Origin of the sequence: Endozoicomonas sp. 8E, from assembly GCF_032883915.1 — a bacterium.
In the GTDB taxonomy this organism is placed as follows: domain Bacteria; phylum Pseudomonadota; class Gammaproteobacteria; order Pseudomonadales; family Endozoicomonadaceae; genus Endozoicomonas_A.
In genome coordinates, this window is sequence record NZ_CP120717.1 from 4,890,586 (window position 1) to 5,005,928 (window position 115,343).

General features: G+C 48.1%; 77 protein-coding genes, 1 tRNA gene and 1 other RNA gene (2 of these 79 only partly in view). 38 read left to right on the top strand and 41 right to left on the bottom strand.

What is annotated here, in order from left to right:
* A protein-coding gene (gene yacG, locus P6910_RS16530) for a DNA gyrase inhibitor YacG (protein ID WP_317142373.1) crosses the window boundary here: on the top strand, positions 1 to 71 show its 3' end. Its footprint begins 127 nt before the window's first position; 71 of the gene's 198 nt are visible here — the last part of the coding sequence; its start codon lies off the left edge, out of view; the stop codon is at positions 69 to 71.
* Here yacG and P6910_RS16535 read toward each other — a convergent pair.
* The 24 genes from P6910_RS16535 to rsmI form a co-directional block, all read right to left on the bottom strand.
* Positions 60 to 1,280: a hypothetical protein gene (locus tag P6910_RS16535; protein WP_317142374.1), complete on the bottom strand. Its 1,221-nt coding sequence runs from the start codon at positions 1,278 to 1,280 to the stop codon at positions 60 to 62. The genes yacG and P6910_RS16535 overlap by 12 nt on opposite strands.
* A gap of 51 nt (positions 1,281 to 1,331) precedes the next feature.
* On the bottom strand, positions 1,332 to 2,312 hold the full coding sequence (locus P6910_RS16540) for a Nudix family hydrolase (protein WP_317142375.1): 981 nt from the start codon (positions 2,310 to 2,312) through the stop codon (positions 1,332 to 1,334).
* Between the two features lie 17 nt (positions 2,313 to 2,329).
* Positions 2,330 to 3,547, bottom strand: a complete 1,218-nt coding sequence (gene argJ / locus P6910_RS16545; protein WP_317142376.1) for a bifunctional glutamate N-acetyltransferase/amino-acid acetyltransferase ArgJ — start codon at positions 3,545 to 3,547, stop codon at positions 2,330 to 2,332.
* A 181-nt stretch (positions 3,548 to 3,728) separates the two neighbouring features.
* Positions 3,729 to 5,006, bottom strand: coding sequence for a 3-phosphoshikimate 1-carboxyvinyltransferase (gene aroA / locus P6910_RS16550; RefSeq protein ID WP_317142377.1), 1,278 nt, complete (start codon positions 5,004 to 5,006; stop codon positions 3,729 to 3,731).
* 136 nt (positions 5,007 to 5,142) lie between these two features.
* Complete coding sequence (gene secA / locus P6910_RS16555) at positions 5,143 to 7,872, bottom strand: preprotein translocase subunit SecA (protein WP_317142378.1); 2,730 nt, start codon at positions 7,870 to 7,872, stop codon at positions 5,143 to 5,145.
* 449 nt (positions 7,873 to 8,321) lie between these two features.
* On the bottom strand, positions 8,322 to 9,257 hold the full coding sequence (locus P6910_RS16560; RefSeq protein WP_317142379.1) for a M23 family metallopeptidase: 936 nt from the start codon (positions 9,255 to 9,257) through the stop codon (positions 8,322 to 8,324).
* 348 nt (positions 9,258 to 9,605) lie between these two features.
* Entirely contained in the window at positions 9,606 to 10,520 is a 915-nt protein-coding gene (gene lpxC, locus P6910_RS16565; RefSeq protein WP_317142380.1) for a UDP-3-O-acyl-N-acetylglucosamine deacetylase, read from the bottom strand.
* A 93-nt stretch (positions 10,521 to 10,613) separates the two neighbouring features.
* Positions 10,614 to 11,804, bottom strand: a complete 1,191-nt coding sequence (gene ftsZ / locus P6910_RS16570) for a cell division protein FtsZ (RefSeq protein WP_317142381.1) — start codon at positions 11,802 to 11,804, stop codon at positions 10,614 to 10,616.
* 178 nt (positions 11,805 to 11,982) lie between these two features.
* The gene (gene ftsA, locus P6910_RS16575; protein WP_410493939.1) at positions 11,983 to 13,221 is read right to left on the bottom strand and encodes a cell division protein FtsA; all 1,239 of its coding nucleotides are present in this window, start codon (positions 13,219 to 13,221) and stop codon (positions 11,983 to 11,985) included.
* 97 nt (positions 13,222 to 13,318) lie between these two features.
* Positions 13,319 to 14,092: a cell division protein FtsQ/DivIB gene (locus tag P6910_RS16580; RefSeq protein ID WP_317142383.1), complete on the bottom strand. Its 774-nt coding sequence runs from the start codon at positions 14,090 to 14,092 to the stop codon at positions 13,319 to 13,321.
* Positions 14,064 to 15,089: a D-alanine--D-alanine ligase gene (locus P6910_RS16585; protein WP_317142384.1), complete on the bottom strand. Its 1,026-nt coding sequence runs from the start codon at positions 15,087 to 15,089 to the stop codon at positions 14,064 to 14,066. Before P6910_RS16585 ends, P6910_RS16580 begins: the two co-directional genes overlap by 29 nt.
* Before the next feature lie 2 nt (positions 15,090 to 15,091).
* Positions 15,092 to 16,564, bottom strand: coding sequence for a UDP-N-acetylmuramate--L-alanine ligase (gene murC, locus P6910_RS16590; protein WP_317142385.1), 1,473 nt, complete (start codon positions 16,562 to 16,564; stop codon positions 15,092 to 15,094).
* Positions 16,554 to 17,642, bottom strand: coding sequence for an undecaprenyldiphospho-muramoylpentapeptide beta-N-acetylglucosaminyltransferase (murG, locus tag P6910_RS16595; RefSeq protein ID WP_317142386.1), 1,089 nt, complete (start codon positions 17,640 to 17,642; stop codon positions 16,554 to 16,556). The genes murC and murG overlap by 11 nt, the downstream gene beginning before the upstream one ends.
* Entirely contained in the window at positions 17,639 to 18,826 is a 1,188-nt protein-coding gene (ftsW, locus tag P6910_RS16600; protein ID WP_317142387.1) for a putative lipid II flippase FtsW, read from the bottom strand. Before ftsW ends, murG begins: the two co-directional genes overlap by 4 nt.
* Positions 18,823 to 20,178, bottom strand: coding sequence for a UDP-N-acetylmuramoyl-L-alanine--D-glutamate ligase (gene murD, locus P6910_RS16605; RefSeq protein WP_317142388.1), 1,356 nt, complete (start codon positions 20,176 to 20,178; stop codon positions 18,823 to 18,825). Before murD ends, ftsW begins: the two co-directional genes overlap by 4 nt.
* A gap of 25 nt (positions 20,179 to 20,203) precedes the next feature.
* Complete coding sequence (gene mraY / locus P6910_RS16610) at positions 20,204 to 21,286, bottom strand: phospho-N-acetylmuramoyl-pentapeptide-transferase (RefSeq protein ID WP_317142389.1); 1,083 nt, start codon at positions 21,284 to 21,286, stop codon at positions 20,204 to 20,206.
* Positions 21,286 to 22,743: a UDP-N-acetylmuramoyl-tripeptide--D-alanyl-D-alanine ligase gene (locus P6910_RS16615; RefSeq protein ID WP_317142390.1), complete on the bottom strand. Its 1,458-nt coding sequence runs from the start codon at positions 22,741 to 22,743 to the stop codon at positions 21,286 to 21,288. Before P6910_RS16615 ends, mraY begins: the two co-directional genes overlap by 1 nt.
* A complete protein-coding gene (locus P6910_RS16620) occupies positions 22,740 to 24,266 on the bottom strand; it encodes a UDP-N-acetylmuramoyl-L-alanyl-D-glutamate--2,6-diaminopimelate ligase (RefSeq protein WP_317142391.1) in 1,527 nt (508 codons plus the stop codon). Before P6910_RS16620 ends, P6910_RS16615 begins: the two co-directional genes overlap by 4 nt.
* On the bottom strand, positions 24,263 to 26,044 hold the full coding sequence (locus tag P6910_RS16625) for a peptidoglycan D,D-transpeptidase FtsI family protein (protein ID WP_317142392.1): 1,782 nt from the start codon (positions 26,042 to 26,044) through the stop codon (positions 24,263 to 24,265). Before P6910_RS16625 ends, P6910_RS16620 begins: the two co-directional genes overlap by 4 nt.
* Positions 26,041 to 26,337, bottom strand: a complete 297-nt coding sequence (gene ftsL, locus P6910_RS16630; protein ID WP_317142393.1) for a cell division protein FtsL — start codon at positions 26,335 to 26,337, stop codon at positions 26,041 to 26,043. The genes P6910_RS16625 and ftsL overlap by 4 nt, the downstream gene beginning before the upstream one ends.
* Positions 26,338 to 26,350: 13 nt before the next feature.
* Entirely contained in the window at positions 26,351 to 27,280 is a 930-nt protein-coding gene (gene rsmH, locus P6910_RS16635; RefSeq protein WP_317142394.1) for a 16S rRNA (cytosine(1402)-N(4))-methyltransferase RsmH, read from the bottom strand.
* A gap of 24 nt (positions 27,281 to 27,304) precedes the next feature.
* Positions 27,305 to 27,760: a division/cell wall cluster transcriptional repressor MraZ gene (mraZ, locus tag P6910_RS16640; RefSeq protein WP_317142395.1), complete on the bottom strand. Its 456-nt coding sequence runs from the start codon at positions 27,758 to 27,760 to the stop codon at positions 27,305 to 27,307.
* Between the two features lie 435 nt (positions 27,761 to 28,195).
* Positions 28,196 to 28,574, bottom strand: an RNA gene (gene rnpB, locus P6910_RS16645) — RNase P RNA component class A.
* Between the two features lie 79 nt (positions 28,575 to 28,653).
* Entirely contained in the window at positions 28,654 to 29,490 is an 837-nt protein-coding gene (gene rsmI, locus P6910_RS16650; protein ID WP_317142396.1) for a 16S rRNA (cytidine(1402)-2'-O)-methyltransferase, read from the bottom strand.
* A gap of 210 nt (positions 29,491 to 29,700) precedes the next feature.
* Between rsmI and P6910_RS16655 the strand changes: the two genes are divergently transcribed.
* The 5 genes from P6910_RS16655 to P6910_RS16675 all read left to right on the top strand — a co-directional run bounded on the left by P6910_RS16655 (position 29,701) and on the right by P6910_RS16675 (position 34,322).
* A complete protein-coding gene (locus tag P6910_RS16655; protein WP_317142397.1) occupies positions 29,701 to 31,575 on the top strand; it encodes a penicillin-binding protein activator in 1,875 nt (624 codons plus the stop codon).
* Positions 31,547 to 31,933, top strand: a complete 387-nt coding sequence (locus P6910_RS16660) for a YraN family protein (RefSeq protein WP_317142398.1) — start codon at positions 31,547 to 31,549, stop codon at positions 31,931 to 31,933. Before P6910_RS16655 ends, P6910_RS16660 begins: the two co-directional genes overlap by 29 nt.
* A gap of 411 nt (positions 31,934 to 32,344) precedes the next feature.
* Positions 32,345 to 32,929, top strand: a complete 585-nt coding sequence (locus P6910_RS16665) for a phosphoheptose isomerase (protein ID WP_317142399.1) — start codon at positions 32,345 to 32,347, stop codon at positions 32,927 to 32,929.
* 71 nt (positions 32,930 to 33,000) lie between these two features.
* Complete coding sequence (locus tag P6910_RS16670; RefSeq protein WP_317142400.1) at positions 33,001 to 33,573, top strand: BON domain-containing protein; 573 nt, start codon at positions 33,001 to 33,003, stop codon at positions 33,571 to 33,573.
* A gap of 143 nt (positions 33,574 to 33,716) precedes the next feature.
* The gene (locus P6910_RS16675; protein WP_317142401.1) at positions 33,717 to 34,322 is read left to right on the top strand and encodes a glutamine amidotransferase-related protein; all 606 of its coding nucleotides are present in this window, start codon (positions 33,717 to 33,719) and stop codon (positions 34,320 to 34,322) included.
* A 332-nt stretch (positions 34,323 to 34,654) separates the two neighbouring features.
* Here the strand turns inward: P6910_RS16675 and P6910_RS16680 are convergent, their stop codons facing one another.
* Entirely contained in the window at positions 34,655 to 35,257 is a 603-nt protein-coding gene (locus tag P6910_RS16680; protein WP_317142402.1) for an NAD(P)H-dependent oxidoreductase, read from the bottom strand.
* A 166-nt stretch (positions 35,258 to 35,423) separates the two neighbouring features.
* Complete coding sequence (locus P6910_RS16685; RefSeq protein ID WP_317142403.1) at positions 35,424 to 36,587, bottom strand: RNA-guided endonuclease TnpB family protein; 1,164 nt, start codon at positions 36,585 to 36,587, stop codon at positions 35,424 to 35,426.
* Positions 36,588 to 36,717: 130 nt separating this feature from the next.
* On the opposite strand from P6910_RS16685, the gene P6910_RS16690 reads away from it, so the two are divergent.
* The gene (locus P6910_RS16690) at positions 36,718 to 38,352 is read left to right on the top strand and encodes an IS1634 family transposase (protein ID WP_317142404.1); all 1,635 of its coding nucleotides are present in this window, start codon (positions 36,718 to 36,720) and stop codon (positions 38,350 to 38,352) included.
* Here the strand turns inward: P6910_RS16690 and P6910_RS26890 are convergent.
* The 8 genes from P6910_RS26890 to P6910_RS16725 all read right to left on the bottom strand — a co-directional run bounded on the left by P6910_RS26890 (position 38,309) and on the right by P6910_RS16725 (position 46,197).
* A complete protein-coding gene (locus P6910_RS26890; RefSeq protein WP_410493940.1) occupies positions 38,309 to 38,674 on the bottom strand; it encodes an IS607 family transposase in 366 nt (121 codons plus the stop codon). The two genes, P6910_RS16690 and P6910_RS26890, sit on opposite strands and share 44 nt — an antisense overlap.
* Before the next feature lie 26 nt (positions 38,675 to 38,700).
* Entirely contained in the window at positions 38,701 to 39,165 is a 465-nt protein-coding gene (locus P6910_RS16695) for a ClpXP protease specificity-enhancing factor (protein ID WP_317142405.1), read from the bottom strand.
* A 328-nt stretch (positions 39,166 to 39,493) separates the two neighbouring features.
* Positions 39,494 to 40,129 carry a glutathione S-transferase N-terminal domain-containing protein gene (locus tag P6910_RS16700; RefSeq protein ID WP_317142406.1) on the bottom strand — a complete coding sequence of 212 codons (636 nt, stop codon included), beginning with the start codon at positions 40,127 to 40,129 and terminating at the stop codon, positions 39,494 to 39,496.
* 287 nt (positions 40,130 to 40,416) lie between these two features.
* Entirely contained in the window at positions 40,417 to 41,235 is an 819-nt protein-coding gene (locus tag P6910_RS16705) for a MetQ/NlpA family ABC transporter substrate-binding protein (protein WP_317142407.1), read from the bottom strand.
* Positions 41,236 to 41,317: 82 nt separating this feature from the next.
* Positions 41,318 to 41,974: a methionine ABC transporter permease gene (locus P6910_RS16710; RefSeq protein ID WP_317142408.1), complete on the bottom strand. Its 657-nt coding sequence runs from the start codon at positions 41,972 to 41,974 to the stop codon at positions 41,318 to 41,320.
* Positions 41,964 to 42,995: a methionine ABC transporter ATP-binding protein gene (locus tag P6910_RS16715; RefSeq protein ID WP_317146566.1), complete on the bottom strand. Its 1,032-nt coding sequence runs from the start codon at positions 42,993 to 42,995 to the stop codon at positions 41,964 to 41,966. The genes P6910_RS16710 and P6910_RS16715 overlap by 11 nt, the downstream gene beginning before the upstream one ends.
* A gap of 374 nt (positions 42,996 to 43,369) precedes the next feature.
* Entirely contained in the window at positions 43,370 to 44,092 is a 723-nt protein-coding gene (locus P6910_RS16720; protein ID WP_317142409.1) for a sulfite exporter TauE/SafE family protein, read from the bottom strand.
* Positions 44,093 to 44,325: 233 nt separating this feature from the next.
* Positions 44,326 to 46,197, bottom strand: a complete 1,872-nt coding sequence (locus P6910_RS16725) for a hypothetical protein (RefSeq protein WP_317142410.1) — start codon at positions 46,195 to 46,197, stop codon at positions 44,326 to 44,328.
* Between the two features lie 180 nt (positions 46,198 to 46,377).
* On the opposite strand from P6910_RS16725, the gene P6910_RS16730 reads away from it, so the two are divergent.
* Complete coding sequence (locus P6910_RS16730) at positions 46,378 to 46,857, top strand: GNAT family N-acetyltransferase (RefSeq protein ID WP_317142411.1); 480 nt, start codon at positions 46,378 to 46,380, stop codon at positions 46,855 to 46,857.
* 29 nt (positions 46,858 to 46,886) lie between these two features.
* Positions 46,887 to 47,738 (top strand): S1 RNA-binding domain-containing protein, encoded by an 852-nt coding sequence (locus tag P6910_RS16735; protein WP_317142412.1) that lies wholly within the window; start codon positions 46,887 to 46,889, stop codon positions 47,736 to 47,738.
* On the opposite strand, the gene mmsB is transcribed toward P6910_RS16735, so the two are convergent.
* Positions 47,739 to 48,638 (bottom strand): 3-hydroxyisobutyrate dehydrogenase, encoded by a 900-nt coding sequence (gene mmsB / locus P6910_RS16740; RefSeq protein WP_317142413.1) that lies wholly within the window; start codon positions 48,636 to 48,638, stop codon positions 47,739 to 47,741. It lies immediately after the preceding gene.
* A gap of 425 nt (positions 48,639 to 49,063) precedes the next feature.
* Between mmsB and hpaR the strand changes: the two genes are divergently transcribed.
* The 9 genes from hpaR (at position 49,064) to P6910_RS16785 (ending at position 65,098) form a co-directional block, all read left to right on the top strand.
* Positions 49,064 to 49,486: a homoprotocatechuate degradation operon regulator HpaR gene (gene hpaR / locus P6910_RS16745; protein WP_317142414.1), complete on the top strand. Its 423-nt coding sequence runs from the start codon at positions 49,064 to 49,066 to the stop codon at positions 49,484 to 49,486.
* 228 nt (positions 49,487 to 49,714) lie between these two features.
* Complete coding sequence (locus tag P6910_RS16750; RefSeq protein WP_317142415.1) at positions 49,715 to 50,146, top strand: cupin domain-containing protein; 432 nt, start codon at positions 49,715 to 49,717, stop codon at positions 50,144 to 50,146.
* Positions 50,147 to 50,925: 779 nt separating this feature from the next.
* Positions 50,926 to 52,452: a Na+/H+ antiporter NhaC family protein gene (locus P6910_RS16755; RefSeq protein ID WP_317142416.1), complete on the top strand. Its 1,527-nt coding sequence runs from the start codon at positions 50,926 to 50,928 to the stop codon at positions 52,450 to 52,452.
* A gap of 797 nt (positions 52,453 to 53,249) precedes the next feature.
* Positions 53,250 to 54,224 carry a formimidoylglutamase gene (gene hutG, locus P6910_RS16760; protein WP_317142417.1) on the top strand — a complete coding sequence of 325 codons (975 nt, stop codon included), beginning with the start codon at positions 53,250 to 53,252 and terminating at the stop codon, positions 54,222 to 54,224.
* A gap of 105 nt (positions 54,225 to 54,329) precedes the next feature.
* Positions 54,330 to 55,436, top strand: coding sequence for an acyl-CoA desaturase (locus P6910_RS16765; RefSeq protein WP_317142418.1), 1,107 nt, complete (start codon positions 54,330 to 54,332; stop codon positions 55,434 to 55,436).
* 472 nt (positions 55,437 to 55,908) lie between these two features.
* Positions 55,909 to 61,107 carry a hypothetical protein gene (locus tag P6910_RS16770; protein WP_317142419.1) on the top strand — a complete coding sequence of 1,733 codons (5,199 nt, stop codon included), beginning with the start codon at positions 55,909 to 55,911 and terminating at the stop codon, positions 61,105 to 61,107.
* 81 nt (positions 61,108 to 61,188) lie between these two features.
* Positions 61,189 to 64,485 carry a PAS domain S-box protein gene (locus P6910_RS16775; RefSeq protein ID WP_317142420.1) on the top strand — a complete coding sequence of 1,099 codons (3,297 nt, stop codon included), beginning with the start codon at positions 61,189 to 61,191 and terminating at the stop codon, positions 64,483 to 64,485.
* Between the two features lie 71 nt (positions 64,486 to 64,556).
* Positions 64,557 to 64,895, top strand: a complete 339-nt coding sequence (locus tag P6910_RS16780; RefSeq protein ID WP_317142421.1) for a hypothetical protein — start codon at positions 64,557 to 64,559, stop codon at positions 64,893 to 64,895.
* A gap of 126 nt (positions 64,896 to 65,021) precedes the next feature.
* A tRNA-Pro gene (locus tag P6910_RS16785) sits at positions 65,022 to 65,098 on the top strand.
* Between the two features lie 13 nt (positions 65,099 to 65,111).
* On the opposite strand, the gene P6910_RS16790 is transcribed toward P6910_RS16785, so the two are convergent.
* The 3 genes from P6910_RS16790 to P6910_RS16800 form a co-directional block, all read right to left on the bottom strand.
* The gene (locus P6910_RS16790; RefSeq protein WP_317142422.1) at positions 65,112 to 65,669 is read right to left on the bottom strand and encodes a hypothetical protein; all 558 of its coding nucleotides are present in this window, start codon (positions 65,667 to 65,669) and stop codon (positions 65,112 to 65,114) included.
* 456 nt (positions 65,670 to 66,125) lie between these two features.
* A complete protein-coding gene (locus tag P6910_RS16795; protein ID WP_317142423.1) occupies positions 66,126 to 66,683 on the bottom strand; it encodes a hypothetical protein in 558 nt (185 codons plus the stop codon).
* Positions 66,684 to 66,809: 126 nt separating this feature from the next.
* On the bottom strand, positions 66,810 to 67,373 hold the full coding sequence (locus P6910_RS16800) for a hypothetical protein (RefSeq protein WP_317142424.1): 564 nt from the start codon (positions 67,371 to 67,373) through the stop codon (positions 66,810 to 66,812).
* Positions 67,374 to 68,030: 657 nt separating this feature from the next.
* Here P6910_RS16800 and P6910_RS16805 point away from each other — a divergent pair.
* The 5 genes from P6910_RS16805 to P6910_RS16825 all read left to right on the top strand — a co-directional run bounded on the left by P6910_RS16805 (position 68,031) and on the right by P6910_RS16825 (position 78,960).
* Positions 68,031 to 69,890: a hypothetical protein gene (locus P6910_RS16805; RefSeq protein ID WP_317142425.1), complete on the top strand. Its 1,860-nt coding sequence runs from the start codon at positions 68,031 to 68,033 to the stop codon at positions 69,888 to 69,890.
* Positions 69,891 to 70,189: 299 nt separating this feature from the next.
* On the top strand, positions 70,190 to 72,424 hold the full coding sequence (locus P6910_RS16810; RefSeq protein WP_317142426.1) for a hypothetical protein: 2,235 nt from the start codon (positions 70,190 to 70,192) through the stop codon (positions 72,422 to 72,424).
* A 54-nt stretch (positions 72,425 to 72,478) separates the two neighbouring features.
* On the top strand, positions 72,479 to 74,854 hold the full coding sequence (locus tag P6910_RS16815; RefSeq protein WP_317142427.1) for a hypothetical protein: 2,376 nt from the start codon (positions 72,479 to 72,481) through the stop codon (positions 74,852 to 74,854).
* A gap of 54 nt (positions 74,855 to 74,908) precedes the next feature.
* Complete coding sequence (locus P6910_RS16820) at positions 74,909 to 77,152, top strand: hypothetical protein (RefSeq protein WP_317142428.1); 2,244 nt, start codon at positions 74,909 to 74,911, stop codon at positions 77,150 to 77,152.
* Positions 77,153 to 77,685: 533 nt separating this feature from the next.
* On the top strand, positions 77,686 to 78,960 hold the full coding sequence (locus P6910_RS16825) for a hypothetical protein (protein ID WP_317142429.1): 1,275 nt from the start codon (positions 77,686 to 77,688) through the stop codon (positions 78,958 to 78,960).
* A gap of 291 nt (positions 78,961 to 79,251) precedes the next feature.
* On the opposite strand, the gene P6910_RS16830 is transcribed toward P6910_RS16825, so the two are convergent.
* On the bottom strand, positions 79,252 to 80,442 hold the full coding sequence (locus tag P6910_RS16830) for a Fic family protein (RefSeq protein WP_317142430.1): 1,191 nt from the start codon (positions 80,440 to 80,442) through the stop codon (positions 79,252 to 79,254).
* 337 nt (positions 80,443 to 80,779) lie between these two features.
* Positions 80,780 to 81,034 (bottom strand): IS66 family insertion sequence element accessory protein TnpA, encoded by a 255-nt coding sequence (gene tnpA, locus P6910_RS16835; RefSeq protein ID WP_317142431.1) that lies wholly within the window; start codon positions 81,032 to 81,034, stop codon positions 80,780 to 80,782.
* A gap of 493 nt (positions 81,035 to 81,527) precedes the next feature.
* Between tnpA and P6910_RS16840 the strand changes: the two genes are divergently transcribed.
* Entirely contained in the window at positions 81,528 to 82,391 is an 864-nt protein-coding gene (locus P6910_RS16840) for a hypothetical protein (RefSeq protein WP_317142432.1), read from the top strand.
* Positions 82,392 to 82,495: 104 nt separating this feature from the next.
* On the opposite strand, the gene P6910_RS16845 is transcribed toward P6910_RS16840, so the two are convergent.
* Positions 82,496 to 84,394, bottom strand: a complete 1,899-nt coding sequence (locus P6910_RS16845; protein WP_317142433.1) for an amidohydrolase — start codon at positions 84,392 to 84,394, stop codon at positions 82,496 to 82,498.
* A gap of 151 nt (positions 84,395 to 84,545) precedes the next feature.
* Here P6910_RS16845 and P6910_RS16850 point away from each other — a divergent pair, with 151 nt between their 5' ends.
* From P6910_RS16850 to P6910_RS16915, 14 genes are all read left to right on the top strand, one after another.
* On the top strand, positions 84,546 to 85,436 hold the full coding sequence (locus P6910_RS16850; RefSeq protein WP_317142434.1) for a LysR family transcriptional regulator: 891 nt from the start codon (positions 84,546 to 84,548) through the stop codon (positions 85,434 to 85,436).
* Positions 85,437 to 85,555: 119 nt separating this feature from the next.
* Positions 85,556 to 88,102: a hypothetical protein gene (locus P6910_RS16855; RefSeq protein WP_317142435.1), complete on the top strand. Its 2,547-nt coding sequence runs from the start codon at positions 85,556 to 85,558 to the stop codon at positions 88,100 to 88,102.
* A 15-nt stretch (positions 88,103 to 88,117) separates the two neighbouring features.
* The gene (locus P6910_RS16860; RefSeq protein WP_317142436.1) at positions 88,118 to 88,279 is read left to right on the top strand and encodes a hypothetical protein; all 162 of its coding nucleotides are present in this window, start codon (positions 88,118 to 88,120) and stop codon (positions 88,277 to 88,279) included.
* A 7-nt stretch (positions 88,280 to 88,286) separates the two neighbouring features.
* Entirely contained in the window at positions 88,287 to 90,914 is a 2,628-nt protein-coding gene (locus tag P6910_RS16865) for a PABP-interacting PAM2 motif-containing protein (RefSeq protein WP_317142437.1), read from the top strand.
* A gap of 191 nt (positions 90,915 to 91,105) precedes the next feature.
* Entirely contained in the window at positions 91,106 to 93,868 is a 2,763-nt protein-coding gene (locus tag P6910_RS16870; protein ID WP_317142438.1) for a PABP-interacting PAM2 motif-containing protein, read from the top strand.
* A 70-nt stretch (positions 93,869 to 93,938) separates the two neighbouring features.
* Positions 93,939 to 96,203, top strand: coding sequence for a hypothetical protein (locus P6910_RS16875; protein WP_317142439.1), 2,265 nt, complete (start codon positions 93,939 to 93,941; stop codon positions 96,201 to 96,203).
* Positions 96,204 to 96,273: 70 nt separating this feature from the next.
* Positions 96,274 to 98,727, top strand: a complete 2,454-nt coding sequence (locus tag P6910_RS16880) for a hypothetical protein (protein WP_317142440.1) — start codon at positions 96,274 to 96,276, stop codon at positions 98,725 to 98,727.
* A 70-nt stretch (positions 98,728 to 98,797) separates the two neighbouring features.
* Positions 98,798 to 101,062 (top strand): hypothetical protein, encoded by a 2,265-nt coding sequence (locus P6910_RS16885; protein WP_317142441.1) that lies wholly within the window; start codon positions 98,798 to 98,800, stop codon positions 101,060 to 101,062.
* 70 nt (positions 101,063 to 101,132) lie between these two features.
* Positions 101,133 to 103,406, top strand: coding sequence for a hypothetical protein (locus P6910_RS16890; RefSeq protein WP_317142442.1), 2,274 nt, complete (start codon positions 101,133 to 101,135; stop codon positions 103,404 to 103,406).
* A 310-nt stretch (positions 103,407 to 103,716) separates the two neighbouring features.
* On the top strand, positions 103,717 to 105,999 hold the full coding sequence (locus P6910_RS16895; RefSeq protein ID WP_317142443.1) for a hypothetical protein: 2,283 nt from the start codon (positions 103,717 to 103,719) through the stop codon (positions 105,997 to 105,999).
* Between the two features lie 69 nt (positions 106,000 to 106,068).
* Positions 106,069 to 108,456 (top strand): hypothetical protein, encoded by a 2,388-nt coding sequence (locus tag P6910_RS16900; protein WP_317142444.1) that lies wholly within the window; start codon positions 106,069 to 106,071, stop codon positions 108,454 to 108,456.
* Positions 108,457 to 108,526: 70 nt separating this feature from the next.
* The gene (locus tag P6910_RS16905; protein ID WP_317142445.1) at positions 108,527 to 110,992 is read left to right on the top strand and encodes a hypothetical protein; all 2,466 of its coding nucleotides are present in this window, start codon (positions 108,527 to 108,529) and stop codon (positions 110,990 to 110,992) included.
* 70 nt (positions 110,993 to 111,062) lie between these two features.
* A complete protein-coding gene (locus P6910_RS16910; RefSeq protein ID WP_317142446.1) occupies positions 111,063 to 113,627 on the top strand; it encodes a hypothetical protein in 2,565 nt (854 codons plus the stop codon).
* Positions 113,628 to 113,697: 70 nt separating this feature from the next.
* On the top strand, positions 113,698 to 115,343 hold the 5' portion of the coding sequence (locus P6910_RS16915) for a hypothetical protein (RefSeq protein ID WP_317142447.1). 820 nt of this gene lie beyond the right edge of the window; the window shows 1,646 of its 2,466 coding nt (coding positions 1-1,646); its start codon is at positions 113,698 to 113,700; its stop codon lies beyond the right edge, outside the window.

The following is a 115,343-nucleotide window of genomic DNA, read 5'->3' on the forward strand; positions in this document are numbered from 1 at the left end:
GTTCGATACCCGGAAACCCGGCTTTCGATGATCTGATGTCCAGCGACATTGATGACCATTTAAAGCACTGAAAAGCTCCCACCAGCTCCTGATTTCACAGGCCAGGGTCTCTGGTTCAACAGGGCTTTTGCCTGAGAACGTTTGAACTTGAGGACTTCATACATTGCCTCACGAAGCACTGGCTGATGCATATGTTCAGCCAGCTCGCTCAACTGCTGATCAGACAGCCTGGTAATTCTCTCCAAAGCTAACTTTATCGATCTTCCCACTTGCTCTGGCGGCATCTGCTCAACCATTGTCAATACTGTCTTCTTACCTCGATACTGAAACCTGTGTAATTTTGAAGGACGTAAAAGTTTCTGGCTAAATTCATCAATGGAACAGTTCCTGGGGAGGGAAAATCGATTATAAAAAGACATACCAAAATCAATACTGACTAACTTGCCAGTCAGTAGCTCGTCATCTTCGGCATGCTTGAAGAGGTAATTATCAAGTTTCAGATAGTCCTGATCGCCCAGAAGAAAACGCCTCATGACAAGATTGGTAACCGGATTATGATCATCAGTAAACTGACAAATAGAAGGGAATAATGTTTGTTGAAAGAACGTATTGCCTGGGTAGAAGCCTTTCAGGTCTTTAGATGCTACGCAGTGATCCTGATTTTTTTCATCCAGACTGTAGCGATGAATATACTCTTGCCCGTAACCCATCGCTTGCTTGTAGGCTTCGGCAGCAAGGCACTCCCTTTGGGCCAACACTTGTCGATCATTATAAAAATGGGCTTTGTAAGATTTTCCAGTGATCAGGTAGATCACTTTTTGCAGCAGCCGCTTAAACTTCTCAGCACCCGATTCATACCCGATTGTTTTGACATGCCAGAACTCTTCCTTTTTTCCAGCTTTAAGAGAATCTGACTCCCTCACGGCACCTCTCGAATCTGTTTTGATCCGCATCAACCGGTGATCAACAACTCCCCGGTGAACCTGTCCGGGAAGCTCCTCCCAATATTCACCGAAGGGCTTGTCATTGATGGATGGAAGAATATTTCTGCCAGCCTGCCCGGTCTCTTCGAAATAAGCAACTGCCCGATCCTGAATAGGACGCTGACCCAGCATTGAGGCCTTCTGATCCAGCCCTTCGGTAGCAGACAGATTTCCCAGTGAATCTATTGATCTACCCAGTGAGTCCTGGCCAGAAGTTGATGAGGATTGGAATCTTGAATCAGCGGGCAAAACTGATGTTGATTTGTTGCCACCAGGTCCGATACTAGGGTGAGACATTTGCTTCCCTGCAAGAAGTCTTTCATCTTAAATTAAGACTAGTACACGACCTCAATAAGTTTGCGACCAGAAAGCACCTATGGCAGCCAGTCCTTGGGCTCCCCGCTCTATCAACTGCTCCTGATCAGCAAGCTGCATCCCCCCCAACCAGAACACGGGCAATGGACAACGCTCTGTCAACTCTGCCGCTTTTTCCATTCCTAAGGTTTCACAGCCTGGATGCGTCTCTGTCGACATAACCGGAGAAAGTGTTACAAAATCGACACCCAATGATACCGCCCGGTCAATTTGTTCCTGATTATGACAGGAAGCTGCCAGCCACTGACCAGAACGACAAGCACTTCGCCACTCAACACCCTCCTGCTGAAGCTGTTTCGAGGTAAGATGGATACCGTCACACCAACCATTGGCCAGTAGTTCAGGCTCACCTTTAAGAAGCAAACTGGCTCCGGTTTCCCGACAAAGGTGATGCAGCTCTCTGGCTAAATGCTGATAGGTTGCTCTATCCAGCCATGGAGCCCGAAACTGTATCAGCTCTACTCCCTCCTCAATCTGATAACTCACTTTTTCCAGAAGTTCAGCAGCCACTTCAAACTTTCCGGTAATCATATAGCGATTTGGCAACAGAGCTGCCGAAACGATGGGAGTATTAGCCGGAGGAAAGTTCAGCCCGGGTAACTCTTTCAGATCGACCCATCGGATCTCCTGACCCTCATTACCACGCGGCTGGCCCCTGATATCGTTCGCCCACCAGGTATCGAGATAGACAGATCTGTCCGGGTAATCGTGCCGAATCGAAATCAACTTTCGAAACTGATCTGCCTCAACATTCAGTTCCTCCTTAAGTTCACGATTCAAGGCTGTCGTCACAAACTCTCCCTTTTCCACTTTCCCACCCGGAAACTCCCAGTAGCCACCCATGTGCTTATCATTCGGTCGCCGCGCTATAAGAATTCGTCCATCATCCCCGCGAATAACTGCCACCGCAACATGCACCACCTTCCTGGCACCCGCCTGATTTTCTGAAGACATCAGCTACTGCCCTGTTTTCAAGTTCGATACTCAGCATTGATTCGAACATACTCATGGGAAAGATCGGTAGTCCAGAGTGTTTCCGTGATATCACCTGCCCCCAGCTGAACACGGATCAGTATCTCTTCCTGATTCATTATACGCTCACCTTCCGCTTCGGTGTACGAGCGGGCAACACCCCCACCTTCCACAATGCAAACATCGTCTAGCCAGATTGAAACTTTATCAATCTTTAGCTCATCGATCTCAGCTCTTCCCACCGCAGCAAGAATCCTGCCCCAGTTCGGATCACAGGCAAATAAAGCAGTCTTGACGAGTGGAGAATGGGCAATGGTATAAGCAACTTCAAGGGCATCCACGACACTGCTCGCCTGTTCGACCTGAATGGTTACAAACTTGGTAGCACCTTCTCCATCTCTGACAATGGCCTGTGCGAGAGTCATAGCCACCTCTTCAACAGCCTCTTTCAGAGCGTGATACAAAGGCTCCTGAGACTGCATTATGGATTCATTCCCAGCCTTACCCGTGGCTACCAGCATGCAACAATCGTTGGTAGAGGTATCACCATCTACCGAAATCCTATTGAACGACAAATTAACAGCATCAGATAGAAGCTTTTGTAAAAGAGCCTCATCTACTGAGACATCTGTGGCCATAAAAGCCAGCATGGTAGCCATATTCGGCTTGATCATGCCCGAGCCTTTGCTGATTCCCGTCACCGTGTACTGTTTACCGTCAACTTCAAACTGTCGGCTGGCACCTTTAGGGCGGGTATCGGTCGTCAGGATACCTTCTCCTGCCCTGTGCCAGCCATCTTCACTCAAATCCGAGAAAGCAGTGGGCAGGCCAGAAACAATTTTGCCAACAGGGAGAGGCTCGCCAATCACACCGGTTGAAAAAGGCAGCACCTGATCTTCCTGCACCCTGGCATATTCAGCCAGTGCACGACAGACCTCAGTGGCATCGGCCATTCCCTGCTCACCGGTACCCGCATTAGCATTGCCAGTATTAATAACAAAATACTCAGGCAAACGGTTAACGCGATGCTTGGCCAGATGGACCGGAGCAGCACAAAAACGGTTCAGAGTGAAAACACCGGCAACAGAAGCACCCTGATCCCAGTTCATAATCACAAGATCCTTACGACCCTGCTTCCTGATACCAGCCTCTGCTGTCCCCAGACGAAAGCCTTTCACTGGATGCATGTCCGGCCAGCTTCCTGATCCTACTGCCATGGTTTCTCCATCTCCTCTTTTTTCATTCCAATTCACTGCCCAGACTATCTCTTCAACCCGGCAACACCCTCGGTGCTGAATAATCACGATAACTGACACAGAGAATCAGGCCAGAGAGCATTAATTCAACTGGCCCTATGCGAAATACTGTTATAGCTAACCATTCGCATTTTGTTATTAATTATCCAACGATTTTTTCAAATATCTCAAAATAGGTCGGGAAGGTTTTTGAGGTGCAACCAGGATCATTGATGGTAATTTCGCTGCCACCGAATGCCGCCAGGGAAAAGCACATGGCCATTCTGTGATCATCATAGGTATCTATGGCTGCAGAGTGAATCTGCTCAGGTGGATTAATCACAATATAATCTTCACCTTCTTCTACTTCAGCTCCCACTTTACGAAGCTCGGTTGCCATCGCTGAAAGCCGGTCAGTCTCTTTGACCCGCCAGTTGTAAATATTTCGAATAGCCGTCTGGCCCCTGGCAAACAGAGCAGTAGTAGCAATGGTCATGGCTGCATCAGGGATATGGTTCAGATCAATATCCACACCCTTAAGTTCACCTTTTTCTACCTCAATCCAGTTGTCACTCCAAGTGACTTTAGCGCCCATTTGCTCGAGTACTTCAGCAAACCGGGCATCGCCCTGCACACTGGCATTACCGGTTCCATGAACCTTCAGCTTACCTCCGATTGCCGCAGCTGCCAGGAAGTAAGAAGCCGAGGAAGCATCTCCTTCTACCATAATTTCACCCGGGGATTGGTAGGCCTGCCCCCCTTCTACGACAAAGTTCTGGTATTCATTATTCTGAACATTAACGCCAAAGCGCTCCATAACGGAGAGAGTGATATCGATATAGGGTTTGGAAACCAGTTCACCTTCAATCGTGATGACCGTTTTATCTGATGCTAATGGTGCTGCCATGAGCATTGCTGTCAGGAACTGACTGGAGATATCTCCCCTGATGCTGACTTCTCCTCCCTTCAGACCCGAGCCCAGGATTTTCAAAGGTGGAAAGTTTTTCTCACCCAGGTACTCGATGTTTGCACCGGCCTGCTCAAGACAGGAAGTCAGATCGCCGATAGGTCGCTCATACATTCGGGGTTCACCCGTCAGAGTGTATTGTCCTTCCCCCAGACACAAGGCTGCCGTCAATGGCCTCATGGCAGTGCCGGCATTTCCCAAAAACAGAGTCAGGCTTTCATCAGAACCGAGCGGGCCAGCCAGTCCGATGACTTTACAAACTGTATTATTATCTGACAGTTGATACTGAACACCCAGCGCTTTCAGAGCCTTCAGCATATAGCGAACGTCATCGCTATCCAGAAGATTGGTGATGGTCGTTGTACCTTCTGCCATTGCAGCAAGCAGTAAGATACGGTTGGACAGGCTTTTTGAGCCAGGAATAGAAACTTCCCCTTGCACGCGGGAGATGGGCTTTAAAACAAGTTGCTCCATTGGACTTCTTAACTGGCCGAATGATAGTGAACATTGATTATACCCCAATGCCTCAATAAATCAGCCGGTTTAAAACAGCCCATAAAAGAAAACAGGCCGCAAAGCGGCCTGTTTTCTTTAAAATAACGGGTCAATATCAGACAATTTTACCGTGACACTGTTTATACTTCTTGCCGGAGCCACAGGGACAGGGTTCATTTCGGCCGACTTTGCGACTTTCTCGAACGAAAGGTTCGGTTACACCTTCTGGCAGTTCACCTTCTTTTCCTGAATCATCTTCCATAACATGCGCCTGTTCATGCTGAAACTGCATACGACGAATCAGTTCCTGACGACGCTGCTCTTCCATTTCCTCGGTTTTGTCATCCTGCTGAACCTGAACATGAGAGAGGATACGAATGGTGTCCGTTTTGATATCTTCCAGCATGGCCTGGAACAACTCAAAGGCTTCACGTTTGTATTCCTGCTTGGGGTTCTTCTGGGCATAACCTCTTAAGTGGATGCCCTGACGCAGGTGATCCATGGTCGCAAGGTGTTCTTTCCACTTGTCATCCAGTACACGCAACAGGATATGCTTCTCGAAGTTCCTCAGGGACTCACCACCCGCCAGCTCTTCTTTCTGCTTGTAGCTGGAGATGACCTCAGCCAGAATCTTCTCTCTCAGACCTTCTTCTTCCAGCTTGTCATCTTCGTCCAGCCACTTCTGGATCGGCAAATGGATAGCCAGTTCAGCCCCAAGCTTCTGTTCAAGCCCTTTCACATCCCACTGCTCTTCAAGACTCTCGCGTGGGATGTGCTGGGAAATGACATCGTTGACCACTTCGGATCTCATGCTATCAATGCTGGATTGCACGTTTTCAGAATTCAGAAGCTCGTCGCGCTGTTTGTAGACCACCCTGCGCTGATCATTGGCGACGTCATCATATTCCAGCAGCTGCTTTCGAATATCGAAGTTACGACCCTCAACCTTGCGCTGGGCTTTTTCAATCGCATTGGTCACCATTCGGTGCTCGATAGCCTCACCTTTTTCCATACCCAGTGCTTTCATAAAGTTCTTCACCCGGTCAGAGGCAAAGATACGCATCAGGTTATCTTCCAGAGACAGGTAAAAACGTGAAGAACCCGGGTCCCCCTGACGACCGGATCGGCCACGCAGCTGGTTATCGATACGGCGGGATTCATGACGCTCAGTACCGATAATATGCAAACCACCGGCTTCCAGAACTGCTGTGTGGCGCTTCCGCCATTCAGACTTGATCTGGTCTTCCTGCTGCTGATCTGGATTTTTAACCGCGGAGAGCTCGGCTTCCCAGCTACCACCCAGGGTAATATCAGTACCACGACCCGCCATGTTGGTAGCAATGGTAATAGCACCGGGACGCCCCGCCTGGGCAATGATCTCAGCCTCTTTCTCGTGGAATTTGGCGTTAAGAACATTGTGAGGGATCTTGGCCTTATTCAAGGCATTGGACAAGAGTTCAGAAGCGTCAATAGATGCAGTACCCACCAGAACAGGACGCCCCTGCTGAACGGTTTCCTTGATATCAGCAATGATCGCTTCGTACTTTTCTTCGATGGTCAGATAAACCAGATCGTTACCATCTTTACGTACCATTGGTTTATGGGTCGGGACAACAATAACGTCCAGACCATAAATCTGACGAAGCTCGAAAGCTTCTGTATCCGCTGTACCGGTCATACCAGAAAGCTTTTCGTAGAGTCGGAAGTAGTTCTGGAACGTTGTCGAGGCCAGGGTCTGACTCTCAGCCTGAATATTCAGTCCTTCCTTAGCCTCCAGTGCCTGGTGCAGACCTTCAGAGAGACGACGGCCCGGCATGGTTCTTCCCGTGTGCTCATCAACCAGCAGCACTTCGCCATCGGCGACAATATACTCAACATTACGCATGAACAGGACATGCGCTTTCAATGCTGCATTCACATGATGAAGCATATTCAGGTTATGGGCAGAATAGAGACTCTCTCCTTCAGGCAGTAGTCCCAGCTTCTGCAATTGCTCTTCGATAAACAAATGGCCGATCTCGGTCAGCTCAACCTGACGGGTCTTTTCATCCAGCAGGTAATGACCGGTTGGCTCCTCACCTTCTTCAAGCTCTTCTTCCTGTTTTTTCAGCTGAGGAGCCAGTTTGTTCATCTGTTTGTAAAGTTCAGAGGAATCTTCCGCCGGACCGGAAATAATGAGTGGCGTTCGAGCTTCATCAATCAGGATGGAGTCCACTTCGTCGACAACAGCATAGTGCAATTCACGCTGAAACTTATCTTCCTTGCGAAACGCCATATTGTCACGAAGATAATCGAAGCCAAACTCATTGTTGGTCCCGTAGGTAATGTCAGCTTGATAAGCAGCCCTTTTCTCTTCAGGAGACTGCTGGGGAACGACTACTCCGACTGTCAGGCCAAGAAACTCATAAAGAGCACTCATCCACTGGGCGTCACGACGAGCAAGATAGTCATTGACGGTAACAACATGAACACCCTTACCTGTGATGGCATTCAGGTACACAGGCAGTGTCGCCATCAATGTCTTACCTTCACCGGTTCTCATCTCGGCGATGCGACCTTCGTGAAGAGTGATGCCACCGATCAGCTGAACATCAAAATGTCTCATGCCCATGCTGCGTTTACTACCCTCTCTGACGACAGCAAAGGCCTCGGGCAGCAAGGCATCAAGATTTTCGCCTTGCTGATAGCGATCCTTGAGGGACTGAGTCCGTCCCCTAAGCTCTTCATCATTGAGACCAGATAGTTGATCTTCCAGAGCATTGATCTGTTTGACCAGCTTGCCCATACGTTTCAGCTGGCGATCATTCCGGCTGCCGATAATTTTTTTGACTAACGAAGCTAACATAGATTGGTTACAGTCTCACTCTGATTCCGGGGCTGCCTCTCTCTTGCCGACAATCCCGGGTGGGCAGACAAGCTTAAGAACAGCCAAATATTCTATGACAATCACACAAAAGTCTCATCCATATTAGCTATAAATCTGGCTCTTAATGCTTTATAAGCCATAAACGTAAAGCTTAAGATGGTTTTTTATTGACTGACGTCAACGCCAGACGTTTCCAACAACCTGGATTAAAAGCAGAAAAACCCAAACCTTACAGACATTTATACTCATCAGTAAAGGATATAGGGACTGGAAAGAAGTCTTTCAAGGGAAGAGCGCTACTTTTTCGCTGACAACTCACAAGATATGCACTGAATAATCAGACAATGTGATTCATTGAATAAACAAGTCATGAAAAAGGATCGGAAATGCCAGCAATATGAGGAGCGCTTTATTCTTATCAGGAAAAGCTACTTGCTGGCCCGATAAATGTAGCGCTGAGGATCCACATGCTTACCATTGCGAATCACTTCAAAGTGAACATGCGGCCCTGTTGAACGACCTGAGCTTCCTACTTTAGCAATAACCTGACCACGAGTTACGATGTCGCCCACCTTGACTTTGTTGGAATGATTGTGGGCATATCGTGTCACATAGCCATTACCATGATTAACCTCAACCATGAGCCCATAGCCAGAGCGATCACCTGACCAGGTCACGACACCAGCAGCCACAGCAATAATGTCAGAACCATTGACAGCGGCCATATCAATACCTGAATGCCAGGATAACTTTCCGGTAAAAGGATCTGCTCTCTGACCAAAACGAGAAGAAAGCCAACCTTTCTTGACAGGAAGCCCTGCCACAAAGACATCATTGCTCATGGTCCTGTTAGAGACCAGGCTGGTCAGAATATCAAACTGCTGTTCTCTGCTATCTATCTGCTCAGAAAGTTGATCGATAGCATCAATAAGTGGGGGCTTTGAATAGATAGATTCATTGGAAGGCAGCGCTTCCGGGCCGCCAATAGCCGGCACTTCATCGAAGAAAAACTCGCCATCATCCAGTTTCGCGGCTATAGTAAGTCTCTCGCCAACAGCATCCAGTCGGGTAATTCGTCCCTGCAACTCTGCCAGACGAATGGTCAGGGCATCTATTTGACGCTCTGCAGCAAGACGAACACTTTCAACTTCTTTCCTCTGTCCGCTGAGTACTGACCGCCATTCTTGCAGACCTTCTTCAGTCAGGACAACGCCAGATTTCGAATTGAGGAAAAGATAGGCAATACCTCCACCCAGCATCATGCAGAGAGAAACCGTCGAAAAAACAGCCAGTGCCAGCCGCTTGCCTGTGACTCTGAACGATTGTGTTCGAGAGTGATCTTGCTTTACAACGATGACTTTCATTCTAGGAAGCCCTGTACTCCCAATGATTAAACCTTATTAACTCATTATTATGGAAATCACTGCTCATCACCCGGGCTTCAATGCAAAAGGCGACAGAGCGTCATATCCATAAGCTGTCTTGAGACAGGATAGCGCTATTCAGTCATGGAGAATTGACACAGCCATGTCAGTAATATTTGACCCTGGCAGAAAAGTCACTTTACTGTCGTTCTCCTACATTCTTGTTTTTTTCACTCTTGATGATTTTCAGATTCAGGTAAATCTTCAGAAACCAGGTGCCTCATTTAACCAGCATAGATCTCAAAAAAGGTCGCTTCTGCGACCTTTAATGAAAAGTGATCATATGAGTTAAGCAGTGACCGCAGCCGGCTTAAGGTAAGAAATCGGTGCCACTTCAGTATCCTCAAATGTCACCACTTCCCAAGCTTTTTCATTCTCCAGCAGAGAACGAACCAGCTTGTTATTCAATTCATGTCCGGACTTGTAGCCAACGAACTGGCCAACCAGACTATTACCTAATAAATACAGGTCACCGATGGCGTCCAGAATCTTGTGTTTAACCAGCTCATCATGGTAGCGCAAACCGTCTTCGTTCAGAATACGGTAGTCATCAACCACTACAACGTTGTCAACACTGCCACCCAAAGCGAGATTCTGTGAACGCAGATACTCAACGTCACGCATGAATCCGAAGGTACGGGCACGGCTGACTTCTTTTACGAAAGAAGTACTGGAAAAATCAATCTCAGAGGTCTGTGAACGACCTTTGAAAACAGGGTGATCAAAATAGATAGTGAAGCTGACTTTGAAGCCGTCATAAGGCTTGAAAGTAGCTGTTTTCTCGCCATCAGTGACGGTCACCTCTTTCTTGATACGGATAAATTTCTTAGCCGCCTCCTGCTCCTGAATACCAGCAGACTGGATCAGAAAAACAAAAGGTCCCGCACTACCGTCCATGATTGGAACCTCATGGGCGCTCACTTCGACATAGGCATTGTCGATACCCAGACCAGCCATTGCCGAAAGCAGATGTTCAACGGTATCTACCCGAACACCATCTTTCTGCAAAGAGGTACAAAGGGTAGTTTCTCCGACATTTTCTGCACGAGCAGCAATTTCCACCACAGGATCAAGATCCGTGCGACAGAAGATAATGCCGGTATCGACGGGAGCCGGCTTAAGAGTCAAATAGACTTTTTCACCGGAATGTAACCCCACTCCCGTAGCTCGAATAATATTTTTCAGGGTACGCTGTCTGATCATGATAACGCTATTCCGCGACCTCAAAGGCCCCTGTTATTTGAATGCAACGACTCATTGTAACAAAAGTTACACATGACACAACCGGTCATTCATTCAATCAGCCTGTCGACGCAAAAACGCCGGTACATCCAGGTAATCCACATTGTCAGTTGATGGTGCTTGCCTGCGGGGCTTTTCAGCTTCCTCCTCGGGCTGTTCAGCTGCTTTCTTGCGAACATGGGGAGGAATATCAAGCTCCTTAAGGTTCAGGGTTCCGTCTGGACGGGTCGCCTTTGGCTTGGAACCATCAACCACCTTTAAGGACTGTTCCTGCTTTTCATCACTGTCTCCCAGACCGGTGGCAACAACAGTCACTCTCAATTCATCCGTCATTTCCGGATCGATAACTGTACCTACTACAGTGGTGGCATTATCCGAAGCAAATTCACGAACAGTATCACCCACCTCATGGAATTCACCCACAGAAAGATCGAGACCTGCAGTAATGTTAACCAACACTCCGCGAGCCCCCTGTAGATTAACATCTTCCAGGAGAGGGCTACGGATAGCTCGCTCGGCCGCTTCAATCGCCCTGTTACTGCCCGTGGCTGAACCTGTACCCATCATAGCCATGCCCATTTCAGACATGACAGTACGAACGTCAGCAAAGTCAACATTAATCAGACCGTCGCGGGTAATCAATTCTGAAATACCCTGAACGGCGCCCAGCAGTACGTCATTTGCTGCACCAAAGGCGTTCAGCAAACTGACATCACGACCCAAAACAGGCAGAAGATTCTCATTAGGAATACAGACCAGAGAGTCTACACTCTCTTTCAACTGGTTCAGCCCCTCTTCAGCCACTGTCATTCTGCGGCGACCTTCAAAAGAAAATGGCTTAGTCACCACCGCCACGGTCAGAGCCCCCATTTCTCTGGCAATTTCAGCCACAACCGGAGCAGCGCCGGTACCTGTACCCCCTCCCATACCGGCAGTGATGAAAACCATATCAGAACCCGCCAACACTTCAGAAATACGGTCTCTGTCTTCCATCGCCGCATCACGACCGACCTCCGGATTTGCTCCAGCCCCGAGGCCACGAGTAATATTGGCTCCCAGTTGCAGATGGGTATGAGCCTGAAGATGCTGTTTTTTCAGAGCCTGGGCATCCGTATTGGCACAGATAAACTCAACACCTTCCAGCCGACTGTTCAACATGTGGCAGACTGCGTTACCGCCGCCGCCACCTACGCCTACCACCTTGATCACCGCTTCCTGCGGAACATTATCCACCAGTTCAAACATGGCTCTCTCCTTTCTGTCACCGTAAACAGGATATTTTCTGAATATTAATTGCCATTACACTCAAATCACTTTCCAGTAAGAACACCCTGCATGCAGTGTGCTCCCATTTCTTCGCCAATGGCAATCCAGCCATTGCCTTCTGCAGAATTACTTCTATTGATTGGTACTCACCTCTCAATCAGAATTGACCCTGAAACCATTTTTTAAGCCGATTGAACAGACTTTCTTCCTGTCTGCTGAAACTGGCAGTTTCCCTTCGCCCTTCCTGTTGAGCTTTCAAACCATAGTGAAGCAGGCCGACACCTGTTGCATAAATAGGATTACAAACGACATCTGTCAACCCCTGAATGGCCTGAGGCATGCCGAGTCTAACTGGCATGTGAAAAATTTCTTCTGCCAGATCTACGGCACCTTCCATTTTGGACGTACCACCTGTCAGCACAATACCGGCTGGAATGAGATCTTCGAAACCACTTCGTCTCAATTCCGCCTGAATCAGTGTAAACAGCTCATCGTATCTTGGCTCAACCACCTCAGCCAGCGACTGTCGAGACAGCTCTCTGGCGGCCCTGTCTCCAACACTCGGCACCTTGATCATATCTTCAGCACGAGCCAGCTGGGTAAGAGCGCAGGCATATTTAATCTTAAGTTCTTCAGCATGCTGAGTGGGTGTTCTCAGAGCCATGGCAATATCATTGGTGACCTGGTCACCCGCTATAGGAATAACTGCCGTATGTCGTATGGCCCCCTCAGTGAAGATAGCAATATCGGTAGTGCCACCGCCAATATCAACCATACACACACCGAGCTCTTTTTCATCTTCTGAAAGCACTGAATAGCTCGAAGCCAACTGCTCCAGAATAATGTCGTCTACTTCAAGACCACATCGTTTAATACAGTTCTCAATATTCTGCGCTGCATTGACAGCACAGGTTACCAGATGCACTTTCGCTTCCAGACGCACACCTGACATACCCAATGGTTCTTTCACGCCTTCCTGGGTATCAATCACATATTCCTGAGGCAAAATATGAAGAATTCGCTGATCTGCCGGGATGGCAACGGCCTGAGCGGCATCAATCACCCTGTCAATATCAGCACTGGTAACCTCCCTCTCCCTGATAGCAACGATTCCATGGGAGTTCAGGCTGCGTATATGATTACCTGCGATGCCGGCGTAAACGGAGTGAATCTGACAACCGGCCATCAACTCAGCCTCTTCCATCGCCCTTTTGATGGCATGGACCGTAGAGTCAATATTGACGACAACACCACGCTTCAGACCCCGTGAGGTATGTGAGCCGATCCCGATCACTTCCAACTGGCCATCCGCGGTTATCTCACCGACGATCGCTACAACTTTGGAAGTCCCAATGTCGAGTCCGACTATTAAATTTCCGTTATCTGCCGCTGTCATGGCATCTATCATCCCAAACCACTCTGACCGTAATAGTCAGTGCGCCGAACCCACTACTCCAGTGTTGCCACGAAAACGCATGACGACGTTTTTATGACTATTTCCAGGCCACCGAAGCCCCATTCAAATAGCGCAAGTCAACGCGCTTTACATCCTGCCAGCGATCATCAAGCCTTGCATGATACAGCCTGATAAAACGCTGCAATCTTTCCATTCTGCGATCACGCCCGAGATTGACATCAACGTGATCTACCTTCAGCCACCAGGAATCCGTCGTACTGAGCCTCAACTCTCTAACGGCAACCCCAAGGGGCCTGATCACCTGACTGAACGCCAGGTATTGCTGCATTACATCCTCAGAACGATCTTCCATCCCTGCCAGCTTTGGCAGCTTATTGAAGGCCTCCAGAGATCCCGGTCTGAAAACCTCTCCGTCTTCATCAATCAAACCGTCATCCTGCCAACGGGCAATCGGTTTTCGCTCTTCCAACCTGACGATCAGAGTATCTGGCCACTCACGTCGCAGACTGGCTTTCCTTACCCAGGGCATATCCAGAACCGCCCTTCTCATCTCTTCCAGGTCAAGGTAAAAAAACCGATTGACCAACCAGGGTGCCAGCTGTTTTTCAACATCACCAGGCTCCAGATAATTGAACGTAGAGCGCACTTCCACCCGTGCTATCGGCTGATTAACCCACATCATCAATACCGGCCAAATCCAGAGCAAAGCCACGGCCAGAGCAGAGATGACAGTCAACCCTAACCAGCGTCGCCAGGATATAGGCCGAGCCAGCTTTTTCTCTTTTCCCCGACTCGCCCCGCGACTGCGCCTGCCAGAGTCGTCAGGTGACTTCTGATTCAGTTTCAACAAGCTCTTTGCTTCCCTTTATTCCAGCCCCTTTCTGGCGAGCCGGTAACAGGGACGACTTCAGAATCTCCAGAACCAATGCTTCGAAACTCAAACCCACTGACTTTCCAGCCATAGGAACAAGACTCGTTTCAGTCATACCGGGTACAGTATTTGCCTCAAGTAGCCAAAAGCGTCCTCTTTCGTCCTGCATAAAGTCGACTCGACCCCAGCCAGAGCAGCCCAGTGTTTCGAAAGCGGTCAGTGCCAGAGCCTGAAGTTCTTGCTCCTTGCTTTCAGACAGACCACTGGGTAAGTGGTACTGAGTATTTCCTGAGACATATTTAGCGTCATAGTCATAAAAAGACTCTGCCGACTCGATTCGAATAGCAGGCAAGGGCTGACCGTTGAGAATCGCAATCGTATATTCAGGGCCATCAATGAACTGTTCCACCAGCACAGAACCACCGTATTTTGAAGCCTGCTCCCAGGCTGGCAGCAGACCCTGCTCCCGATCAACCCTGGTGATTCCTACGCTGGAGCCTTCCAGACTGGGCTTTACGAAAGCCGGTAATATCTCTGCACAGCAATCAAGGTTTTCAGCCTGCTCAATCAGCATAAAGTCCGGGGTGGGTAAACCAACCGCCTGCCAGAGCAGTTTGCTTCTGTATTTGTCCATGGCCAATGCTGAAGACATAATGTCACTGCCCGCATAAGGAATATCCATTTGATCAAGCAGTCCCTGCACCGTACCATCCTCCCCGCGGGGACCGTGCAATGCAATAAAAACGCGATCTGGCTTCTGCTCGACCAGCTGACTGACCAACCCCTCGATTGGATCAATAAGGCAACAATCTATGCCACTGGTTTTCAGGGCTTCAAAGATTCGTTTACCGGATGCAAGACTCACTTCCCGCTCAGCCGAACAACCACCCAGTAATACCGCTACTTTACCGAATACTCTTTTTAGCTCATCACTGTCTGCATCAATGGCAACTTGCCCCTGTTCCTGGCTATACATCTCTAAGCTACCCTTCCGTCCTGAATTATATCTTCAAGTTTTTCACCCAGCTCTGTCGTCAGCCTCACAGCCAAAGCACCGATGTCTCCGGCCCCCTGGGTCAAAACCAGGTCATTGTCTTCAACAACAGCTTGCAAAACAGTACTAACTTCATCAGGACTGGAAATAAAAACAGGCTCCAGCTGGCCTCTTTGACGAATACTTCGACAGAGGCTTCGTGTATCTGCACCCGGAATCGGTTCTTCTCCTGCCGGATAGACTTCCATCAAAAGCAAGACATCAACCTGGGACAGCACCTCAACGAAATCTTCGTAAAGATCTCTGGTTCTCGAATAGCGGTGTGGCTGATAAACCATAACCAGCCGCTTGTCTGGCCATCCAGCGCGGATAGCCTTGATCGTTGCCGCCACCTCAGTCGGGTGGTGCCCATAATCATCAACGAGCATCATCTGGGCTGAGTCAGTCTGAAAGTGCCCCTGCACCTGGAATCGTCTGCCAACCCCCTGGAACTGCCTGAGTCCTTCACAGATTACGTCATCAGGCATTCCTTCATCCGATGCAACTATGAAGGTGGCAAGCGCATTGAGAACATTGTGACGACCAGGAATATTCAGCTCAACTTTTACCTTTTTATTATCTTTAGATTTCCGCTCCAGCTCAAAAGAGGTTTTCATACCCTTTTGCTGAATATTAACAGCCCGGAAATCGGCCCCCTCACTCTCACCATAAGTAATAACTTGTCGTTTAATTAATGGTAACAGTTCTTTTACCACAGGGCAGTCTGTACAGACCACAGCCAAGCCATAAAATGGCAGGTTGTGAATAAAACTGACAAAGGTTTTCTTTAACTTGTCAAAGCTTCCTTCATAGGTAGCCATATGATCTGCATCAATGTTGGTGACAATAGAAACCATCGGCTGCAGATGCAGGAAAGATGCGTCTGACTCATCCGCTTCTGCCACGAGGTATCGACTGCCTCCAAGCTTGGCATTGGTACCGGCAGAATTCAGACGACCGCCAATCACAAAAGTAGGATCCAGACCACCATACCCTAACACCGAGGCCAACAGACTGGTCGTGGTTGTCTTGCCATGGGTACCTGCCACTGCGATACCATGACGGTAGCGCATCAGTTCGGCCAGCATCTCAGCTCTGGGAACTACTGGTACACGTTTCTCTCTTGCCGTAACCACTTCCGGATTTTCCAAAGCGACTGCTGTGGAAGTGACCACTACATCCGCCCCTTCAACATTGGCAGCTTCATGACCAATAAAGACTTTAATTCCCTGATCTTCCAAACGTTGGGTTACCGGTGAGCGTCGAATATCTGATCCCGAGATCTGATACCCCTGGTTCTTAAGCACTTCTGCGATACCGCACATGCCCGAACCACCTATGCCAACAAAATGAATATTTTTTATACGACGCATTTCAGGTATAGGAGCCACAGGAAAAATAGGCTTATTAGCGGACATGAGCCACCTCCAGACAATGATCAGCTACTTCCTCAGCCGCCATGGGCCTGGCGACATCGCCTGCAGCCCTGGCCATAGTCACCAGCTGTTCAGGATTGCCCACAAAATTCTCTAACATATTAATCAGACAGGTTTCGTTCAGTTCTTTCTGCTGCATCATCATGGCGGCCCCCTGATTAACCAGGTACTGACCATTGACGGTTTGATGATCATCAACAGCATGGGGATAAGGTACCAGCAGGGCCGCCCTTCGGGCCATCGCCAGCTCTGAGACGGTGAGGGCTCCAGAGCGACAAACCACCAGATCTGCCCACTCATAGGCACCGGCCATATCATCGATAAAGGGTTCTACGCGCCCCTCCACACCCAGAGCACGATATAACTCACGGGTAGCATCCAGATTATTCTTGCCAGTCTGATGCCAAACCTCGAAGCGACCTTTAAACCGGGTGAGTACTTTTGGAACCAGCTCGTTGATGGCTGCAGCGCCACTACTGCCACCAACTACCAACAGTCTTAAAGCCCTGCCATCCAGTTGAGAAGGTAAATCCGAATTAGCAATATCCGCTCTTACCGGATTACCGGTCAGAATAAATTTACCAGAGCCACTCTCTGGGCCAAAAGCACCGGGAAAAGCCATCAATACTTTACGGGCAATTCTTGACAAAACCTTGTTCGTGAAGCCTGCAATCGCATTCTGCTCGTGAACCACCAGAGGAATACCTGACAAACGCGCGGCCACCCCACCCGGCCCTGTGACAAAACCACCCATTCCCAGAACACAAACAGGCTTGCAGCTTCGAATCACTTTCAAGGCACGAAACAGTGAAACAGCGAGCTTCCAGGGTGCTTTCAGTAAAAAGCTGAAGCCTTTACCCCTCAGTCCGGTGACCGGGATATAGCTGATTTCAAATCCATGGCGCGGCACCAGTTCAGCTTCCATACTGTTAGCCGTACCCAACCAGTGAATAGCGTAGCCACGCTTCTCAAGTTCTCCGGCAGTGGCCAGCGCAGGGAAAATATGCCCGCCAGTACCACCTGCCATTATTAAAACGGTAGGTTTGTCAGAAGTACTCATGACAATCCCCTGCTTTTATCATCTGTTTTGACATTAAACAGCCGTCGTTCATAATCAATTCGCAGCAACAACCCAAAAGCCAGGCAGTTTATCAACAGGCTGCTGCCTCCATAACTGATCAGGGGCAACGCCAAACCTTTTGTGGGCAGCAACCCGGTATTTACAGCAATATTGATCAACGCCTGACTGCCATACAACAAGCCGATTCCATAGGCAACATAGCCATGAAACAGTAGTTTTTTTGCTTCTGCCCGGTAACCGATTTGCAGCGCTCGCCAGGAAATAAACAGAATCAGAGTCAGGACAGAGACCGCCCCAAGGACACCAAACTCTTCAGCCAGAACGGCAAAGACAAAATCTGTATGAGCTTCCGGCAAATAGAACAGCTTTTGCAGACTGTTACCCAATCCCTCGCCAAACCATTCACCTCGCCCAAAAGCAATCAGGGACTGAGTCAACTGATAGCCACTACCGAAGGCATTGGCCCAGGGGTCCATATAAGAAGTCAGACGTGCCATGCGATAAGGTTCAAAAACAATCAAGGCGGCAATAGACCCGACCAGCACCAGGAACAGAATAACGAACTGCCAGAGTCTGGCGCCTGCCAGAAAAATCATTCCCATGGAAGCGCCCATCAACACCACAAGCGCCCCAAGGTCTGGCTCCATCAGCAACAGTAAAGATGAGACAAAAAGAATAGTCATAGGCTTGAAAAAGCCGGTCCATCTGGTTCTGACTTCGTCCAACCGACGCACCAGGTAAGCCGCAAGATAAACGACAATCATCAATTTGGCCGCTTCTGATGCCTGCAGATTGAAAAAGCCCAGAGGAATCCAGCGAACACTGCCATTGACCTCCCGACCCACAACCAGCACAGCCAGCAGCATCCCCAGACCACCAAAAAGTGAAAGCCAGCTGTACTTCTCAATAGTTGTTACCGGAACCATCAAAATGACACCCATCAGCAACAGCCCGACGAAAACAAAAAAAGCCTGCTTGATGAGGATATAAAACGGATTGGAGTAAAGACTGCCCGCCACTTCCATGGAAGCGGAACTGACCATAATCAAACCAATCACAAGAAGTCCCAGCACAGCACCCAGCAGCGGCAGGTCAAGAACACTGCCGCGGCGACCTGTAAAAGGCGATCTTATTTCGCTGAGAAACTTCTGGTGTAGAGTCATGCAAGACGCTCCCTGACCAGAGTCATAAAGCTATCGCCACGCTGCTCGAAACTCTCGAACATATCAAAACTGGCACAAGCGGGTGCCAGCAGGACAGCATCACCGCTTTCACTGACCTCGCAGGCACGATCTACTGCAGCAGCCAGACTCTTAACATATTGAACCGGGATAACGCCATTGACGGCTTTACCAATATCAGGTGCGTCACGCCCTATCAGCACAAGCTCACGACCGAACTTTTGTAATGGCTGTTTCAGCTGATTAAAGTCCGCCCCCTTGCCGTCCCCACCGGCAATGAGAACAATTTTTCCGGTCAGAGTCGCACCCAGACCTTCGATAGCCGCAACCGATGCCCCAACATTGGTGGCTTTGGAATCATTAATCCAAACCACACCGTTTTTTTCAGCTACCCATTGGCATCGATGAGAAAGACCTGTGAAGCGGCACAGAGCCTTCAGCATGGGTGTCATCGGGATGCCCACTGATTCACCCAGGGCCAGAGCAGCCAGTGCATTCAATTGATTATGACGACCCGGCAACTTCATGGCCGCTGTATTGATGAGTCTTTTGACACCTTTACAAAGCCACGTACCCTCTTCATCTTCAATAAGACCATAGTCGTGTAAATCAGGCTTGCCAGAAGTAAACGCTGTTGCGGGAGTAGCCTCGGGAAGAAGAGGTACAGTCAGAGCATCCTGCTTGTTGTATACCGCATGTTTACAGCCACGGTATATACGCTGCTTTGCCTTATGGTAGTCCATCATGGTCTTATAACGATCCATATGATCAGGACTGATATTCAGTACCGTCGCGGCGGCTGCACGTAAAGAATGAGTGGTTTCCAGCTGGAAGCTGGACAATTCCAGGATATAGAGATCAACATTTTCTCTCTCAAGAAGTTCAAGTGCTGGAGTACCAATATTGCCACCCACAGCAACTCTCAAACCAGCCTCTTGAGCCATGTCTCCCAACAGAGTTGTCACAGTGCTCTTGCCGTTAGAGCCAGTTATGGCGACAACAGGTTTATCCACCTCGCGACAGAACAGCTCAATATCACCAACAGCTTCAGCACCCTTACTGACAGCCTCAGCAATCTCGGGAGTAGCCAGAGCAAGACCGGGACTGAGAATCAACTCATCAGCCCCATTCAGCCAGCCCGGGTTCAATCCACCCAGATGGACAGGAACATCCGGGAAAGTGGCCTTGAGCTCGTCAATGCCAGGAGGATTCTCCCGGGTATCCATCACTTTAAATGGGCGTTGTCTTTCAGCAAGATATCGCACACAGGACATTCCGGTCTTGCCGAGTCCTACAACTACTCTTGTACGATTTGAGCTTATCAGTGCTGACACGCGTATTTTTCCCGAGCAAAGTGTGTTAACGAATCTTCAGTGACGCAAGACCAACCAGGACCAGAATCAGGGTAATGATCCAGAAACGGACAATCACCCGGGGCTCAGGCCAACCCTTCAATTCAAAATGATGGTGCAGTGGCGCCATACGGAATATTCTGCGCCCGGTGAGCTTGAACGAAGCTACCTGGAGAATCACCGATACTGTCTCCATCACAAAAACTCCCCCCATAATGACCAGCACAATTTCCTGACGCACAATAACCGCCAGTACACCTAATGCCGCTCCGAGCGCCAAAGCACCTACATCCCCCATAAAGACCTGTGCGGGATAGGTATTAAACCAGAGAAATGCCAGACCCGCTCCACCGATAGCGGCGCAAAAAACCACCAACTCACCCGAGCCGGGCACAAAAGGAATGAACAGGTACTGGGCAAAATTCACATGACCGCTGGCATAAGCAAAAACAGCCAATGCAGAAGCCACCAGAACGGTAGGCATGATCGCCAGACCATCCAGACCATCTGTCAGATTCACAGCATTACTGCAACCGACAATGGTCAGGTAAGCCAGTACAATAAAAAAGGGCCCAAGATCAATGACGATATTTTTGAAGAAAGGCACAATCAGACTGGTCTCTACCGGTGAATTAGCCGTAGCGTAGAGAAAAACAGCTGCACCCAGCCCGGCTACCGACTGCCAGAAAAACTTCCAGCGAGCTGGCAGGCCCCTTGAATTTTTTTCCACCACCTTACGGTAGTCGTCCACCCAACCAACAATCCCGAATACCGCCGTCACCAGTAAAACTACCCAGATGTAGCGATTACTCAGGTTCGCCCAGAGCAGGGTACTGACTGCAATACAGACCAGAATCAATGCTCCACCCATAGTCGGGGTTCCAGCCTTGCTGAGGTGAGATTGTGGACCATCATCACGCACTGCCTGACCAATCTGGTGATAGCTCAGCCGACGAATCATATAGGGGCCGAGACAGAGCCCCATTCCCAATGCAGTAAGCACACCCAGAATGGCTCTGAGTGTGAGGTATTTAAAAACGGCAAAGCCGTGATAGTATTGCGTTAGAAATTCCGCAAGCCAGAGCAGCATTAGCAGCGCTCTCCCTTAAATTCTGATCCCACCAGGGATCTGACTACATCCAACATTTTCATTCCATTCGATCCCTTGACGAGAACCGTGATGGGACAATCCGCCTGTTGCTCTCTGAACGCCTGTATCCGACATCTTACCCAGTTCGAGAGAGCCTCTTTATCATTTAAATGTTTTGCTTTCATGCCTCGTTGACCATCGCCAGGTTCACGACTGAATGCATCAACAGAGGCAACGGTCGCCTCACCATAGGCAGCAAAACAATCAATATGCCGGGTAGCAGCATACTTACCTACATCAACATGCCGGGCTTCACTCACCTCACCAAGATCCAGCATATCCCCCAGTACCATGATGGTTTTACCCTCGCAGTCTGCCAACTGATCAATGGCAGCAAGAGTGGCAATGGGACTGGCGTTATAGCTTTCGTCGATGACCAGAAGACCCTTCGACAGGGGGTAACGGGTTCCTCTTTGTTGATAAGGCCGGGCATTTTCCAGTCCTCTGGCAATAATGTCCAGCCCGAGTCCGACGGCAGATGCCGCTGCGGCCACACAACAGGCATTCTGAACCTGATGTTTTCCCCAGAAAGACAAATTGACGGTCGACTGTTTTTCAACCCCTTCCTGAACAACATGCAACCTGAAGCTCATACCTTCAGTCGTTGAAGATACCTCAGAGGCAAACACATCGGCTTCCCGTTTATTCAGACTGAAGGACAACACTTTTCGATCAGGCTGTTTCAAAGCTCTCTCTTTCCAGAGTTGAAAGCTGGGGTCATCCAAGTTAAGTACTGCAGTACCGCTTTTTTTGAGACCGTCGAGAATAAAGCCCTTCTCATGAATAACGCCTTCAAGCGTTAACAAATCCTTAAGATGATTCTCTGAGGCATTGGTAATGATGGAAACATCCGGTTCAGTCAGGCGAGTAATATAATCAATCTCACCCGGAGAACTGGTTCCTAACTCAATCACTGCATAATCTTGATCTTCTTCCAGCCTGAACAGAGTCAGAGGCACACCATAAGCGTTATTCAGATTCCCCCGGGTGGCCAGAACCTTACCGGCCTGCTCAAAGACAGAGGCCAGCATCTCTTTGACAGATGTTTTGCCGCAGGTCCCGGTCACTGCCACCACAGGCTCATGGAAGCACTCACGGTTAAACTGCCCCAGTCGCCCAAGTGCTTTATCAGTGTCCTGAACCTGAATCTGGGGAATTCCGAGACCTTCAACGGGCATCTGAACCACAACCGCCGAAGCGCCTGCAGCCTCAGCCTGCCCCGCATAGGCATGACCATCAAACCGGGGCCCCTTGATGGCCACAAAAAGATTACCTTGCTCGAGGGTTCTGGTATCAATGCTTATACCGGTTATGGCGGCATCATGACCAGAATTGCCCGCCAGCAAAGTACCCCGGAGCACAGCGGCCAGTTCAGAAAGGGTAAACGGACGAATCATACTACCCTCTCAGTAATCGAACTCGATGATGACTGCCAGAGATTCAGGGCTTTTCTGGCTTCTTCAATGTCATCAAAATGATGCCTGACGCCCCTGGACTCCTGATAATCCTCATGCCCCTTGCCTGCGATAAGAACTATGTCCCCGACGGCGGCTTTACAGACAGCCTGCCGAATAGCATCTGCACGATTGATGACTGATGTCACTGGCCTACCTGCCAGGTCAACTCCTGCCAGCGTATCTCTGATTATTTCCTCAGGATCTTCACTTCTGGGATTATCACTGGTCACAACCACTTCATCTGCACCCTCCATAGCGGCACGGGCCATGAGAGGCCTCTTACCGCGGTCGCGATCACCACCGCAACCAAAAACACAGATTAATTTTGAAGCGCCATGCTCTCTCAATGCTTTGAGAACACTCACAAGGGCATCCGGAGTATGAGCATAGTCCACCACTACCAACGGTTTCTGATCACCGCCCAACCTTTGCATTCTTCCCGGTACAGTGGTCAGTTGCGGCACCTTTTCAAGCACTCGCTCCAGCGAATAGCCCTGACAACATACAGCCCCGATAACGGCCAAAAGATTTTCGAGGCTAAAACGACCCAGCTGAGACGTCCTCAACTGACCTTTACCCCAGGGCGTATCAAGGTCAGCCTGGACTCCACCGGCATTCAGGAGAATGTTTCGAGCCTTAATATCTGCCTCTTCAGAGGTCATAGAGAAAGTAAAAACTTCAGTATCACCGGAACAACTGGACAGCATCAGTTCGCTATAGTCATCATCCCGATTAATCACCGCTTTTTTGGTACGGCCGTTGGCAAAAAGCAGAGCCTTGGCTTTTGCATAAGCGTCCATCGTTTTGTGATAATCAAGATGATCACGACTGACATTTGTAAAAACGCCTACTTCAAACGCTAATTGATCTGCGCGCCCCTGATGAAGCCCATGAGAAGAAACCTCCATGGCCATGGAAGACACATCTCTGGCCACCAGCTCAGCTATAAAGCTCTGTGTCGATACAGGGTCTGAAGTGGTATTCAGACAGGGTTCCAGCTCAGTTGGAAGACCTTTACCCAGGGTTCCCATCAACGCACAAGGCTCACCCAGAAGAGAAAGTAGCTGTGCTGCATACCAACAGGTTGAGGTTTTGCCATTGGTTCCTGTCACCCCAATCAGTTTCAGCTTTGTCGACGGTTGTCGATAGAATCGATCGGCAAGAAAGCTAATGTGTGTTTTTAAGTTTTCGATAAAAATAACCGGTTTACCGGCCAGAAATTCAGTTTCAGAAGATGACTCCCCACTTGAATCAGCCAGCACTGCAGACGCGCCCGCCTCCAGAGCCGCACCAATAAACGCCCGGCCATCTGAACTCAGCCCCGGCACAGCCAGAAACAGCTCACCCCCGATCAGCCTGCGGCTGTCGAGGGCCAGTCCTGTGAGGGTCTTGTCTTCATCCAGTGGAGGTTGATTCAGCTCCGCCAGCACTTCATTTAAAGACGTCATTTGACACGAGGTCATGTTCCATCCTGCTTCAGTTTTATAACTCCAGTCTGCTTCAGACCGGGTCTTTCAGCTGTCAGTACCTTTTCTTCACTGGGTCTGACACCCAGCATCCGCAAAGCCTGACCATTGACCCTGGAAAACACCGGACCGGCTATGACGCCACCGTAGTAATCTTGACCAGCCGGGTCATCAATAATGACAACAGTGGCAATGCGAGGATTTTCCACCGGAGCCACACCGGCAAAGAGACCCACGTAACGATCTTCAAGGTAGCCACTGCCACCCACTTTTTTAACCGTTCCCGTTTTGCCACCCACATTGTAGGACTTGACGGCACCGCGCCAGCCAGTTCCTCCTTTACCCATCACTTTGCCAAGCATTTCCATGACATCATGAGCCACATCTTCATTCATAACCCGAACACCATCAGGTGCTACATCACGCCTGATCAGTGATGCTGGCCTCAGTAAACCACCAGACCCCAGTACAGAATAAGCTTGTGCGAGCTGTAATGGCGTGACTGTCAAGCCATAACCAAAGGACAGGGTAGCCACTTCAATGTCGCTCCAGCGATCCTTATAAGGGAGAAACCCAGCCCTCTCTCCGGGAAAGCCCGTTCCCGGGCTCTGCCCGATACCGACACGGCGCAGCAGATCTACAACCTTATCGACACCGATATCCAATGCCATCTTGGTGACACCAATATTGCTGGACTTCTTCAAAACAGTTTCGACATCAATGGTTCCAAACCCCCTGACATCCTTAACCGCATTTTGTCCAACACGCATATAGCCAACGCCAGTTTTAATCCGGGTATAGCGATCATACATGCCCGTCTCCATAGCTGCCGCCACAGTAAAAGGCTTGAGGGTAGAGCCTGGCTCCACCAGATCAGTCATCACCCGGTTTCTCATTCGGTAAGGCTGAAGCCCGGTACGATTATTCGGGTTGTAGGACGGCTGATTGACCATAGCCAGAATCTCTCCGGTCTGGACATCCATCATCACCAGCGAGCCCGCTGTGGCTTTGGCCTTTTCTACAGCACTTTTCAGCTCACGATAAGCCATATACTGGAGCCTGGAATCAATACTGAGCATCAATTCCTTACCGGGTTGGGCGCTTTTCACGAGTTCGGCCTCTCTGGCAAGACGACCCCGGCGATCTTTCAGCAGCCTGCGGGTTCCCTCGGAGCCGGTTAACCAATGATCATATCCCAGCTCCACCCCTTCCTGACCTTTGTCATCAATACCGGTAATACCCACCAGATGCGACGTCACTTCACCCATAGGGTAGTAACGTCGCTGTTCATCAAGAATGTGCACGCCCGGCACTTTCAGAGCTTCGACTTTCTCACTCTGCTCCGGTGTCATCTGACGTTTAAGATAGATAAATTCCTTTGCTGCGTTGCTTGTTACCTTTTTTGCCAGCCAGCTTTCATCAACCTTCAGGGCAAATGCCAGCTTCTGCCAGTGCTCTGGTGCCTTGATCAAGTCCTGGGGGTCAGCCCATACAGTCATCACAGGGGCACTTACCGCCAAAATCTTACCGTTTCGATCAAATATGACGCCCCGGTGAGCGGGTATGGACTCATGGCGAACAGATCGTTTATCACCTTCGCTCTGAAGAAAATGACGATTTAAAACCTGAAGATCTACGAGGCGGTAACCAATCACCAGGCCAGCCATTATAAACAACAGCTGCAGAAGCTTGACTCGCCAGCGATAAGGAATAGCCCTTTCCTCGCCAGCGTGTTCTTTTCTGCTGGCACTGGCCGCTCTTGCTGCAGTTTTCACGGCATCACCATTTTGATACTTCCAGCGTCAGGCACTTCCATGTTCAACTCATCCCTTGCAATTCTCTCCACTCGCCCCGGACTGGTCAGGGAGCTGTGCTCCAAAAGCAACTTCCCCCATTCAACCTGGGCCTTGTTTCTCTGCTCAAACGCCTGCTGGAGTTCATTATGAAGCAGCCTGTTTTCATGCTTGACGAAGCTCACAGCCACCCCTGACACCAGAACACCGGCCAGCAATATTGCGCTGACTAAATTAGATTTCCGAAACAACGCCTGCAACGGTTTTCTATCCATTTCTACAGCCTTGTCAGATCAGCTTCTCAGCAATTCGCATGACGGCACTCCTCGCTCTTGGATTAGCTTTAACCTCCTGCTCGCCGGGCTTGATCGCTTTACCGACGGGCCGCATTCGTTTATTAAGCTGATCTTCCGTTACCGGCATCCAGCGCGGCAGTTCATCGCCTTTGGCCTGTTTTCTGATAAACCTTTTGGCAATCCTGTCTTCCAGTGAGTGGAAACTGATAACCACCAGACGCCCACCTGGTTTGAGTTCTTCCAATGCCGCATTCAGACAATCCACCAGATCATCCAGTTCTCGATTGATATGGATGCGGATGGCCTGAAACGCACGGGTAGCTGGGTGCTTCTTCTCTCTGGAAGGGCTGGCAGAGGCAATAATTCCAGCCAGGCGTTTCGTGGTCGTGATAGGCTCTAACTCCCTTTCCCTGACGATGGCCCGGGCAATTCTGCGCGAAAAACGATCTTCGCCAAGTTCCCAGATTACCCTACTGATTTCCTGCTCTTGCGCACGATTAATCCAGTCAGCCGCACTTTCTCCCTGCGAGGTGTTCATCCGCATATCCAACGGACCATCCTGCATAAAGCTGAAACCTCGCTCGGCGTTGTCTAACTGCGGCGAAGAAACCCCCAGATCAAGCAGAACACCTTCTACTTTCTGACCATCAAGGGCCTCTTCCAAATCAGCAAAAGAGCCATGATAAATGGAAAAACGGCTATCAATTTCAGCCAGTTCCCGGGCTGCAGCGATCGCTCTGGGGTCCTTGTCGATGCCTACCAGCCTGCCTCTGTCAGACAGCTTCTCCAGGACTGCACGACTGTGACCGCCACGGCCAAATGTCCCGTCGACATAGAGCCCGTCAGGATCTGTAACCAAAGCATCAACCGCTTCCTCTAACAGCACGGTGATATGCTGATCTGATTGCTCTTGCAATGTCATCTATCTTGTCCGGGTAAATACCCATCAGAGGGACAAAGACTGGAGCTCAGCCGGCACTTCAGCGGACCCACTGGTTTCCTGAAGATAATCATCTCGTCGCTGGTTCCAGCAGGCTTCATCCCACAGTTCAAATTTTTTGCCCTGCCCCAGCAGAATGCAGCGCTTATCCATACCTGCATAATCCCTGAGCAAGGGAGGTACTAAAACTCGTCCACTGCCATCCATATCAATGTCGGTAGCGTGTCCGATAAGAAGTCTTTGTATTCGGCGTGTCATCGGATGAAAACTGGGCAGGGCTTCAATCTTTGCCTGAATAGCCTCCCACTCATCCTGTGGATAAATCAACAGACAGGGCTCATCGGTATCAATGGTCGCCACCAGACTGCCTTCACAACGATCTTTCAACACCTGCCGATAACGGGTAGGTATCGCAAGACGCCCTTTGGCATCAAGGTTGATGGCATTAACCCCACGAAACAAACCGGTTCCCTCAAGTCAAATCAGCCAGAATGGCAGGCCGCAATTCGAAGAGAAAACGTGTTAGCCGACGTCCCTTTTCTCCACGTAATGCACACTTAACTCCACATTTATCCACTTTACTCCACTGAAGCACACTATAGAAACCTGAAAAACCCACGTCAAGGTCAGAATCTGTCTTATGGGTCAAATAATTGACCCCTCCAGAGACCTCACAGACAGTACCCTGTATTAAAAAAGTGCATAAAAATGAGCAGCTTGAAGAGGAGAGCTATTTAAGCCCATGAAGCATGAAAAGCGTCCGAAAAAAATTGTAAAAATTTCAGACAATTGAAGATTCTGGTACCCAAAGCCCCAGCTATCTGCTAACCGGACAGTCACACCTGGCGAAGCCGTTTCCGGCTGGATTCGGGTAATGAATAGCGGAAGAAAAAGTAAGTCTCGAGTTGGCCTGTAAGCCGGGTTCTGTCCAACCTGTAGACAGGTCTGGGCAATCATTCATCTGGGATGCCTGTCACCAGACACCTCAAGCAACCTACCCGAATCCAGTGCGGGTCACACCTCCAGGATTCCTATTTGGTCTTGCTCCAGGCGGGGTTTACCATGCCGTGAACTGTTACCAGTCACGCGGTGCGCTCTTACCACACCCTTTCACCCTTACCGGTCACCGCATGGTGACTTAGGCGGTCTGCTCTCTGCTGCACTTTCCGTAGGCTCTCGCCCCCCAGGCGTTACCTGGCGCCGCACCCTTTGGAGCCCGGACTTTCCTCCACCAGATACTGAAACAGCACCTGACAGCGACTGCCCGGCCAACTCGAGGCGGCGAATACTACCGAATGATTCCCTTCACTGCAATTCGTTCATTTCGCAAACTTATTATCTGAATCAATAACAGCTTATTTCATTGCGAGTGACAGCTCATAAAGCTGCTTCTTGCGATACCCGGAAACATCAGCAATCACAGCAGCAGCTTTTTTAGCGGGTAATTCCTGCAGCAACCGTTGCAGTAATTTAACGGTTTCAGAATCAACAGCCTCTTGCTTCTGCTCCTCAGCCCCCTCCACCAAAACCACAAACTCGCCGCGACACTGATTGGAGTCTTCCTGCAGTATTTTCTCCAACACTTCTACCTTGCCTGCCAGCACAGTCTCAAATGTTTTGGTCAACTCCCTGGCCAACACAATGTATCGATCTCCTCCCAACACTTCCCGAAAGTCCGCAAGGCTATCCAGAATTCGGTGTGTGGATTCATACACAGCCCAGGTATTTGTCATCGAGCCCAGCGCTTCGAGCCTTTTCTTCCTGCCAGAGGATTTGGCCGGCAGAAAGCCTTCAAAATAGAACCTGTCTGTTGGCAAACCACTGACCGAGAGCGCCGCCACAAGCGCACAGGCACCCGGCACAGGCACCACTTTAATACCCTGCTCCCTGACCATTCGCACCAATACAAAACCCGGGTCTGAAATCAGGGGCGTTCCGGCATCACTGATTAATGCCACAGAATCACCTTTCTGCAATCGAGCCAGCAACACCTCTGCCTGATGTCTTTCATTATGCTCGTGACAGGGAATCATGGGGGTCTCGACCCCGAAGTGATTAAGTAACTTGCGACTGTGTCGGGTATCTTCCGCCGCAATCACTGACACCTGCTTGAGCACCTCAATGGCTCTTGGTGTCATATCATCGAGATTACCAATGGGGGTCGAAACAACAAAAAGTGTACTTTCAGACATATCCTGCCAGCCAGTTTATCCAGTATGAAGGTCGTTCATAGCGGGGGAAAAATTAAGAATCAAACGACCATGAGTTTACTCTTATCATATCGTCGTTGACAGAATCCTGAGCTAGCTGATTTCCCAGCCCACGCCCATCAGGCTGACGCAATGACCCTATTGAGGTAGAATAGAAGAATCAAAAACAGTTCGGTCGTTGACTCCGATTTTATGAGCCAGAACCTTTCCAAACGCACTCTCATCACTACACTGCTGATCAGCGCAGTGCTCACAGGATGCTCATTACAGCCCAGCAAAGTTGCTGAACTGCCTGCACCCTCCCGCGAACTAACCCCGGAAGGAGCAGAACAGCTGCTGGAGCGAGCCGAACGCAGCTCATTTCCGGAGAGCGCCAGACTCAAAATTCAGGCCGCCGGGCAATTGATCGACAACCAGGTGGACAGGGCAAAAACCATTCTGGACAGTCTGAATTATGAAGAGCTACCTGAAACTCTTAAAGCAGAAGCAGCCGTGGCAAGAGCCCGCATTGCTGAGCAGGCAGGACAGAACCGGGAAATATTCCTCTGGCTGGATCGAGCTGCAGTCATCAACAGCAGTAACGCTAAGCTTCTGGATCAAAGCCATATCCTCAAAGCTCAAGCTTATAACCGCTTCGGGGAGTACGCTGCAGCCCTGGATGAATGGAGCATGCTGTCCAACATAAGTGAACTCGACCAACAATCCAAAAGCCGCGACGCCTTTTGGGAAACCCTGCTTAACGCACCTGAAGAACGCCTGATTAGCCTGGACAGTCAGACCAGCAACAAGACCATGAAAGGCTGGCTGCAACTCGCTCTGGTTTACCGCCCGGGCAAATCACTGAGCCAGCAACTGGCCGACTTGAGCAACTGGCGTACTCGCTGGCCAGGCCACCCTGCAACAGCCTACCTGCCAAAAGACATCAGTGCGCTTCAGACAGCCAGCACTCAGCAACCCGACAAAATTGCCCTTCTTCTTCCTGTCAGCGGCCCACTGGCCTCTGCAGGCAGAGCCATTCGCGACGGCTTTCTCGCTGCTTACCACCAGAACCTTGCTGATGATACCCTACCCGAAGTGAGCATACTGGACACTCACGGCAAGAACGTCGTCGAGCTGGCTAACAAAGCCAAAAATGAAGGCGCCAAACTGATCATCGGCCCTCTGGATAAAACTAACGTCGGCCTGTTAAAAGAAAATACGCCTGACAACCTTACGGTTCTTGCACTGAACAACCTCGAAGACAGCAGGGGCAACCCTGGACAAAAGAACAGCTTCTTCGAGTACGGTCTATCCATCGAAGATGAAGGCAAAGCTGCGGCCCGCCGCGGCATTCTGGATGGACACCGTCGTGTACTAATACTTCGCCCGGAAACTTCATGGGGTGACAGAGCCACCAACAGCTTTGTGTCCGAATGGACAAAACACGGTGGAGAGGTGGCCGGTGTTACTCAATTCAACAACAAAACCGAATTCAGCCAACTGGCTGGCCAGGCCCTGCTGGTTGACGAAAGTCAGAAACGTGCCAGAGAATTGAGCAGAGTTCTGAGAGAGCAACTGGGCTTTACTCCCCGCAGAAGACACGATATTGACATGATCTACATGCCTTCCAACCCCAAGGAAGCTCGCCAGCTCAAGCCTGCCCTCTCTTACCAGTTCGCTGGCAAGCTGCCTGTTTATGCCACTTCCAGCGCATACTCTGGTAGAGTTGACCCTGGCAGAGATCAGGATCTGAATAATCTCAGAATCCCTGTAATGACCTGGTACCTGCCTGGCCAGAAAAGCATTCTCGAGTCCAATATAAGAGCCACCTGGAGCAGCTCAAGAGGCCAGTATGGCAGTCTATACGCTATGGGAGCTGACGCTTTTAAGTTGTATCCTCGCCTGCAACAACTTGCCAGCCTGCCCGGCAGTCGTTTGGAAGGACTGACAGGCCAGCTTAGCATTAACAGCAAACATCATGTGGTGAGGGAACTTTCCTGGCAAATCTTCCGGGATGGTCGACTGAGAGCACTGCCTGTTTCGGTTCAAAAGAAAGCTGATGTTCTGGCAATTAAAACTTCTCAATAAAAAGGGGCTTTCCGCAGAAAACCGGGCTTTGGAATACCTCGAAGCCCGGGGCATGAAGCTGCTCAATAGAAACTATGCCTGCAAAGCAGGAGAGATAGATCTGGTCATGCTCGAAAAAGAAACACTGGTTTTTGTAGAAGTCCGATTTAGATCACAATCACAATTCGGTTCAGCTGCCGAGTCCATTACCCCCCGCAAGCAAAATAAAATCAGAAAAGCGGCCAACCACTTTCTCGCCCTGCACTCGAAGCATCAGCACAGACTTTGCCGCTTCGACGCTCTTTTGCTCAGAAATGCATCCATCCATGATGACGTAAACTCCGAAAAGCCTATAGAATGGATCAAAGGTATTTTTTAAACCTGTGTGCAACCAGACAACAGATAAAATGAGTAAATATCACTCGCTCTTCACTCCCCCAATAGATGATGGTAATAAAAAGGGGTAATGAAAAAAAAATCACGGTAAACTAACTGCTCTATTAAGTATCTGGCCAGGAGGCTGACCGAGAATAGACAGCCCTACGCGGCAACTTCTCCTGCGTTGCTCTAGCTCCAGCATCCATGCAGTCGTGCGGCGGCAGCAAATTAGTCTGAAAATTTCTGCCGCCCTCGTTAAGGGGTCGCCTAGACGGGCACTATTCTCGGTCAGCCTCCCAGATACTTGACATCCCTATGAACTCATAAGGCTTTCACGATTTTCAAATGCCCATAGCGAAAGAAAATGCCAGTTGCGAAACGCATGGCGTCGAACCATTCGGGATCTTGAGACATGCATGAGCGCATCACACAACATTTTTCAGACAGCATTGACGCCAAAATTCGTGCTGCTGACAGTTTGCCTCCCCTGATCGCCCAGGCATCCGAGCTTATGGTACAGACTCTGCTGAACGAAGGAAAAATCCTGACCTGTGGAAATGGCGGCTCCGCAGGAGATGCCCAGCATTTTGTTTCCGAGCTGCTCAATCGTTATGAGCGAGAAAGACCTGCATTACCAGCCATGTCTCTATGCGCCGACAGCCTGACATTAAGCTCAATTGCTAATGACACCAGCTTTCACGAAGTTTTCTCAAAACAAATCAGGGCACTAGGGCAACAAGGCGACATTCTTTTAGCGATCTCGACATCGGGCAATTGCCCCAATATCGTTCAAGCTATTCAGGCCGCTCATGATCGGGATATCCAGGTCATTGCCCTGACGGGTAAAAGCGGTGGCGATATGGCGAGATTACTGCATCCGGAAGACATCGAAATCCGGGTTCCGGATAATAGCTCTCCACGTATTCGGGAAGTTCATAAACTGGTCGTTCATTGTCTATGCGACCTGATCGATGAGTTCCTGTTTTCCGGAGAGTAAGTCTCGATGAAAGACTATTTCGACTATAAGACTGACCACATTTAATTCATCACCCATCAGGAGGTAACAAGGTGAAGCGTTTAAACGCTCTGATTTTAACTAGCTCACTCTTTCTGCTGGGGGGCTGTGCGACCATTGTAGGCAGCGTCAATGAAGACCCCATCCGAACAGACCCCACTGAACGCTCATGGGGTAACTTGATAGACGACCAAACCATTGAAACCATAGCCGCCGTTAACATTAATAAAGCCGATGAGCGGTTTAAAGACAGCCGGATTAAAATCGTCAGCTTCAATGGCACCGTGCTTTTAATCGGACAGGTACCCAGTAATGAACTTAAGCGCCTTGCAGAAGAAACCGCCGGGAATGTAAAAGAAGTTGACAAGGTCTACAACGAACTCACTCTGGGCAGTAATGCCAGCCTGCTTGAACAGAGCAATGACTCCTGGCTGACCACCAAGGTGAAAACGAACCTGATCCAGAGTGAAGAAGTTTCTGCAGACCGCATCAAGATCAATACAGAAAAAGGCACCGTCTACCTGATGGGGCTGACCACTCCCAGACAGGCACAGGCAGCAGTGGATATTGCCAGAAACACTGGCGGTGTTCAGAAAATAGTCAAAGTCTTTGAATATATTCAGTAGTCGAATAAGAGGAAAGCCCTGCGCCTTCCTCCCTCTTCCTTTATTTCTTACCACTAACGTTGATGAGAAAATTTACACAAAGATGCTGCATTTTTTTCACTCAGCAGCTCTTAAGTAAACGCTCATCCTTATTTGCCGAGAGTATGATGAATCAGACCAAAACCAACCAGGTCATCGTTATTGATTGCGGCAGTAGAACAACTCCCGAGATAAAAAACACCCTTTCCAGCCTGGGCACAGCTTCCAAAATTATTTCTTTGAGAAGCGCCAATCAATTCAATTTCAAACAGGCAGCAGCTGTCATTATTTCCGGTGGTCCATTCCTGTTTACTGACAGCCCTGAGAAAACAGAGGCGTTAATACAACAATTTGAATTCCTTCGAGAACCTCTCCCACCCACTCTCGGTATATGCCTTGGTCATCAGGCAATCGCCCTGACACACGGTGGCCAGGTCTTCAGGGGACAGGAAAGACGAGATCAAGACAGCATCACTGTTCTTGAAAAGCATGGTCTTTTTGAAGGCCTTCCAGCTGCCCCCCTCTTTAAAGAGGATCATTGCGAAGGCATTCAAGCAGGAGAGAACACAAGGATCCTGGCAGAATCGGAGTTTTACAACGTAGAAGCGATCAGCATCAATGATCGCCCGATACTTGGCGTACAGTTTCACCCGGAAGTGTCCGGCGATAACGGCAAGCAGCTTTTTTTAAACTTTATAAGATGGGCATCGAAGCAGAATAAAGACTCCTGAGTTCAACCAGGAGACTACTGCTGAGATTTGAATCCAAAGAATACATAAGATTCATACGAGGAGTGTCTTTCGTCGTCACTGAACGACTATCTTTGGTAATAGGGCTTGATCATCCGATCAGGAGAACGATGATGGCCAGGATGAGAACCAGACTGCTGCGCTTCATAAAACACTCCCGTACAACCATGATCATAGATTAGAAAAGGATTTCAGACCTGCAAGCAAAAATCCGGGATTTCTCAGCCTATCAAGCGCACATTTTCAGACGAGAGAATAACAACCAAAAAAAAAGGGGGGGGGAAAGAGCGCAATGAACGCTCTCTGTATGAAAATCACATACCGTTTCGGAAAGTCTTGTAATCAATAACACCGCTTTCACGCACACCTTTCAAAGCAAGTGCGTACTCTTTCAGGACAGCAAGACTGTAATCCATACGCTCTTGCACGTGGCGATCAGCTTCTGCATCCTCACCCGTCATAACAGAAGCCACATTTCGCACAATAAGGTGATCTGGAATGTAGCAGAGACGACAATTCTTATAGCTGCTTGAGCGCAACTCCATAACGGGATAAGAACCGCCCTGTTCAGCAGACACAGCTGTGATCAGACCCGGTTTATGCCCTAACTGCTGCGCCCCGAAGATCAGGAAAAAATTTTTCAGACCTGAAGGAACCATGCCATTCCACTCTGGCGATACCACTATAATCGCATCACTGGCGTTTAATCTGGCTTTCCAGGGAGCCAAAAGGGACTTCCACTCTTTATTGCCAGAAAAGATCGACTCATCCCACAATGGCAGAGGATTTTCTGCCAGATCAAGAACATCTACCTGATCAAACAGTGCCAGTGCTTGCGCACGCAGTTTGAGCACATGACCGATACGAGCACTCTGGGATTCCTTGCGGTGGCTTCCGCTAATAATAGTCAGGTTCATCAGGACCTCTTTTAACTATTCCGATTATCAAATACCAAGAAATAATAACCAGAACATTCTACTAGAGCGAAGCCAGCCTGGTCAGAAAGACCAAGCAAAAAAATAAACCGCAGAGTTTTAAGCCGCTACTAAAAATCTGACATAATCTGTAATTATGTAGAATTATCTACGCCGTCAACATGGATGCACGACGAATCGTGTCTAACTCCACTCTTGCGTAGGGTTTAGGGTCGAGCTGTAACCTGTCTCGACCATAATTATCAAGGTTAAAACTCGCACTGTAATCCCTATCATGCAGAGTTTTACATTTTGGACACCGCCACTCACGATCAGACAGAGTAAGATTGTCATTTACGTAGTCGCAAGTATGAACCGCACACTTCTTCGAGCTGGGAAAGAACCGATCTGCAATCACAACCTGGCATCCTCTCAGCTCTGCCTTGTATTCAACAAGTTCTCTCAGCTTACCGAAACCTGCGTCACTGATTGCTCTTGCCAGTTTGCGGTTTTTTACCATGCCTTTGACATTCAGATTTTCGAGGGTGATTATTTTGAATTTTGAAGTCAGATAATCACTTACCTCATGTATTGCGGCTGATCGCTGGTTACTTATCCGGTAATGCAGTTTGGCAACCGCTCGCTTGGCTTTCGCATAGCGGTTGCTTCCCTTTGTTTTGCGGCTTAAAGCCCTCTGTTTCCTGTTAAGGCGTTTCAGAGAGCCTTTCAGTTTCTGATTAGCAGCAAAGGTTTTGCCATTCGAACAAATAGCTAAATCTTTGACGCCAAAATCAACGCCTACAGACTCACTGCTTTGTGCTTTTGGGTCGTAATCCTGAGTGTCTACCAAAATAGAAACGAAATACTTTCCGGCGCGCTTACTGATTGTCACCTGACAGGGTGTTCCTGTGAATCTCAGCTCTTGGCGCATCTTGATGCGGGTTTTCAGTTTCTCAATGCGAAGTGTTCTGCCATCAACATCGAACTTGGGTTTTTCTCTGAGAGAAAAACTGTCGTGTAGTCCTCGCTTCTTGAATCTTGGATAACCTGCTTTTTCTCCTTTCTTCACCCGACGAAAGAAGTGAGTAAAAGCGTCATGAAGATCGTCGATTGTGTTCCTGGTGACACGTTGGCTGACTTCTGAATACCATGGAAACTCCAGCCTGAGTTCTTGGTATTTTTCATTCGCAGCCTTCTTTGACCATTTAACGCCTTCTTGATTGAAATGGGCTAACAGTTGATTGAACGCATGACGACGAGAACCACAAGCCCTATCAAGATAATCGGCTTGTTGTTTTGTCGGTCTGAGTTCAATCTTGTGAGCTAACAACATCTCGCAAAGTCTCAAGCATTTTTTCGTATAACCTGAGTTCGCCAACCTTCTATCTGCCTTTCACCACACCGATTGATATTTGCCTAAAATCTGTTGTCAAAGAAATAAACAGACATTCAGGTACACCAACATGCCTCAAGCTCAATACCAGTCTAAGAACCTCAACCACCTTGGCTTGGTTGCCGCTATGTGTCGGGAGTTAAAGATAGCCGAATACATTGATGCCCGTATCACAAATGACTCCGATGTTCGTAATGTCACTATTGGACAAGCTGTAGTTGCAATGATCATCAATGGCTTGGGCTTTACGGGGCAAACTCTGTACATGCTCCCTGAGTTTTTTGAGGATAAGCCGATTGACCGCCTTATCGGGGAAGGTATACAGGCTGAACACTTGAACGACAAGGTACTTGGTCGGGCTCTCGACAGTTTGTACGACGCTGGTGTTAGCGACTTGTATCTCAATCTGGCCGTCAAGGTCGTCAATCATCTGAAACTTCCTTGCAAGGCATTAAATCTGGATGGCACCAGCTTTCATGTGGATGGAGTCTATAACAGTCATGACAATCCAGACGACTTAAATTGTATTCATATCTGCCAAGGTTACAGCCGTGACCACCGGCCTGACCTGAATCAGGTAGTCTTGCAGTTAATGACTGAAAATCAGGCGGGCATCCCTGTGTTTATGGCCCCTGCCAGCGGTAATGTAAACGACAAAACCTGTTTTCAGGAAATTATCAAAAATCATCTGTCATGTTTTAAGGCCGCTTTGAATAGCCGCTATCTGGTTGCTGATGCTGCCATGTATGTTGCAGAAACCCTTCAGTTGCTTGATGAGCAAAAGCAGCTGTTTATCTCCCGGGTGCCCCTGAACATCAAGGAGGCAAAGGAGCTGGTCTGCAAAGCGCCAACCATGTCGCTGGTGCCTGTTGAAGGCTATGAAGATTACTACTCAGCTGAAGTGCCTTCCTGCTACGGAGGGGTTCAGCAACGATGGTTCCTGTTTCTCAACAAAAAGCGCGGGCTTAGTGAACGGAAAACATTGACCCGAAAGATGCAAAAGCAGTCACTGAAAGAGGCCCGTGATCTGGAGAAGCTGAGCAAAAAGGCCTTTTTGTGCCGGGACGATGCATTGAAGGCTTTTGCCTTGTGGCAGAAACAATCGAAACTTTGCCAAAGCGAAACAGAGCCAGAGGTTATCCGTAAACCCTGCTATTCGGGCAAAGGAAGACCATCGCCGGATAGCAAGCCTGATCACTTCGAGTACTTTGTGCAGGCTGAATGCTTTGTTTCCTGCGAGAAAAGGGAGCATGCAGAAGCCTCACTGGGTTGTTTTATCCTAAGCACCAATGAACTGGATAAAAATAGTTTGAATGCCTCTGAGCTGCTGTCTACTTATAAGTCGCAACAAAAAGTTGAAGGCGGCTTTCGGTTCCTGAAGAGCCCGGACTTTCTGGTATCTTCGCTCTATCTGAAGAAAGCGGAACGTATTGAAGCCCTGTTAATGGTGATGACTCTATGCCTGATGGTCTATGCTGCTATCCAGCACAGAATCAGGCAGGAACTGAAAAAGCAAAGTCGTGTATTTCCAGACCAGAAAAAAAAGCCCTGCCAGAACCCAACAGCAAGATGGGTATTTTTCTGTTTCCAGGGGCTTAGTGTATTAACGGTCAATAATCAGGAGGAGCATGTGATTGGCTTGAAGGAAAGGCAGTGGACGATCATTCAAATTTTGGGCATTTTTTACGAGTCCATGTATTCCTGATAGGGGTGGTGAAAGGCGGTTCTATAGAACAGTAGGCTTCCAGTAACTCTTGCTGCCTGTCTAAGTCTGGCTTTTGATCGTGACTGGATACTCTGCAATAGCAAAGCGTTGGCGCAGCTTCGTTACTGTAGCCTATGAATTCAGACACGTCGTAGTAACGAGTTCCACCTTTGGTCTTTCTGGCAGGAAGCAGCTCACCTGTACTTTCCCATTTTCGAAGTGTTACTGGGTCTGTACCAAGTAGACGAGCTGCCTCACCTATCTTTACTAATCTCTTATCTATGCTTGAGATTTTATAAGATAGTTTTAGATTGTAATAGATTTCTGCGAACTGTTTTTAACCCCGACTTATTTAACGACTTTCAGATTCGGCCTGCCAGGCTTGCGAGGAGTTTTATCGGACTGCTCTTCTTTTTCAACGGGTGCTTCCTGAGACTCCGGAACCGGTACAGCCTCCAGCTCAAAATGAGGAGACACATCCTCTTCCGACTCGGCAATGGGCTCAACTTCAAACACCATACCCTGACCGTTCTCGCGGGCATAGATAGCCATCAACGCGTCTATAGGCACCACTATGGTCAATGCCTCACCGCCAAAGCGACCGTCAAAGGTAATAACATCATTTTCCATATGCATGGCACGCACCGCTGCCGGGGAAATATTGAGCACTATTTGATTATCCTTAACATATTCTCTGGGCACCTCTACGCCTTTACGGGCAGTATCCACAAGAATGTATGGGGTGCAGTCATTTTCAAGAATCCAATCATAGATTGCTCTGGCAATGTAAGGGCGACTGCTGGTCATTGTCATAATATGTCTCCATCCAGGCTAACTTCCGACGGCTGTCTGATCCAGGAGCCATCAATAGCCACTATAGAAGAAGTCCCCTGACCCTCTCCGTAGATAAGGTCGTCGCAAAAGCAGCGAGCAAAGCAGAGCCACTTTTTAACGCCGTATCGGCGAAGTGCACCATTTTTGCGACAGCCTCTGAAACAGAGAAAACACTTCTAATCTGCAAAGAGCTTTGGCTTCCTTGAACAATCATCTGACAGTCAAAGATTCAAAGATACTCTCAACTCATGACTGCTTAGCCAGACTCATAAGCCCCGACAGCCAGACTGCCAGGGTCCACTTAAAATCAAAGAGTGTCACGCATCTCTTTTTCAATTTCAGACAGGCTTTCTTTGAAGGATTCCCGCTCGAACAAACGTTCAGCATAATCCAGGATTGCCTGCCCCTGCTTGGGCAGCTCAATACCCATCGCAGGAAGCCTCCAGAGAATTGGGGCCACACAGCAGTCCACCAAGGTGAACTCATCACTCATAAAGAATGGCTTTTCAGCAAAAATAGGCGCTACGGACAGCAGGCTTTCACGAAGCTCTTTACGAGCACGGGCCGCAGGCGTCTCTTTGGTTTTTGGGTCCGTAATAGCATCTACCAGGCTGCACCAGTCTTTCTGGATGCGGTGCATCATCAGACGGCTCTGGGCACGACTGACCGGATAAACTGGCAACAGAGGAGGATGAGGAAAACGCTCATCCAGATACTCCATCATGACGCTCGGCTCATAAAGCACCAGCTCACGATCAACCAGAGTTGGAAGACTATTATACGGATTGAGATCAGACAGTTCCTGAGGCAGGTTTTCAGGACTTACATCCTGAATATCTACCGCGACCCCTTTTTCGGCCAGAACAATACGAACCCTGTGACAGTAGTGGTCAGATGGATCCGAGAAAAAAATCATGGATGACTTTTTGGCAACTACAGCCATGAAGTACCCCCGCCTCATGCAAAGGAAAAGAGCTCCCGAGCGAGTCAGCTTACTCATTCGATCCCATAATTCAGATGAGTAGTGCTGACTTGACGGGCCGACACAAGAAAATAACGGGTTATCTTAGCAAACTTTACGCCCTGCGGAACAGGCTCCACGAAAACTTTCGTGAAACAAGAGCACAATAACCCAAAGAACAACCCTAAAAATCCGAACAAACAAGCTAAAGACCAGTGAAATCAGCAGGCTTTCTCAGAAGCTAATCAAGATCTTTTGAGGAAAACAAATTACTTCCAGCCAGGAACCGCACTGCCTTTAAACAACTCCCTGGCTTTTTCTTCTACTGCCGGAGTATGGTAAGACTCGACCAGAGTCTGAATGCGAGGATCTTCTTTATTGTCCTCACGTGCCACAATCAGATTGACATAAGGCGAGTCCTTACCTTCAACCAGCAGTGCATCTCGCTCTGGCAGCAGACCTGCTGGCACAGAGTAGGTTGAATTAATGAAAGCCAGGTCAACATCATCCAGAGACCGAGACAGTTGGGCAGCATCCAACTCAACGAACTGAAGGTTTTTTGGATTTTCAACAATGTCAGCCGGTGTCGCTTCAAGATTACTAGTGTCTTTGAGCTTAATGAAGCCCTTTTTATCCAGCAGGATCAGTGTACGACCTTCATTACTTGGATCGTTTGGAATCGCCACTTTAGCTCCATCTTTAAGCTCGCTGATATCCCTGATTTTTCTGGAGTATGCGCCAATCGGATACACAAAAGTATTACCAACAGCAGCCAGCTTGAAACCCCGATCACGAATCATGCTGTCCAGATAAGGTTTGTGCTGGAAGGCATTAGCGTCAATAGAACCATCTGCCAGAGCCACATTGGGAGAGACGTAGTCAGAAAATTCGACCAACTCAACATCCACTCCATGATCTTTTTTAGCAATGTCAGCGGCCACTTTCATGACGTCAGCCTCCGGCCCCGCCATAACACCTACTTTCAAAGGACCTTCCGGGGAATTCTCAGAGCCACACCCCGCTAACAGGACACTGGCAACCACAAGCACTGCACCAGCAAGTGCTTTTAATTTATTGACTGCAAACATTTTTCACTTCTCCATTCAGCCAGTTCTCCGGAACAAAGCACTGAAACAGCTTGTCCCATGCAATGATTTAATTTGCAAACACTCAGCGAGTTCTGTCGTAATAATTTTGCAAACGGTCGCCAATGCTCTGTATCAACTGCACCAGCACAATAAGCACCACCACAGTGGCGAGCATGATGACGCCATCAAAACGCTGGTAGCCATAGCGAATACCCAGGTCACCAAGACCGCCACCGCCAATGGCTCCCGCCATGGCCGAATAACTGACCAGGGTCACCAGAGTAATGGTCATACCATTAATCAGCCCGGGACGTGCTTCGGGCAGTAATACCCGACTGACAATTTGCAAAGGTGTTGCGCCCATGGATTGGGCTGCCTCCACCAGTCCTGGAGGCACCTCATTGATAGCACCTTCAGCAATACGGGCAACAAACGGGATAGCTGCCAGGGTCAGCGGCACAATTGCGGCCGTTGTCCCGATAGAGGTTCCTACCAACAGGCGAGTCAGAGGAATAATCGCTACCAGCAGTATAATAAACGGCACAGAACGTGTAGCATTGACGATGGCGCCCAGCACTGAATTCAGAACTGCATTTTCTTTAATACGTCCGGGTTTGGTTATATATAGCAATACACCCAACGGAATACCAAAGAGGAAACTGAGTCCGCCAGAAACCGTTGTCATGTATAGGGTTTCCCAGAGCGCCTTCCCCAGGAGAAGCCAGGAATCAGCTGACATAGCCCAATACCTCCACCTGCACATTGTCTTTAAGAAATTTCATGGAAGCCTCAACATCTGACTCCTCGCCCATAATTTCTACCATCAGAAAACCCATGGACTTACCATGAACGGTTTCAATGTCGGCTTGCAGAATGACAAAATCAGTACCAAACTGCTTCGCCGCCCGGGTAATCAGGGGCTCCACTACCCGCTGCCCTACAAAGGTAATCCGCACAACCGGCCTTGAGCCTTCTGTTGGCTGTGATTGAAAACGACTTTCCACTTCAGCCGCCGGCTTTTCGTGGATAGCGCTGCGGACAAACTCTCTGGCCAGTTCCGTTTCTGGATTCAGGAAGAAAGATTCGACATCATTTTCCTCAATCAGCTGACCATGGCTTAATATGGCAACCCGATCACAAATTGTTTTCACAACATCCATCTCATGAGTGATAATCAGCACAGTGATTTTCAACTCACGATTAATATCTTTCAAAAGTGCCAGAATCGATCGCGTGGTCTGAGGGTCCAGTGCCGAGGTAGCTTCATCACACAGCAGAACTCTGGGCTTACTGGCCAGGGCACGAGCAATAGCCACCCTCTGTTTCTGCCCTCCTGAAAGCTGGGATGGATAGCTGTCCCGCTTTTCTTTCAAACCGGTCAAATCCAACAGGGGAGCCACTGCTGCTTCTATTTCTTGCTTACTGGCACCGGCCAGTTCCAGTGGCAGCGCAATATTCTGATAAACCGTTCGGCTCGACAGTAGATTGAAGTGCTGGAAAATCATCCCTATGTTGTGACGAGCCAGACGCAAGCCCTTCCCAGCCAGCTGAGTAAGGTCCTGCCCGTCCACTATGACCTGACCCAAGCTGGGGTGCTCTAACATATTGACACAGCGAATCAGTGTGCTCTTGCCAGCACCACTTGAGCCAATCACGCCGTAGATTGACCCTTCAGGGACACTGAGATTAATGCCATCCAGAGCCCTGACCTCTTTGCCTCCTGCTTTAAACACCTTGGTAAGGTTTTTCAGTTCTATCATCATCACTCCTGCCTGATTCAGATACAATCAGGGCATGACTGCCTGAGTTATACTCAGTCAGTTCAATCAGTTCTTCTGCCTTGCCGGGTTGCATGGGATAAGTACCTGATCAGGTATTCACTGCCCACTCGTAGGCTTCAGCCTTCAGATCGGTTAAACGACCTCTTTTTCAAGGGCAAAAAAAAACCACTCTGTGCTAAACAGAGTGGTTTTTTCATGAATTCGTTCATAAACCCTTCTTTTAGCGGTATTTCTATAGCGCCCGCAAGCCAAGACAAATCAGCGCATTTTCGGCATCCTAATCGACACCAAAACTAAAGTCAACAGCCGCTACCGGCAGAGAACGCAAGGTCTGCGTAGCCTGAAAGAATCGATTATCGAACACCGGAAGCAATAGCACTGACACCGGCAATGCTGCAAAGAACCAGTAAGGCATGACGAATCATTCTTTGATCAATCCGGTGGGATAGATGGGAAGCAATTTTGCTCCCCAGCAATACGGGTGGAACCAGCATCAGGGCATCCTTAAAGTCATCAAGCTCCACCATGCCACCTGCCGATAGAAATATCAGTGAGATCGCACTGCTGAAAACGAAATAAATGGACATGCTGGCCCGAATTTTATCCCCGGTTTCATTCTGCATGACCAGAGCTATCGGAGGTCCGCCAATAGATGATGTTGTACCCGTGATGCCAGAAATAACACCGGCAACAAACAAACTGGACCTGGTTGCCCGGACTTTTACAGAAAACAAACTCACAATGACAGCCATAAGAACAGCCACCCCTATAAAAAGGCTCATATGCTCTCTGGAGGCCACAACCAGAAGATAAGCTCCCAGCAGTGAGCCCGGAACTCTGCCAGCCACAGCATACTTCATCTCTGCCAGATCCAGTGCCCCCCGATACTTCCTGACCGTCAATAAAGACAGCAACATCGCCATGCAGATCAGAGTACCCGGCACCAGAGACGGCGCAACAATAAAGAGGATGGGAGCGGCTACCACCGCCATACCAAAACCAATCATGCCCTGGATCAAAGCTCCGAGGAAAACAACGACCATGGCTATCAATTGCGGGTATAGGCTCAGATCCATAACATCACAGAAATATCAAATATATCAAAAGGGGATATAAATATAACCGCTTGTTATGTACAGAATCCACTGTCATTTATACCCACAAGAGGCTTGTTACGACAGTGGACGTTTACCATCCAAACAACTGCCTGTATGAAGTCACCGGGTCAGGCGCTGACCGTACCAGATGTTTTAATTGATTGTACGTTTAATCAAAAAAAATCAACAAATTGCATGATTTCATTTATTCATTAATCAAGTTCGGAGTTTGGAATGCGCACTCCATTAACATCTATCATCGCATCCCGGAGGAAAGGCGGCCATTGTGATCGGTCCAGCTTAACCGATGGTTTCAGCGGTTCAATCAACTTTAGACTCCTGGCCAAGTATTCCTTTTTCTGTTTTTCTGAGAGAGGTTCATCGGAATATGAATTTACATCCTTATCAATCTTCCAGCAGAAATAACTATACAAATTCCGGGGATTAAAAAAATTACCCACAATCATCGGAATAACACACTGACCAACAATGCCTGCTTCGGTTTCACTCAGAAACTCACGACACGGGTCATGCGGAGACCTGTTCAATTGAAACAGAATATTTGACAAGTGATAATCGAACCGTTGTTTATCATAATCATCGGGAAATATTCTCCACTCATATTCATGGGTTTCAAGATCAACAAGGTTAAATGCAAGTTGGCCCAGGGCTTTTCTGGTACGTTTCAGATATTCGAGTGTATTTTTTACACTGACTATCTTTTCATGCTCCTGCCATTTTTTTCTCATTCTGTCTTGTTGCTTCTGTGGGTAATCGGAAATAGAGCGTTCAAGGCTTTCTTCCTGCTCCTTAAAAAGCTGTTTTACCCTGAGGTATTCATTATTGAAGGATGCTTTAATCTTTCTCACAACATCGGCAATGGCAATGATTGAATGGATATCAGCATTTTTTAACATGCTGGCTCGAACTGCATGATAAAGATCATGCTGCATAAACACGAGAATCCATCGAGCAGACAAGCGGTCAGCAGTTTTCGGCAAAGGATGGCCAGGAAACGGAATAGCCATATCTCTGTATCCTTTCAGGCTGCCGATTCTAATGTCTTCAGGCGAACTGATCCCGATCACTGGATTGATTTTATGGGCTTCTTCCTGGCAATAACTATCAATGAAAGCTTGTCGCAACGTGATGGACGGACATAACATCCAATCCCTGCCGTAGCTATAAAATAAAACGTCGAAGTGTACGGCTGACAGGGCTTTTTGCATCGTCAGCTGTCCTTGGTCTTTGTCTTTATAAATGGGGAATTTGCAGTGCCAGAAACCGGCCTCAACCGCAGGTGCTTTTTTAAGCAAAAGCTGCATTTTCCGTATGATGGAATTTACTTTATAAGAATAACCGGGAAAAAACATCCGCGACCTTATCAGTGAATACGCTATGTTTTCCCATGCGCATTCATTAACTTCCCCATTATCATCAAACAGCTTGTTATGCCGAATTTCAAATGAATCAATTTCCTGCATACCCTCGAGGTAAACGCCCTGCAGAGTAACCAGGGTGGCAAATTCATTGCTGCTGATTTTCTTTTCCCGAAATGCACGGAGTGCTGCATAGGCAAAAGTATCAGATTTTAAAAAACTGAGGTGCTCGGTAGTGATTTGTTCTGGTGTGCGACAACACTGGGCAATCTGTTCAAGCTGCGGTGTGGTAATTGCGTTTACCTTCTCCATAATCAATGGTTGTTGGTCTGTCTTAATTCTACGAACAACTTCTTTAAATGCCTTTGCATGGTCATCAGTGACTGGTAAATCCAGAGGGCTTGAAGATGTTCCTTTAACGTCTCTGTCCTTCAAATCCGTTGAGGGAGTTGCTGAATATCTCTGATTGCCAGGCAACACAGTATCATCACTCGTGCTGCTAACACATCTGAATGAGCCGGTGATGGTGCGCCAGATAGCACCAAAGCGACTTGGCGCAGTATTTTCGGACCTTGAAGACGCCGGGTATCCGCTTGCCCCGATAATACAGGAAGGGGTCATAATTCTAACCTCCATGTTAGTTATTTCGTTAAGCATTGCAATTTTGACCCGGCAGAGCATAAAAAGTTCCGGGCCATAAGCCACAGAAGATACTCTTCGCTGCTTCTGGCGCTCCCGGGCCAGCCGATTGTTTTTCAATTAACGACAGTAATCCGGGACCTCATGAGATGACTCAGAACCCTGCCAGACTGCTATCCATTCAAGGCCCGTTATGCAAGAATACTTTTCCTGATTGTTTAGCTTTATGTACCAGAAGTCATTTACATGCCCGATATTTTCGTAGCCGATTATTCAAACCCTAATCATGGTCAGGCCATTGTTGAATTGCTCGACCACTACGCCAGAGACCCAATGGGTGGAGGAATGCCTCTAAGCAGCTTCACCAGAGAACATCTGATTCAGGAACTGTTAAAACGTCCTTTTGCATTTTCGGTGCTCTGTCTGGTTGATGGACAACCGGCCGCTCTGGCCAACTGCCTGGAAGGATTTTCTACTTTTGCCTGCAAACCTCTGATCAATATCCATGATGTGGTGGTTAATGAGTCATTCAGAGGTCAAAGCCTTTGCAGAAAACTTTTCGAAAAAGTTGAACAGGTCGCCAGAGAAAAAGGGTGCTGCAAAATCACGCTGGAAGTTGTGGAAGGGAATCGTGTAGCTCAGGCTGCTTACCGAAAGTTTGGCTTCTCGGGTTTCGAACTGGATGAACAGCTCGGAAACGCCCTGTTCTGGGAGAAAAAACTCTGACTTCTCACCTTTCGCTCAAAGGCACAGATATGTCCGGAAAGTTCGTTAAAGTTGGCCAGAAAAATCGCCTGAAAGTCGTCGATAAAGCAGACTTCGGCGTATTTCTGGATGGCAGACAGTTCGATGAAATCCTGCTACCCAAAAGGCACGTGCCTGCAGACTGCGTTGTTGGGGATGAACTGGATGTCTTTGTCTACCTTGACTCCGACGACCATCTGATCGCAACGACAGAAACACCACTGGCCTGTGTTGGTGAGTTTGCGGCTCTGAAAGTCAAAGAAGTCAATCCGGTTGGAGCCTTTCTGGACTGGAATCTGGGCAAGGATCTGCTGGTACCCTTTCGTGAACAAAAAACCCGTATGCGTGAAGGTGGACGCTATGTTGTCTATCTCTACCAGGACGAAGAAACAAGACGCATCGTAGGATCTTCAAGGCTGCATAAGTTCATTGATCGCTCAGCAGGAGAGTACCAAAACGGCCAACCTGTATCCCTTCTGATTTACGATAAAACCGACCTTGGCTATATGGCCATTATCAATAACAGATACCAGGGACTTTTGTTCAGCCAGGAAGTAAACGACTCTGTTAAACCAGGTGATAAAGTACAGGGTTATATCAAGCGTATCAGACCGGATGGAAAAATAGACCTCTGCCTGAAAAAGCCCGGCTTTGATCAACAGGCGATGGACTCTCTCAGTCAACAGATTATGGACAAACTGGCAGCTGCCGGAGGTTTTCTTCCTATGAACGATAAAACCGATCCTGCTGAAATCAAACGGGTCTTCGGAGCCAGCAAACGAGCCTTTAAAATGGCGCTGGGTGGCCTGTACAAGCAGCGTCTTATTAAAATTGAAACATCAGGTATCCGCAGCAGCCAGTGATTAACTTTCTGGCTGCAAACTTTCTATAGCCCGAAAGATACTGGAAAAATCTTTCTTACCCATTCCCCCGGAAACATGGCGGCTATACAGCTCATAAGCAAGGCCACCCAAAGGGGTCATAGCCTCACTGCCACTGGCAGCCGCCATCGCCAACCCGAGATCTTTCAACATCAGCTCGCTCATAAAGCCCGGCTCATAATTCCTGGAGGCCGGAGCGTTTTCCATCAGACCGGGACATGGATTATAAACCTCCAGTACCCAGTTTTTTCCTGAACTGGCCAGCATAATGTTGGAAAGTACCGCTGGGTCAAGGCCATTTTTGATCCCAAGATTAAGCGCCTCCGAGGTGCCAATCATTGAGATGGACAACAACATATTATTGCAGGCTTTGGCCACCTGACCAGCTCCTGGTCCACCGGCCAGAAAGACATTCTTACCCATGTCCAGAAGTATCGGTCTCACCTTTTCAAACACTTCAGGGTCGGTTGCTCCGCACATAAACGACAGAGTGCCTTCAGTCGCACCCGCAACGCCACCGGACACAGGCGCATCAATCATTGACTTCCCTCTCCCGGCAGCAGCAGCCGATAACTTTCTGGCGGTGTCCGCATCAATGGTACTGGTGTCGACAAGAATGGCAGAAGTCGGAGCGGAATCCAGCAACCCCTGATCCAGGTAGAGACTTTCTACATGCTTACCGGCGGGCAACATAGAAATAACAAACTCGGCTCCTGAACATGCCTGCTCTGCACTGGCCGCAGCTTTTGCTCCCAGAGCGGCCAGAGAACTCACTGCCTCGGGAACAAGGTCAAATACACTCACATCGTGACCGCTCTTGACCAGATTAGCCGCCATGGGTGCTCCCATATTACCAAGACCGATAAACGCTACCGTTGCCATGATCTGCACTCCCGGGTGTTTGTTGTTGTCATGTCAGCGCAATCAAAAAGAGTGATACCAATATAATATGCAGGATTCCGATGGAAACTAAAACCCATGTATTTAACGACCTGAAGCCTGCTTCAAAGCATCAGTATCGTCCAGAACTGCACACCCACTGATTATTTTTTACACAATCAGGCCAGACGAAACTGTACTTCAGAATATACTCATCCGCACGTATACAATACTGACATTTCTGACACCCCCCCCTAAGGAAAGCGAATACTACGGCCACATACCCCTTTAGGGGTACTGTCAGGGTTGTTTGTGGGTTTATCGATTACGAATAAATACGATCTAATTAATTACATCATTGTCTTGATTATCCTGAACAAGATGCACACAATCCGGCAATCATAGTTATTAGTTGTAAACTGAACACGATGCGCAAGTACGAAGATTCTCTACCACTCAAATTACTTAAGGCCAGAGAGGCTGCCATGAGCTTCTTCCGTCCCATGCTGCAAGAACACTCCATTACTGAACAGCAATGGCGCGTGATGCGGGTTCTGAACGACACCGACGAGATGGAAACCAAACAGCTGGCTGATGCCTGCTGCATTCTGAGCCCGAGTCTGACAGGCATTATCCAGCGTCTTGAGCAACAGGATTATGTCAGCCGCCGCAAGTCATCAGAAGACCATAGACGTATTTTGGTCAAAGCCACTCCTAAAGCCAGGAAACTGTTGGACGAGATGACCCCTATGGTGGAAAACAGTTATAGCCGTCTAACCCAGGGTTTAAGTCAGGAAAAGATGGAGCGACTGAAAGAACTGCTTGATGAAGTCAGTCTGTTAACCAACTGATATCTGTTATTTTAATTTTATAATCGGCAGGATATCGGCTGAGTTAGCCTGTCAGGTATGCCCTGAGGGCTACAACCCCTCTTTGCCGATATCGCACTTATCAATACTAACGAACAGACTACTGTGCCTGCATAAGAATAATTAAAACTGCCACCCTCCTGCACCTGATCAAGTCAGGATTCATCTTTATTTGATGTATAAATTATTAAACTCCCCCAGAGTAAAATCATGATGAAAACCGTTTTGAGAAGTGCTGTTCTATTTCTGGCGCTAGGTAGTTCTTTCGCTTTTTCTGCTGGCGAGTCTTCTACTGAAGTACTGGCGCACAGCACAGCCAGCTGGGATGGCACCCCTCTGAGAGGTGTCACCCTTGAGAACCCTGAAGTCCGTGTACTGCGTATTGCCATTGCCCCAGGCTCAAGACTGCCCATTCACAAGCACCCTGTAATCAATGCAGGCTACCTGGTTAAAGGTGAATTAACGGTGGTTCGATTGTCTGATGGCAAGAAACTGGACCTGAAAGCCGGTGATGCGCTGGTTGAGATGGTAGATGAGTGGCATTACGGAGTAAACACATCGGATGAGCCTGCAGAAATCGTTGTTGTTTATGCCGGTAATGAAGGCCAGGCTATAACGGTGTTTAAAGAAGAAGAACAATAACCTGTGAGTTTCCACGCTGAAGAAGTTGATGCCTGCAAACCAGAGTTTTGCGACAACCTTTTAAATACCAGAAAGGTGGCAAACCACTCAGGTGATGATCCACCAGGAGCCTGACCGAGAATAGCGCCCATCTAGGCGACCCCGTAGCGAGGACGGCAGAAACTTGAGGATGAAAATTCGGTTTTGTGAGGAGAATAGCGAGCTATTTGACGAACAAAAGCGGATTTTCAGACCAATGTGCTGTCACCGTACGACTGCATGGATGCAGGAGCTAGAGCAACGCAGGAGCAGTTGCCAACGACTGCATGGATGCAGGAGCTAGAGCAACGCAGGAGCAGTTGCCGACGACTGCATGGATGCAGGAGCTAGAGCAACGCAGGAGCAGTTGCCGACGACTGCATGGATGCAGGAGCTAGAGCAACGCAGGAGCAGTTGCCGACGACTGCATGGATGCAGGAGCTAGAGCAACGCAGGAGCAGTTGCCGACGACTGCATGGATGCAGGAGCTAGAGCAACGCAGGAGCAGTTGCCGCGTAGGGCAGACTCTTCTCGGTCAGGCTCCTGGCAGCGCGACTTTTCTTTCACTGATTGACCCGATTCCACGACCGGCCATAGCGATCGCTTCTGCCGACACTGAAAGCTGAACATAAGAGCCACACCAGAAACTATGCCAGAAAAGTTTCTCGATAAGCGAACCCGCCTAAGGTCTAAACTGAGCAGGTTATTGCACTTACCGCTTAAATCCATCTGAGGTCTTTTAGCAAAAAAAGGTATATTCAATGAAGAATTATAATGTTTTTGCGTTGATAATCTTTGTGTTAGGGGTTTTGGCTGCAGTTAATGTTAACCACAAATATGAAGGCAATTTCGAATTACTCGAGCCGACTTTTCATTATGGCTTTTGGTCGCTGCTTCCCGGATTAGTAACGATAGCCTTGTGCCTGATCACCAGAGAGCCATTAACAGCCTTATTAGGTGGCATCATTATTGGTGCAATTATGCTCGGTCAATACGACTTGACTGACAAAGTGATTATTCCCAACCTGGCTAAAAAAGGCACTGCATCAATACTATTACTGTATTTATGGCTTCTTGGCGGCCTCTTGGGAGTTTGGTCCAAAACGGGCGCTGCACAGGCATTTGCCACCTTTATGACCAAATACTTTGTAAAGGGTGAACGTTCCGCAAAAATTGTCGCCTGGCTTCTGGGTGTTCTCTTTTTCCAGGGGGGTACAATAAGTACCGTACTGGTAGGCACTACTATACGTCCGATTGCTGATAAAGCGAAAGTCAGCCATGAAGAAATGAGTTACATTGTCGACTCAACGGCTTCTCCTATTGCTTCTGTACTGGCATTCAACGCATGGCCTACTTACGTGCAGGCATTAATTTTTGTACCCGGCGTATCATTTCTGGCAACGGAAGCGGATCGTTTAGCTTTTTTCTTTAGCAGTGTGCCTTTCAGCTTTTATAGTATTTTGGCCATTAGTGGAACACTTTTACTGTGTCTGAATATTACTTGTTTTTCCGGCCCCCTCATGAAAAAAGCACATATAAGGGCTCTGGAAACCGGACAGCTGGACGCTGCAGGCGCAAAGCCGCTCAACACCACCGAACTACAAACAGCGAAAGTTCCCGATAATTACAGGCCGCATGTTCTGGAATTCATTATTCCTTTGGTCAGTCTGATTGGTATCGCTGTCTTAACGTTCATCTACCTGGGCACTCCAAAAGTTAACTGGGCCTTCGGAATCGCTTTATTGCTCTCTGCTTCCATTGCCATCGCTAAAGGTATGTCATTGTCCAATGTCGTTGAAGGTTTTGGTGATGGGTTAAAAGGTGTGGTGGTTGCTTCGGTCATCCTGATGCTTGCGGTGATCATTGGCAGTATCAGCAAGGAAGTGGGCGGAGGATCGTATGTCGTGTCGCTACTCGGCGAGCAGCTTCCCTATTGGTTATTGCCGGTAATTTTACAGCTGATGACTATGATCATTGCTTTTTCAACGGGTACCAGCTGGGGAACCTATGCAATCACCTTTCCGCTCACCATGCCTCTTGCCTGGGCCATCGCGCAATCACAGTCATTAGCAAATCCCAAGCTGTTTATGATGGTATGTTTTGCCACAGTACTGAACGGAAGTGTGTTCGGAGATCAATGTTCACCTATATCCGACACAACCATATTAAGCTCGATGACCACTGGCTGTGACCTGATGGATCATGTTAAGTCTCAGATCATTCCGGCAATATTTGCTGCCTCACTAGCGGCTTGTTTATGGACAGCAACCGCCTATTTTTTTGCATAAGTCTTTTTCAGTCAGCAAAGTAACCCGTGCCGAGAAATCTCGCGTCTAAATCCGGCAGGTAAAAGTTCATTCCGGGCGCTCATCAACCTAACAATTCAGGTGTGTTAGATGAGTTTAAGAAAGCTCTTTTTGGCATCAGTTTTTCTTATATCATTGCCTGTATACGCATATCAGGTCTATAAGGTTTCATCTCCTTTACCTTATGAATCATGTTCTTGTGAGACGGCAACCATTTTTAAAGTAGATGATCTACATTTTATGGCACACAGGTGTGGTGGGAGGTATCTGAGCACACGGATTAAGATCGAAAGCTTCGATGTTGAAGCTCAAACGCTTCGAATTCGTATTGGTCCCGTTTGGTATAAAGTTGCGATTCTTGGACAGGAATCAAAATGACAGTAGTGATGTAAGACCGTCTCCTTCCGACAATCCGGGTGTGTTAGATGAGTTTGAAGTTACAATTCGTGAAGATTGTTTAATCTGAGAGCTGAGAAGAAGGCGTGAAATCAGTGGAGAACAGCGCCACAGTTGCTACATTATTGCCAGTAGCTTTTTATTTTCTGAACGAACCACGGCTCCCTCCAGTTGAAAAACCTCGAGAGTCAGACATACCCATGGCGCTGGTAGCCTGCCTCATCGGAGAAAAACCTTCGCTCGCGCTTCGCAACGCTGAGACCAGACGGTGCCGGGAGCCTGAGACAAAAACAGCTTTGAACCGGTATTACCGCCTCCCCGGATCACTGAATGCTGCTGAAGCCTTAAGGGGCGGTATTTCACAGTACGAGTGCCCACATCTCATGTCTGAGTTAAAACCTGTAGAACCCGAAATCTGGAACGGACGGGTAGATTATGATGGTGACCCGCAGCAGACACAACGCTGGTACCAGAAGATTAAACCCTTCTCAGAACACTCAGGCTCTTGCGGCCTGGCATTGCTGGGGCTGGCCTGTGACGAAGGCGTGAGACGCAATCATGGCAGGGTGGGCGCCGCCAACGGCCCGGACCTGATTCGAAAATGCCTCGCCAATCTCCCCTGGAACCGGGACGATGGACTTTATGAGCTGGGCAACGTCTACTGTCAGGATGGCGATCTGGAGGGAGCACAGAATCAATTCAGTCAAACACTGGTAAAAGCCCTCAAGGAAGGCTTGCTGCCTGTTGGTCTGGGGGGTGGACACGAAATAGCCTGGGGAAGCTTTAAAGGTCTGGCAGACTTTCTGACTCAGGATCACAAGACCCCCAAAGGATTGAATATTGGCGTAATCAATTTTAATGCCCACTTTGATCTAAGAAAGCCAGAGAAAGGCGCCAGTTCCGGAACCCCCTTCTGGCAGATAGCTCAGTTCTGCGATTATCAGAACCTCGATTTTCACTGTATGTGTCTTGGTATCAGCCGCAGCAGTAACACTCAGGCGTTGTTCGAACGGGCCGATGCGTTCAATGTGGCTTATATCACCGATGATCAGGTTCACAGAGATAACCTCGATTTTCTGATCGAAGAACTGACTTGTTTCACCTCAATGGTCGATCATGTTTATTTAACCATTGATTTGGATGCCTTTCCTTCCTACCAGGCTCCGGGGGTCAGTGCTCCGGCTGTAAGAGGCATTCCACTGGATCTGACAGCAACCCTTCTGCAGACCATCAAGGACTGCGCAAAAGTCAGGGTAATGGATATTGCTGAATACAACCCTGAATTTGATCACGACCTGCGCACAGCCAGACTGGCTGCCTGGTTAATTAATCAACTCACCGATCAACCCAACGAATAAAAAAGTATGCAGGTGCCAATGGATCACAGCGACTTTTACGGCTTAACAGCTTAGCAACATTGTGCGAGAATCAAGTCTCCTAGACAAAGACTTTATGAGCGCATAATGGAGAAACCCCGTCGCATTTGGGTGACCACGTTACTTTTTTCGCTAACGTTTTTTGCCATGGTCACCCTTGTTCCCTGGTACGGTATTACCCATGGCTTTGAACTCCGTGAATGGATCGTTGCTGGCTTAATCCTCATGTTTAATGGCACTGCTATCACTGCTGGCTACCATCGCCTCTGGTCTCACAAGGCCTATGAAGCTCACTGGTCACTGCGCCTCTGGTTTGCAATCTGGGGTGCCATGGCGATTCAGAACAGCATCATGAGCTGGGCTTCTGGTCATCGCCGCCACCACGCCTTTGTCGACGATCACGACAAAGACCCCTACTCTGCGAGTCGTGGTTTCTGGTTCTCCCACATTGGCTGGATGCTTCGTGACTATGACCCAAAAGCCGGTGATTTTTCTAATATCAAGGACCTGCAGAGAGACCCCATTGTAGTCTGGCAACATAAATACTATGTGCCACTGGTACTTTTGATGAACCTGTTTATACCCACACTGGCAGGATTGCTGATGGGCGATGTTATTGCCATGCTTCTTCTGGGCGGGGTATTGAGACTGGTGCTGAGTCATCACTTCACTTTCTTTATCAACTCTCTGGCTCACATCTGGGGAAAGCGCCCTTACACCGATAAAAATACCGCCCGGGATAACGGCATTCTGGCTCTGGTGACTTGGGGTGAGGGCTATCACAACTACCACCATATTTTTCAGTATGATTACCGCAACGGCATACGCTGGTGGCATTTTGATCCCACCAAGTGGCTGATCTTCGGCTTCTCGAAAATCGGCCTGACTGGCAAACTGAAGCGGGTCAGCGATTATCGGATTGAAAAAGCCCGGATCGATATGCAGTACAAATATGCCAGCCAGAAGCTGACTTGCCAGATTGCCCTGCAAAAGCTGGAAGAACAGTATGAACTGGTGAGCAGCACCTGGCACGACTGGAACAAACTTCGTCAGAAGTGGGTTGAACACAAAGCCGAAGAGCTGAAACAGAACTGGGAAAACTCAGAGCTTCATAAGCAATATGAAGAGATGAAATCGTCCATGCAGGAACAGCAAAAACGCTGGCAACTGGCTCGTGCAGGTCTGTTAACCTGATCATCAAAATGTACCAGTGCCAACCAGGCGTTGGCTCGCGCCGGGTTTGTTGAAGCAGAGTACCACAATCTTCGACAAGCCCAGTGCACTGACACCTCACCACTATCCGGGACACTTTCCACTCTCTCTTCAAAGCCCTTGCTGGCTTAGGCCCTCCATAAGCCATCTCCATACAGACTTTCAAAGGTGGCTAAGCTCTCGATAAGAAGCTACGGAAGGAGAATTCCGTGAGTTTCGTTAAAGTATTCTAAAAGTTCTCTAAAAAATCACTTCAGTAACGAACCAAAAAATAAATTAAACATTTACAATCATATTCGGTGAAAGACTGGTCTAATCTGGAGTGTTCATAAATATAAATTTTTGACCGTTCAGGGATACACATGGCGTTGGGTAGCAGAGCCGAAGGGAAACTTTCTAAAGGCAAGCTAAAGGCTGGGCATCAATAAATAACGACTGAACTATCTGCGGTAAATTGACTAAATTACTTTCGGGATCCATGGCTCTTCTGGGAAAGATCACGGTTTATGTGCTCTTCCTTAACCTGTTTCTGTCCCGTAATAACTGGAACAAATATGCCAGATTCGCAGTTTTCGTTCTCTTCTTTTCGACCTTAGCTTCTGCTTCCTCGGGCAGCCTTCTGGAAAATGTCGAACAGGTCAAAAAGTATGAACATTATTTCAAAATGCTGGGGGATATTGCCCAGAGCTCGAGAGAGAGTTCTGCTACCCGAAATAAATATTGGCGAGTCCATATACTGCGCTCTCGTATTGATCGCACAGAATATATGCTGATCGACTCTGAACTGAGTTCTACCCCTGTGGGTAGCCCTTTGCTGGGATCACCCAAGTCACCTGACGCTCCCGAATGTCATCCCTTCTCTGCAAGCAACCCATTTTTGGGTAGCAGCCAACACTTTATTTCCTGGCGCATTGACTACGAGAACCATTCTCTGGTCAGTGGACCGCCATTTCAGAGAGTGGGACTTTCTACCTTCAGGCAACTGAGTGCGAGCGGTCATCCCATTACGTTTAATCTGGACGAAGAGACTTTGCTCAGTGTAAGAATGAGGGTACAGAACCATAAAACCGGAGACCCCAGGCCCAAGCAGAGAACGTTTATTCTTGTGCCATACGATGCAACTCACACTGCAGCCATACTCAAGCCAGAACACAAACCCGACCAGACCTTTTTCTGTCACTACATCAACAGTCAAAACTCAACCTGTGAGGTCTGCGTAGAGTTTGAGACTCAGGAAGGCGAAAAGAGCATCCATGACCTGAGAAAAGCCAGCCACTTTTATGACCCGAGAAGCATTTTCAATAATCCTGCTGAGCAAGAGTTATCAGGCGCTCCTTTCACTTCCGCACTCAGAGATGTTGACTATCAGAGGTTCCTTCAGGTCTTTGAACAAAATGTCCATGCTGAATTCCTTAATGTGCAGGACGAAATGAGTGTAGACGTTTCATCAGCGTACAAGTCTATAGGACATGCCGATGCCCGAGTGATTGGAAGAGGCCAGTTTTCTGTTGTTTTTACCCTCGATGTTCTGCCCGGTCTGGCTTTGCGACGTTTCCCCGGTTACACGAACAAGAGGGACGCCGACAATTTTCTGCTAACCCACGAAGCAGCACTGAAGCTTTACAAGGAATTGGGTGTCAACCTCGAGCCCACCCGGCTTCTGCGGATCAGAGCCAGAGAAGGTTTTACCATCTACATGATCCAGCGTCATCTGAAAAAAGATGAACTGGCCCAAAATTTCATCGAAGGTTTGCTGGACTTTGGCCCTGAGGAAATTGCCATGTCAATCAAATCCCAGGGCAGCATTGGTGAAGTTCACGAGATGGGATACGCAGAAGCGGTCAGCCGCATACTGCATGCTGTGATCGCAGCTATCTATAAAAACCTGGAAAAACTGGGCAACGAAGATTGTGCCCACAGAATCTGCTGCGATGCCAAGCCCGATAACTTTGCCGTTGGCTTTTCATACCGCAAGGAGTGGAAAAGAAACAACCTCTACCTTCGTGACGTGATCACTCAGGCTGATCTGACGGATTTTCACCCCTGTTCCCTGGTGTTATTCGATCAATTGCTTTTCGACGGCGGCCCTGAAGCTGCGTTGCTCACCTACATCCTGGGCTACAACCCCTACCAGGGGTATCAGGAGAAGATTAAAAACTGGGCTGATGCCAAACAGCTGATTGTTAAATCCCTGGCAAACATTGCCTATCACGCCGGCGATATGGCCTATGAGATCATGCCAGAGCTGGTAGACCGAACGCGTCTGATGCTTCTGGATGAGTGGCAATCCAGCCCGGAACTCAGTCGACGTTATATGGACTACCTGCGTCAGGATCCCGTTCCACACATTGATGCCAGTAAACTGCCATTGGATCGCCTGTTCTTTGATCTCGATGAAATTACGGCTGAGAGTGTGATTCAGTATCGAAACATTAGCTCGAGAAATAATCTCAAGCTAAAGCTTCACCATTACCTTTTAAAACTGACCAGAGAGATGCGACCTGAAGAGTTTAATCATCAGCTCTATCTACCCGTTGACTATCAACAGGACTGGTGGTTGCGTATCGTGGACAAAAAATACCGGGACGATTTTTCAAAAGCGCTGGAAAGTCGCTTCTCTGAACTGGAAGCCAATCAGACTCATGATAGTGAGCCCAGTATGGTGGCCAGCGACTTTCTGAGAACACTGGTCAATTCGGTAGCGGCCGACCGCACATTGGTCGATGAAGCGAAATTAAGTCGACTTATCAACTGGCATATCATGGCCGGCAGAATACCCGAACATGAGCAGGAACAAAGAAAAAAACATGAAGGCGAGTTGAAAAGAATCGAAAGAGACTACCTCATTCGAAGAGTCAACCACTTTTACTCAAGTCAACTCCAAAGCCTGCATATGAATCAATGGCCGGGCTTGCCGACTAATAAATTGTTTGAATTGCAAGCGGTGCATGCCAATGAAATTTATGAAGACAGCCTGAAAGCTTTCAAAAATGGATTCGCCAAACTACAACAGCTTTTTTGGTCGCACCTGGTAAACCAACACCAGCCACCGCTGTCAAAAGGCGAACAGAAAAAGCTTGATACCATCAAAAAAGATGAGTGGATACAACAGGTCAATCAGAAGTATTCAGAAAAAATACAAGCCACCCTGAACCGGGCACTTGGAGAGAAAACTTTCGAAGATAAAATACCGCTATTAGCCAACGACTCCCTGCTTGAGGTACTCATCCGGGAAATTTTATCCGATACCCATATTCCCCTGTTTACCGGTGAATGCGCTTCTGCAACAGAGCAGGAACGGGAATATATGGTCATCGATGAACCGGACAATGCTCCTGTAAAAAGAAGCAGTTCTCCTGTCAACCAACAATCAAAACGAGTCGAACTGACCCAGCCATCCCCGACCAGTGAATTGCTGACAACAGGAAACGGGGCCATTAGCCTCAGCCGAAAAAGCCTTGCCGAGCTGATGAAAAAATGGGGTGTCTACCCCATGGACATCCTCCAGGCGGAGGCCACGACCTTTCCTGAGGCCTATAGCCGACTGAAATCCCAGAGCTGGGCCAAAGCGTTAAATAATCTTAACCATTCCTTTCCCATTTCTGCGGTTTACCCACTGCCGGAAACCGTCAGATTGCGTTTAAGACCCCGGGTTTATGAACGCCACTACCTGGCCAGAGAGCTCAGACTGATACCCAGCCATGACAAAGTGCAATTTCCAAGTTACACCCACAGGGACACGCTGATTCAAGCGATCAAGGAGGTCATGGAGCATAGAAACCAGAGTCGCGAGCCAAAACCTCTGGTGATTATTGACTTTTCCTCATCTATTGATGAGACGATATCCGGTGCCACCTATCACTCCGCGCCTGCACCCTCACCGCCCAGAATCATCGTGATTCAGTCAAGCCCGAGTATTCACGAGTCCGAAAAATTGAGTCAGGTTAAACAGGTGAGCATTCCCCTTGCACAATTAAACCAATGGATTGTTGAGAACAGAAATTACGACTATCTCCTCAGGATTTTAACTGTTAGCAATGAAGATCGATGGTTCACCCTCAAACTGCCTGAATCCGTCAAAAGTAAAAGAGACAGAAGAAAAACTCTCCCCGACAGCCAGATGCTGAAGGATGAATTATCCCGCCCCCTGACTTCGCAGCCGTTCCACCCTTTTAAGCGAACCAAACCGGAAAACCTTCCCCTGACCCCCCACGAATACATAGAGCTGGAACAACGGGGAGTCAGGGAATTATCACTGGCAGAACTGACCCGGCTCAGAGCCCAGCAGGCTGCATTACAAACGAACCTGAATCAGCTGGAACAAGAGGCTGTCAATGCCTTGAAATCAGAGCGATGGCAAACTGTAAACGTAGCGGCAGACCACTTCTGCCTGTACAACAGCCTGGTTCACTTGTTGAATATGAGGCCTGAAAGTGCCAGTAAGATCATTGACCATATCATCGCCCTGCTAAGAAATCTGGTATTAACCAGACCTCATGGCATGAATTCTCAAATTGTTGACGGCCTGTATCGAAACATTATTTTTCTGGCTTTAAAAAACAATGTAATCAGCCATCATCTTCTGTTCCAGCTGAGACACCTGCTCTTTAATGACACGCCCCTGCTCAAAAATACGCTCAAAGGATTCCTGAGCCATCTGCCCATACACCTTCATGATCACCTGCCTGCGAGCTACCAGGAGACCCTGGACACACTCGACACTACGGATAGCGATGAACTATGGTCCCTCTTGAATCAGCTGATCACCCATTCAGGTAACAATACCGCTCTTGATCTATTATTAGCCGACCTGATTAACCGGTTAGCGCTTTTTGCCGGTCACACCCAACAAATGCAACTGATTGATGATCTGGTTCAGCATCTGAGCAGCCAATGGCATCGGGATGGCTACAGGTTAACACCTTATATTCTGTTTCTCGGACTGGGAGCCCAAGCCCTTGACGATCTCATGAACAACCCCAGTCAGGCTGGCTTACAGATGCTTCAGGGTCTTACGCCTATTCAGCCGGGACAACATATGTGGGGGGATAATAATGTCGTAGAACACCTTCTGATGCCTTTGCTACACGCAGCGAATACGCCGCTGAATGTCATGATTGTTACTCCTGCCGTTCACAACTTTCAAAACCCGCTGGGTGCCATGTTTATCCCGGCAATGGCAGGCAACCCGGCCCTGGGAGCGGTGCCGGTGCCCAGCCATGATCCCTCGCAGATCGCAGAATGGCTTGATGATCGGGGCACCATCACACTGTTCCATGGCAATCTGCAAGCGCCACTGATCGCTGATAATTTCATAAACGCTGGCAACCACTGGCAGCCTGTTGTGCGAACACCGCAACCAAAGACATTAGCTCCAGCGGCAAACCTTAAAACGACAGCTCCCTCTTCTGAACAACAGCCGGTTACCCCTCTCATTGGCATAAAAACCGAGCCAGAATCCCCGCCTCCCCTGTCCGCATTCGGGGGCGATTACTGTGACAATGATGGCATTGAGATCCCTGAAGACTACCTGCCCGGGGACTATGGAAGTCTCATGGCAACAAGGACGCCCAGTGAACTTGAAGGAATTTACTGGATTCGCTGGCTGGTAATTATTATGACTCTGGTCGTGCATAACGTCTCAGACGGTTGATGGGAACGAAACATTTAGCCGCCAACTTTGTCTCCCTTGGCTATTCTGAACAGGTTGCTAAGATTTTGCTTGAGGCAGGGCGTGGTCAAACCCTCTATTCGAAAAAAAATCATTCTTTTCACTGTTGTGCCCGTCACACTCTTCTATAACCTGCTGAGTGCCTTGCACATCTATACCTCTTTCAAGGAGTCCTCCCATGAAATAGAGATACAGATGCGCAACAACATTGTGCACTTTGCCCGTACCCTCGATGCCTACACTCAGGAGATCATGTCCCAGGCTAAAGCCCAGATTCGTTTATTACAGACTGAAAGCTACCCGACCTACCCGTTGCTACACAGTATTCTTGCTTCCAGCCCCTTCCTGACCAGAGTCTGCTGGATAGACACTAAAAACATAGCGACTTCAGCGTGTATCAATAACCGCAAAAACAAGGCAGAACCCACCCAACTGCCGACAATGCCGCCGACCGAACTGGGCAAGAGCTGGCTGCAGCTGCTCAAACAGAATGACTACTGGAGCAAGCTCTATCGGGATGCCAAAACCGGCAAGAGACTGGTCAGTTTTATTGTCCCGAGCTCTCAAAAGGGCGATGGGCATCTGCTTAAACTGGATGTTGATATCAATCGAATGGTTCACGATGTTATCAATCCAAAGCTGTTTGAAGGACGCAATATCGGGATCAACCTCTGGAAATTCAATATGGTCGACCGCAGCGGTGATTACCTCTACAGCGACAGCATTCAAGCGAACCGCTTTGGTCATAAAAACCTGCGCCAGACCGGTGAAGTTTATGGTATCGAAGGGTTCGGCAACAAGATCGAAGAGTGGATTGATTCCGGCCGGGCCGAGACCTTCCGGGCCTGGCTGCCAAACCCCCAGTATCAAAAAGAATACTGGTTCTTCGGTGCCCCGGTGTCTTCTTCCCAGTGGTGGCTCTATACCTCAGTCAGCCGACAACATGCTCTCCAGGGAGTGCTCGACATAGCCCTGCTGGACATTGCTATTATGCTGATCTCCCTGCTCTTGATTCTGGGTGGCATCTGGTATGCCTCTAAAAAAATCACCAACCCCCTGATTACCCTGAAATCCTGCATGGATAACTTTATCGAGCATCATAAGCTTGTTGAACTGCCCGACACCCATTCCAGGGACGAAGCCGGCTCCCTGGCCCGTTCATTCGTAAAACTGACTCAGTGGCTTGATGCCAGAGACCTTGCCCTGCATCAGGCCAGAGCCAACAATATGGGGCATATCGTTCAGGGGTTGAAAGGACGCTACTTTTATTTCCAGCTCGACACTGACGGCAAAATTGTCCATATCAGTCGTTCGGTGAAATCGGTCCTGGGCTTTCGCAGTGAAGAGTTTTCCGGCCCACTGGAGAACTTTTTGAGTCACGATCCGGGCAATTACAACTACAAAGTCAATTTTGAGAAAGCACTGAGAGGCGAGCCGGTGGAGGCGTTCGAACTGGATATCCAGAATAAACAGGGACAGTCCCGAAGGATTGAACTGTTCTGGAACGCCATGACTTCCGGACAGCAAAGAGTGATTGAAGGGCTGGCCAATGATGTCACTGAACGGGTCAGTGATACCCTTAAGTTCAAGGCTTTGCTGGATTCTGCACCGGATGCCACGATCATCCTGAATCCGGATGGCATTATCGTCATGGTCAATACCAGAGCTATCGGACTAATGGGCTTTCTTCGCGAAGACCTTATCAACATGCCCCTTTCTCTGCTTGTTCCTCCTCAATCCCGGGAGAACCATCCTTTGATCAGCCCCCTGCTAGACAGAGCCTGGAAGCGAACACAACTGTTTCGTCGGGAAACAGAAGCCGTTGACCGACATGGGCGCAACTTTCCTGCAGAGTTAACCAGTAATCCACTGATTACCCGCGAAGGTATTCTTATATCCGTTGTCATCCGGGATATCACGGAAAGCAAACAGATTGAACAGGCCCTTCTGACAGCAAGGGACGAAGCTATTACCGCCAGTCGCTCAAAAAGCCTGTTCCTGTCGTGCATGAGTCATGAGTTACGAACACCATTGAATGGTGTCATAGGCTACGCGCAGGTGTTACAGCGATCAGGAGGACTGAACCCCGGACAGCATCGGAAGCTGGCCATTCTTGAGCGCTGTGGCCAGCATCTGCTAACCCTGATTAACGACATTCTTGATCTCACTAAAATTGAGACTCAGGGTGTGGACTTGCACCCGGTATCAATTAACCTCAGACGGTTGCTGCTGGAAACCCGGGAGTTTTTTCTCCCAAGGGCAGAGCATAAAGATTTACAGTTAATATTAACCATTGATGAGCAGGTTCCAGAGTGGATAGAAGTTGATGATGTCAAGCTAAGGCAAATTTTGACCAACCTTCTGGGCAACGCCATTAAATATACCGAAGAAGGCTCCGTTGAAATCGGGATTGAAGCGGTGGCTGAACGACTCTGCTTCACAGTGAAAGATACCGGCGTTGGCATTGATCCGGATAATTTTGAAATTATCTTTGACCCCTTCAGACAGTTGGATGAAAGCCTGAAGTCAGGGGGCACCGGATTGGGTCTGGCCATTAGTCGCCACCTGGTAAAAGCTATGGGAGACGACCTGACCGTTACCAGCCATGTAGGCCAGGGCAGCAGCTTCAAGTTTTCGATCCCCTTGAAAGAAGTTCCGGCACTGGATACCGATAATGTTTTTTCTTCTGACCAGGTGGAACTGATACTGGCTGACAATCAGACCTACACCGCACTGATTGTTGATGATCTGGAAATAAACCGTGACCTGCTTAAAGTCATCATGGAAGAAGCCGGCTTCAAAACCCTGCAGGCTTGTGATGGACTGGAAGCTCTGGCCCGCCTGGAAATCCAGAAACCGGAGCTGGTCATGATGGACATCAGAATGCCCAAAATGGATGGAGTAGAAGCGCTCAAACATATCCGTCTGAACCCTGAGCTGAAAAACCTGAAAGTAATCGCTGTGACCGCCAGCGCAGGCTCTGACATCCAGACAAGACTCAAGCAGGCAGGATTTGACGGCGTCCTGGCCAAACCCTTCAAGGTGAATTACCTGCTACAAGTAGTGGCGAGCCTTTTGAATCTGGATATCAGGAAGTCTCGGGTAGCCGCTGATAAAGCAGAAGTTTCTGAATTGCCACAACTGGATGAGACTCATAAAAAAGCCTTGCTGAGAAAGGTCTCCCGGGCCCTTGAATTCGGTGATATACAAGAACTGACGTCCATAACGGATGAGTTCAAAGAGGCACATTTGCAGACCTATTGTCAGTATCTTCTGCAAATTGCCGAGGCCTGTGATATGGACGAGCTGGAAAAGTTCTACGAGCAACTGCAGAGTCAGTCTGCAGAGAACCCGGTCTGAAGGTGCAAATCACTACAACAGAGCTCTGGATTAACCTATACTGCGCCATTATTAACCCCATCGAGTGACCCATGAATTCAACTTCAATTATTCAGGAGATTCAGGCCAAACTGACTCTCACCCTGAAAGACATCTACACACTGGCACTCAATGCCGATGAACAGCTGGAAATTCTGCAAAAAGAAGAAAAGGGCAACTTTTCTGCCATTTTTCAGAAGGACTCAGGCTTCAGCGCCTCGGCTAACCGTTTTCTGCCCTATCTTATAGAATTAAACGACGAGATTGAAAGTCTGCCCATTATGGAACCTGAAAACCAGAGAGCCAAGATTGAGGGCATTATGAAGAAAATGAGAATGATGCACGAAGTGCTGGCCAGATTTCACAGCATCAAAGATGAAACCCTGCACTGAGCAGAGGACTGGCTGCTGACCCACGGCTGCAGCGAATCCGTCGCAGATACCCCTTGCAAAATAAGGCCGACAGGGTAATATACGGCTTCGTCAGCGGGGCACTTTCAGAAACCCCAAAGCGAAAGTCGGAGCGTAGCGCAGCCTGGTAGCGCACCACAATGGGGTTGTGGGGGTCGGAGGTTCGAATCCTCTCGCTCCGACCAGTTTTTCCGGACACTAATCCGCAACTGCCCCAGTGCTTGAACCATCAGAGCGATTTACTCTCTCGCGAACAGTGTTAACGGGCACACATTCTTCATAGGTTGGTGGTGGTGTTTCCTCTAAGTCTTCATCGTCGCTGGAGAAATCTGAACCCCAGATAGAGTTCCGCTGAGGCTGAGAAGTAACAACTGCATTACCACTGGCTTCAGATTCTAATCGATGAAATTCATCAAAAAACTCTTTTCCGATCATGTAACTCATCTGAGAGCCGGCAAGATACCCGGCTGCGGTTGCACTCAAAAGACCTAAATAGCCACACGACATAGATTTCGCACCAGCAAGACAGCAAGCTGCAACAGAACATGTAGTTCCTGCTGACATACGACATTGCATAAAAAACTTTCCATCATTGGAGAGGTCTTTATAATCATCAACATCCCAGAAAATGTTGTGCAGAGTTATTTCTCTTACGGACCTCTTCAGGAATTGCCCAACACTTGAACCCGTGTCTGGTTCTGCCTGTGTGCCTTGATCAACAATTGGATGGCCGGTTGCCTGATTATTTACATTCATCTTAAGGTACCTCCTTTTTCTAAACTAAGTACCTGGCCAGTTGGTTTCGCATATTCTGGCGAGAGGATTTTTTCATCCTTCAAGGCGCAACGACGGGCGCGTAGCCCTAGCAGCCTGTCGGACTTAAGACTGTCCTACTGCGGTTGCAATAAATTGGTCTAAAAATCCCTGTTTCTTCGTCAAATAGCTCGCTATTCTCCTCAGAAACAGATATTTTTATCCTCAATTTCTTGCAATCCTCGCTACGGACGCTTAAGTCCGACAGGCTGCTAGCTACGCAACCAGAGTTGGAACGCAGAAGGATGGAAAAAGCCGTCGTCCAGAATATGCGAAACCAACTGGTTAGGTACTTATGAATCGTTCAAATTACTTTATCTTCAAAGAGAATCAGTTTCCCCGACATTTGAGACCGCGCACCTGACAAAACACTTGATTGGGCAACAGTTTCACCGGACATTATTCTGCTTCTGTTTCTGCGCTTGAACCATCAGAGTTATTTACTCTTTGCTGAACAGTGATATCGGGCACACATTCTTCATAGGATGGTGGAGGATTCTCTAAGTCTTCATCGACGATGGAGCTATTTGAATCCTGGATGAAGTCCTGCTGAGACTGAAAAGCAAATACTGCATTTCGAATAGCTTCAGATTCTAATCGTTCATGTTCCTTAAAAAACTCTTTCCCGATCGAGCGACTTATCTTAGAGCCAGCTAACCACCCGAGTGCGGTTGCGACCGCAATCCCTGATTTACTACATGACATATTTTTCGCAACAGAAAAACACAAAGCGGAAACAATCAATGGAGGGACTGCCACGATTCGAAATTGTATAAATAACTTTCCCTCATCGGAGTAGTCATTATACTCATCAACATCCCAGAAAATATTTCTGATGGATATTTCTTTTACGGACCTCTTCAGGAATTGACCAACACTTGAACCCGTGTCTGGTTCTGCCTGTGTGCCTTGATCAACAATGGGATGACCGGTTGCTTGACTATTAACATTCATCATAAAGTATCTCCTTTTTTAAACTATGAATTGTCCAAATTACTTTATCTTCAAAGAGAATCAGTTTCCCTGACATTTGAGACAGCACTTCTGACAAAACAATTGATTGGGCAACAGTTTTTCCGAACACTATTCCACGACTGTCTCTGTGCTTGGACCATCAGAGCGATTTACTCTTTGACGAACAGTGTTATCAGGCACACATTCTTCATAGGTTGGTGGTGGAGCCTCCTCTAAGTCTTCATCGTCGCTGGAGACATTTGGACCCTGGATAGAGTCCCACTGAGGCTGAGAAGTAACGACTGCATTTCGACTGGCTTCATTTTGTAATCGAAAATATTCCTTATAAAACTCTTTTTCGATCGAGTAACCTGCCTGAGAGCCGACAGCCCACCCAACTGCGCCTGCGCCCGCAATCCCTAAGTTGCCACATGACATATAATTCATAGCAATATAACAACCGCAAGCGGAAAGAGCACACGCAGGTCCATTCCTCATTAGAAGTCGTGTTACAAGCTTCCCTTCTGCAGATTGGTATTTATAATTATCAACATCCCAGAAAATATTTCTGAGGTGTATTTCTTTTACGGACTTTTTCAGGAATTGACCAACACTTGACCCCCTGTCTGGTTCTGACTGTCTGCCTTGATCAACAATGGGAAGACCGGCTGCTTGACTATTTACATTCATCATAAAGTATCTCCTTTTTTAAACTATGAATTGTCCAAACTACTTTATCTTCAAAGAGAATCAGTTTCCCTGACATTTGCGATAGTGCATCTGACAAAACTTCAATGGATATTTGGAATGCCTGATGATCTGACAGAAGAATTAAATTTGCTTCCTATTAACTAAGACCACAAAAATGTACATTAGTTCCATTCACTGCATTTTCAGATTCAAATAATTTTCTATTCCTGACCAGTCCGCTTTCAAACCCGCCAACAAGTGATCAAACTGCTGAGCAGCTTTTTTCATGCTGCCAAAGAAAACATACCAATGAAGGTAGCCGTGTTGAATAACTGTGAACGTTTATGTCCGTTGATTGTCGAAAGCACAGATTTCCATGAAGGTTAGATTGTTATGAGTTATGGATTAACGCCTACCAACGCTGCGGCTGGTGAGGTACCCGGACCTTCACAGCATTGCGCGCCAGGTTTTGATACTGATAAGACGACAACAAATAGCCCATCGTCCTTAAATCCGTATGCTCCTCCGTTTATTCCACGGACTCAACCGGCTCAATGCACTCTTCAACATAGGAACCCACCCTCAGATATTAAAGGCCGGCAAGCAAAAGCACACTCAACACTTTCTCCTCAGATGCTTCACCCCCGGGAGAAGGCACCCTTGACCATAAAAGCAAGGATCGATGAGTCTTTCACAGCACTGAATCGCCAACGTTTCAGCGATGCGGAAGCAGCATTCAGGGCCATCTTGCAAGAAACATGGCTAAGTACGTTCAACTACCAAAACGTAACCATGGGGCTTGCAAGATCACTAAACGCACAAAGCCGTGAAAAACAGGAAAAAGCACGCTTTCTTCTGGAAAAACTCAGACAGAAAGGATCGGTCAACAAATTCGGGGCTTCAACCATTCATAACCTCGATCTGACCCTGAGCCGTTGTGAGCAGGGACTTGGTCAACACCTTAAGGCTGAAGCACGGCTATTGGCTCTGAGAAACAAAAAGCACGATGCCGATGAGGAAACCCTGTGCGAGCCTACTGGCAATTTCGAAATTGATATTGCTGCAGCCAGACACTGGCAGATTATGAGCAAATACAAGCTGACCGAAACGCTATTACTGAAAATGAAAGCAGCGCTGGATGGCAGCTCGCATTCGTTCACATTTAGCTCCGATGTCAACAAACTGCATAAATATTTACACATCGTCAATTTGGCTCTGGCGCGAAACTGGCAGCTGACAGGGAAACATAAAGCATGTGAAAGACTATTGCTGAACATGAGTAGCAAGAAGCCCGATGGCAGTGAGGAAAGCCTCTGCAAACCCTGTAAAGATCATGAAATTAACCTGGCTCTGGTGCGACACTGGCAGGCAATGGGCAAATATAAACTGGCTGAAAGGCTGCTGCTTAACATGGGTGGCGAGCATCCCGAAGATAGTAAGGAAACCCCACGCAAGGCCCGTAAACATCATGACATTAATCTGGCTCTGATGCGTCTGTGGCACGTGATGGAAAAACATGAACAGGCTGAAAGACTGCTACTGAACTTGAGTGGCAAGAACCCCGATGGCAGTGAGGAAAGCCTCTGCACCCCCTGTAAAGATCATGAAATCAACCTGACTCTGGCGCGACACTGGCAGGCAACGGGCAAATATAAACTGGCTGAAAGACTGCTGCTTAACATGAGTAAAAAGTACCTCGGTACCAGTATGGAGAGCCACTTCAAAAGCTCTGCTCATTATGTTACCAGATTGGCTCTGACAAGACTTTGGCAGGAGATCGGCGAATACGAACAGTCTGAAAGACTGCTGCTGAAAATGGCTGGCAAGCACCCCGGTGACGATGAGTACAGCCTGTGCAAGCCCTCCGGGCATTATGATATTGACCTGGCTCTGGTGCGATGCTGGGAGATGGTGGGTAATCATAAACTGGCTGAAGGACTGCTGCTAAATATGATTGACAAGCACCCTGATGCCTCTGAGGAAGTCCTGTGCAAGCCCTCTGGGTATCATGACGCCGATCTGGCTCTGGCACGACAATGGCAAAGAGCGGGTCAATATGAACAGGCTGAGAAACTGCTAAGGCACTGCAATGAATTATATCATTCGAATGAATGCGAATTAGCTCTGTTGGTCATACTTGCTCGACAGGCAGAGTTCATGGAAATAATTGCCGGTTATCCAGAAAATGCCAACACATTGTTGGCTACCTCAATCCATTATTTCATTGTGGCTTGTCAGCAGATAACGAACGGTGGCCCGGAGCCGGGACACGACAACCTCAATAAGGCCCTGAAGTCAGTGGAAACAGTAATAGAGATCTACTCACCCAATGCGGGGGCTCTTTCACAAAAAGCCCATTGTCTCAGAATGATGGGTGCCAGTGAGAAAGAATGGAAGTATTGGTTTGATAAATCAGGACACCACGACAGCTCCCGGGCGCAGAAGAGTAAAACTGATTATTGGCGGAGCATCGAAGCCAGTGCTCTTCAAAAGGTGCGAAGTTCCATGGGGCAAACATGAACGCAAAATATCACAAGCCGTTCAAGACCTTTTGAGAAAAGCGAAGATGGCGAGAAGAAAGTTGTCCCTGGAGAGGAAGCATCTACAGTATGTCACCCCATAGCTATACCGAAGTCATATACAAAAGTCAGCCCTGAGCAGGAAGCTTTAGACCTGTTTAACCTGACACCCAGCCCGGATTATTTGTCACCACTATTTATGCTCTCCATGTACTGAGTCAAGAGCCAAAGGCTGGATAACCATGAACTTTCATGCCCGCTTGCTGTCCAAATGCACAAATTTCAATGAAAGTTATAGCTATGAGTCACGGATTAACCTCATCCAGCGCCAAAGCTCATGCAAGTTCGGACCATACAGTTGCTACAACATCAAAACCAAAATCTAAATTAAACCCCGAGGCGCCAGCGTTTATTCCACGTACTCAGGGTGCTCAGCAACATTGGAATTCACCCCCCAATATTAGAGACCGGCAAGTAACTGCAAGCCAGGAGCCTTCTACTCAGACGTTTCAACCCAGTGAGAAACATCATGACGCTTATTCAGACATGATTGATGATGCTTACAAAGAACTCAGAAAACACAAATTCACAACGGCAGAAAAAGCATTTCGGACCCTCTTCAAAAACTGTGAGGAGACACTGAATCAACGTCAGCGCCATTCGGTATTGATAGGGCTTGCAAGGTCGCTAAAAGAACAAACTCGCGAAAAACAGTTAGAAGCCTGCTCTCTTCTGGAAGCACTCAGATCAAATGAAACATTCTCCCAATCCGGAGTTTCGACCGTCCCCTACCTTGAGCTGACCCTGAGCCAATGCGAACAGACGCTGGGAAGGTACCTCAAGGCTGAAACACGACTTTTAATTCTGAGCAACAAAAAGCCCAATGCCAACGAGTGGGCACTGTGCCAGCCTTCTGGCAATTATTCCGTTGATATTGCACTGGCCCGGCTATGGGAGATTATGAACAAACACAAGCTGGCTGAAACACTACTACTGAAAATCCTGGCAGAGCTGACTCAAAAACTTCAGTCACGTCTATCCGCTCGCACTGTCGATAAATTCCGTAAATACCTCCATGACACAAATATGACTCTGGCGCTACTCTGGCAGCGGATGGACAAACATCAACGGTCTGAAAACCTGCTTCTGGAGATGAGTGGCAAGCACCCCAACGCCAGCGAAGACATTCTGTGCTGGCCCTGTGAGTACCAGGACATCAACCTGACCCTGGTGCGGATATGGGAGGCAATGGGCAAATATAAACTGGCTGAAAAACTGCTGTTGAACATGAGTGGCAAGCGCGCTGATGCCAATGAGGACCGTCTGTGTCAGCCTACAGAGCATGACATTGATCTGGTACTGGTACGACTCTGGCAGTTGATGGACAAAAACAAACTGGCTGAAAAACTGCTGCTGAAAATGGCTGGCAAGGACCCTGAAGCCAGTGAGGAAGTCCTGTGCAGCCCCTGTGAGCATGATGACATCAATCTGACCCTGGGAAGACACTGGGAGGCGATGGGCAAATATAAACTGGCTGAAAAACTGCTGCTGAACGTGAGTGGCAAGCACCCTGATGCCAGTGAGAAACACCTGTGCAAGATCTCTGGAAAATATCTTGTTGATCTGGCTCTGGCAATACTCTGGCGGGTGATGGGCAAGATTGCATGGAGTGAAAAACTGTTGCTGAACATGAGTGGCAAGCACCCTGATGCCAATGCGGAAGTCCTGTGCAGAACCTCAGGAGATCATAAAATTGACCTGGCTCTGGTGCGACTCTGGGAGATGACAGATGGCAAACGTGAATGGGCTGAAAGACTGTTGCTTAACATGAGTAACAAGCATCCTGACGCCACTGAGGAAGCCCTGTGCAAACCCTCTGGAAAATACGAAGTTGATCTGGCTCTGGCACGACTCTGGGAGCAGATAGATAGCAAACATGAATGGGCTGAAAGACTGCTGCTGAACATGAGTGACAAGTGCCCTGATGCCAGTGAGGAAGACCTGTGCAAGCCCTCAGGGCATCATGAAATTGATCTGACTCTGGCGCGTTTCTGGGATGCAGTGGGCAAACATCAACGAGCCAAGAGACTGATTAAACGTTGCTGTGAACTCTATCATTCGATGGAATGTGAATTGTTGCTTTTGAACTTTCATGTCGGGCAGGCAGGATTTATGGAAATGATTACCCGGTATCCGAAAAATGCCGATACACTGCTGACGACTTCGATCCATTACTTCAGACTGGCATGTACGCAGATAATAGAGGGTGGCCCGGAATCAGGAAAAGATAACCTCAAAACCGCTCTTGAGTTCGTAGAATCAGCATTGGAGATGTGCCCCACAATTGCCGGCGCGGTGTCGCAAAAAGCGCATTGCCTCAGAATGATGGGCGCCAGTGAGCAAGTTTGGAAAGCATTGTTCGCAAGAGCCCTATCCCTTGAACCCAGTCGAGAGCATAAAGATAAAACCGATCATTGGCGAAGTGCAGAAGCCGCTGCTTTTCGCAAGGTGCGAGATCGCGCAGAGTTAAAATGAACTTCTGTCCCTGTGAACTGTCAAATAGCATGTTTCCAGGAGAACTATATAGCTATGAGTCACGGATTAACCCCAACCAGCGCCGCAGCCAATGCAAGTTCGCCCCCTGCAGATTCCATAACATCAAAACCACAATCCAAATTGAACCCCGAGGCGCCAACGTTTATTCCACGTCTTCAGAGTGCCGAGCAACCTTTGAATTCGCCCTCCAATATTAGAGACCGGCAAGCAACTGCAAGCCAGGAGCCTTCTGCGCAGACGTTTCAACAACACAGTGAGAAACATCATGGCGCTTATTCAGACGTGATTAATGATGCTTACCAAGAACTTAGAGAACACCATTTCACAACGGCAGAAAAAGCATTTCGGACCATCTTCAAAAACTTTAAGAAGACACTGAGTCAATGCGAGCGCCATTCGGTATTGCTGGGGCTTGCGAGGTCGTTAAAAGAACAAACCCACGAAAAACAGTTAGAAGCCTGTTCTCTTCTGGAAGAACTCAGATCAAATGAAAGATTGACTAAATCCGGCGCTTCGGCCATTACCAACCTTGACCTGACCCTAAGCCTGTGCGAAGAAGCACTGGGAAGGTACCTCAAGGCTGAATCACGACTGTTAATTCTGAGTAAAAAAAGGCCCGATGCCAATGAGCAGGCACTGTACCAGCCTTCTGGCCATTATCCCGTTGATATTGCCTTGGCCCGACTGTGGCTGAATACAAACAAACGCAAGCTGTCTGAGACACTGCTAGTGAAACTCGCGGCAGAGCTGACTCAAAAACTTCAGTCACATCTGTCCGCCTCCGCTGCATGCAAATTTCGTAAATACCTCCATGACACAAATATGACACTGGTACGACTCTGGCAGCTGATGGACAAACATCAATGGGCTGAAAACCTGCTTCTGGAGATGAGTGGCAAGCACCCTAATGCCAGCGAGGACATTCTCTGCAGGCCCTGTGAGCGTAGTGACATCAACATGACTCTGGTTCGACACTGGGAGGTAATGAGCAAATATAAACTCGCTGAAAAACTACTGCTGAACATGAGTGACAAGCGCCCCGATGCGACTGATGATCGTCTGTGTAAGCCCACTAAGCATCATGATATTGATCTGGCACTGGTTCGACTCTGGCAGTTGATGGGCAAACATAAACTGGCTGAAAAATTGTTGCTGAACATGTGTGGCAAGGACCCTGATGCCATTGAGGACTTTCTCTGTAAACCCACCAGACATCATGATATTAATCTGGCACTGGTAAGACTCTGGCAGATGATGGGCAAACATAAACTGGCTGAAAAACTGCTGCTGAACATGAGTGGCAAGACCCCTGATGCCAGTGAGGAAGTGCTGTGCAGGCCCTGTGAGCATGACGACGTCAATCTGCCCCTGGTGCGACACTGGGAGGTAATGGGTAAATATAAACTGGCTGAAAAACTGCTACTGAATATGAGTGACAAGCAGCCTGATGCCAGTGAGGAACTTCTGTGCAAAATCTCTGGAAAATATGCTGTTGATCTGGCTCTGGCAATACTCTGGCAAATGATGGGCCACTATGAACGGAGTGAAAAACTCTTGCTGAACATGACTGGCAAGCCCCTTGATGCCAATGCGGAGGCCCTGTGCAAACCCTCAGGAGATCGTAAAATTGACCTGGCTCTGATGCGAGTATGGGAGCTGACAGATGGCAAACATGAATGGGCTGAAAGACTGATGCTGAACATGAGTAACAAGCTCCCTGATGCCAGTGAGGAAGTCCTTTGCAAGCCCTCTGGAAATCACGAAATTGATTTGGCTTTGGTGCGACTCTGGGAGCTGATAGATGGCAAACATGAATGGGCTGAAAGACTGCTGCTGAACATGAGTGACAAGTGCCCTGATGCCAGTGAGGAAGAGCTGTGCAAGCCCTGCGGGCATCATGATATTGATCTGACTCTGGCGCATTTCTGGAAAGCAGCGGGCAAACGTCAACGAGCCAAGAGACTGATTAAACGTTGCTGTGAACTCTATCATTCGATTGAATGTGAATTGTCACTGTTGAACTTTCATGTCGGGCAGGCAGGATTTATGGAAATGATTACCCGGTATCCGAAAAATGCCGATACACTGCTGACGACTTCGATCCATTACTTCAGACTGGCATGTACGCAGATAATAGAGGGTGGCCCGGAATCAGGAAAAGATAACCTCAAAACCGCTCTTGAGCTCGTAGAATCAGCATTGGAGATGTGCCCCACAATTGCAGGCGCGGTGTCGCAAAAAGCGCATTGTCTCAGAATGATGGGCGCCAGTGAGCAAGTTTGGAAAGCATTGTTCGCAAGAGCCCTATCCCTTGAACCCAGTCGAGAGCATAAAGATAAAACCGATCATTGGCGAACTGCAGAAGCCGCTGCTTTTCGCAAGGTGCGAGATCGCGCAGAGTTAAAATGAACTTCTGTCCCTGTGAACTGTCAAACAGCATGTTTCCAGGAGAACTATATAGCTATGAGTCACGGATTAACCCCAACCAGCGCCGCAGCCAATGCAAGTTCGCCCCCTGCAGATTCCATAACATCAAAACCACAATCCAAATTGAACCCCGAGGCGCCAACGTTTATTCCACGTCTTCAGAGTGCTGAGCAACATTGGAATTTACCCTTAAATATCAGAGCCCGGCAAACAACGGTAAGCCAGGAATCTTCTCCTCAGAGGTTTCAACGACTCGGTCAGAAAAAATGTCGTAGCGCTTATTCAGGCATGATTGATAATGCTTACCAAGAATTCAGAGAACACAAATACGCAACGGCAGAAAAAGCATTTCGTACCCTCTTGAAAAACTGTGAGGCGTCACTGAGTCGATACGAGCGCCATGAGGTACTACTGGGGCTTGCAAGGTCGCTAAAAGAACAAAACCGCCAAAAACAGTTAGAAGCCTGCTCTCTTCTGGAGGAGCTCAGATCCAATGAAACATTCTATCCATCCGGAGCTTCGACCGTTAACCACCTTGAGCTGACCCTGAGCCAATGCGAACAGGCGCTGGGGAGGCACCACAGGGCTGAAAAACGACTTTTAATGCTGAGCAACAAAAAGCCTCAAGCCAACGAGTTGGCACTGTGTGAGCCCTCTGGCAACTACACCGTTGATATTGTCCTGGCCCAGCTATGGGAGAATATGAACAAACTCAAGCTGGCTGATGCACTGCTACAAAGCGTCGTGACAGAGCTGACTCAAAAGCTTCGGTCGCGCCTATCCGCCAACGCTGAAAAAAAATTGGGTAAATTCCTCCACGACGCAAATATTGCCCTGGTGCAACTCTTACAGGTGCAGGGCAAACATGAACAGAGTGAAAAACTGCTGCTGGAAATGAGTGGCAAGCACCCCAATGCCAGCGAAGACATTCTGTGCAGGCCTTGTGAGGATCATGGCACCAACCTGTCCCTGGTGCGAATATGGGAAATAATGGGCAAATACAAACTGGCTGAAAAACTGCTCTTGAACATGAGTGGCAAGCGCACCGATGCCAATGAGGACAGTCTGTGTCAGACCACTAAGCATGACACTGATCTGGCACTGGTACGACTCTGGCAGTTGATGGACAAACATGATCTGGCTGAAAAACTGCTGCTGAACATGAGTGGCAAACACCCTGATGCCAGTGAGGAAGTCCTGTGCAGCCCCTGTGAGCATGAAGACCTCAATCTGACCCTGGCACGACACTGGGAGGTAATGGGCAAATATAAACTGGCTGAAAAACTGCTGCTGAACATGAGTGGCAGGCATCCTGATACCGGTGAGGAAGTCCTGTGCAAGATCTCTGGAAAATATCTTGTTGATTTGGCTCTGGCAATACTTTGGCGAGTGATGGGCAAGCATGAATGGTCTCAAAAACTGTTGCTGAACATGAGTGGCAAGCCCCCTGATGCCGATGCAGAAGTCCTTTGCAGGCCCTCTGGAAACCATAGAGTTGACCTGATTCTGGTGCGACTCTGGGAGATCATGGATGGCAAACTTGGATGGGCGGAAAGACTGCTGCTGAACATGAGCAACAAGCCCCCTGATGCCACTGAGGAAGTCCTGTGCACCCCCTCTGGAAATCACACTACTGATCTGGCTCTGATACGATTCTGGGAGCTGATGGGTGGCAAAAAACATAAATGGGCTGAAACATTGCTGCTGAACATGAGTGACAAGTGCCCTGATGCCAGTGAGGACATCCTGTGCAAACCCTCCGGGCATCATGATATTGATCTTACTCTGGCACTTCACTGGGAAATAGTGGGCAAACATCAACGGGCCATGAGACTGATTAAGCGTTGCTGTCAACGCTATCATTCAACTGAATGTGAATTTTCACTTTTGAGCCTTCATCTCGGGCAAGCAGGATTTATGGAAATGATTGCCCGGTATCCGGAAAATGCCAACACACTGATGTTGACTTCGATCCATTATTTCATCCTGGCATGTGAGCAAATAGTAAAAAGTGGCCCTGAATCAGGAAGTGATAACCTCAAACACGCTCTTGAGCTTGTAGAATCAGCATTGGCGAAGTGCCCTACAAATGCAGGCGCGGTGTCACAAAAAGCGCATTGTCTCAGAATGATGGGTGCCAGTGAGCAAGTTTGGAAAGCATTGTTCGAAAGAGCCAATTCCCTTGAGCCCAACCGTGAACATAAAGATAAAACCAGTCATTGGCGAATTAAAGAAGCCGCTGCCCTGGCTAAGATGAAGAGTCTCACAAAGCAAACATGAAACTCTGTCCCCACTGATTATCTGGAAGCATGAGTGTTATGGCTTTTCCGATTCATCGTTAAGTACTCAGCCATACGGAATCGAATATTTCTGGCTTATTGGGCAGGTGCTCTGCAATGCGCAACGACGGGAACATAGCAAGCTATGTGACCAGAGTTGCAACGCAGCACGACTCCATGGATGCAGGAGCTAGAGCAACGCAGGAGCAGTTGCCGCGAGTGCCTGAACAATGAGTCAGAAAATATGATTTCGTATGGTTGAGTACTTATAACGAGCTTCATCGCCTTTTGCCTTCCTGATAAACCGGGCACAACCCATCTACTGCCATAAAATCAGCTTTTGCTGATCTCTTGATTGGCTCTGAGTCGGATACCCTGAAGTTTTTTTAAACCTGTCTTGCTGATTTTTGACGAAGCAACGAATCCGCTCCCCTGCTCACAAATATAAAATCTGACAAGATAATGAGATAAACATGAACTTTCACAACCGTTTACTGTCCAATAGATTAACTTTTCCAGGGAAGTTTTATTGTTATGAGGTATGTAATAAAACCAAAATCTGGCGCCGCGGCCAGTAGTGCAACAAAAACAACAAAAACAACAAAAAAGAGCCGATCCGTTTTAAACCCGGAATCTTCATCAATTTATGAGCGTATTCATGAACATTCGAATAGATCCACAAATACTGCAGGCCAGCAAAGTGCCAAGATCCCCTACCCTGAAGCCACCAGAGAGAGGATCGATAAAGCTTTCGAAGAACTAAAAAACCAAAATTTCACACGTGCAGAAAAAGTGTTCCAGATCATATTAAAGGAAGATCAGGACATACTGAGTCTGTTCCACTACCAAAACATAATCATAGGGCTTGCAAGGTCACTAAAAGAGCAAACCCGCAAAAAACAGACAGAAGCCTGCTCTCTTCTGGAAGAGCTCAGGTCGACTGGATCATTCACTGATTTTGGGGCTTCGACCATTCATAACCTTGATCTGACCCTGAGTCGTTGCGAAGAGGCACTTGGAGAGTACTTTAACGCTGAAGCACGACTCTTGGCACTGAGAAACAAAAAGCCCAATGCCAATGACAAGGCCCTCTGCGAACCTTCCGGTAATTTCAACGCAGATATTACTATTGCCCGACTCTGGCAGTCTATGGACAAACACACGCTGACTGAAACACTTCTTCTGAACATAAATTCAGAGCTGACCAGAAGGTTGCGGTCAAAACCACACGCTCCCTCTGTGCAAAGACTAAGTAAGCACATCCCTACCGTTAATATGGCTCTGGTACGAATATGGCAAGTAATGGGCAAATATGAACAGGCCGAAAGACTGCTACTAAAAATGAGTGACAGGTACGAAAATACAAGTGAAGACAGCCTGTGTGAACCCTCCGGGCAACATGACATCGATCTGAAATTGGTGCGGCACTGGGGGTTAGTGGGCAAATATAAACTGGCTGAAAGGCTGCTGTTCAACATGAGCGGCAGGCAAGCCAATGCCAGTGAAGACATTCTTTGCACCCTCTCTGAACAGAGTGACACTGATCTGGCTCTGGTGAGACTCTGGCCGTTGATGGGCAAACACCAACAGAGTGAGAGACTTCTGCTGAACATGAGCGGCAAGCAACTCAGTGCCAGTGAAGACATTCTGTGCACCCCCTCTGAAAACCGTGACATCGATCTGACTCTGGTCAATCTCTGGCAAGTGATGGGCAAACATGAGCTGGCTGAAAGACTGCTTAAACGATGCTGTGAATTGTATCAGTTGGATGAATGTGAATTGGAGGAGTTGAAGCTATCTCCTGGCTAATCAGCACAGCCCTTCTTAAGGTGCATGATCTGAGGGCAAATATAAATGTGTAATTCTGAGACGTGTGACGGCTGATCTCTGCGGGCAAAGGGAACATTGCCTTTTGCAATTTTAAATTCAACACATTTACGGTTTCTCCCTGAGGGCGCCGGGGACACGCTTATGCCGTATCCACCCAAAACAGCCAGTTTATTTGCTAACGGACAAAGGTGTTTGATCCGGTTTTTTTCCAGTACCAAAACTGGCTTGGTACTGCGCTGAACTTTTGGATGCGCTTGAGCCCACTCTGATTTACCATAATCTTGGAAACAGGATTTCAACTGAGTTAGGAGACAGAGAAAGAGATACAGGCTTTCTGGGAGGAGCATTGATTAAACGCTCATCGACCATTTGAGATAAAATAGTTCTTATTGTTCTCTCTCCAAGATTGAACATTCCATGTATCTCAGTTCTTTCTAATTCGCCTGTTCTTGTTGTCAGTAGTTCTTTATATATTGTCTTAACTTCAGGCCTCATTTTTGGAAGATGGCTACCATCCAAGCCTGTTATAGCCTGCCTGTTTCTCATTTCAAAATAAATATCTACTCGCTCACTCAAGCGTTTAGGGTCGAGTAGTTCATAAAAGAACTTAACTTGATCCAATGCGGTTTCAATAAAATAGGTCATAAATTTTAATAAGCCTCTATCTGATAGCATCCCTCTGCCATCAGTTGAACCCTGTCGCTCCATGTCAGCTGCTGCAAGAGCTTGGTAATAAGAATCAACATCCCTGCCAAAACCACGGCTAATCGACCACAAACCATACCCACCAAGGTTGGCACAGTGTTTCATATAGTTATCTGTGAATAGCCGACCCACTCTACCATTTCCATCCATAAAGGGGTGAATCCACATTAGTCTATGGTGTGAGGCAGCGGCAGCAAAAATGCGGTTGGTCCCAAAAATCCTATCTGGGCTGTAAGCGTTCGAAAACCAGTTTAGAAGGCTTGTGAGTTCCTGGTATTCGGGAGCAATATGTTTTCCTACATGAACATCTCTTGTGCGAAGCTTACCAGGTTGAATGTTGATTTTCTCACCGGTTTCTTCGTTGTCAATCTCAAGAAATTTCTTAGGCATCCCTTCATAAAAGGATCTGTGAAGTTCTTTTAAAAAATCAACAGTACAAATTTCATTTCTATCTAACGACTTTTGATTTAAATATTTTTGAACATCAATATGATGCTTTATTTCAAATAAATCATCTTTTAAATCTTTTTCTTTGTTTAATTGTGCCTTTAGTATTTCTGCTGGCTGAGTTGGATTTCCTTCTATGCGGTTACTATAGAAAGAGTTTACAACTCTAAGCATAAATTTGAGCGGTTCTCTAAGAGACTCAGGTATATGGGCATTGAGTGCTGCATCAAGTTGCATCAACTCAACCGCAGCATCTTGTAGCTCCCCTGGAGCACTATCCTGAAGTAAAAATGGTGTTATAGAAGTCATTTTTGCCGATCTTTTTGCCGATCTTTTTGCCAGTTTAGCATAGCTAAAAAAAGGGTTTTATGGATATTTTCCATTATTTTTTGCCGGTTTATGACAGAATATAAATTACGGAATATTGGCTTAGTAATGATCGAACTATATGCACAGAGAACATGACTGATCTCCTCAACCAAAGTGGGTGTCTTATAAATTCAGAAGACTTACTGCAAAAATACTAACGCCTCAAGAAGAGGCTCCACGGAACCTTACTTAACTTATCACTCTTTCACGCGCCAGTGGACCAGCCAACTACAGAGCCAGAGCCAGACTTGAATCCGGGATTTCGTAAAAAACATGATCATCGACGTATACGAAAAATAACACCATCAGACAACTCAAATTCCAACTGCCAGTTTAAGCTCTCAGGAGGCTTGATAATCAGGATTGGGACATCAATCCTGAGTTTACGCTTCCAGTTTTTGAAAGTGCTCAGACTGATGTTTTGAGTTTGGCAGAAGGCTTTTTGACTTAAGCCACTGGCCATTTGCCGGTCAATAATATGTTGCCACTGCACAGGGTTTAGACGGGTAAAGGGTTTTGTCAGTTGCTTCACGCTTAATGTCTCCTGCGTTGTATACAGGAGTGAGGCTGAAGCCAGGTTGCAATTTTGAAAGAGCCCCAATAGTTATAGAAAGACATGCCTGCTTCCACTTTCTGACAAGAGTCTCGCATTATAGACACTCACTATTTGAATAAAATGCCAAACATTAATGATTGGTAACCTTTCAACCTCAACTCTCACTGAAGTTTTTTGACAGCAAGTAAACAGGCTGCACTTTTGTTATGGTCAATAAGGCACTGACTTAACAACGAATCCACTGTTTTTTTAGGTTCGGGATCTGACAAAACAAACATAAGCCTGAAAACCAGACGGCAAGCTCAGCCTTTTCTCATACCCCCAACGAATTCTTAGATTAAGAATCTTACCCAATCTACACCTTCTGACTTTTTTCATCGTCTACTCTTTAAAGCTGTCGGTCAGTGTAGCAATTTACACGCGCCAATGACTTTCGCTCGCTTCATGATTTTACTTTGGTGTTGCCATTATGTTTCGTCTGGTTTTTTATCATTATTATCAGCTCTTCAAGTTGCTGGCACTGGCTTTTGTCTCTCTGCTCATGCAGATCAGTGGCTCCAGTGCTGACGAATGTTCGGGTCATAAAGACCCGGGAGTAGCGACTGAATGTAACCCGTCAAGCGCCCCTTCGGCATCAAAAGACAAGGCTGAACCGGAACCTGGGTATTCTTTTGTGGGCAGTGAGTATGTGGGTTTCTTTATAAAAGGCTCCGTTCCCCGGAACAAGGCCATTGAGCTGGCCGGTGAGGCTTTTCAATTCGTGTCGCCGGCAGACTCACCGGAACGAGTAAGCTGCGCTATGCTGGTGGTCACCATTAACATAGACAGCGCCTTCAAGATTCCATTGCCTAACTTCTTTCAATTGGTTTACACCGAGGCTATCTGGATGCTGGAACTCAGCAAAGGCTCATATCTGGCAATCAAAGCACATACTGATTCATTGAAAATGAAATATGTTCTCGAATATTTCGACAAATACAATACATCCTATGGCTCAATGACAGTCAAAAAAGTAAATGGGAACGACACTTTTTCTCTCCGTTCAGAGGAGGGCCTTTTATTTTCAGCTACTTTTGGCGAATCAATAGAGAGTGATGATACATCGCTAATAGAGAATTTATGGACAAGAAGCGCTAGTGGTGACTATTACAAGATTCCATGGGGGACTGCCAAACCTTCTGAGGCCTATTCCATAAAATGTCAGGTAGACGACAACCTTGACAAAAGTATCTTTGCAGACGTCATCTGGGACAATACTGCACAGCTCTACATGAAACGCAAACATGAATGTTCCATGGCGATTTCCGCTGAATTACCACTATTGTCCGATTAAGCCTGCGCCAAATCTGCTTAAATACCGGGCAGGGGAATACCCTTCCCCGCTCGCGCAGGGCACCCGGTACAGCAGCCTGGTGATATTGGAGCCTTACGGTTCAGTTAATGCTCTGCCACTCCCAGCGCACTGCGCTGCATCTCAATACTGGTGGTGCAGAAATCCCCTGAACCATCTCTGGCTGAAAGCCTATTAATTAGTTGCACTGCCTTATGGGAGCGCAAGGTCATGTCCAGCCCGGCATTACTGTGTTTAACCGGCGCAGGCTCTCCCCGGTAGACTGTGGCTGAGACGGTGATCTTGTTGAGATCTTTCGGATCGACTTCAAACGGGCTCTCGTCCAATACCGTGAAGTTGGCGTACTTGCCGACATCAATGGTGCCAATCTGGTTTTCTAACCGGGCAGTATAGGCCGCGTTGATAGTGATGGCTTTGAGTGCTTCTTCGACACTGATCCGCTCCAGAGGCCCAAGTGTTCTGCTGCCGGATAAGCCTAAGCGGTTAACTGCTGCCCAAGCCAGGCTCAGTGGCTGCGCCGGTGCCATGGGTGCATCAGAGTGTAGGGAAAGTACACCGCCTGCATCAATGAACGATTGGCCACGGGACATGGTTTCCGCCCGCTCTTTCCCGATTCCGTACACGCTATAAAGCTCACCCAGTATATGGGTGTAGTAAGGATTAACGCTGAAGTTGGCGCCCTGGTCAACGGCTCGGGTAATATCATCTTTGCCGGTAAAGCCCAGGTGGTGGTATCCGGTACGATGATCTTCTCTGGGCGTTTCATTGTTTAGCGTTTCAACAATATCGATAGCGGTTTCAAACCCGAGGTCGCCATTTGCATGGACAATAACTGTGTAATCGTCGTTCCAGTAAGGCCTCATGCTGTCTTCGAGTTCTTCCGGTTTTTGGATCCATTCGCCTTTATGGCCATCGGTATAGCCATCTTTCATATGCATTAACTGGCTATACATTGCCCCGTCAGAAAATAGTTTGACGTACTTTGGCAGCCAATTGATTTGATCAGATTCTTTGTAGGTCCGGGTTTGTTGTTCTGCCATGGCTTTGCCTTTTTCGGCATCATTTTGCGATAGCATGTAGGTAAAGTTGCCTGCCGGAATCAACCAGTAGTCCATCGGAAAGGTATCATTGGTCAAGACATCCACCATTTCGTTATACATCTGCGCAGAGAGCAGGACACCCGGGTCAATCACCGTGGTGATACCACCTGAATGGACATAGTCTTTGGTGCGTTTAACCCCTTTGGCAAATCGTCCCGAGTCAAAGAAATACATAAAGAGCTCGTTCATGATCGCTTTCAGACCCGTCTCGTAGGCATGACCTTTATCCCAATTAAGCTGGGATATTTGTTTTTTCTTCCAATCCGTTTCCTTCCAGCCCAGCATCTTGAGGGCAGCATCGTTAAAATAAACCTCGTGAAAACTGCGGTGCCATACAATGATTGGCCGGGTTTCGGAGAGCTTATTCAAGGCCTTTTTGCTCATGTTCTGACCATGAAAATAGTTGTGATATCCCCAGGTAATAAGAGGTTCGTCCTCAGGCAGAGACTGTTCCAGTCGAGTAAGCTGGTCAAAGTAGGCTTTCTCATTTTGGACACCATTCACATACCCCCAGGGGAATGCCCAGTCTGCGGGGGTGATGAAATCCATACTCAGTAACAGACTGCTCATCCAGATATGCATATGAGGTTCGACAAAACCCGGCAGAATCGTTTTATCGATGTATTGTGTATCTACCACCAGATTACTTTCGTCTTTGTAGGCTTCTATTAACGCTTCCTGATGGCCGATATTGATAATCTTCCCATCCTGAACTGCAATGGCTGTGGGCTTGTCTTTAATAGCCTCTGAAAGGGTAATGATGTCATTGGAGACAAATACAGTGATAGGGCTGGTAACAGACTCATCTGGAGCCCTTCCGAGTGAGCACCCTGCCAGGATGGATAAGGACACAGTTAATGCGGAAACTTTAAAGATATTTTTCATATTGCAAACCGTCAATGAAAAAGGCAGAGCATCCCCGGGTTAACCACTCCACCAAAAGGCAAGATGCAAAAAATAACAATATTAAACGCCCATGATAAATGCATTATGATGGGCAATTTCATTCATTTTATGGGCAGCAGGAGAAAGATAAATGTTCTCATACGAGCACTTAGCCGCATTTTGCGCCACGTTTGAAGAAGCCAGCTACAGCAAAGCAGCAAAGAAACTGAACAAGGACAGAACCACCATTCGTGAGCAAGTGAAGGCGTTAGAAGACAGTTTTGCAATCCGTTTGTTTGCCATTGAGGGAAAAAAAGCCGTGGCAACAAGCGAAGCTGATGCCCTGTATCGTCAGGCAAAGGTGCTGGTTAAAAACAGTGATCTTCTTTATCGCCGAATGATAGACGGCTACAAACAGGCACTTGAATCTCTGATTGTTTACCATGACAACCTGGTGCCCAATAGCTTGATAAGAGTGGTTAATCAATCCGTCAGGGATCAGTTTCCGATGTTGCGCCTGCATTGGTTGCATAGAAACCGGGATGAGACGCTGGACGCGTTAGTGAGCAACCAGCATTGTGTTGCCATTATGCAAAGCCGACTTAGTAACATGCCTGAGCGTACCTTCAGTTTTATTAATCTGGGTAGCAGTGAGCACGGTTTTTATTGTCATCCTGAGCACGCACTCGCAAAGCGTGATTGTATTCAAATGGATGAGCTTGAACTGGCCACGCAATACTTAAGCGAAAACCACCATAATAGTAATCCTGAACTTTATTCCATTTCTACCCATGTACGCTTAGTGAGCAATAATGATGTACTACTGACTCTGCTGCTTGAAGATGGGTGGGCGATCCTGGAGCACTCCTTAGCTGCGCCTTTGTTGCAAAGTGGTCAGTTGGTGCAGCTCAATGTTAATGAATTGGCTAACGCGCTTCGGGTACATTTATCATTTTATTGTCCTCCGGAATTAGAACGTTATCCGGAAGTTGCAGCTGTTAAATCTGCATTACAGGTATTTGCAAAAAGTAATTTCCGCTAGTCGCAAGGTGCTCACACTCCAGAGAAATGGCAGAGTCATGAACTCCGGGCTGGATAACCATGAACTTTTATGCCTGTTTATTGTCGAAGGGCATAGATTTCTTTGGATGTTCTATTGCTATGAGTTACGTATTACCAACAACAACCCATGACACCGCCAGTTCGAGCACCACTTCAACATTGCAATCATCACAGTGTTCCTCAGATTCAAATAATGATAAAGCAACAAAGCCCAAATCTGACTTAAACCCGGAAGCTCAAACATTTGTGCCACGTGCTCAACGTGTTCAGGAATGTACGAACACACCTCCAGATATCGGGCACCGACAAGCCACTGAATACCCAACGTTTACTCCCCGGAGGTTTGGCCAAAGAGCAAATAGCCCTTGCCCTGAAGCTACTCAACAAGCGATTAAAGAAAAGATCGGTAGCGGTTTCGATACATTGAAAGGCGAGGATTTCATAAACGCAGAAGCAACATTCCGAGCCATCTTAAACGAAAACCAGGGCAAGCTGATTCCGTCCGACGAGCAGAACACCCTCATAGGACTTGCAAGGTCGCTAAAAGCGCAAAGTCAGGAAAAACAGAAAGAAGCCTGCCATCTTCTGGAAAAACTCAGGTTGACTGGAAAGCTCACCACGCTCAAGGCTTCGACCATTAAAAACCTTGATCTGACCCTGAGTCAATGTGAAAGGGCACTTGGAAGGTACCCTGATGCTGAAGCACGACTTTTGAGACTGAGAAAAATAAATCCCGATGCTGATGAGACGAGCTTTTGTCAGCCTTCTGACAATTTTGACGCTGATATGGCTAATATCCAACTGTGGCAGGATATGGAAAAACACACACTGACTGAAACACTCCTGTATAACATGCGAGCAGTGTTGACTATTAATTTGCAGTCGGCCCGATCCACTTACGCCATACAAAAACTGCATAAAAACCTCCATATAGTTACTATGGCTCTGGCAATATTCTGGCAGGCGAGAGGCAAAAATGAATGGGCTGAAGGTCTGCTGTTGAGCATGATTGGGGTGCCTCCCAATGGCAGTGAGGAGTTCCTGTACAGCCCCTTTCATCATGACATTAAACTGGTGCTGGCAAGACTCTGGTACGTGATGGACAAAAATAATCAAGCTGAAAGACTGCTGCTGAGCCTGAGTAACAAGCCTCCTTATGCCAGTGAGGAGATTATGTGCACACCCTCTAATCATCTTAAAATTGATCTGGCTCTGGTGCGGCTTTGGCAGAAGATGGGTAGATATGATAAGGCTGAGAGACTGCTGCTGAATATGAGTGACAAGCACCTTGGTATGAGTTGGGACATCCTTTGCAGGCCATGTGGGCAGCATGTCATTGATCTGGCTCAGGTACGTCTCTGGCAGGTTATGGACAAACATGAACTGTCTGAAAGACTGCTGCTGAACATGAGCCACAAGCATCCCGATGACAGCGAAGGCACCCTGTGCAAGCCCTTTGGAAATCCTGTTATCGACATCACTCTGGCACGACATTGGGAACTGGCGGGCAAATATAACCTCACTGAAAGACTGCTGCTCAACATGTGTGGTGTAGACCCAAATGCCAGTGAAGACACCCTTTGCACACCGGGTGAGAATCAGGAAATTGACCTGACCCGGATGCGACTCTGGCAGCTGATGGGCAAATATGAACGGGCTGAAAGACTGACACTGAATATGAGAGGCAAGCCCCCCAATGCCGATGAAGACACCCTTTGCTCGCCTTCCGGGAATCACAACATTGACCTGTGTCAGGCGCGAATCTGGCAAAATATGAACAAATATAAACTGTCTGAGAGGCTGCTGCTGAACATGAGTCACAAGCACCCCAATGCCGATGAAGACACACTCAGCAAACCCTCCGGAAATCATGAAGTTGATCTGGCTCTGTTTCGACTCTGGAAGATAACGGGCAGAAATAAATTAGCTGAAAGCCTGCTGCTGATCATGAGAGGTACTCACCTCTATGCCAGTGAGGAAGAACGATGCAGCCCCTGTGGAAATAAGGAACTGGACCTGAATCTGGCGCGTCATTGGGAAGAAACAGACAACCTGCATCTGTCTGAAAGACTCTTGCTGAACATGAGTAGCAAGCACCCCTGCGACAGTGAGGATCGTCTGTGCATGCCTTGCGGGAATCGTACCATTGACCTGGCAATGGTTCGACTCTGGCAGAAAACAGGCAGATATGAATGGGCCAAAGTACTGATCATGCGCTGCTGTGATTTATACCACTCGAGTGAGTGTGAATTGGCACTCTTTAGCTTATTTGCCGGACAAACAGGATTTTTGGAAATGACCAGCAGGTTTCCGTTGAGTGCTAATACCTTGCTGGCTAGCTCGATCCATTATTTCAGACTGGCATGTGAGCAAATAACAGAGGACGCCCCGAGGTCAGGAAAAGATAACTTAAAAAAGGCACTTGAACTTGTTGAATCAGCATTGGAAAAGTACCCCCCGAGTGCGGGCGCTTTTTCACAAAAAGCGCATTGTCTCAGAATGATGGGTGCCGGTGAGAAAGAATGGAGGGAATGGTTCCAAAAAGCCAACTTCCTTGACCCCAACCGATTACAAAAGAGTAAAACTGATTTTTGGCGAAGCAAAGAATCCGCTGCTCTTCAGAAGTTATGGGATCTCAAAGAGTAAACAGACATACTCGATATGCCTGATGACTTAAGCCCATCTGCCGGGCAAGAAGGATTTATGGAAATGATGAGCCGCTATCCGGAAAGTGCGAGCCTTGCAGGCTCTCAATATAGACGAACAACCATGAACTTTAATGTCCGTTTGCTGTCCAAGGAACACAGTTTTACAGAGATGTAATAGTACTATGGCATATGGACCCACACCAACGACCGGCACTGCGGTCAGTTCCAGCGCTCCGGCTGCAACACCTGAAGCGAGCAAATCTGCCTTAAACCCGAATGCAGAACCGTTTATTCCACGCTCTCAACCGGTTAAGCAAAGTCCGGACACACCCTTATCTGTCAGATACCCACAAACGACTGCAGGCCAGAACATCGCTCCTCAAACGTTTCAAAAACAGAGGATAAAAAATTATTCCGATGAAACTGCAATGAAGGTTGATAACGCCTACGAAGCACTAAAAAAACAAAATTTCATAAAAGCAGAAGAAATATTCCGAACCCTCTTAAGCGAAAACCAGGGCATAGAAAATCAGTTCGGCTATCGAGACATAATCATAGGGCTTGCAAGGTCGCTAAAAGAGCAAACTGTTAACAAACAGATAGAAGCCTGCAATATTCTGAATCAACTCAGATCAAAAGGACCGCTTAATGCATTTGGGGCTTCGACCATTCATAACCTTGATCTGACCCTGAGCCTTTGTGAAGAGAAAATTGGTTTGCAACTGAACGCGGAAGCACGACTTTTGATGTTGAGAAACAAAAGGCTCAATGATAATGAAAATGCCCTGTGTGCGATTTCTGGCCATTTTGACGCAGATATTAACATGGCCCGGATATGGCAATTTTTACACAAATACTCGCTGTCTGAAAAACTCCTGTTGAACATAAGAGCAGCGCTGATTAATAGCCTGCTGTTGAATCCATACGATGTACAAAAATTGCGCAGACACCTCCATCTCGTAAACTTGGCTCTGATTCGGCTCTGGCAGCTTATGCAAAAATTCCAACTGTCTGAGGGCCTGCTGCTGGATATGATGGGCAAACATCCCGATGACAGTGAGGACATTCTCTGCAAGCCCTCCGCCCATGATGACATCAACCTGGCTCTGGTGCGTCTCTGGCAGGATATGGGGAAACATAAACAGGCCGAAAGACTGCTGCTGAATATGAGCAAAAAGAATCCTGAGGACACTGAGGACATTCTCTTCAGGCCCTCTGGGGATCATGACATTGACCTGGCTCTGGCAAGATTATGGATCATTATGGGCAAACACAGGCTGGCTGAAAGACTGCTGCTGAGCACTTGTGGCAAGCACCCCGATGAGAGTTGGGACTACCTGTGCAAGCCCTCCGGGCATCATGTTATTGATCTGGCTCAGATACGCCTCTGGCAAGAAATGGACAAACATGAACTGTCTGAAAGACTGCTGCTGAACATGTGCCACAAGCATCCTCATGACAGTGAGGACAGCCTGTGCAAGCCCACTGGGCATCCTATTATCGACATCGCCCTGGTGCGCCATTGGGAGCTGGAGGGCAAATATCAACTTGCTGAAAGACTGCTGCTTAACCTGTGTGGCACGCACCCGGATGCCAGTGAAGACAGCCTTTGCAAACCTTGTGGGAATCAGGAAATTGATCTGGCCCGGATGCGACTCGGGCAGCTAATGGGCAAACATGAACGCTCTGAAAGGCTGCTACTGAATATGATTGGCCTGCACCCCAATGCCGATGAAGACAGCCTGTGCAGGCCTTCAGGGAATCATGACATTGATATGGCTCGGGTGCGAGTCTGGCAAGTTATCGACAAACATGAACTGTCCGAGAGGCTGCTGCTGAATATGATTGGCCTGCAGCCCGATGCCGATGAAGACAGCCTGTGCAAACCTTCCGGGAATCATGAGATTGATCTGGCTCGGGTGCGACTCTGGCAAGATAAGAGCAAATATGAACTGTCTGAGAGGCTGCTGCTGAACATGAGTGGTAAGTACTTATGTGCCAGTGAGGAGGAACTCTGCAGGCCCTGTGGAAATCATCTCGTTGACCTGTCCCTGGCGCGACTTTGGGAGTTCATGGACAAAGATTACCTGACTGAAAGGCTGTTACTGAACATGAGTGGCAAGCACCCCAATGCCGACGAAGGCAGCCTGTGCAAACCTTGCGGGAATCATCTCATTGACCTGTCTCTGGTGCGACTTTGGGAGTTCATGGATAAAAATTATCTGGCCGAAAGGCTATTACTGAACATGAGTAGCAAGCACCCCGATGACAGTGACGATCGTCTGTGCATGCCTTGCGGGAATCATCTTATAGATCTGGCACTGGTACGACTCTGGCAGAGAATCGGCAAATATGAATGGGCTAAAGAACTGGTCACACGCTGCTGTGATGTATACCCTTCGAGTGAGTGTGAATTAGCACTGTTGAGATTATCTGCCGGGCAAGCAGGATTTTTGGAAATGATCAGCAGGCACCCGGAGAATGCTAATACCCTGCTGACTTGCTCGATCCATTATTTCAGACTGGCATGTGAGCAAATAACAGAGGGCGTCCCGGGGTCAGGAAAAGATAACTTAAACAAGGCGCTCGAGCTTATTGAATCAGCATTGGAAAAGTACCCCCTGAGTGCAAGAGTTTGTTCGCAAAAAGCGCATTGTCTCAGAATGATGGGTGCCAGCGAGAAAGAATGGAAGCAATGGTTCCAAAAAGCCAACTTCCTTGAACCCAACCGATTGCAGAGGAGTAAAACTGATTGTTGGCGAAGCAAAGAAGCCGCTGCCCTTCAGAAGTTATCGAATCTCAAAGAGTAAACAGACATCCTTGAACCTTTATGCCTGATGACTCAGGCCTGTCTGCCGGACAAGAATGATTTATGGATATGATGAGCCGCTATCCGAAAGGTGCGAATACCTTGCAGGCTCTCAATATAGACGAACAACCATGAACTTTAATGTCCGTTTGCTGTCCAAGGAGCACAGTTTTACAGAGATGTTATAGTACTATGGCATATGGACCCACACCAACGACCGGCACCGCGGTCAGTTCCAGCGCTCCGGCTACAACACCTGAGGCGAGTAAATCTTCCTTAAACCCGAATGCGGAACCGTTTATTCCACGCTCTGAACTGGTTAAGCAAAGTCCGGAAGCACCCTTATCTGTCAGATACCGACAAACGACTGCAAGCCAGAACATTCCTCCTCAGACATTTCAAAAACAGAGGAGGAAAAATTATTCCAAAGAAACTGCAATGATGGTTGATAACGCTTACGAAGCACTAAAAAAACAAAATTTCATAAAAGCAGAAGAAATATTCCGGACCCTCTTAAGCGAAAACCAGGGCATAGAAAATCAGTTTGGCTATGAAGGTATAATCATAGGGCTTGCAAGGTCGCTAAAAGAGCAAACTGTTAACAAACAGATAGAAGCCTGCAATATTCTGAAACAACTCAGATCAAAAGGACCGCTTAATGCATTTGGGGCTTCAACCATTCATAACCTTGATCTGACCCTGAGCCTTTGTGAAGAGAAAATTGGTTTGCACCTGAACGCGGAAGCACGACTTTTGATGTTGAGAAACAAAAGGCTCAATGATAATGAAAATGCCCTGTGTGCGATTTCTGGCCATTTTGACGCAGATATTACTATGGCCCGGATATGGCAACATCTACACAAATACTCGCTGTCTGAAAAACTCCTGCTGAACTTGAGAACAGGGCTGATTAATAGCCAGCTGTTGAATCCGTATGATGTACAAAACTTGCGCAGATACCTCCACACCGTAAATTTGACTCTGGCTCGACTCTGGCAGCATCTGGAAAAATTCCAACTGTCTGAGGGCCTGCTGCTGGATATGATGGGCAAACATCCCGATGTCAGAGAGGACATTCTCTGCAAGCCCTCCGCCCATAATGACATCAACCTGGCTCTGGTGCGCCTCTGGCAGGATATGGGTAAACATAAACAGGCCGAAAGACTGCTGCTGAAAATGAGCAAAAAGCATTCTGAGGACAGTGAGCACATTCTCTGCAAGCCCTCTGGAGATCATAACATTGACCTGGCTCTGGCAAGATTATGGATCATTATGGGCAAACACAGGCCGGCTGAAAGACTGTTGCTGAGCGCTTGTGGCAAGCACCCCGATGAGAGTTGGGACAAACTGTGCAAGCCTTCCGGGCATCATGTCATTGATCTGGCTCTGGTACGCCTCTGGCAGGATATGGGCAAACATGAACTGTCTGGAAGACTGCTGCTAAACATGAGCCACAAGCATCCTCATGACAGTGAAGACAGCCTGTGCAGACCCTCTGGGCATACTATTATCGACCTCACTCTCGTGAGACATTGGGAGCTGGCGGGCAAATATCAACTTGCTGAAAGGCTGCTGCTTAACCTGTGCGGCACACACCCGGATGCCAGTGAAGACAGCCTTTGCAAACCTTGTGGAAATCAAGAAATTGACCTGACCCGGATCCGACTCGGGCAGCTGATGGGCAAACATGAACGCTCTGAAAGGCTGCTACTGAATATGATTGGCCTGCATCCCAATGCCGATGAAGACAGCCTCTGCAGGCCTTCAGGGAATCGTAACATTGATATGGCTCGGGTGCGACTCTGGCTAAGTATCGGTAAACATGAACTGTCCGAGAGGCTACTGCTGAATATGATTGGCCTGCAGCACAATGCCGATGAAGACACCCTGTGCAAACCTTCCGGGAATCAGGACATTGATCTGGCTCGGGTGCGACTCTGGCAAAATACCAGCAAATATGAACTGTCTGAGAAGCTGCTGCTGAACATGGGTGGTAAGTACTTTTGTGACAGTGAGGAAGAACTGTGCAGGCCCTGTGGAAATCACGCCGTTGACCTGTCCCTGGCGCGACACTGGGAGTTAATGAACAAATATTACCTGACTGAAAAGCTGTTACTGAACGTGAGTGGCAAGCATCCCGATGCCGATGAAGGCAGCCTCTGCAAACCTTGCGGTAATCATCTCATTGACCTGGCTCTGGCGCGACTTTGGGAGTCAATGGACAAATATTCCCTGACTGAAAGGCTGTTACTGAACATGAGTGGCAAGCACCCCAATGCCGACGAAGGCAGCCTGGGCAAACCTTGCGGGAATCATTTCATTGACCTGGCTCTGGTGCGCCTTTGGGAGTTCATGGACAAACATTATCTGGCCGAAAGGCTATTGCTGAACATGAGTAGCAAGCACCCCGATGACAGTGAAGATCGTCTGTGCATGCCTTGCGGGAATCATCTTATAGATCTGGCACTGGTACGACTCTGGCAGAGAATCGGCAAATATGAATGGGCTAAAGAACTGATCACACGTTGCTGTGATCTATACCCTTCGAGTGAGTGTGAATTAGCACTGTTGAGCTTATCTGCCGGGCAAGCAGGATTTTTGGAAATGATCAGCAGGTATCCGGAGAATGCCAATACCCTGCTGCCTTGCTCGATCCATTATTTCAGACTGGCATGTAAGCAAATAACTGAGGATGTCCCGGGGTTAGGAAAAGATAACTTAAACAAGGCACTCGAGCTGGTTGAATCAGCATTGGAAAAGTACCCCCCGAGTGCAGGCGCTTTTTCGCAAAAAGCGCATTGTCTCAGAATGATGGGTGCCAGCGAGAAAGAATGGAAGCAATGCTTCCAGAAAATCAACTCCCTTGACCCCAATCGATTGCAGAGGAGTAAAACTGATTTTTGGCGAAGCATAGAAGCCGCTGCCCTTCAGAAGTTATCGAATCTCAACAAATAAAAAAACTTCCTTGAACCTTTGTGACTGATGACTGTCCAACAGCATAGATTTTCAGGGAATCTACATTATTATGAGTTACGGGCCAACACCTACAACCAGCGCTCCAGCCAGTTCGGGCACTAAGACATCGCAATCGCCTCAATATTGTGCGCCAGTTTCCTATGCCGATGCGGCAAAAAAGCCTCCATCTACCTCAAATCGGCAAGCTAAACCTCTCAATCCACCGACTCAACTTCCAAAAGGTGTTCGTCAACATTCGAACAGACCCTCAAGGCGAGCAACTGCACACCAGAGTTCTACTCCCCGGACCTTTCACCCAGAGGCGAAGACGTGTTCTCCTGAAGCCCTTAAAAAAGCGATCAATAGCGCTTTCGCAATTCTCAACAATCAAAATTTCACTGATGCAGAAAAAGCATTCCGGACCCTCTTAAACGGCAAACATGGCATACCGAACCAGTTCAACAAGCAAGAAGCAACCATAGGACTTGCAAGATCTCTAAATGAGCAAACCCGCGAAAAACAGCTGGAAGCCTGCTCTATTCTGGAAGAACTCAGGTTAGATGGAAAACTTAACAGGTTCGGAGCTTCGACCATCAGTAACCTTGATCTGTGCCTGAGCCTCTGTGAAGAAGCACTTGGAAGATACCTTGATGCCGAAACCCGACTGTTGAGACTGAGAAAAAAAATGCGCGATGCCAATGAGAGAGACCTGTGCGAACCTTCTCACTATTATGCCGCAGATATTAGTAATGCACGACTGTGGCAGCTTATGGGCAAATACACTCTGGCTGAAACATTGTTACTGAACTTAAAGACAGAACTGATTAAAGACCTGCAGTCAAAACCCTATTCGCCTGCTACATCAAAACTGCGTAAATACCTCGATACCGTCAACATGACCCTGATGCGACTCTGGCAGTTGATGGACAAACATCAAAAGGCTGAACTTCTGATGCTCGGCATCATTGGCAAGCACCCCGATGACGATGAGGACGTCCTCTGCAGGCAATCTGATCATAAAGACGTTGATCTGGCTCTGACGTTTATCTGGCGGGGGTTGGGCAAGCGTGGGCGCGCTGAGAGGCTGCTGCTGAACATGGGTCGCAAGCATCCCGATGACAGTGAGGAGATTCTGTGTCGCCCCACTGGCCATCGTGCCATTGACATGGCTCTGGTGCGAACCTGGGAAGAAATGGACAAACTTGAGCTGGCTGAAAAGCTACTGCTGAACATGAGTGGAAAGCGCCCCGGTGACAGCGAGGAAGCACTGTGCAAGCCCTGTGGGCATCATGACATTGATCTCTCTCTGGCACTGGTCTGGCAGAGGAAATTCAAATATATACGAACTGAAAAACTACTGCTGAACATGAGTGGAAAGCACCCCGGTGACAGCGAGGAAGCACTGTGCAAGCTCTCTGAGAATCGTGAAATTAACCTGGCTCTGGTTCGATTTTGGGAACTGAAGGGCAAATATGAACTGGCTGAAAAGCTGCTGTTGAACATGAGTCGCAAGCATCCCGGTGCCAGTGAAGAGATCCTATGCAAGCCCTGCTGGCAGCTGGAAATTGATCTGACACTGGTGCGACACTGGGGGATCTCGGGCAAATATCACCTCTCTGAAAGACTTCTGCTTAACATGAGTGGCAAGGACCCCGATGACAGTGAGGAGATCCTTTGCAAGCCTTGTGGAAATCATGATATTGATCTGGCTCTGGCGATGCTCTGGGAGATGATGGATAAACCTGAACAGACTGAAAGACTGCTGCTGAACATAAGTGGCAAGCACCCCGGTGACGACGAAGGCAGCCTGTGCAAGCCCTCTGGCAATCATGAGATTGACCTGACTCTGGCACGCTGCTGGGAGAATACAGGCAAATTTGGACGGGCTAAAAGACTGCTTGAGCGTGGCTGTGAATTCTATCATTCGATTGAATTTGAACTCACACTATTAAAGTTACCTACCGGGCAAGAAGGATTTATGGAAATGATCAGTCGCTATCCGGAAAGCGCCAATACTTTGCTGGCTAACTCGATCCATTATTTCAGCCTGGCTTGTGAACAGATCATTCAGGATGACCCGGAGTCAGGACAAGATAACCTTCATAAGGCTCTGGAATTTGTCGAGTCAGCACTGAAAAAATACCCACCGAGTGCGGGAGCTTTTTCCCAAAAAGCGCACTGTCTCAGAATGCTGGGGAAAAATGAGCAAGAATGGAAGGAATGGTTTGATAGAGCGAGAGCCTTTGACTTCAGACGGGCACAGAGGGCTAAAACTCATTTTTGGCGAAACAGGGAGGCCGCTGCCTTCCAGAAGTTATCGAATCTCAAAGAATAAAAAAACTTCCTTGAACCTTTATGACTGATGACTGTCCAACAGCATAGATCTTCAGGGAATTTACATCATTATGAGTTACGGGCCAACACCTACAACCAACGCTCCAGCCAGTTCGAGCACTTCGACATCGCAATCGTCTCCATATTGCGCGTCAGGCTCCTATGCCGATGCGGTAAGAAAAAGTCTATCCACCTCAAATCGGGAAATAAAATCTGTTACTCAAGCGGCTCAACTTCCACAAGTTGTTCATCAACGTTCGAACAGTACCTCAGATATTTCAGGTCGGCAGGCATCTGCCTGCCAGCCTGCTACGACATCTCAGCCGTCACGGTACTGTGCGTCAGGTTCAGATACCGGTGCATCAAAAGGGCGTAAATTTACCTTAAATCCGAACGCTGAAACGTTTATTCCACGTTCGCAACGTCCTCATGGTGGTCATCAGCATTCGAAAAGTCCCTCAGGGCCAGAAGCTGCATACCAGAGCTCTACTCCACGGACCTTTCACCCAGAGGCGAAGACCTGCCCTCCTGAAGCGCTTAAAAAAGAGATCAATAGCGCTTTCGCAATGCTAAAGAATCAAAATTTCACAGATGCAGAAAAAGCATTCCGGACCCTCTTAAACGGCAAACATGGCATACCGAATCGGTTCGACAAGCAGGAAGCAACCGTAGGGCTTGCAAGATGTCTAAAAGAGCAAACCCACGAAAAACAGATGGAAGCCTGCTCTATTCTGGAAGAACTCAGGTTAGATGGAAAACTTACCAGGTTCGGAGCTTCGAACATTGATAACCTTGATCTGTGCCTGAGCCTCTGTGAAGAAGCACTTGGAAAATACCTTGCTGCCGAAACCCGACTGTTGCGATTGAGAAAAAAAATGCCCAATGCCAATGAGAGAGCATTGTGCGAACCTTCTCACTATTATGCCGCAGATATTAGTAATGCACGACTTTGGCAGCTTATGGGCAAATACACTCTGGCTGAAACATTGTTACTGAACTTAAAGACAAAACTGATTAAAAACCTGCAGTCAAAACCCTATTCTCCTGCTACATCAAAACTGCGTAGACACCTCAATACCGTCAACATGGGCCTGATGCGACTCTGGCAGTTGATGGACAAACATCAAAAGGCTGAACTTCTGATGCTCGACCTCATTGGCAAGCGCCCCGATGACAATGAGGACATACTCTGCAGGCAATCTGATCATAAAGACGTTGATCTGGCTCTGACGTTTATCTGGCGGGCGTTGGGCAAGCGTGAGCGGGCTGAGAGGCTGCTGCTGAACATGAGTCGTAAGCATCCCCATGACAGTGAGGAGATTCTGAGTAGACCCACTGGCCATCGTGCCATTGACATGGCTCTGGTGCGAACCTGGGAAGAAATGGACAAACTTGAGCTGGCTGAAAAGCTACTACTGAACATGAGCGGAAAGCGCCCCGGTGACAGCGAGGAAGAACTGTGCAAACTCTGTGGGCATCATGACATTGATCTCTCTCTGGCGGTACTCTGGCAGAGGATGTACAAATATATGCGAACTGAAAAGCTACTGCTGAACATGAGTGGAAAGCGCCCCGGTGACAGCGAGGAAGCACTGTGCAAGCTCTGTGGGAATCGTGAAATTGACCTGGCTCTGGTGCGATTTTGGGAGCTGACGGGCAAATATAATCTGGCTGAAAAGCTGCTGCTGAACGTGAGTCACAAGCATCCCGGCGCCAGTGAAGAGATCCTGTGCAAGCCCTGCTGGCAGCATGAAATTGATCTGACACTGGCGCGATACTGGGAGGTCTTGGGCAAATATCACCTCTCTGAAAGACTGCTGCTTAACATGAGTGGCAAAGACCCCGATGACAGTGAGGAGATCCTTTGCAAGCCTTGTGGAAACCATGAGTTTGATCTGGCTCTGGCGACGCTCTGGGAGATGATGGATAAACCTGAACGGGCTGAAAGACTGCTGCTGAACATGATTGGCAAGCACCCCGGTGAAGACGAAGACAGCCTGTGCAAGCCCTCTGGCAATCATGACATTGACCTGATTCTGGCACGCTGCTGGGAGATTACAGGCAAACATGAACGGGCTATAAATCTGGTTGAGCGTGGCTGTGAATTCTATCATTCGAATGAATTTGAACTCACACTGTTAAAGTTTTCTACCGGGCAAGAAGGATTTATGGAAATGATTAGCCGCTATCCGGAAAGTGCCAATACCTTGCTGGCTAACTCGATCCATTATTTCAGCCTGGCTTGTCAGCAGATCATTCAGGATACCCCGGAGTCAGGGCAAGATAACCTTCATAAGGCTCTGGAATTTGTGGAATCAGCACTGAAGAAATACCCACCAAGTGCGGGAGCTTATTCGCAAAAAGCGCACTGTCTCAGAATGCTGGGGAAAAATGAGCAAAAATGGAAGGAATGGTTTGCTAGAGCGAGAGCCTTTGACTCCAGCCGGACACGCAGGGCTAAAACTCATTTTTGGCGAAACAGGGAAGCCGCAGCCCTTCAGAAGTTGTCGAATTCCAAAGAATAAAAAAACATCCTTGAACCTTTATGCCTGATGACTGTCCAACAGCATAGATTTTCAGGGAATCTGCATCATTATGAGTTACGGGCCAACACCTACAACCGGTGCTCCGGTGAGCTCGGGCACCAGGACATCGCAACCGTCAGGGTATTGTGCGTCAGGTTCAGATACCGGTGCATCAAAAGGGCGTAGATCTACCTTAAATCCGAACGCTGAAACGTTTATTCCACGTTCGCAACGTCCTCATGGTGGTCATCAACATTCGAACATCCCCTCAAGGCCAGCAACTGCATACCAGAGTTTTACTCCCTGGACGCTTCACCCAGAGGCGAAGACCTGCCCTCCTGAAGCGCTTAAAAAAGCGATCAATAGCGCTTTCGCAATGCTCAAAAATCAAAATTTCACAGATGCAGAAAAAGCATTCCGGGTCATCTTACACGGCAAACATGGCATACCGAATCCGTTCGACAAGCAGGAGGTAACCATAGGGCTTGCAAGATCGCTAAAAGAACAAACCTGCGAAAAACAGATGGAAGCCTGCTCTATTCTGGAAGAACTCAGATTAGATGGAAAACTTACCAGGTTCGGAGCTTCGAGCATTAGTAACCTTGATCTGACCTTGAGCCTTTGTGAAGAAGCACTTGGAAGACATCTTGATGCCGAAAACCGACTGTTGAGACTGAGAAAAAAAATGCGCGATGCCGATGAGAGAGCTCTGTGCAAACCTTCTCACTATTATGCCGCAGATATTGGTAATGCCCGACTGTGGCAGTCTATGGGCAAATACACTCTGGCTGAAACATTGTTACTGAACTTAAAGACAGAACTGATTAAAAACCTGCAGTCAAAACCCTATTCCCCTGTTACATCAAAACTGCGTAAACACCTCGATACCGTCAACATGACCCTGGCGCGACTCTGGCAGTTGATGGACAAACATCAAAAGTCTGAACTTATGATGCTCGACATCATTGGCAAGCGCCCCGATGACAATGAGGACGTACTCTGCAGGCGATCTGATCATAAAGACGTTGATCTGGCTCTGACGTTTATCTGGCGGGCGTTAGGCAAGCGAGAGCGGGCTGAGAGGCTGCTGCTGAACATGAGTCGCAAGCATCCCGACGACAGTGAGGAGATTCTGTGTAGCCCCACCGGCTATCGTGCCATTGACATGGCTCTGGTGCGAACCTGGGAAGAAATGGATAAACTTGAGCTGGCTGAAAAGCTGCTGCTGAACATGAGTGGCAAGAAGCCCAATGACAATGAGGAGACCCTGAGTGAGTCCTGTAGGCATCATGACATTGATCTCACTCTAGCACTACTCTGGCAGAGGATGTACAAATATATAAGAACTGAAAAGCTACTGCTGAACATGAGTGGAAAGCGCCCCGGTGACAGCGGGGAAGTACTGTGCAAACCCTGTGGGAATCGTGAAATTGACCTGGCTCTGCTTCGATTTTGGGGGCTGGCGGGCAAACATAAACTGGCTGAAAAGCTGCTGCTGAACATGAGTCGCAAGCCTCCCGGCGCCAGTGAAGAGATCCTGTGCAAGCCCTGCTGGCAGCAGGAAATTGATCTGGCACTGGTGCGATGCTGGGAGGTCTCGGGCAAATACCACCTCTCTGAAAGACTGCTGCTTAACATGAGTGGCAAGGACACCGATGGCAGTGAGGAGATCCTTTGCAAGCCTTGTGGAAATCATGATTTTGATCTGACCCTGGCGATGATCTGGGAGATGATGGATAAACCTGAACGGACTGAAAGACTGCTGCTGAACATGATTGGCAAGCACCCAGGTGACGACGAAGACAGCCTGTGCAAGCCCTCTGGCAATCATGAGATTGACCTGACTCTGGCACGCTGCTGGGAGATTACAGGCAAACTTGGACGGGCTAAAAGACTGGTTGAGCGCGGCTGTGAGCTCTATCATTCGAATGAATTTGAACTCACACTGTTAATGTTATCTACCGGGCAAGAAGGATTTATGGAAATGATTAGCCGCTATCCGGAAAGTGCCAATACCTTGCTGGCTAAATCGATCCATTATTTCAACCTGGCTCGTCAGCAGATCATTCAGGATACCCCGGAGTCAGGACAAGATAACCTTCACAAGGCCCTGGAATTTGTGGAATCAGCACTGCAGAAGTACCCTCCGAGTGCGGGAGCTTTTTCCCAAAAAGCGCACTGTCTCAGAATGCTGGGGAGAAGTGAGCATGAATGGAAGGAATGGTTTGATAGAGCGAGAGCCTTTGACTCCAGCCGGGCATACAAGGCTAAAACTAATTTTTGGCGAAACAACGAAGCCGCTGCCCTTCAGAAGTTATCGAATTCCAAAGAATAAAAAAACATTCTTGAACCTTTATGCCTGATGACTGTCCAACAGCATAGATTTTCAGGGAATCTACATCATCATGAGTTACGGGCCAACACCTACAACCAACGCTCCAGCGAGTTCGAGCACTACGACATCGCAATTGTCTCAATATTGTGCGTCAGGTTCAGATACTGGTGCATCAAAAGGGCGTAGATCTACCTTAAATCCGAACGCTGAAACGTTTATTCCACGTTCGCAACTTCATCATGGTCATCAACATTCGAACAGACTCTCAAATACTCCAGACTGGCCAGCAACTGCATGCCAGAGCTCTACTCCCCGGACGTTTCACCCGGAGGCGCAGACCTACCCTCCTGACGCTCTTAAAAAAGCGATCAATAGCGCTTTCGCAATGCTCAACAATCAAAATTTCATAGATGCAGAAAAAGCATTCCGGGTCATCTTACACAACAAGCATGGCATACCGAATCCGTTCGACAAGCAGAACGTAACCGTAGGGCTTGCAAGATCGCTAAAAGAGCAAACCTGCGAAAAACAGTTGGAAGCCTGCTCTATTCTGGAAGAACTCAGGTTAGATGGAACACTCAACAGGTTCGGGGCTTCGACCATTTATAACCTTGACCTGACCCTGAGCCTTTGTGAAGAGGCGCTTGGAAAACATTTTGATGCCGAAACCCGACTGTTGAGGCTGAGAAAAAAAAGGCTCGATGCCGATGAGAGAACCCTGTGCAAACCTTCTTACTATTATGCCGCAGATATTAATAATGCCCGACTGTGGCAGTCTATGGGCAAATACACTCTGGCTGAAACACTGTTCCTGAACATAAAAAAAGAACTGATTAAAAACCTGCAGTCAACACCCTATTCTCCTGCTACATCAAAACCGCGTAAATACCTCGATACCGTCAATATAGCCCTGGGGCGACTCTGGCAGTTAATGGACAAACATCAAGAGGCTGAAATCCTGATGCTCGGAATCATTGGCAAGCGCCCCGATGACCATGAGGACGTACTCTGCAGGCAATCTGATCATAAAAACGTTGATCTGGCTCTGACGTTTATCTGGCGGGCGTTGGGCAAGCATGAGCGGGCTGAGAGGCTGCTGCTGAACATGAGTCGCAAGCATCCCGATGACAGTAAGGAGATTCTCTGTAGCTCCACTGGCGATCCTGCCATTGACATAGCGCTGGTGCGAATCTGGGAAGAAATGGACAAACTTGAGCTGGCTGAAAAGCTGCTGCTGAACATAAGTGGCAAGAGACCCAACGACAATGAGGAAGTCCTGAGTGAACCCTGTGGGCATCATGACATTGATCTCACTCTGGCACTACTCTGGCAGAGGATATACAAATATATACGAGCTGAAAAGCTACTGCTGAACATGAGTGGAAAGCGCCCCGGTGACAGCGAGGAAGAACTGTGCAAGCTCTCTGGAAATCGTGAAATTGATTTGCCTCTGGCACGACATTGGGAGCTGACGGGCAAATATAAACTGGCTGAAAAGCTGCTGCTGAACATGAGTCGCAAGCATCCCGGCGCCAGTGAAGAGATCCTGTGCAAGCCATGCTGGCAGCATGACATTGATCTGACACTGGTGCGATACTGGGAGGTCTCGGGCAAATATCACCTCTCTGAAAGACTGCTGCTTAACATGAGTGGCAAAGACCCCGATGACAGTGAGGAGATCCTTTGCAAGCCTTGTGGAAATCATGAGTTTGATCTGGCTCTGGCGACGCTCTGGGAGATGATGGATAAACCTGAACGGGCTGAAAGACTGCTGCTGAACATGATTGGCAAGCACCCCGGTGAAGACGAAGACAGCCTGTGCAAGCCCTCTGGCAATCATGACATTGACCTGGCTCTGGCACGCTGCTGGGAGATTACAGGCAAACTTGGACGAGCTAAAAGACTGGTTGAGCGTGGCTGTGAATTCTATCATTCGAATGAATTTGAACTCACACTGTTAAAATTATCTGTCGGGCAAGAAGGATTTATGGAAATGATTAGCCGCTATCCGGAAAGTGCCAATACTTTGCTGGCTAAATCGATCCATTATTTCAACCTGGCTTGTCAGCAGATCATGCAGTATACCCCGGAGTCAGGACAAGATAACCTTCATAAGGCTCTGGAATTTGTGGAATCAGCACTGAAGAAATACCCAGTAAGTGCGGGAGCTTATTCGCAAAAAGCGCACTGTCTCAGAATGCTGGGGAAAAGTGAGCAAGAATGGAGGGAATGGTTTGATAGAGCGAAAGCCTTTGACTCCAGCCGGACATACAGGGCGAAAACTCATTTTTGGCGAAACAGAGAAACTGCTGCCCTTCAGAAGTTATCGAATCTCAAAGAATAAAAACACATCCTTGAACCTTTATGACTGATGACTGTCCAACAGCATAGATTTTCAGGGAATCCACATCATTATGAGTTACGGGCCAACACCTATAACCAGCGCTCCAGTGACTTCGAGCACCAGGACATCGCAATCGTCTCCGTATTGTGCGTCAGGTTCTTACGCCGATGCGGCAAAAAAACGTCCATCTACCTCAAATCGAGAAACTAAATCTCTTACTCAACCAGCTCAACTTCCACAAGTTGTTCATCAACGTTCGACCAGTCCCTCAAATATTTCAGGTCGACAGGTCTCCGCCTGCCAGCCTGCTATGATATCGCAACCGTCACGGTATCGTGCGTCAGGTTCCTATGCCGATGCGGCAAAAAAGCCTCCATCTACCTCAAGTCAGGAAACTAAATCTCTGACTCAACCGGCTCAACTTCCACAGGGTGTTCATCAACATTCGAACTGGCCCTCAGATATTTCAGGCTGGCAGATATCGGCACATCAAGAGTCTGCTTCGACACGGCAATCGTCTCAGTATTGTGCGTCGGGTTCCTATTCCAATGCGGCCAAAAAACCTCCCTCTACCTCAAATCGGGAAGCTAAACCTCTTGCTCAATCGGCTCAACTGCCAAAGGATGATCGTCGACATTCGAACAAATCCTCAAATATTTCAGGCCAGCAGGCATCAGCTTACCAAAGGTCTACTCCCCGGACGTTTCATCCAGAGGCAAAGTCCCCCTCTCCTGAAGCTATTAAAAAAGAGATCAATAGCGCTTTCGCAATACTAAATAATCAAAATTTCATAGATGCAGAAAAAGCATTCCAGGTCATCTTACAGAAATACCAGGGCAAACTGAGTCCGTTCAACAAAGAGAACATAACCATAGGGCTTGCAAAATCACTAAAAGAACAAACCTACGAAAAAAAGTTAAAAGCCCGCTCTCTCCTGGAAGAGCTCAGGTTGGGTGGAAGACTCAATAAGTTTGGGGCTTCGACCATTCACAACCTAGACCTGACCCTAAGCCTCTGTGAACAGGCGCTTGGATTTTACTCTGCCGCTGAAAGTCGACTTTTGAGACTGAGACAGAAAAGGACCGATGCCAATGAGAGGGCCCTATGCACACCTTCTGGCTTTTATGCCGCAGATATTGCTAACGCCCGCCTGTGGCAGTGTATGGGCAAACACACGCAGTCTGAAACACTCCTGGTGAAAATCAAAGAAGTACTGATTGCAGAGCTGGAATCGAAACCTTACGCCCCTTCAGCAGGAAAACTGCGTAAACACCTCGATAGGGTAAATATATCTCTGGCGCGATTGTGGCAGTCGATCGAGAAATATCAACTGGCTGAAGACCTGCTGCTGGAGCTGAGCAGCAAGCAGCCCGATGATAGTGAGGACATCCTCTGCAAGCCCACTCGCCGTGATGACATCAACCTGGCTCTGGCGGTACTCTGGCAGGTGATGGGAAAATATAAACGGGCCGAAAGACTGCTACTCAACATGAGTGGCAAGCATTTCGAGGCCAGTGAAGACATTCTGTGCAAACCCTGCTGGCAACTCGACATTGATCTGATACTGACGCGACATTGGGAGGTCATGGGCAAATATAACCTCTCCGAAAGACTGCTGCTGAACATGAGTGAGAAGAACCCCGATGACAGTGAGGAGATACTTTGCAAGCCTTGTGGGCATCATCTTATTGACTTGGGTCTGGCGCGACTTTGGCAGATGACGGATAAACCTGATCGGGCTGAAAGGCTGCTACTGAACATGAGTGGCAAGCACCCCACTGACGATGCAGACAGCCTTTGCAAGCCCATTGGGGACGATGAAATGGACCTGGCTCTGGTAAGACTATGGGAAACGAAGGGCAAATATCACCTCTCTGAAAGACTGCTGCTTAACATGAGTGGCAAAGACCCCGATGACAGTGAGGAGATCCTTTGCAAGCCTTGTGGAAATCATGAGTTTGATCTGGCTCTGGCGACGCTCTGGGAGATGATGGATAAACCTGAACGGGCTGAAAGACTGCTGCTGAACATGATTGGCAAGCACCCCGGTGAAGACGAAGACAGCCTGTGCAAGCCCTCTGGCAATCATGACATTGACCTGACTCTGGCACGCTGCTGGGAGATTACAGGCAAACTTGGACGAGCTAAAAGACTGGTTGAGCGTGGCTGTGAATTCTATCATTCGAATGAATTTGAACTCACACTGTTAAAATTATCTGTCGGGCAAGAAGGATTTATGGAAATGATTAGCCGCTATCCGGAAAGTGCCAATACCTTGCTGGCTAAATCGATCCATTATTTCAACCTGGCTCGTCAGCAGATCATTCAGGATACCCCGGAGTCAGGACAAGATAACCTTCACAAGGCCCTGGAATTTGTGGAATCAGCACTGCAGAAGTACCCTCCGAGTGCGGGAGCTTTTTCCCAAAAAGCGCACTGTCTCAGAATGCTGGGGAGAAGTGAGCAAGAATGGAAGGAATGGTTTGATAGAGCGAAAGCCTTTGACTCCAGCCGGGAATACAGGGCGAAAACTCATTTTTGGCGAAACAGGGAAGCCGCTGCCCTTCAGAAGTTATCGAATCTCAAAGAATAAAAAACATCCTTGAACCTTTGTGCCTGATGACTGTCCAAAAGCACAGATTTGCAGGGAATCCACATCATTATGAGTTACGGGCCAACACCTACAACCACCAATCCAGTGAGTTCGGGCACCAGGACATCGCAATCGTCTCAATGTTGTGCGTCAGGTTCCTATGCCGATGCGATAAAAAAACGTCTATCTACCTCAAATCGGGAAATTAAATCTCTTACTCAACCGACTCAACTTCCAACAGTTGTTCATCAACGTTCGACCAGTCCCGCAAATATTTCAGGTCGGCAGGCATCTGCCTGTCAGCCTGCTACGACGTCACAACCGTCACGGTATTGTGCGTCAGGCTCCTATGCCGATGCGGCAAGAAAGCGTCCATCTGCCTCAAGTCAGGAAACTAAATCTCTGACTCAACCGGCTCAAATTCCACAGGGGGTTCATCAACATTCGAACTGGCCCTCAGATATTTCTGGCCGACAGATATCGGCTCATCAAGAGTCTGCTTCGACACGGCAATCGTCTCAGTATTGTGCGTCAGGTTCCTATGCCAATGCGGCCAAAAAACCTCTATCTACCTCAAATCGTGAAGCTAAACCTCTTGCTCCACAGGCTCAACTGCCAAGGGATGATCGTCGACATTCGAACAAATCCTCAAATATTTCAGGCCAGCAGGCATCAGCTTACCAAAGGTCTACTCCCCGGACGTTTCATCCAGAGGCAAAGTCCCCCTCTCCTGAAGCTATTAAAAAAGAGATCAATAGCGCTTTCGCAATACTAAATAATCAAAATTTCATAGATGCAGAAAAAGCATTCCAGGTCATCTTACAGAAATACCAGGGCAAACTGAGTTTGTTCAACAAAGAGAACGCAACTATAGGGCTTGCAAAATCACTAAAAGAACAAACCTACGAAAAAAAGTTAAAAGCCCGCTCTCTCCTGGAAGAACTCAGGTTAGATGGAAGACTCAATAAGTTTGGGGCTTCGGTCATTCACAACCTTGACCTGACCCTGAGCCTCTGTGAACAGGCGCTTGGATGGTACTTTGCCGCTGAAAGACGACTTTTGAGACTGAGACAGAAAAGGATCGATGACAATGAGAAGGCCCAATGCACACCTTCTGGCTTTTATGCCGTAGATATTGCTAACGCCCGCCTGTGGCAGTGTATGGGCAAAAACACGCAGTCTGAAACACTCCTGGTGAAAATCAAAGAAGTACTGATTGCAGAGCTGGAATCGAAACCTGACGCTCCTTCAGCAGGAAAACTGCGTAAACACCTCGATAGGGTAAATATATCTCTGGCGCGATTGTGGCAGTTGATGGAGAAATATCAACTGGCTGAAGGCTTGCTGCTGGAGCTGAGCAGCAAGCAGCCCGATGACAGTGAGGACATCCTCTGCAAACCCAGTTGCCGTGATGACATCAACCTGGCTCTGGCTCTACTCTGGCAGGAGATGGGGAAATATAACCTCTCTGAAAGGCTGGTGCTGAACATGAGTGAGAAGGACCCCGATGACAGTGAGGAGATGATTTGTAAGCCTTGTGGGCATCATCTAGTTGACCTGGCTCTGGCGCGACTTTGGCAGACGATGGGTAAATCTGATCAGGCTGAAACGCTGCTACTGGACATGAGTGGCAAGCACCCCACTGACGATGAAGACAGCCTTTGCAAGCCCATTGGGGACGATGAAATTGACCTGGCTCTGGTAAGACTATGGGAAACGTTGGGTAAACAGAAGCTGGCTGAAAGACTGCTGCTAAGCATGTGTGGCAAGCGCCTCGATGACAATGAGGAGACCCTGTGCACGCCCTTTGGGAATCATGAGATTGATCTCCCCCTGGCAAGACTCTGGCAGGCGACGGAAAAACATGAACGGACTGAAAGACTGCTACTGAACATGAGTAAGAAGGCCCCCGGTGACGATGAAGACAGCCTGTGCAAGCCCTCTGGACATCATGACACTGATCTGTCCCTTGCATTCTGCTGGCAGCTTATGGGCAAACTTGAGAGGGCTGAAAGACTGCTTAAGCGTTGCAGTGATTTATATCATTCGAATGAATTTGCAAGTGCGCTGTTAAGCTTATCCGCCGGGCAAGATGGATTTATGGAAATGATTAGCCGCTATCCGGAAAGTGCCGACACCTTGCTGGTTACCTCAATCCATTATTTCAGGCTGGCTTGTGAGCAGATAATCGATACCGGTCCAAAGTCAGGACAAGAGAACCTTCATAAAGCTCTGGAATTTGTGGAATCGACACTGAAAAAATACCCACCGACTGCTGGAGCTTTTTCTCAAAAAGCGCACTGTCTCAGAATGCTGGGGAAAAATGTGCAACAATGGAGAAAATGGTTTAATAGAGCGGATGCCCTTGACGCCAGCCGGGCATACAGGGCTAAAACTCATTTTTGGCGAAACAGGGAAGCCGCTGCCCTTCAGAAGTTATCGAATCTCAAAGAATAAAAAAACATCCTTGAACCTTTATGCCTGATGACTGTCCAACAGCATAGATTTTCAGGGAATCTCCATCATTATGAGTTACGGGCCAACATCTACAAGCAGCGCTCCAGCCAGTTCCAGCACTACGACATCGCAATCGTCTCCATATTGTGCGTCAGGTTCCTATGCCGATGCGGCAAAGAAACGTCCATCTACCTTAAATCGGCAAGCTAAACCTCTCAATCCACCAACTCAACTGCCACAGGGTGTTCATCAACATTCGACCAGTCCCTCAGATATTTCAGGTCGGCAGGCATCTGCCTGCCAGCCTGCTAAGACATCGCAACCGTCAAGGTATTGTGCGTCAGGTTCCTATGCCGATGCGGCAAGAAAGCGTCCATCTACCTCAAGTCAGGAAACTAAATCTCTTACTCAACCGGCTCAACTTCCACAGGGTGTTCATCAACATTCGAACAAATCCTCAAATATTTCAGGCCAGCAGGCATCAGCTTACCAAAGGTCTACTCCCCGGACGTATCATCCAGAGGCAAAGCCCCCCTCTCCTGAAGCAATTAAAAAAGAGATCGATAGTGCTTTCGCAATACTGAAAAAGCAACATTTCTCAGATGCAGAAAAAGCGTTTCGAGTCATCTTACAGGAATACCAGGGCAAACTGAGTCCGTTCAACAAACAAGAAACAACCATTGGACTTGCAAGATCGCTAAAAGAACAAACCTACGAAAAACAGTTGGAAGCCTGCTCTCTTCTGGAAGCGCTCAGGTTGGATGGAAGATGCAATAAGTTTGGCGCTTCGATCATTCATAACCTTGATCTGAACCTGAGTCTCTGTGAAGTGACACTTGGATGGCACGCTGCCGCTGAAACACGACTCTTGAGACTCAGACAGAAAAGAACCGATGCCGATGAGAAAACGCTATGCAAACCTTCTGACTTTTATACTGCAGATATTACTAATGCCCGACTGTGGCTGTCTACAGGCAAGCACGCAATGGCTGAGACACTCCTACAGAAAATAAAAGAGGAGCTGATTAAAAAGCTGCAGTTGCGACCATACATTTCTGCCGCAAAAAAATGGCGTAAATACCTTAATGACGTCAATGTGAGTCTGGTGCGATTGTGGCAGTCGATGAAGAAATATCAGCTGGCTGAAGACCTGATGCTTGACATGACTGGCAAGCACCCCAATGACGATGAGAACATTCTCTGCAAGCCCACTGAGGATGAAAACATTAACCTGGCTCTGGTGCGTCTCTGGCAGGCGATGGATAAACATAAACAGGCCGAAAGACTGCTGCTGAAAATGACCGACAAGCATCCTGAGGACAGTGAGGACATTCTCTGCAGGCCTTCTGGGGATCATAACATTGACCTGGCTCTGACAAGACTATGGATAATTATGGGCAAACATAAGCTGGCTGAAAGGCTGCTGTTAAACATCATTGGCAAAAGCCCCGATGACAGTGAGGAAATTCTCTTCAGCCTCGCTAACCAGCGTGACATCTACCTGACTCTGGTGCGACTCTGGCAGACAACGGGCAAACATAAACAATCAGGAAAACTATTGCTGGACATGAGCGGTAAGCGCCCCGGTGCCACTGAGGAAGAACTGTGCCGGCCCTGTGGAAATCATCTCGTTGATCTGGCTCTGGCGCGACACTGGGAGGTAATGGACAAACCTTATCTGACTGAAAGGCTGTTACTGAACATGAGTGGCAAGCATCCCGGTGCCAGTGAAGAGATTCTGTGCAAACCCTCCTGGCAGCAGGACATTGATCTGACACTGGTGCGACACTGGCAGGTCACGGGCAAATATCATCTGTGTGAACAACTACTGCTGAACATAAGAGGCAAAGACCCTGATGACACTGAGGCGATCCTGTGTGAGCCCTGTGGACATGATGATATTGACCTGACTCAGGCGATACTCTGGCAGATGATGGATAAGCCTGAACGGACTGAAAGACTGCTACTAAACATAAGTAGTAAACAACCCGGTGACAATGAAGACAGCCTGTGCAGGCCCTCTGGCAATCATGACGTTGATCTGACCCTGGCACGCTGCTGGCGGATTGCGGGCAAATTTGAGCGGGCTGAAAGACTGCTTAAGCGTTGCTGTGAATTATATCATTCGAACGAATTTGAACTCGCACTGTTAATCATATCTGCCGGGCAACAAGGATTCATGGAAGTGATTAGCCGCTATCAGGAAAGTGCCAATACCTTGCTGGCTAACTCGATCCATTATTTCAACCTCGCTTGTGAGCAGATCATTCAGGATGGCCCGGAGTCAGGACAAGATAACCTTCATAAGGCTCTGGAATTTGTAGAATCAGCACTGAAGAAATACCCTCCGAGTGCGGGAGCTTTTTCACAGAAAGCGCACTGTCTCAGAATGCTGGGGAAAAGCAAGCAACTATGGAAAGAATGCTTTGACAGTGCGGATGCCCTTGACGCCAGCCGAACATACAAGGCTAAAACCCATTTTTGGCGAAACAGGGAAGCCGCTGCCCTTCAGAAGTTATCGAATCTCAAAGAATAAAAAAACATCCTTGAACCTTTATGCCTGATGACTGTCCAACAGCACAGATTTTCAGGGAATCTACGTCACTATGAGTTATGGGCCAACACCTACAACCAGCGCTCCAGCCAGTTCGAGCACCAGGACATCGCAATCGTCTCAAGGTTGTGCGTCAGGTTCCTATGCCGATGCAGCAAGAAAGCGTCCACCTGGCTCAAGTCAGGAAACTAAACCTCTGCCTCAACCGGCTCAACTTCCACAAGCTGTTCATCAACGTTCGACCAGTGCATCGAAAGGGCGTAGATTTACCTTAAATCCGAACGCTGAAACGTTTATTCCACGTTCGCAACGTCCTCATGGTGATCATCAACATTCGAACAGGCCCCAAGATATTTCAGTACGGCAGGCAAAGGCTTCTCAAGAGTCTGCTTCGACACCGCAATCGTCTCAGTATTGTGCGTCAGGTTCCTATGCCAATGCGGCAAAAAAGCCTCCATCTGCCCCAAATCGGGAAGCTAAAGCTCTTGCTCCACAGGCTCAACTGCCAAAGGGTGTTCATCAACATGCGAACAATTCCTCAAATATTTCAAGCCAGCAGGCATCAGCTTACCAAAGGCCTACTCCCCGGACGCTTCATCCAGAGGCAAAGCCCTCCCCTCCTGAAGCTATTAAAAAAGAGATCAGTAGTGCTTTCGAAAAACTGAAAAATCAAAATTTCACAGATGCAGAAGAAGCATTTCGAGTCGTCTTACAGAAATACCAGGACAGACTGAGTCTGTTCAAGAAACAGAACACCATCATGGGGCTTGCAAGAGCGCTGAAAGAACAGACCAACGAAAAACAGTTAGAAGCCTGCTCTCTTCTGGAAGCACTCAGGCTGGATGGAAAATGCAATGAGTTTGGTGCTTCGGTTATTCATAACCTTGATCTGTACCTTAGCCTCTGTGAAGAGGCACTTGGACGGCACTTTGCCGCCGAAACTCGACTCTTGAGACTCAGACAGAAAAGAACCGATGCCGATGAGAAAACGCTGTGCCAACCTTCTGGCTTTTACACTGTAGATATTACTAATGCCAGACTATGGCAGTTAATGGGCAAGCACGCTCTGGCTGAGACACTCCTACTGAAAATAAAAGAGGAGCTGATTAAAGAGCCGCAGTGGCGACCATACACTTCTGCTGCAAAAAAACGCCGTAAATACCTCGATGACGTCAATGTGAGTCTGATGCGATTGTGGCAGTTGATGAAGAAATATCAGCTGGCTGAAGATCTGCTGCTGGACATGAGTGGCAAGCACCCCGATGACGATGAGGACATTCTCTGCACGCCCACTGAGGATGGAAACACTAACCTGGCTCTGGTGCGTCTCTGGCAGGCGATGGATAAACATATACAGGCCGAAAGACTGCTGCTGAAAATGAGCAGCAAGCATCCTGAGGACAGTGAGGACATTCTCTGCAGACCCTTTGGGAATCATGGCATTGACCTGGCCCTGGCAAGACTATGGATAATTATGGGCAAACATAACCTGGCTGAAAGGCTGCTGTTGAACATCATCGGCAAAAGTCCCTGCGACAGTGAGGAATTTCTCTGCAGCCCCGCTGTCCATGATGACATCTACCTGGCTCTGGTGCGACTCTGGCAGACAATGGGCAAACATAAACACTCAGCAAAACTATTGCTGAACATGAGCGGTAAGCGCCCCGGTGCCACTGAGGAAGAACTGTGCAGGCCCTCTGGAAATCGTATCGTTGACCTGACCCTGGCGCGACTCTGGGGGGTAGTGGGCAAACCTTATCTGACTGAAAGGCTGTTACTGAACATGAGTGGCAAGCGTCCCGGTGCCAGTGAAGAGAGTCTGTGCAAACCCTGCGGGCGGCGGGACATTGATATTACACTGGTGCGACACTGGGAGATCATGGGCAAATATCATCTGTGTGAACAACTACTGCTGAACATGAGAGGTAAAGACCCTGATGACAGTGAGGCGATCCTGTGTGAGCCCTGTGGGCATGATGATATTGACCTGCCTCAGGCGATACTCTGGCAGATGATGGATAAACCTGAACGGGTTGAAAGACTGCTACTAAACATGAGCAGTAAGCACCCCGGTGACGATGAAGACAGCCTGTGCAGGCCCTCTGGCAATCATGACATTGATCTGACTCTGGCACGCTGCTGGCGGATTTCGGGCAAATTTAAGCGGGCTGAAAGACTGCTTAAGCGTTGCTGTGAATTATATCATTCGAAAGAATTTGAACTCGCACTGTTAATCATATCTGCCGGGCAAGAAGGATTCATGGAAGTGATTAAACACTATCCGGACAGTGCCAATACGTTGCTGGCTAACTCGATCCATTATTTCAACCTGGCTTGTCAGCAGATCATTCAGGATACCCCGGAGTCAGGACAGGATAACCTTCATAAAGCTCTGGAATTTGTGGAATCAGCACTGCAGAAATACCCTCCGAGTGCGGGAGTTCTCTCGCAGAAAGCGCACTGTCTCAGAATGCTGGGGAGAAGTGAGCAACAATGGAGAGAATGGTTTGACAAAGCGGATGCCTTTGACCCCGGCCGGGCATACAAGGCTAAAACTCATTTTTGGCGAAACCGGGAAGCCGCTGCCCTTCAGAAGTTATCGAATCTCAAAGAATAAAAAAACATCCTTGAACCTTTATGACTGATGACTGTCCAACAGCATAGATTTTCAGGGAATCTATATCATTATGAGTTACGGGCCAACACCTACAACCAGCGCTCCAGCAAGTTCGAGCACCAAGACATCGCAATCGTCTCCATATTGTGCGTCAGGTTCCTACGCCGATGCGGTAAAAAAGCGTCTATCTACCTCAAATCGGGAAACTAAATCTCTCAATCCACCGACTCAACTTCCACAGGGTGTTCATCAACGTTCGAACAGTCCCTCAAATATTTCAGGTCGGCAGGTCTCCGCCTGCCAGCCTGCTGCGACATCGCAACCGTCACGGTATTGTGCGTCAGGTTCCTATGCCGATGCGGCAAGAAAGCGTCCATCTACCTCAAGTCGGAAAAATAAACCTCTTACTCAACCTGCTCAACTTCCACAGGGTGTTCATCAACCTTCGAACAAATCCTCAAATATTTCAGGCCAGCAGGCATCAGCTTACCAAAGGTCTACTCCCCGGACGCCTCATCCAGAGGCAAAGACCCCCTCTCCTGCAGCGATTAAAAAAGAGATCAATAGTGCTTACGCAATACTGAAAAATCAAAATTTCGTAGAGGCAGAAGAAGCGTTTCGAGTCATTTTACAGGAATACCAGGGCAAACTGAGTCCGTTCAACAAACATAACACAATCATGGGACTCGCAAGAGCGCTGAAAGAACAGACCAACGAAAAACAGTTAGAAGCCTGCTCTCTTCTGGAAGCGCTCAGGTTGGATGGAAGATGCAATAAGTTTGGCGCTTCGATCATTCATCACCTTGATCTGAACCTGAGCCTCTGTGAAGAGGCACTTGGGTGGTACTTTGCGGCTGAAAAGCGACTTATAAAACTCAGACGGAAAAGAACCGATGCCGATGAGAAGACCCTGTGCAAGCCTTCTGGCTTTTATGCCGCAGATATTACTCATGCCCGACTGTTGCAGTCTATGGGCAAACACTGGCTGGCTGAAACACTCCTGCTGAAAACAAAAGAGGAGCTGATTGAAAAGCTGCAGTCACAACCGCACACTTGCGCGGCACAAAAACTGCGTAAATACTTCGGTAACGTCAATATGGCCCTGGTGCGACTCTGGCAGCTGATGGAAAAACATCAACTGGCTGAAGACCTCTTGCTGGACATGAGTGGCAAGCACCCCGATGACGCTGAGGACATTCTCTGCAAGCCCACCAGGCATGAAGACATTAACCTGGCTCTGTCAGTACTCTGGCGGTTAATGGGCAAATATGAACGGGCTGAAAGACTGCTGCTGAACATGAGTAACAAGCGTCCCGATGACAGTGAGGACAGTCTCTGCAGCCCTTCCAGGCATCATGACATTGACCTGGCTCTGGTGCGGCTCTGGGAAGTGACGGATAAACATGAGCTGGCTGAAAAACTGCTGCTGTTCATGATCGGCAAGCACCCCAATGACAGTGTGGAAGTTCTGTGTGAGCCCTTTGGGAAGGCTAGCATTGACCTGGCCCTGGTGCGGCTGTGGCAGATAATGGGCAAATATAAACAGTCTTCAAAACTTCTGCTGAACATGAGCGGTTCGCGCCCCGGTGCCAGTGAGGAAGAAATGTGCATGCCCTCCGGCCATTGTGACCTTGACCTGACTCGGGCTCGATTCTGGCAGATGGAGGGCAGACACGACCTTACTCTAAGACTGCTGCTGAACATGAGTGGCAAGCA

Excerpts from the sequence above, each read along its gene's own strand:
- P6910_RS16795 (WP_317142423.1), bottom strand. The coding sequence starts at position 66,683 with ATGATGAATGTTAATAGTCAAGCAACCGGTCATCCCATTGTTGATCAA.
- P6910_RS16755 (WP_317142416.1), top strand. The coding sequence starts at position 50,926 with ATGAAGAATTATAATGTTTTTGCGTTGATAATCTTTGTGTTAGGGGTT.
- secA (WP_317142378.1), bottom strand. The coding sequence starts at position 7,872 with ATGTTAGCTTCGTTAGTCAAAAAAATTATCGGCAGCCGGAATGATCGC.
- P6910_RS16585 (WP_317142384.1), bottom strand. The coding sequence starts at position 15,089 with ATGTATAGCCAGGAACAGGGGCAAGTTGCCATTGATGCAGACAGTGAT.
- P6910_RS16840 (WP_317142432.1), top strand. The coding sequence starts at position 81,528 with ATGTTTCGTCTGGTTTTTTATCATTATTATCAGCTCTTCAAGTTGCTG.
- ftsL (WP_317142393.1), bottom strand. The coding sequence starts at position 26,337 with ATGGATAGAAAACCGTTGCAGGCGTTGTTTCGGAAATCTAATTTAGTC.
- P6910_RS16885 (WP_317142441.1), top strand. The coding sequence starts at position 98,798 with ATGAGTTACGGGCCAACACCTACAACCGGTGCTCCGGTGAGCTCGGGC.
- P6910_RS16875 (WP_317142439.1), top strand. The coding sequence starts at position 93,939 with ATGAGTTACGGGCCAACACCTACAACCAGCGCTCCAGCCAGTTCGGGC.
- P6910_RS16685 (WP_317142403.1), bottom strand. The coding sequence starts at position 36,587 with ATGTTGTTAGCTCACAAGATTGAACTCAGACCGACAAAACAACAAGCC.
- P6910_RS16800 (WP_317142424.1), bottom strand. The coding sequence starts at position 67,373 with ATGATGAATGTAAATAGTCAAGCAGCCGGTCTTCCCATTGTTGATCAA.
- mraY (WP_317142389.1), bottom strand. The coding sequence starts at position 21,286 with ATGCTGCTCTGGCTTGCGGAATTTCTAACGCAATACTATCACGGCTTT.
- P6910_RS16910 (WP_317142446.1), top strand. The coding sequence starts at position 111,063 with ATGAGTTATGGGCCAACACCTACAACCAGCGCTCCAGCCAGTTCGAGC.
- ftsZ (WP_317142381.1), bottom strand. The coding sequence starts at position 11,804 with ATGTTTGAACTGGTGGATAATGTTCCGCAGGAAGCGGTGATCAAGGTG.
- P6910_RS16560 (WP_317142379.1), bottom strand. The coding sequence starts at position 9,257 with ATGAAAGTCATCGTTGTAAAGCAAGATCACTCTCGAACACAATCGTTC.
- P6910_RS16730 (WP_317142411.1), top strand. The coding sequence starts at position 46,378 with ATGCCCGATATTTTCGTAGCCGATTATTCAAACCCTAATCATGGTCAG.
- P6910_RS16825 (WP_317142429.1), top strand. The coding sequence starts at position 77,686 with ATGAGGTATGTAATAAAACCAAAATCTGGCGCCGCGGCCAGTAGTGCA.
- P6910_RS16710 (WP_317142408.1), bottom strand. The coding sequence starts at position 41,974 with ATGTCAGCTGATTCCTGGCTTCTCCTGGGGAAGGCGCTCTGGGAAACC.
- P6910_RS16890 (WP_317142442.1), top strand. The coding sequence starts at position 101,133 with ATGAGTTACGGGCCAACACCTACAACCAACGCTCCAGCGAGTTCGAGC.
- P6910_RS16720 (WP_317142409.1), bottom strand. The coding sequence starts at position 44,092 with ATGGATCTGAGCCTATACCCGCAATTGATAGCCATGGTCGTTGTTTTC.
- P6910_RS16895 (WP_317142443.1), top strand. The coding sequence starts at position 103,717 with ATGATATCGCAACCGTCACGGTATCGTGCGTCAGGTTCCTATGCCGAT.
- P6910_RS16675 (WP_317142401.1), top strand. The coding sequence starts at position 33,717 with ATGATGAATCAGACCAAAACCAACCAGGTCATCGTTATTGATTGCGGC.
- rsmH (WP_317142394.1), bottom strand. The coding sequence starts at position 27,280 with ATGACATTGCAAGAGCAATCAGATCAGCATATCACCGTGCTGTTAGAG.
- P6910_RS16830 (WP_317142430.1), bottom strand. The coding sequence starts at position 80,442 with ATGACTTCTATAACACCATTTTTACTTCAGGATAGTGCTCCAGGGGAG.
- rsmI (WP_317142396.1), bottom strand. The coding sequence starts at position 29,490 with ATGTCTGAAAGTACACTTTTTGTTGTTTCGACCCCCATTGGTAATCTC.
- lpxC (WP_317142380.1), bottom strand. The coding sequence starts at position 10,520 with ATGATCAGACAGCGTACCCTGAAAAATATTATTCGAGCTACGGGAGTG.
- P6910_RS16815 (WP_317142427.1), top strand. The coding sequence starts at position 72,479 with ATGAGTCACGGATTAACCCCAACCAGCGCCGCAGCCAATGCAAGTTCG.
- P6910_RS16705 (WP_317142407.1), bottom strand. The coding sequence starts at position 41,235 with ATGTTTGCAGTCAATAAATTAAAAGCACTTGCTGGTGCAGTGCTTGTG.
- P6910_RS16695 (WP_317142405.1), bottom strand. The coding sequence starts at position 39,165 with ATGACAATGACCAGCAGTCGCCCTTACATTGCCAGAGCAATCTATGAT.
- hpaR (WP_317142414.1), top strand. The coding sequence starts at position 49,064 with ATGCGCAAGTACGAAGATTCTCTACCACTCAAATTACTTAAGGCCAGA.
- P6910_RS16735 (WP_317142412.1), top strand. The coding sequence starts at position 46,887 with ATGTCCGGAAAGTTCGTTAAAGTTGGCCAGAAAAATCGCCTGAAAGTC.
- mmsB (WP_317142413.1), bottom strand. The coding sequence starts at position 48,638 with ATGGCAACGGTAGCGTTTATCGGTCTTGGTAATATGGGAGCACCCATG.
- P6910_RS16715 (WP_317146566.1), bottom strand. The coding sequence starts at position 42,995 with ATGATAGAACTGAAAAACCTTACCAAGGTGTTTAAAGCAGGAGGCAAA.
- P6910_RS16790 (WP_317142422.1), bottom strand. The coding sequence starts at position 65,669 with ATGAATGTAAATAATCAGGCAACCGGCCATCCAATTGTTGATCAAGGC.
- P6910_RS16845 (WP_317142433.1), bottom strand. The coding sequence starts at position 84,394 with ATGAAAAATATCTTTAAAGTTTCCGCATTAACTGTGTCCTTATCCATC.
- ftsA (WP_410493939.1), bottom strand. The coding sequence starts at position 13,221 with ATGACAGCGGCAGATAACGGAAATTTAATAGTCGGACTCGACATTGGG.
- P6910_RS16700 (WP_317142406.1), bottom strand. The coding sequence starts at position 40,129 with ATGGCTGTAGTTGCCAAAAAGTCATCCATGATTTTTTTCTCGGATCCA.
- P6910_RS16780 (WP_317142421.1), top strand. The coding sequence starts at position 64,557 with ATGAATTCAACTTCAATTATTCAGGAGATTCAGGCCAAACTGACTCTC.
- P6910_RS16690 (WP_317142404.1), top strand. The coding sequence starts at position 36,718 with ATGCCTCAAGCTCAATACCAGTCTAAGAACCTCAACCACCTTGGCTTG.
- aroA (WP_317142377.1), bottom strand. The coding sequence starts at position 5,006 with ATGGAGCAACTTGTTTTAAAGCCCATCTCCCGCGTGCAAGGGGAAGTT.
- hutG (WP_317142417.1), top strand. The coding sequence starts at position 53,250 with ATGTCTGAGTTAAAACCTGTAGAACCCGAAATCTGGAACGGACGGGTA.
- P6910_RS16535 (WP_317142374.1), bottom strand. The coding sequence starts at position 1,280 with ATGTCTCACCCTAGTATCGGACCTGGTGGCAACAAATCAACATCAGTT.
- P6910_RS16860 (WP_317142436.1), top strand. The coding sequence starts at position 88,118 with ATGCCTGATGACTTAAGCCCATCTGCCGGGCAAGAAGGATTTATGGAA.
- murG (WP_317142386.1), bottom strand. The coding sequence starts at position 17,642 with ATGAGTACTTCTGACAAACCTACCGTTTTAATAATGGCAGGTGGTACT.
- P6910_RS16660 (WP_317142398.1), top strand. The coding sequence starts at position 31,547 with ATGTTCTGGCAATTAAAACTTCTCAATAAAAAGGGGCTTTCCGCAGAA.
- argJ (WP_317142376.1), bottom strand. The coding sequence starts at position 3,547 with ATGGCAGTAGGATCAGGAAGCTGGCCGGACATGCATCCAGTGAAAGGC.
- ftsW (WP_317142387.1), bottom strand. The coding sequence starts at position 18,826 with ATGACTCTACACCAGAAGTTTCTCAGCGAAATAAGATCGCCTTTTACA.
- P6910_RS16810 (WP_317142426.1), top strand. The coding sequence starts at position 70,190 with ATGAGTCACGGATTAACCTCATCCAGCGCCAAAGCTCATGCAAGTTCG.
- P6910_RS16855 (WP_317142435.1), top strand. The coding sequence starts at position 85,556 with ATGAGTTACGTATTACCAACAACAACCCATGACACCGCCAGTTCGAGC.
- P6910_RS16880 (WP_317142440.1), top strand. The coding sequence starts at position 96,274 with ATGAGTTACGGGCCAACACCTACAACCAACGCTCCAGCCAGTTCGAGC.
- P6910_RS16680 (WP_317142402.1), bottom strand. The coding sequence starts at position 35,257 with ATGAACCTGACTATTATTAGCGGAAGCCACCGCAAGGAATCCCAGAGT.
- P6910_RS16850 (WP_317142434.1), top strand. The coding sequence starts at position 84,546 with ATGTTCTCATACGAGCACTTAGCCGCATTTTGCGCCACGTTTGAAGAA.
- P6910_RS16540 (WP_317142375.1), bottom strand. The coding sequence starts at position 2,312 with ATGTCTTCAGAAAATCAGGCGGGTGCCAGGAAGGTGGTGCATGTTGCG.
- P6910_RS16820 (WP_317142428.1), top strand. The coding sequence starts at position 74,909 with ATGAGTCACGGATTAACCCCAACCAGCGCCGCAGCCAATGCAAGTTCG.
- P6910_RS16905 (WP_317142445.1), top strand. The coding sequence starts at position 108,527 with ATGAGTTACGGGCCAACATCTACAAGCAGCGCTCCAGCCAGTTCCAGC.
- P6910_RS16870 (WP_317142438.1), top strand. The coding sequence starts at position 91,106 with ATGGCATATGGACCCACACCAACGACCGGCACCGCGGTCAGTTCCAGC.
- P6910_RS16655 (WP_317142397.1), top strand. The coding sequence starts at position 29,701 with ATGAGCCAGAACCTTTCCAAACGCACTCTCATCACTACACTGCTGATC.
- P6910_RS16665 (WP_317142399.1), top strand. The coding sequence starts at position 32,345 with ATGCATGAGCGCATCACACAACATTTTTCAGACAGCATTGACGCCAAA.
- P6910_RS16615 (WP_317142390.1), bottom strand. The coding sequence starts at position 22,743 with ATGATTCGTCCGTTTACCCTTTCTGAACTGGCCGCTGTGCTCCGGGGT.
- P6910_RS16750 (WP_317142415.1), top strand. The coding sequence starts at position 49,715 with ATGATGAAAACCGTTTTGAGAAGTGCTGTTCTATTTCTGGCGCTAGGT.
- P6910_RS16765 (WP_317142418.1), top strand. The coding sequence starts at position 54,330 with ATGGAGAAACCCCGTCGCATTTGGGTGACCACGTTACTTTTTTCGCTA.
- P6910_RS16865 (WP_317142437.1), top strand. The coding sequence starts at position 88,287 with ATGGCATATGGACCCACACCAACGACCGGCACTGCGGTCAGTTCCAGC.
- P6910_RS16620 (WP_317142391.1), bottom strand. The coding sequence starts at position 24,266 with ATGACCTCGTGTCAAATGACGTCTTTAAATGAAGTGCTGGCGGAGCTG.
- P6910_RS16900 (WP_317142444.1), top strand. The coding sequence starts at position 106,069 with ATGAGTTACGGGCCAACACCTACAACCACCAATCCAGTGAGTTCGGGC.
- murC (WP_317142385.1), bottom strand. The coding sequence starts at position 16,564 with ATGTCCGCTAATAAGCCTATTTTTCCTGTGGCTCCTATACCTGAAATG.